Genomic DNA, 109,933 nt, shown 5'->3' on the forward strand with positions numbered 1-109,933 from the left:
TCGAGGGAATACCTGCATGGCTCGCGCCAAAGTCATCACCTTGGCGCCACAGCCGGGGCTCGGGCCGCTGGCTGAGCTGCGCAGCGAGCGCATCAGCCACGACCTCGAACTTGGCCCGGATTACCTTTTCGGCACCATAGAAATTGAGCTGCGAATTCCACCAACCGATACCCAGCTGGCTGCGGATGCTTGCCCCCACGTCCTCGGGCAAAAGGCCCTCACCCTCATACCATTGCGCGCGAGGCCCCACGAACGAGGCAATGCCCACATAACTTACCCAGGCCGGATCGTGATCGATCAGTCCGCGCTGGCGCAGCGGGTAGAGCGCCTCGACCCCACGTGCCAGATCGCCCGCGTTCGGCAGGGCGTAGTCGACAGAGAGCGTCGCCTCGGGCGCAGGCATGAGCCACAGGCCAAGCCGCGTCACGATCCCAAAGTTGGACTGGCAGAACATCTGGTCCCAGGCAGGACCATAGGTGTCGCGCGAAAGATGCCAGGTCGCCGAGCCCGCCATGGCCCCTGTGCCCGTGCGCACCAACGATCCATCGGGGAGCATCACCTCCAGGCCACAGATCTGCGCGCCATGATCGCCGTAGGGCTGCGGCCCCTTGCCACGTTCGAGCGCATTGCCCGCAACGCTCCCCCAGGCATTCCCCGGGACCGAAAGCCACAGCGGATGCCCGCGCCTGGCGAGCTCGTCATAGAGATCGTAGAAGCCCACCCCTGGCTCGACCACGCAGACGCCGCGCTTTTCGTCAATCTCGTAAATGCGCCTGAGCCCTGAAAGGTCGACCACCACGGCGCCCGCCTGGACCGGCGCGGCCCCGCCATAGCCGAAGTTCTTGCCGCGCGAAATCGGCCAGAGTGGGACCTTGTGCGCGTTGGCCACCAGCACCACTTCGCGCAGTTCCTCGACCGAGCGCGGAGCCACTGCGCCCGAAGGCTCATGGCGGCCAAGATCAAAGCCCATCTGATCGCTGTAGGCCGGCCGGTCGTCCTCGCCCGCATGGACGCGATCGGAACCGATAGCCTGTACAACCGTTTTCAGGAACGCGGCGACATCGTCCCTATTTACATTCACTCGGCTGTACTCCACGGAAATTTTCCTCCTCATCCCTCCGGCGATAAGTAACATTCGTGATTATCTTGACAACCGACAAAGCTCCTGTCCAAATGTCCGCCAATGGCTGACACCGATCGGGAATCTTTGAGAGATGGAGCCGACAGCACTGCGCTGGAGGCCATGGAGACATCGAGCCCGCACGCGGAGATCCTTCACCGCCTGCTCAAGCTGTCGAACCGGTTGATGACACCGTTCTCGGTCAACCTGGAGCACCAGTACAAGATCAGCATCAACGAGTTCCGCATGCTCATGCTGATCGGGCGCTACCCGCATTCGGCCAGCCACGAACTCGCCGAACGTACCGGCGTCAATGCGATGAGCGTCTCGCGCGCGGTGGCCGCTCTCGAAAAACATGGGCGCGTCAAAGTTGAGCGGGACAAGACGAATCGCCGCCGCAAGCGGCTTACACTGACCGAGGAAGGTGAGCGCCTCTATACGATCATGCGCCCGCAGACCGAGCGCGTGGCCGACTATCTCCTCTCCGATCTAAAGCCCCACGAAGTGGCCATGTTCGACCACATCCTGAGCACCCTGATCACGACCCTGGAAGCCACCGACGCACAAGGGCAATCGCTCTTCCTCGAGCGTACCCGCCCCGCCGACGAGGCCTGATAGCCGGCCCGCACAGGGCACGTCCGGGCCGGCGGCTTGCCGCTCCATTCTGCTCCAGCCCATTCGCCGCCGCGCCATCGTAGCCGCGAAAGGTGCACGTGCGCCTTGCCTCGTTGCCCTTACATACTATAACATTCGTTATTATGATGATCGACGCGCGTACGCACCGACCGGCCGGGATGAGGGCCCCATGACCTCCCATGCCCCCCAGAGCCCCACCACCACCCCGGCAAGCGGCAAACCCACTCTCGGCTTCGGCATCGCGCTGGGCTTCCTGTCCGCCCTCGGCCCCTTCGCGATCGACCTCTACCTCCCGGCCATGCCGGAGATGGCGGGCGCGCTGCAGGGCAATGAGAACGCGGTGCAGCGCACGCTGTCGGCCTTCTTCTTCGGCCTCGCCTTCGCGCAGATCCCGATCGGCGCGCTGGCGGATCGCTTCGGACGCCGCACGCCGCTGATCTTCGGCCTTGCGCTCTTCATCCTCGCCTCCTTCGCCTGCAGCCTCGCCACCAGCCTGGACCAGCTCGTGGCGCTGCGCTTCGTGCAGGGCATGGGCGCCTGTGCAGGCACCAGCAGCGCGCGCGCGATCATTCGCGACCTGCACCGCGGCCACCACGCAGCACGGCTGATGGCCTTTACCTTCCTCATCATCGGCATCTCGCCCATGCTGGCGCCGCTCCTGGGAAGCGGACTCCTTCAATTCGTGGCATGGCGCGGGCTCTTCGTGATCCTCTCGGGCGCAGGTCTGCTCGCCGCGATCTGCGTGATCCTGTTCCTGCCCGAGACACTGGCGTCTGAAAACCGCGCGCCCGACTGGAGCGGCTTGCCCCGCGCCTTCGCCGCGCTGCTTGGTAACGGACGTTTCGTCGGCTGGGCCGTCGTCGCCGGGCTTGCCACCACAGTCCCCTTCGCCTTCGTGACCGCTGCCCCCTTTGTCTACTCGGGCGTCTATGGCCTCGCTCCTGTCTGGTTCAGCGTGTTGCTCGCGGTGAATGCGGGCATGTCGATCGTCGCGACCCAGATCGCCCCGCATCTGCTCAAGCGCCTGGGGGCCAGCCGCCTTGCCCTGCGCGCCGCCTTAGGGGCTCTTGCGATCACCGCCGCGCTCGGACTTGCCTCGGCGCTTCTGCCCGGCAGCGTGCCGCTCGCAGGATTTCAGGCCTTCTCTGTCCTGCTCTTCATGGTCGCGGGCCTGGTTCTGACCCCGGCGGCGACGAGCGCGCTCGATTCGGTACGCGAAGGCATTGGCGCGGCTGCCGGGCTCCTCGGCACGATCCAGCTGGCCATCACTGCCCTCGCCAGCGCGGCGGTCACCCTCTGGCCGCCGGTCTCGCTCCAGCCGCTGACCGTCGTGCTCGGGTCTGCCTTTACGCTGATGCTGGTGATCGTCCTCGCCATTTCCCACAGCGCCGCCCCCGAACAGGCCTGAATACGGCCCCCGACAAGGAGAGGAATTCCATGTTCACCCACGTCTATTTCGGCAGCAACGACCTTGCGAAGTCCAAGGCGTTCTACGATGCAGCTCTCCGCGCGCTGGGCTATGGCGCCCAGCCCTTCGGTGACATCGGCTACGTCTACCCGTCCGAAAACGGCGCGCTCGTGATCGCCCCGCCCGCCGACGGACAGACCGCAACCTTTGCCAACGGGCACACGCTGGGCTTTGGTGCCGCGGATTACGATGCGGTCGATGCCTTCCACGCCGCCGGAGTGGCGGCCGGGGGAAGCAGCGAAGGTGCCCCCGGCTTTCGTCCCAATTCGCCTGGCAACATGTATGGTGCGTACCTGCGCGATCCTGATGGCAACAATATCTGCGCCTACGCGCCCAACGTGGGCCCGCGTGACTGACGGGACGCATCCGATGACGCACGGTGATGGTTTCACTTGATCCCGGCTTCCGATATTGTATCCTGAGGATACATAAAACGTCAGGCCGGGAGAGCCTGCAAGGAAAGGAAGACAAGGATGAGTGAAGAGCAAGCCGATACCGTCACCTACACGGTCGAGAACGGCGTCGCCTGGGTCTATTTCTCGCGTCCGGCCAAGCGCAATGCGATGAGCCCGAAGCTCAACCGCCGCATGATGGAAGTGCTCGACGAGCTGGAATTCCGCGACGACGTGGGCGCTCTCGTGCTCGGCGGCGAAGGCACCGCCTGGTCAGCGGGCATGGATCTCAAGGAATACTTCCGCGAGACCGAGGCGAACGGCCTTCGCGGCGTGCGCAAGTCGCAGTCGGAAAGCTACGGCTGGTTCCGTCGTCTGCGTTGGTACCAGAAACCCACCATCGCCATGGTCAACGGCTGGTGCTTCGGCGGCGGCTTCGGTCCGCTCTTCGCCTGCGATCTCGCGATCTGCTCGGACGATGCCAAGTTCGGCCTGTCCGAGATCAACTGGGGCATCCTGCCCGGCGGCGGCGTAACCAAGGTCGTGGTTGACCTTTTGCCGATGCGCGACGCGATGTGGCTGACGCTGACCGGTGACCTGATCGACGGCAAGCAGGCGAGCGCCATGCGCCTCGTCAATGAGAGCGTGCCCGCCGACCAGCTCAAGGCCCGCACGGCCGAGATCGCCAACATGATGCTGGAAAAGAACCCGGTCACGCTCAAGTTCGCCAAGGACGCCGTGCGCCGGGTGGGCCTCATGACTTACGACGAGGCCGAGGATTACCTCGTGCGCATGCAGGAAGCCTGCAACTTTCACGATAAGACCGAAGGCCGCAAGGAAGGTATCCGCCAGTTCATCGACGAGAAGAGCTACAAGCCGGGCCTGGGCGCCTACGACAAGGACCGCGCCAAGGCCGACAGCTGACACCCTTCTGCATCAAAGGAAAAGCCGCTTTTCCAATGGGAAGGCGGCTTTTTTCGTTTTGGGAAAAAACAGATAATTCATGGGGCCATCGCCCTTTGTCCCCAGAATCGGAAACCTCACCTTTCGCATCCACCGCAGCGCGCGAAAGATGAGGACGACTGGTTGGGGAGCCCGAGGGCGATGGCCCTCGGAATCCAACTTCCTTACCCTGAAATCAGCGCATCAAGCGCCAGAGCGCCTTCCCCTTCGGGCAGCACCAGCACCGGGTTGAGATCGAGCTCGCCAATCTCGGGAGTGCCACGCACCACAGCGCCCAGCGCTTCGACAGTGGCCGCAAGCGCCTCGAGGTCGGCCATAGGCGCCCCACGGAAGCCTTCCAGCAGCGGCGCCATGCGCAGTGTGCGGATCTTCGCCTTGATCTCCTCACGCGTGAGGTCCGGCGCAAGCAGCACCGCATCGTGCAGCAATTCCGCCGCCACGCCGCCAAAGCCGACGAGGAGTACCGGCCCCCAACTGGGATCGCGCTTCGCGCCGACGATCATCTCCACCCCGCGCGGGCCCATGCCCTCCACGAGCAGGCCATCGAGTTCGAGGCCAGGGCGCGCATTGGCGACATCGCCCTGCATCTTGCTCCAGGCTGCCTCCAGCGCATCGCAATCGGCGATGTTGATGATGACGCCGCCCGCATCGCTCTTGTGGCTGAGCGCAGCGGCCTGCGCCTTCAGAACGACCGGATAGCCGATCCGGTCGGCGATGGCCCGGGCTTCAACCGCGCTTGTCGCCAATTCACCGGGCGAGAAGAGCACGCCGTGAGGCGCGAGAAGCGCCTTCGCGCGGTATTCCGGGATCACCTCTCCCGGCGCCGGACCCTCGATGCGGATCGGTGCCGGGGCGCTTGCGCTTCGCGCGTCGGTGCGGCTGTGGGCCAGCCGCGCAAGCGCCTTGAGCGCGCGCTCTGGCGTCGGGAAGTAGGGAACGCCCAGCTTGCGCAGCGCGGCGATATCTTCGGCAAGAACGCCGCCGCCCTCGTCGACCCCGGCCACGACGACCGGCTTGACGCCGCCCAGTTCGCCCACGGCCTGCGCCACGGCGGCGAACTTGATGTGGCTGGTGTGGGTATCGGTCTGGATCAGCGGCACGAGGATCGTGTCGATCCGATCATCGCTGCCGAGCGCGGCCAGCGTGCGGTTGTAGAGCGTGGAATCGACAAGCCCCTGCGCTGTGATGTCGAGCGGATTGCTGACCGGCACAAAGGGTGGCAGCGCCTCGCGCAGCGCCGGACTGTCGGCGTCCGTCAACTTGGGCAACGGCAGCGCCAGCTTTTCCGCACCGTCGAGCATCATCGCCTTGAGCGCGCCCGATTCCGAGACCACCGCCAGGTCCGGGCCTGGAAGCGTGGGACAACGCAGCGCGATTTCGGCGACGTCGCCCAGTTCCTCCAAGCCTTCGACCATGATGACGCCCGCATGGGTGACGAGGGTCTTCATCACCGCATGGTCGCCCGCCATAGCGCCGGTGTGGGTGGCCGCGCTCTCGCGCCCTGCCTCACTCGACCCCGGGTGCAGGAGGACAACGGTCTTGCCCTTAGCCCGCGCGCGTTCGACGGCCTCCAGATATTCGATCGGCTTGCGGAAATGCTCGACGATCATGGCAATGACCGAGGTGTCCTCGTCGCCAGCGAGATAGTCGAGGTAGTCCTCGACCCCGCTCGCAGCCTCATTGCCGGTCGAGATATAGCAGGAAAGCGGCACATCGCGGGCAATCATGGTGGTCGCCAGCACGGCAGCCATCGCGCCCGATTGCGAGACCACGCCCACCTTCTTCGCGCCCTTTGCGCGAGCAGGCGGCAATTCCACGAAAGTCAGCGCGACGTTGGCGTCGAAATTGACGAGGCCGAGGCAGTTGGGCCCTTCGATGACCATCCCTGCCTCGCGCGCCACGCGGGCCAGTTCTTCCTGACGGGCCAGCCCTTCGGCGCCGTCCTCGGCAAACCCCGCCGAGAAAATCACGGCCGAGCCGCAGCCACGCTGTGCCAGCGCCTTCACCGCATCGAGCACCGCCCCCTGCGGAATCGCGAGAACGGCGGCATCGATCCCGTTGGGCAGCGCGGACACATCGGGCACGCAGGGACGCCCGCCGATCTCCTCGCGCTTTGGGTTTACGAGATGAATGTCCCCCGGAAAGTCCGCCTCGACCAGGTTCTTGAGGACAGAAGCCCCCAGCGAGCCTGGACGGTCCGAGGCCCCGACGATGGCGACACTGCGCGGGTTGAGAAGGCGGTCGATCGCAGCTCTGGCGACTCGATCCTGTACGTCGGCTTCCTGCACGGACACTCTGGTGCTCTCCCATCTGGTTCGCGCGCCTCCCCATGGGCACGGCGCTAGGCTTCCGGTCTTTTCCGGCGGCCCCTGCTTTGTATCCTGGGGATACATAGCGCGCAAGCCGATTGCGTGGCCCCAACACCCTTGCGCGCGTAACGAATTATGGCTCGCGATGGTGCAACCGCTGCAGCATTTCCAGCAACGACTTGCGCTCGGCCGCGCTCAGCACGCCAAAGAAGCGCCGCTCGTTCTCCGCCAGCGCCACGTCGACGTCGGCAGCGAACTGTTCACCCTTGGTGGTCAGTTCCAGCGCATGCGCACGTGGATCCGCACTCGGCGCGCGGCGGATCAGGCCGCGCCCCTCGAGCAGATCAACGATCTTCATCGCGCTCGACCGGTTCACGTTGAGCGCACCGCCCAGCGCCGACTGCGAGCACCCCGGATTGGCACGAATGAGAAGAAGCGCGGTCGCGCGCGCAGGCGTGATATCAAGGTGCTCAAGCGCCGCACGCGCGGCTTCGTGCGCCATCGGATGGACCAGTTGAACCTGGTATCCCAACTGCCCGGCAAGATCGCCTCCCACCTTCATTTCCCGTTCACCCCACACCTTGCCATCTTTGTATCCCAGGCGTACATAAAGCCGCGCCCGAGAGAAAGGGACTTCGCGTCTATGCGCCTGACAGCGGGAAAAATTCCCTGTAGCATCGACGCTAAACAAGGAGAGCGATCGTGAAAACCGATTTCAAGCTGCTGATCGACGGCGAACTCGTCGACGGCGTTTCCACCTTCGACGTCGTCAACCCGGCGACCGAAGAGACCTTTGCCCAGTGCCCGCGCGCCAGCGAGGCCATGCTCGACGAAGCCGTGGCCGCGGCGAAAGCCGCCCAGCCGGGCTGGGCGGCGCTGAGCGCCGACGAGCGTCAGGCCTATCTCAACAAGCTGGCCGACGCGATAGAAGCGCGTCACGAGGAATTCGGCCGTCTCCTCACCGCCGAGCAAGGCAAGCCGCTCGACCAGGCGATGTACGAAATCGGCGGCAGCATCTACACCATCCGCGCCATCGCCGCGATGCGCCTGCCCGACCAGACCATGCGCGATGAGGGCGGCAATACCATCATCGAACACCGCACGCCGCTGGGCGTGTGCGCCGCAATCACGCCCTGGAACTTCCCGGTGATCCTGCTCGTAGGCAAGATGGCACCATGCCTCATCACCGGCAACACGATGGTCGCCAAACCCGCGCCGACGACACCGCTTACTACGCTGCTCCTGGCTGAACTGGCTGCCGACATCCTGCCCGCCGGCGTATTCAACGTGGTGTGCGATCAGAACGAACTCGGCCCCAAGCTCACCGGCCACCCGGACATTGCCAAGGTCTCCTTTACCGGCTCGACCGCGACCGGCAAGAAGGTCATGGCCTCGGCCGCTGAAGGCGTGAAGCGTGTGACGCTGGAACTGGGCGGTAACGACGCCGCGATCGTGCTCGACGATGTTCCCGCAAAAATCGCCGCCGAGAAGGTCTACAACGGCGCCATGGCCAACGCGGGGCAGATCTGCGTTGCGATCAAGCGTGCCTACGTACCGACCGCGATGTACGACGAGTTCTGCGCCGAAATCGCCAAGCTGACCAAGGCTGCGGTCGTCGACGACGGCTCCAAGCAGGGCGCGACCGTGGGTCCGGTCCAGAACAAGATGCAGTACGACAAGGTCCTCGCCATGATCGAGGACGCCAAGGCGAGCGGCACGCTCATCGCCGAGGCCGCAAAACCCGACAAGGCCGGCTACTTCATCGCACCGACCGTCATCGGCGGCCTTTCCGACGATGCCCCGCTGGTGGCCGAGGAACAGTTCGGCCCGGTCCTCCCCGTCCTCACCTACGACGACATCGAGGACGTCATCCAACGCGCGAATGACAGCCCGTTCGGCTTGGGTGGTACTGTCTGGGGCATGGATCAGCTGCGCGCGATGGACGTTGCCCGCCGCATCAATTCAGGCACGGTCTGGGTCAACCAGCACCTCGCGATCGACCCGAACATTCCGTTCCGTGGCTCCAAGCAGTCGGGCCTGGGCTCCGAGCACGGCACGGCCGGTCTCATGGAATACACCCAGGCGCACATCATCAATGCGGTGAGCCTCGAAGCCGAACCGGCCTGATCCGCCGCCTTCACCAATATGAAAAAGGGCCCTCCCGGAAGGAGCGGCCCTTTTTCGTTCGTATTTGCAAATAAGATGATTCCGATGGCCATCGCCCTCGGGCTCTCCAACCTGTCAACCTCAGCTTTCGCACGGTGCGGTGGCTGCGAAAGGTGAAGTCGCCCGGTCTGGGGCCAAGGGGCGATGGCCCCTTGAACCTCCTCTATTTTCAAACTTCTTCCGAAATCCGCAGGACGGGCTTGATGACATTCCCGCTCTCACTCGCCGCGATAGCCGCGTTGATATCCTCGAAGGCGAAGTGGCCGATCAGGCGGTCGAAGGGGAAACGCCCGGCACGGTAGTGCTCCATCAGTTCGGGCAGGAAGGTCGCGATGTCGCTGTCGCCACCGAGGATTCCCATGACGCGGCGCCCCCCACCCATCAGCTCGGCCTCGTTGAGCGTGAGCATGTCGGCCGGGTCGGACGCACCGACAAGGCCCAGGATGCCCATGGGCGCAAGCAGGTGGAATGCCCCCTCGATCAGCGTGTTCACGCCAGTCGTATCGAAGGCATAGCCCAGCCCCTGCGGGCACAGCTCACGGATCTTCGCGGCCACGTCCTCGCGCCCGTTGATGGTGTGTGTAGCTCCCAGTTCACGCGCGACCTCGAGGCGGGAATCGTGGATGTCGATGGCGATGATGGGGTCCGCACCCGCGATCTTCGCGGCCATGATCGCGGCCATGCCAACGGTTCCGGCGCCCCATATCGCAATCGGCAGACCTTTTCGCACCTGCATCGAGCGCAGCACCGCCCCCGCACCCGTCATCAGGCCGCAGCCGATGGGAGCCAGCACGTCGAGAGGCACCTCGCCCATCGTCTCGGGCACCTTCACCACGTTGCGTTCGTGCGCGATGGCGTGTGTGGCAAAGCTCGACTGGCCGAAGAAATTGCCGTGGAGCGGTTTGCCATCGCGGAACAGCGTGGGGCTGCCATCGGCGCGCGCGCCCGACCAGTTGTGCGGGAAAAAGTCGTAGCAGTAGGTCGGCGCGTCGACCGCGCAGCTGGGGCATTCGCCGCAGGAGTGGAAGCTCATCACCACACGGTCTCCCGGCTTGGCAACGGTCACCCCCTCACCCACGGCCTCGACGATGCCCGCGCCCTCGTGACCAAGCACGATGGGCAAAGGCACCGGCAACTGGCGGTCGCGCACGGCAAGATCGGTGTGGCAGATCCCGCAAGCGACGATGCGCACGCGCACTTCATCGCTGCGCAGCGCGTCCAGGGTCACATCGGCGAATTCGAACGCCGAACCCTCGCCTGTGCAGATCGCGGCCTTTGCCATTTCGGTCATGATTCAATATCCTCTCGCAGTTTCCCGCCCTCACTGCGGCGGGCATAGTATATTTCATGGATGCGAAGCTATACACATTTGTGAAAAAATGGCATGACCTTAAAGGACTGAGAGGAGCCAACAAGGAGAGCCCCTGATGACGATCAACACGACCCACGTCGGCAGCCTGCCGCGCGGGAGCGAACTGACGCCGCTGCTGCTCGCCCGTGACAAGGGCGAGGCCTATGACGCTGCCGAATTCGACCGTGTGGTGCAAGCCGCCGTCGACGAAGGCGTCAAGAAGCAGGTCGAGTGCGGCGTCACCATCGTCAGTGACGGGGAGCTCGGCAAGGTGGGCTACTCGACCTACATGATCGAACGCCTGACCGGCTTTGGCGGACATATTGACCGCAAGCCCGCCGCCGATCTCGCCGCCCATCCCGGCCTCTCCAAGAAGCTGTCCGCGATGATGGGCAGCCAGGAGTTCACCCGCGCCTCGTGCATCGGCCCGGTCCGGCTCAAGACGCTCGAGCCGCTGCACGAAGACATCCGCCGTTTCCGCAACGCGCTCGACAAGCACGGCAAGCCGGGCGTGCGCGGCTTCCTCAACGCGGCCTCGCCCGGGCTCGTCACCGCCTTCCAGGTCAACCGCCACTATCCCAGCCACGAGGCCTACCTCGCCGACCTCGTCGATGCGATGAAGCCCGAGTACGAGGCCATTGTCGCGGCCGGTTTCGACATCCAGCTCGATTGCCCTGACCTCGCGATGTCGCGCCACACCGGCTACCAGGACCAGGAGGAAGCCGAATTCCTCAAGACAGCCGCAGCCAATGTCGAGGCACTCAACGCGGCCACCGCCGACATCGCGCCCGAACGCCTGCGCATGCACGTGTGCTGGGGCAATTACGAGGGCCCGCACGACTGCGACATCGACCTTTCCAAGATCATCGACACGGTGATCGCCGCGCGCCCTGCGACGGTCCTGTTCGAGGCCGCGAACCCGCGGCACGAGCATGAATGGAAAGTGTGGCGCGATGCCAAGCTGCCCGAGTACAAGATGCTCGCCCCCGGCCTCATCGACACTTGCTCGAACTATGTCGAGCATCCCGAACTGATCGCCCAGCGCCTTGAACGCTTCATCGGCATCGTCGGCGTAGACCGCGTGATTGCCAGCACCGACTGCGGCTTCGGCACCTTCGCGGGCTATGGCAAGATCGACCCGGACGTGACCTGGAAGAAGCTGCGCGCGTTGCGCGAAGGCGCCGATATCGCCGAGGCCCGCGCCGGGGTGCCCGCATGAGTGCAGGCCTCAGCCCCGAAACCGTGCGCGCGATCGAGCACGACTGCGCCAAGCTGGTCGCCCGCTACGCCAACCGCAACGATGCAGCGGACTGGGAGGCGGTGGTCGCGCTCTATGCAAAGGACGGGCGCATGGCGCGCCCGTCCGCGCCGGACGACTGGATCGAAGGGCAGGACGCGATCCTGGCTGCCTTCACCGCCCGCCCGGCGCGCACCACGCGCCACGTGTGTTCGAACGTCGAGATCACCGTGCTCGACGCCGACACCGCCATCGGCGAGAGCGCCATGCTGCTCTTCACCGGCGAGGGCGCACCCAAGATCGGCTCGTTCGAGGATCGCTTTGTGCGTACGGCGCAAGGGTGGAAATTCGCTGAGCGCCGCGGACTGATGACATTCTGAGATAACGCAAAGGAAAGGTAGACCCACAATGGCCACCACAGGGGGGACGGGCTCGGGCGGCGCCGTCAAATCGGCCATGCGCACGCTCGACATCATCGAATATGTCGTCGCCCATCCCACCGGCGTCGTCGCGCAGGAGATCTCGCAGGCGCTGTCCATTCCGGTCAGCAGCCTGTCTTACCTTCTGGGCACGCTCGTTGACCGTCAGTATCTGGTGCGCGCAGGGCGCCTCTATCAGCCGGGCAGCGGGCTCGACCGCTTGCGCCTTGCTCCACAAGGGCTGCCGCTGGTCGAGCGTGTGCGCCCGCTCGTGCGCACCTTGCGCATGCGGCTTGACGAGACCTCCTCGTTCTTCGTGCAGCGCGACTGGCAGATCGAGGCGATCATCACCGAGACCGCCGAACACACTCTGCGCTACTCGATCGCGGTCGGCGCGCTGACCCCGATGCACTGCCTGGCTGCGGGTAAGGCGATCCTCGCCACTCTGTCCGAGGACGAACTCGCCGCCTATTTTGCAGGCACGCTGCGCGCGCAGTTCTCGGCCAACACGATCATCGACGAAAGCCAACTGCGCGAGGAACTCGCGCGCGCGCGCGAGCAGGGCTTTGCCGTCACTCGCAACGAATACACGCCGGGCATCTGCGGTATCGGACGGGTGCTGCGGGACGCAGGCCAGGTCGTCGGCTCGCTCGCCGTCGCCATCCCCGTGGTGCGCTGCGACGCCAATGTCGAAGCGAGCGCAGGCGAAACGCTCAAGACCATCGCGGAGAGTTTTTCCGCCTGACATTGTCAGAAAAGAGATTCCGAGGGCCATCGCTCTCGGGCTCCCCGAACTGCCTGGCGCAGCTCTCGCATGTGGCCTCGGGTGCGGAGCGTTAGGTTGCTGGAGTTGGGGGAAGGGAGACTGCCCGCCTGAGACATAGGTTCTGCTTTGCAATACGAGTTGCTGCTTCCGCCCCATTATCGCCGGCCATCTTTCTGCAGGCCGGTCCCGGGAGCGGACATTTCAGGCCGACCAGCAGCCGAGTGGCGATCCGAAAATGCCAGGTGCGCCAAGGTTTTCCACGTCAGCCCCCGAAAAGCACATGAACCTGTCGTTCTCGGACTGATAGATGAGCCAGTATCCCTCGGAATGAGCCACGCACTGCCCGGTGATGGTGTCACCAACATTCGCATCTGGGATTCCGGGCTCGTCAACCGTGGCGGTCACAAGGAACGGGGCGCAGACTGCCTCGCGTAGCGCTCGCTCCAAATCCCCAATGTAGCTTTCGGCATCTTGTCCCGCACCGACATATACGTCGCTAACATCAGACATTTGCGCGTCGAGGCGCGCTAACGGATCGAACGAAGTCATCATCGCCTCCTGCAAGACACGACGCTATCCACGATGTCCGCTTCGCACGCAATGCAAAGCCAAAGCCGCCCTTCCACTTCCCACCCAAAAAAGCTAGCTCCCTGAGCGTCTCATTTGCCCCGCCACCTCAGCGCAGCGCCACGAACAAGGGGCCACCGGTGTCCCGGCAGCCCCTCCTCTCTCACACTCGCCAGAGTGTTCAGGTATTCGTTCAGGCCTTGGCCTTGGTGCGCCAGCCGTCGGCGTAGTTGTCGCGGGCGACTTCCGAATAGGGAACCGACGCGACGACCGCCTTGATCTGGGTCTGCTCGTGCGGCTCGACGGTGGGCTTGCGGGTGCCACCATCGGGCTCGCCCCAGACCAGCGTCACTTCGGTGCCCGGCTCGGCGATGCTTTCATCGACCATGGCGAGCGAGAGGAAACGGCCCTCGTTCTGGGTGTAACCGATCCAGGTCGAGATACCGGCCATCTTGCCATCGGCATCGAGCACCATGTCGTAGGGGTGCATCGCGTAGACCGCGCTCGGGTAGTCCATGTACTTGGCGCGCGGCGCGCCCTTGGTCAGCATCGAGGACTGGACGCGCATCACGTCTTCGTTGTCGAGCGCGAGCGTCACCTTCTTGCGCTTGGGCTGATCGACCATCTTCTCGAGCGCTTCGCGGCCAATGAAGTCATGATCGAACTTGACCATGATGCCATAGCCCAGCTCCCAGGGGTTGAGATAGTAGTCCTCGATGTTGTCCGAGACGAACGAGCCGCCCAGCGAGGTCATGCCCTCATAGCACTTGGCGCCGGCCCATTCGCGGAAGCCCTTGGAGCCTTCGCCGGTGTAGAGCGCGGGGAGCGGTGAGGGAATCCAGCCCGATTCCAGGGTGTTCGAGCTGTAGGTACGGCCGCCCGAGGGACGGATGCCGAATTCCTCACCCGCCGCCAGGAGCGCGGTGCGGACCTTGTCGTAGTCCTTCCAGGGACCGAACAGTTCGTAGCCCGGCTGACCGGCCATGCCGTGACGCAGCGCGCGCACTTCGACGCCGTCGATCATGACCGGCGCCATGTGGAAGAATTTCAGGTCGGGCGGGGTCTGGCCCATTGCCTTTTCCAGCGTCTTCATGGCGTTGGGCCCCTGAAGCTGGAAGCGGTAGTTGCGGCGGTAGCCCTGCTGGTCGGCGGGACGTGCCGCGGTGCGCTCGTCGCGCTCGACCGTCACGTTCCACTTGCCGGTCTGGGCCCAGTATTCGACCCATTCGATGGTCGGCGCGCGGCCGACGAGCTCAAAGGTCTCTTCCTCAAGGTAGAACAGGATGACGTCGCCGATAACGTAGCCTTCAGGGGTAACCGGCGCGAACTGCTTGGCACGGTTCGGCTTGAAGCCCTTGAAGCTGTTGGGCGCGAGATACGAGAGCATCTCGAAGGCGTCGGGGCCGGTAACGAGGAGGTCGACCATGTGGAAGCTCTGGTTAAAGAGCACCGCGGTCTCGGCCCAGGCGCGCTGTTCGTCGCGCCAGTTCGAGTATTCGCCCGGAACGCCTGGATAGACGTTGGGACCAGTCTGCTGGTTACGCAGGAACTCGACGATATCTCCCTTTTCGTCGAGCAGCTGCTGAAGGGTTTGTCCGGTCATGTCAGCTATGCCTTTCAGGTTGGTTGGTTGTTGTTTGGGTTCGTGTGTGAACTTCAGGCGGCCGATGGCGCGCCGACGCTGGCCTTGACCCAGCGGCGCAGCGCCGCGTTAAACGCATCGGGCGCCTCGGCCGGGGCCATGTGGCCGGCCTTGGGAATCACCGTCAGCGGGCACGGATCGGCCCAATGGGGGGCGATGGTGTCGGCAATGTCCTGGTGCTGCGATGGCGGCGCCCAGGCGTCGTCCTCACCCACCATCAGTGCGACCGGGCAGGTCAGCGCCCGCAGCACGTCCTCGACATCGGGACGATGAAGCAATGCCTCGATCTGCGCTTCGAAGACATCCTGCCCGGCGCGCAGGCACATCGTGCGCAGCGCCTGGTAGAGATCCTTGTCGTTGCGGCGATCAGGGCCGATCATCGGCGGCAGCCAGGTGTCGACAAGCGCTTCGAAGCCCTGATTGCGGCCAATGTCGCGCAGGGCATGGCGTTTGGCGGGCTCACCCTCGCGCACGGGATGAATGCCCGTGTCGGCAAGCGCCAGGCGCACGACGCGCGTGGGCGCCATGCGGCAAACCTCGAGCGCGACGCGCGCGCCCATCGAATGCCCGAACAGCGATACGCGCGGGGGAATACGGTCCAGCACGTAATCGGCCATGGCTTTCAGGCTGCTTGCCTCGCCATAAAAGCCATCAATTACCATTGCTTCGGGAAACGCGTCGAGTTGCGCGCCGAACATCCCCGAGTCGCACAACAGACCCGGCAGAATTACGAGCGCTTCGGCGCCCTCCTCATCCCATTTTTTCGTATCCATGAATTTTCATCTATACGAAACGAACGCGCTGCGCTAGAGGGTAATGCAACAAGACTGAGAAGGGAGAGAGAATCGGTGAGCACTCCGATCATCCATCCGAATTGGGCGCGTCCGGCCATCAACATGGTGGAAGGCTACTCGCTTGAAATGACCGCAAAGGACATCGCGTCGCTGCGCGAAGCCGCTCCCGGCATTGCGCCCGAGACCCCGATTGCCGTGACCTTCCTGCCCGGTGAAGCCTTCGAGGCCCGCATTGCTGCGGCCCGCCTCGTGCGCGAACTTGGCTTCGAGCCGATGCCGCACTTCTCGGCGCGCCGGATCGTCTCCGAAGACGAATTCCGCGAGTACCTGAAGGCGGTGACCAAGGAAGCGGGCGTGAAGCGATGCTTCGTCATCGCGGGCGACCCGTCCGAGCCCGAAGGTCCCTTCGCGGACAGCTCCACGCTGATCGCGACGGGCGCCTTCGAGGACGCTGGGATCACCGCCATCGGCATTGGCGGCCACCCCGAAGGCCACCCAAACATGTCGGACGAGGAATGCTGGAGCGTGCTCCAGACCAAGTGCGAGGAGATCGAGAAGCGCGGCATGGCTCCGCTGATCGTCACCCAGTTCGCCTTCGACGCCGGTGCCGTCCTGTCCTGGCTGGCCGAACTGCGCAAGCGTGGCCTCGCTGCGCCGGTCCGCCTTGGCATTCCGGGGCCTGCCGGCATCAAGACTCTGATGCGGTTTGCAGCGCGCTGCGGCGTGGGTGCCTCGGCCTCGGTGCTGACCAAGTACGGCATCTCGATCACCAAGCTGATCGGAACGGCAGGACCCGACAAGCTGGTCGACCAGATCGAAAAGGGCCTTACCGAAGAGCACGGCGCGGTGCGTCTGCACTTCTACCCCTTCGGCGGCCTCACCAAGACGGTGGGCTGGATCAACGACTACGCCAAGTCCCACTGATTTTCCGCCCGCCCCGCCCCCGCAGCGCGCGGGGACGGGACGGGTATACGCGTGCCCCGGCGCGCCAAGCAAAACAACAATATCTCTAGAGAGGAGTCCCACCCGTGAGCACGACCTATTCGTTGCGCCTGCAGTGCCAGGACAAGGCCGGCATCGTGGCCGCCGTTTCGGTATTCCTGGCCGAACGCGGGGGCAATATCGTCGACGCGCAGCAGTTCCACGACCAGCTTTCGGGCCGGTTCTTCATGCGCATCGAGTTCATTCCCGGCGAAGGCCAGACCGTCGAGGGCCTGACCAAGGGCTTCGCCGATACCGTTGCGACCGACGACATGGAGTGGGGCCTTCGCGACAACGCGGTGCCCAAGAAGGTGCTGCTGATGGTCTCCAAGTGGGACCACTGCCTGGGTGACCTTCTCTACCGCAACCGCATTGGTGAACTGGGCATGGAAGTGGTCGGCATTGTCTCCAACCACCCCAGGGAAGTGCTCCACACGTCCCTGATGAAGGGCCTGCCTTACCACCACCTGCCGATCACCAAGGACACCAAGCCCCAGCAGGAAGCGCAGATCAAAGAGGTCGTGAACGAGACCGGCGCCGAACTGATTGTGCTCGCGCGCTACATGCAGATCCTCTCGGACGATCTCGCCGCCTTCCTTTCGGGACGCTGCATCAACATCCACCACTCGTTCCTGCCCGGCTTCAAGGGCGCCAAGCCCTACCACCAGGCGTTCGACCGCGGCGTCAAGATGATCGGTGCGACCGCGCACTACGTCACCGCCGACCTCGACGAAGGCCCGATCATCCACCAAGACGTGGAGCGCGTGACCCACGCCGACATGCCCGAGGAACTGGTCCGCAAGGGGCGCGATATCGAGCGCCGCGTGCTGGCCGAAGCCGTGCGCCTGCACCTGGATGACCGCGTCTTCATGAACGGGGCCCGCACTGTCGTCTTCAAGGACTGACCAGATGGCGGACCGTATCGACGGCAAGGCCATGGCCCGGGCCATGATGGCCGAGACCACGGCCGCCGTGGCCGACCTCAAGGCGCGGGGGATCTCCCCCGCCCTCGCTGTCGTCCTCGTCGGCGCCGACCCGGCCAGCGAAGTCTATGTCGGGCGCAAGGTGCGCGAGTGCGAGAAAGCGGGCATCCGCTCGATCGAACACCGCCTCGCCACCGAAACCGGAGAGGACACGCTGATCGCGCTCATCGACGAGATGAACGCGGACAGCACCATCCACGGCATCCTCATCCAGCTGCCGCTGCCAGCCCACATCAACGCCAGCCGGGTCCTTGACCGGATCACACCGGGCAAGGACGTCGACGGCTTCCACCCGGTCAACGTCGGGCGCCTCTCGACCGGTACCGGCGGCCTTGTGCCCTGCACGCCGCTTGGCATCATGAAGCTGCTCGACTCGGTGATCGAGGACTACCGCGGCCTCGATGCCGTGGTGATCGGCAAATCGAACATCGTGGGCAAGCCCGTGGCTATGCTCCTCCTCGAACGCGAGGCGACCGTTACGGTCACCCACATCGAGACCAAGGGCCTGCCCGACATCGCACGCAAGGCCGACATCATCGTTGCCGCCGCAGGTGCCCCGCACCTGGTGCGCGGCTACTGGGTCAAGCAAGGTGCCGTCGTCATCGACGTGGGCATCACCCGCGTCACCGACCACGACGGCCACACCAAGATCGTGGGCGACTGCGCCACGCACGAGCTGGAACACGCCCGCGCGGTCACCCCCGTGCCCGGAGGCGTGGGTCCCATGACTATCGCCTGCCTCCTTGCCAACACGGTTAGCGCGGCGCGCGCCACTCTCGAAAGCGAACCGGCATGAACCAGATTGCTCCGCAAGGCTTTACCGGCATCACCACCCACGCGCTCACCATAGTACGGGTGCGCGACCTGGAACTTCTGGCCGATATCGGAATCAACCCTGATGAAGTGGGGCGGCGCCAGCCGCTCGTCCTCACCGTCGAGCTGGAACTGACCGGCACAGGCATCGCCGCGATCGACGAGACCGTCGACTACCGCCGGGTGGTCGCTGCGGCCGAAGCACTCGCGCTCGTCCACATTCCGCTGATCGAGACCTTCGGCCAGCGCCTCGCCGAAGAATGCCTCGGCTGGCCCTGCGTCCAGCAGGCGCGCGTCAGCATCGACAAGCCCTTTGCCCTCACCCGCGGCATGGCGGGCGTCGAGGTCATCATGACAAGACCGGTCCGCTTCCCCGGGCCCAATGGAGAGGAGACCCGCCCATGACCCGCGTCACCGACGTCGCGTCCTACCTGGCCGAATTCGACGACATTCCCGGCACCCGCGTGTTCATCGCGAAGCGCGCACGCGCCGGATACCATCTCAACCAGTTCGCGATGAGCCTGATGAAACCGGAGAACCGCGAACGCTTCAAGGCCGACGAGCGCGCCTATCTCGACGAGTGGCCGATGAGCGAGGAGCAGAAAGAAGCCCTGCTCGCGCGCGACTACAACCGCCTGCTCGACCTTGGTGGCAACGTCTACTTTCTCGCCAAGGTCTTCTCGACCGATGGCCTCTCCTTCGTCCAGGCGGTCTCGACCATGACCGGCATGAGCGTGGAAGAGTACCAGGCGATGATGGTCGGCGGTGGCCGCTCGCCCGAGGGCGCCCGCTCTATCAAAGACAAGACCTGACCCGAGGAGAGACCCCGATGGCCCGCATTACCGCCGGAATCGGCTGCAGCCACATACCCGTCCTGGGCTTTGCCCATGACCACAAGAAGACCCAGGAACCGATCTTCAAGCCCGCCTTCGACGGCTTCGACTGGACCCGCAAATGGATCAAAGCGGAGGCCAAGCCGGACGTCGTGATCTTGGTCTACAACGACCACGCCAGCTTTTTCGACATGAAGATCATCCCGACTTTCGCGATCGGCTGCGGCGAACGCTTCGGTATCTGCGACGAAGGTTTCGGCCCGCGTCCGGTGCCCGACGTCGAAGGCAGTCCGGATCTCGCCTGGCACATTGCCCAAAGTCTGATCCTCGACGAATTTGACATGACCATCGTCAACGAGATGGACGTCGATCATGGCCTGACCGTGCCGCTCACCATGATGTACGGCGATGTCCCCGAATGGCCGGTCAAGGTGATCCCGCTGGCGGTCAACGTCGTCACCTATCCGCCGCCGTCGGGCAATCGCTGCTGGGCGCTGGGCGAAGCCATCGCGCGCGCCGTCGCCAGCTTCCCCGAAGACCTCAACGTGCAGGTCTGGGGCACCGGCGGCATGAGCCACCAGCTGCAGGGTCCGCGCGCCGGCCTCATCAATGCGGAGTGGGACAACCGCTTCCTCGACAAGCTCACCGGCGACACTGACGAACTGCGCATGATCGAGCACGTCGAGTACCTGCGCGAAACCGGCTCGGAAGGCATCGAGATGGTCATGTGGCTGATCATGCGCGGCGCGCTCGGCAAGGCGACCAAGGCGCTGCATCGCCACTACCACGTACCCGTCTCCAACACCGCGCTGGGGCACATCGTGCTTGAGCCAACCCGCTGACGACACCCTCTCCTGACATACGAAAAGGCCCGGTCACGCCAATCGCATAACCGGGCCTTTTTTCATGCCTGTCGTGGGCGGCCTCCCCCGGAAGGGAGGCCGGGAGGCTCTTAGCGGCGGCTGGCGAGGCTGCGATTGAACCACAGCGCGATCAGCGTCGCAGCGGCGCCCGAGAAGAGGTAGGCGCCCGAGGCCATGAGGCCGAAGTTGGCCGAGAGCAGCAGCGCGACGAGCGGCGCGAAACCGGCACCGAAGAGCCAGGCAAGGTCGCTGGTCAGCGCCGAGCCGGTGTAGCGGTACTCGGTCGGGAACTCGGAGGAGACCACGCCCGAGGACTGGCCGAAGGCGAGGCCCAGGATGATGAAGCCGATGACCATGAAGAGGATCTCGCCCATCGCCCCCCCGTTCAGCAACATCGGTGCGAAGCCCGAGAACACGGCAATGGCGACCGCGCACGAACCGAGCAGCGTGCGGCGACCGAACTTGTCGGCAAGGTAGCCCGAAGCGAGCACGGCGACGACGCCGAAGGCCGCGGCCATCGCTTCGATGAGGAGGAAGCTGACCGGCGTGTCCGGGGTGAACAGGAACACCCAGGACAGCGGGAATACGGTGACCATATGGAACAGCGCGAAGCTCGCGAGCGGGGCAAAGGCACCTAGGACGATGGTCTTGCCGGCCTTGCTCAGGGTCGAGCCGATGCTGGTGGCCTGCAGGTCGCGCGAATTGAAGAGGTGCTGGAATTCCTCGGTGACCACGATGCGCAGACGCGCAAAGAGCGCAACGACGTTGATCGCGAAGGCCACGAAAAACGGGAAGCGCCAGCCGAAGGCGAGGAAGTCCTCGGCGGGAAGCGCCGTCACCATGTAGGCGAACAGCAGGCTGGCGACCATCAGACCGAAGGGCGCGCCAAGCTGCGGGATCATGGCGTACCAGCCCCGCTTTTCCTCAGGCGCGTTGAGCGCGAGGAGCGAGGCCAGACCGTCCCAGGTGCCGCCGAGCGCGAAACCCTGGCCCAGGCGCAGCACCGCCAGCGCCCAGATCGTACCCGAACCAACCGTTTCATAAGCGGGCAGGAAGGCGATGGCCGCGGTCGAACCGCCCAGCAGGAACAGCGCGATGGTGAGCTTGGTGCCGCGGCCATAGGCGCGGTCGATGGCCATGAAGAAGACCGAACCGAAGGGGCGTGCCACAAAGGCCAGCGCGAAGATCGCGAACGAGTAGATCGTGCCCGTCAGCGCATCCACGAAGGGGAAGAACAGCGAAGGGAACACCAGCACCGAGGCGATGCCGTAAACGAAGAAGTCGAAGAACTCCGAGGTACGGCCGATGATCACGCCGATCGCGATCTCGCCGGGCGAGGGTTCGTGGTGCCCCTTCAAGGCTGGGAGCCCCAGGGCTTCGCGGGTCGGACTAAGTGTGCTCATTGCAATACTGCGGCCTTCATCTGTCATGACTGGTGGGGTCCTATCGGACCGGCAGGCACGAATCATTTTTCAGGCGCCACGCGGAGCGCCCGGGTCGATACCTGTGGCCCTATCGTCATTGATACGCATCAAGTGGATTGGACAAAATGTCCTATGTTCGCTCCCGCAGCATAGTCCTAGGCGCAGCGCCATGCGCTCTCCAGAGTCCCGAACGATGCCGCGCCGTCCTGTAGCGCCGCCCCGAGCCCCAGCCACCCGCATTGCCGCCGCACTGGCGCTGACGGGTGCCCTTTCCGCCTGCAACACCGTCGTGCTTAAGCCGGCGGGTGACGTTGCGCAGCAGCAGGGGGACCTCGTTGTCATATCGACCCTCCTGATGCTGCTCATCATCGTCCCCGTCATTGCGCTCACGCTGTTCTTCGCGTTCAAGTACCGCGCGTCGAACAAGGAGGCGAACTATCAGCCCGACTGGGATCACTCGACCCAGCTCGAACTGGTCATCTGGGCCGCACCGCTGCTCATCATCATTTGCCTGGGCGCCCTCACCTGGGTGAGCACCCACCTTCTCGATCCCTATCGCACCATCGGGCGCATCGATGCCGAAACGCCGATCAGCGCGCAGGCCGAACCGCTCGAGGTCGACGTCGTCGCGCTCGACTGGAAGTGGCTGTTCATCTATCCCGAGCAGGGCGTGGCGACGGTCAACGAACTGGTCGTTCCCACAAACCGCCCGCTGCACTTCCGCATTACCGCATCGAGCGTGATGAACTCGTTCTACGTGCCCGCAATGGCCGGCCAGATCTATGCCATGCCCGGCATGGAGACCCGCCTCAACGCAGTCATGAACCGCACGGGTGACGATTTCATTGGTTTCTCGGCCAACTACTCGGGCGCTGGCTTCTCGGGCATGCGCTTCCCGGTCCGTTCGGTCGACGATGCAGGCTTCGCCGCTTGGGTCGCGGACGTGAAGAACGGCGGCGAAAAGGCCGCAGGCACGCTCGATGCGCCCAGGTACCTCGACCTCGAAAAGCCCAGCGAGAATGTTCCCGCAATGCACTTCGCGAACGTCGACGCCAAGCTTTACGGCCGCATCGTCGACATGTGCGTCGAGCCCGGCAAGATGTGTATGAGCGAGATGATGGCGATCGACGCGCGTGGCGGCCTGGGCAAGGCCGGCATCCACAACGTCGAGATGCTGACCTACGACAAGCACGGCCGCGAGGCCGCTCTCGATGCGACCCGCAACCCCGACGCCGCGCTCACCCGCGAGCTGGCCTGGGTGCGCGCCCTGTGTGAACAGGAAGCCGGTGCCGTCATCGACAACACCGTCGAGGCGCCCAAGGACAAGAACTCGCTGACCGGGTTCGGCCTCTCGGCCCCTCAGTCGCTCTCGCTGGCTGGCCAGAACGACCCCCAGAGCACGCCGGCTCGCCCCTCCAAGACTTCCCGGAACTAAGACCATGGCAATCGAAGCCGTAGATCATTCGCACTGGAGCCCGCTATTGGGCCGCCTGTGGTGGGACGCGATCCCACCCGACCCGATCGTGTGGGCCACTTTCGCAGGCGTGATGCTGGGCGGTATCGCCCTCGTCGCCGCCCTCACCTACTTCAGGGTCTGGGGCTATCTCTGGAAGGAGTGGTTCACCAGCGTGGACCACAAGAAAATCGGCATCATGTACATGGTGCTGGGCCTCATCATGTTCATCCGCGGCTTTGCCGACGCGATCATGATGCGCCTCCAGCAGGCGCTCGCTTTCGGGGGCAGCGAGGGCTACCTCAACGCCCACCACTTCGACCAGGTCTTCACCGCCCACGGCGTGATCATGATCTTCTTTGCGGCCATGCCGTTCGTGACCGGTTTCATGAACTACGTGGTTCCGCTCCAGATCGGCGCCCGCGACGTCAGCTTCCCGTTCCTGAACAACTTCAGCTTCTGGATGACGACTTCGGGCGCGGTCCTGATTATGGCCTCGCTGTTCATCGGTGAGTTCGGACAGACCGGCTGGCTGGCCTACCCCCCGCTCTCGGGCATCGCCTATAGCCCTTACGTGGGCGTCGACTACTGGATCTGGTCGCTCCAGATCGCAGGTGTCGGTACACTGCTCTCGGGCGTCAACCTGATCTGCACCATCGTCAAGATGCGCGCGCCGGGCATGAACATGATGAAGATGCCGATCTTCACCTGGACCGCCCTTTGCACCAACATCCTGATCGTGGCCGCCTTCCCGGTTCTGACCGCGGTTCTGACGATGCTGTCCATGGACCGTTACCTGGGCTTCAACTTCTTCACCAACGATCTTGGCGGCAGCGCCATGATGTACGTGAACCTGATCTGGATCTGGGGTCACCCCGAGGTATACATCCTGATCCTGCCGATCTTCGGCGTATTCTCGGAAATCACCGCCACCTTCTGCGGCAAGCGCCTTTTCGGCTACACCTCAATGGTCTACGCCACGATGGTCATCACCATTCTGTCGTACATCGTGTGGCTGCACCACTTCTTTACGATGGGTTCGGGCGCGAGCGTCAACTCGTTCTTCGGCATCACCACCATGGTGATCTCGATCCCGACCGGTGCAAAGCTGTTCAACTGGCTCTTCACGATGTACCGCGGTCGCATCCGCTTCGAACTGCCCATGATGTGGACGGTTGCCTTCATGGTCACCTTCACCATCGGCGGCATGACCGGCGTGCTGCTCGCCGTTCCCCCAGCGGACTTCGTCCTCCACAACTCGCTGTTCCTGATCGCCCACTTCCACAACGTGATCATCGGCGGCGTCGTCTTCGGTGTCTTTGCCGGCATCAACTTCTGGTGGCCCAAGGCCTTTGGCTTCAAGCTCCATGAAGGTCTCGGCAAGATCTCGTTCTGGTGCTGGGTTGTCGGCTTCTACCTTGCCTTCATGCCGCTCTATGTGCTCGGCCTGATGGGCGTCACCCGCCGCATGCGGGTGTTCGACGATCCCAACCTGCAGATCTGGTTCGTCGTGGCCGCCATCGGCGCCGCGGTGATCGCAGCGGGCATCGGCGCCTTCGTCCTCCAGGTCGCCTTCTCGATCTGGAAGCGCAAGGAACTGGCCTGTGACGGCGACCCTTGGGGTGGCCGCACGCTCGAATGGTCGACTACCTCGCCCCCGCCGCACTACAACTTCGCGTTCACCCCGGTCATTCACGACATCGATGCCTGGGAAGACATGAAGCGCTGCGACGTGGCAGCCCCCAAGTCGGGCTTCTTGGACATCCACATGCCCAAGAACACCGGCACCGGCATCATCCTGGGCGGGATCGCCACGGTCTTCGGCTTTGCCATGATCTGGCAGATCTGGTGGCTTGCCGCGATCACCTTCGTGGGCATGATCGGCTATTCGATCGCCCATACCTTCAACTATAACCGCGACTATTACATCCCTGCCGATGAAGTCGCGGAAACCGAAGCGGCGGCTCATGGCCAGCCCCTGCCCGCAGGAGCCTGAACCATGACCGCCACGACACGGGACACCATGACCAACTCCACCGCGACCGCGGCAAGCCCTGAAGCGCGCACCGCCGCCTTCTACGAGCTGGAGCCGCACCACCATCCCGAAGGCGCCAGCACCATGCTGGGCTTCTGGATCTACCTGATGAGCGACTGCCTCATCTTCGCGATGCTCTTTGCAGCCTACGGCGTTCTCGGCGGCAACTTTGCCGCCGGGCCCGGCCCCAAGGACCTGTTCGAGCTGCCGCTCATCGCGGTGAACACCGCGATGCTGCTGTTCTCCTCGATCACCTACGGCTTCGCGATGCTGGTGATGGAAAAGGGCAAGGTCCGCGCGACACAAGGGTGGCTGCTGGTCACCGCCGTTTTTGGCGCCTCGTTCCTCGCCATCGAACTCTACGAGTTCTCGCACCTGATCCATGAAGGCGCTGGCCCCTGGCGCTCGGGCTTCCTCACCGCGTTCTTCTCGCTGGTGGGCACCCACGGCCTGCACGTCACCTTCGGCCTGATCTGGCTGTTCACGCTTGTCGTGCAGCTTTCGAAGAAGGGCCTGACCCCGGCCAACCAACGCCGTCTGCAGTGCCTCTCGCTGTTCTGGCACTTCCTCGACGTCATCTGGATCGGCGTCTTCACCTTCGTCTACCTGATGGGAATGCTGTGATGAGCGACCACTCCACCCCCCACGCGGAAGATCACCACGACGATCACGGTGCCGGCCACGGCACCATGCGCGACTACGTGATCGGCTTCCTGCTTTCGGTCATCCTTACCGCCATTCCCTTCTGGCTGGTGATGACCAACGCGATTGCCGACAAGGCGACCACCGCCATCGTCATCATGGCCTTCGCGATCGTGCAGATCGTCGTTCACATGATCTACTTCCTGCACATGAACACCAAGTCCAACAACGGCTGGACGGTCATGGCCCTGATCTTCACGATCATCATCGTGGTCATTGCCCTCTCCGGCTCGCTGTGGGTCATGCATCACCTCAACACCAACATGATGCCGATGCCCCACGACATGGGACAGCTGCCCTGACCTGGCCTGTGGCCGACATGGACACGCAGAAAGAAGCGCGGCGGCCCTGGGGGCTTGCCGCGTTTCTCCTTCTGGCGGCAGTCCTCTTCCTTGCGCTGGGCATCTGGCAGGTTCAGCGCATGCACTGGAAGCATGACCTGATCGACCGGGTGAATGCACGTGTCACCGCCGCGCCCGTCACGCTTCCCACCCCCGATGCGCTCAGCAAAATGCACAAGGATTCCTACGAATACTTGCGCGTCGAGATCGCCGGGCAGTATCGGCCCGCCGCCACCGCCCTCGTGCGCGCGGCCACGGCCCTTGGCACCGGTTACTGGACGATGACTCTCCTTGAAACCGGGGAGGGTCGCAAGGTCTGGGTCAACCGGGGCTACCTGCCCTCGGGCACGGATCTTGCCACCGCCCGCGCCAGCGCGCCGGACGGCCCCGTCCGCGTCATCGGCCTCGTGCGCCTCTCCGAACCCGGCGGCAGCCTCCTGCAATCGAACCGCCCCGCCGACGAGCGCTGGTACTCGCGCGACCTCGCAGCGCTTTCGGCGGCCCGCGGAGCAGGCCGCAGCGAACCGGTCTTCATCGACGTCCAGGAAGAAAAGGCCAACCGTCCTGCCAAGGGCGAGATGCCCGTTTCCGGCCTCACCGTCATCAACTTTCCGGACAACCACCTCGTCTACGCGCTGACCTGGTTTGCGCTTTGCGCACTTTCGCTTTTCGGAATTTTTCTTGCATGGAGCCGCACAGGCCGCTCATTGGCCTGATGCACCTCATGGCCCCGCCCCCCGCGACCCGCTCGGAAAGCTGGCGCAACGTCTACCTGCTGATGCAGCTGCGCTGGATCGCGGTGATCGGCCAGCTTGTGACGATCGTGGGGGTGGCCCAGCTTTTCGCGGTGCGCCTGCCGCTGGGCCCCCTCTTGCTGGCGCCGTTGTTCCTGATCGTCCTCAACTTCACGATCGCAGGCGTCCTCGCGCGGCGTACCAGCTTCCCCCAGCCCGAGCTGTTCTCCGCCCTCCTTATCGATGTGGGCGTACTCACCTGGCAGCTGTACCACTCGGGCGGCGCGACCAACCCCTTCACCTTCCTGTTCCTGCTGCAGATCGTGATCGGCGCGGTCATCTTGGAGAAGCAGTGGAGCTGGGCCATCGCGGCCATCGCAAGCCTCGCCGTCTTTGCTCTCACCTTCGTCTACATCCCACTCGAACTGCCCGCCGAGCACCTCGACAACCCCTTCGGACTCTACCTCCTGGGCAGCCTGTTCTGCTTCATCCTGACCGCCGTGCTGCTGGTCGTTTTCGTGATCCGGCTCGACCGCAACCGCCGCGAGAGCGCAGGCGCGCTCGCCGAGCTCCAGCAGCAGGCGGTCGAGGAAGACCACATCATCCGCATGGGCCTGCTCGCCTCGGGCGCCGCGCATGAACTGGGCACGCCCCTCTCGCTGCTCTCGGTCGTGCTCGGGGACTGGGCCCGCCTGCCCCGCATCGCCGACGATCCGGAGCTGAACGAGGACCTCACCGCCATGCGCACCGAGCTCGAACGCTGCAAGACCATCGTCGGCGGCATCCTCATGTCGGCGGGCGAGATGCGCGGCGTGAACCCGGCCGTCACCACCGTGCGCGCCTTTTTCGAGGACCTTCTCGCGGAATGGGACGCGCGCCGGGAGGGCGAACTGCGCTTCCTCGACGAAATCGGCGAGGACATCGTGATCGTCGCCGATCCAGGGCTGCGCCAGGTCATCGGCAACGTCATCGACAACGCGCAGGAGGTATCGCCCGAACTCGTCGTGCTGGCGCTCGAACGCCGCGGCGAGGACATCCTCGTCACCGTGACCGACCGGGGCCCGGGCTTCACGCCCGAGATGCTGGCGCGGGTCGGCCAGCCCTATTCCTCGACCAAGGGGCGTCCGGGCGGTGGCCTTGGGCTGTTCCTTGTCGTAAACGTGGTGCGCAAGCTTGGCGGACAGGTTCAGGTCGCGAACCTGGAAGCGGGCGGCGCCCGTGTTCGCCTGATCCTGCCCCTTGCCGCGCTTGCCTACACCAAGGACGACACGCCATGACCACCTTGCCCGAAGACGGGCCAGCCCGCACAGAGGCCCCTACTCCCAGCCTGCTTATCGTCGAGGACGATCCGGCGTTTTCGCGCACGCTGGCACGCTCGTTCGAACGTCGCGGCTACCGTGTGGCCAGCGCCGCGAGCGCCCAGGAGGCCGCCGAGCTCGCCCGCACCGAGCACTTCGCCTACGCGGTCGTCGACCTCAAGCTGGGCACCGATTCCGGCCTCACCGTGGTGCAGGATCTGCACGAGCACGATCCGGACACGCACATCGTCGTCCTCACCGGCTTTGCCAGCATCGCCACCGCCGTGGAGGCGATTAAGCTCGGCGCCTCGCACTACCTCGCCAAGCCCAGCAATTCCGACGACATCGAGGCCGCCTTCGCCAGCAAGCAGGGCGACGCCAGCATCCCGGTCGAGGGGCGCAAGACCTCGATCAAGACGCTGGAATGGGAATATATCCACCAGACCCTGGTGGAATGCGATTTCAACATATCCGAAGCCGCCCGCCGCCTCGGCCTTCATCGCCGTACTCTCGCCCGCAAGTTGGAGAAGCGCCAGCTGTAGCGCAGGTATCAGGCAGGAGAGGAAGCTCCCAAGTGCCGCTGTGGGAGGTTCCACGCCAGAGAAGGGCCCAGCCGGACGTTCACCTTGCACATCCCGTTCGGAATCTGGGCCAAGGTCAGAAAACGGGACCGAGAACCCTCGTCCTCGGGCTCCCTTAACTGCCCAGCGCACATTTTCCACGCCACCTTGTCCAGGAATGGTGAGGACGCCCATTAAGGGGGCAAGGAGCGACAGGCCCTTGTAAGGATGAGTGCGCGCCTTCCACTTTGTCCGACTCGTGATCCGCCAGCTCAGAGGACGCAATCAGGCTGTATGCCTTGGCGCGTCCCGACGGCGGCAACTTCGCCTGCCCTCTTCCGCACAATTGCGGATAGGGCATTTCGTGAGTCCCGCCCTAACGCCGCCGCAGCCTGTTGCGTGACAAGATGGGCGCCATGCGCGAGACCGACCCTTCCCATCGCCATGTACGCCGCAGGACCATCAGCCGAGGCGCGCTTGAGAACCATCCCGAGGTAGCCTCCGGACGGCGCAGCCAGAGCCGCCTGCGCGTTCGGCTACCCGCACGGATCGAGACTCTGGCCGAAGACTTCCAGGTCATTCTGGCCGATCTTTCCGGCAACGGCGCCCGCTTCCTGACCGACGCCCGGCTCACCAAAGGCAGCGAGGTCGTGCTCGCCTGGGGGCGCCACGAAGCGTTCGGCGAGGTCGTCTGGTGCGCCCACAACCAGTGCGGCCTTGCCTTTGTCGAACCGCTCGATCCGCGCGTACTTCTCGATACGCGCGCGCTCAACGATGCCGCCCAACTCCCCGACGATCGCGCCATGCTCAAGCAGATCGCCTCGCAATGGGTGCGCGGTGTACGGCGCCTTTAATTCGGCTTGGCAGCTCCTCCGGGCCCCGCAACTGGCCCCCTCACGTCCCGTCCGCCGCCTTCGCCGAGACAGCCGAGGTTGCCGATCCCGCGATCAATGGGCCATGGTCCATTGAGGCCGAACTCGGCCATATTCAAAGCGGCATCGCACCAGACAGTTCGAGCTGTGCGAAATAGCGCGCCATCGCATCCTGCGTGGATTGGGACAGCGCAATGAAGGCCCGCCGCCGGTCGCTGTCGTCGCACACGCGCACGAACAGCCCGGCCTCCACCATCTGGCTGATCCAGCGCAGCGCCGTCGTCGGTGGCACGCCCGAGGCGATGCACAGCGACGTCACGGAAACCCGTTTCCCCTCTCCTTGCGAGGCGGTGAGATCGAGCAGCATATCCCAGGCCGGATCGGCAAAGAGGTTGCCTTCGAAGAAGCGCTTGCGCTGCTCGCGTTGGCGCAGGATCCGGCGCACGAGTGCAGGCGGGGGCATTTCAAGCGGCGTATCGGCCTTGGCGGCCTCTCCGGGCTTGGTCTCGACCCGTTGGCCGAAGTCGAAAACAGGACCACTGCCAGGTGCCCCTGCTCCCGATCCGGGTCCCAGGCGCTGGATCTGTCCGGCGATCTGGCCGACCTGTTCGGTCAGCCGCAGCAGCATCAGGCGGTCGTCTTCGGACAGTTCGCGCAGGCGCGTTTGACCGAAACTCGCCATTACCCGTCCCAGCGCCAGCACGCGTTCAGCCCGGTCGGGATCGACCAGCAGGATCGGGTCGGACTGATCCATGCACGAAAAGACGCTGTCGAGCGCCTCCACCGAGGTTGAGACGATGAGCCGTGTACCCGAACGCCTGGCCATCTGATCGAGGCGCGCCAGCATGGCGGTGCCGCGCGCATCCACCTGCGGGCAGTCGACAAGGACAATGTCGCCCAGCGGCCGGACATCCTCGAACGCGAGGTCCTCCAAGCTCCCCGTAGCGGTCACTTCCAGCCCGGCGGCAACAGCGTCTTCGCGCGCGCCCGCGCGCAGATTGGGCCTGTCCGCGTAAATCGAGAGCCGGGTACGCGCCTGCCCGGCCTCCCCGTAAGCGAAATCTCGTTGCGAAACGTCCGTCCCTCGCATCTGCCCGACTCCGTAAACTTCCGATAGAACAGGAGTAGAACAAAGAGGAACCACGTCAATCGAGCGGCGCGGTTAAATTCCTGTCACCACCCGCCAAGCTCCTGACGAACAAGAACTTCGAGCATCTCAATGCCTATGGGCTTGGCGTTGAGGCACGTCAGTGTCGCGAAGTCCTTGCCACCTGCCTCCTCGAACTGTTCGCGTCCGCGCAGGGCGAGTTCTTCCAGTGTCTCCACGCAATCGGCCGAAAAGCCCGGAGCCGCAACCGCGATCCGTTTCGTGCCCGCAGCGGCTTCTTTCGCCAATACCACGTCGGTCGCCGGTTCAAGCCACTTGGCCCGCCCGAAGCGCGACTGGAAGCTCGTCTCGACCCGCAGGTCGGGCAAGCGCCCGACCAGCCGTTCGGAGAGCAGACGCGCGGTCTTGCGGCATTGACAGTGATAGGGATCACCCAGATGCAGCGTGCGTTCGGGCATGCCGTGGAAGGAGAGCAGCAGCACCTCGGGCTTGAACGCCAGCGCCTCCATCTGCGCGGCGAGGTCCTCTTCCAGCGCCGCGATATGGGCGGGATGGTCGTAGTAGGGGGGAAGCGTACGAATGGCAGGCTGCCAACGCATCGTCTTCAGCGCCTCGCCCAGCTTGTCCATGACCGAGGCCGTCGTCGCGCCCGAATATTGTGGATAGAGGGGGGCAATGAGGATGCGGTCACAGCCCTCGTCCTTCAGCGCCTGCAGCCGGTCGGGGATCGAGGGATTGCCATAGCGCATCGCCCAGTCGACCCGGACTATCCCGCTCAGGCGCGCCTGAAGCGCCTCGGCCTGGTCGCTGGTAATGGCCGCCAGGGGCGAGCCCTTCTCGGTCCAGACCTGGCTATAGGCATGCCCGGACTTGGCCGGACGCGTGCGCAGGATGATGCCGTGCAGGATCGGCTTCCAGGCCAGCGGCGGGATCTCGATCACGCGCGGGTCGGACAGGAACTCGGCAAGATAGCGGCGCACGGCCGGCGCCGTGGGCGCCTCAGGCGTACCCAGGTTGACCAGCAGAACGCCGATACGCCCCACAGGGGCCGCCGGATGAGTGTCGGGACGCAGCATCACAGTTCCTCGGAAAAAAGCGGCAAACGCCGGAAACGAAGCCCGGTTGCAGAGAAAAGTGCATTGGCAAGCGCGGGCGCCGCGACCGCAACGCCCAGTTCGCCGGGATCAACCGGCTCGGAATCGCTGGTGACGAAGGCTACTTCGATCTCGGGCGTGTCCCGCAAGGTCGGCAGGCCCAGTTCGCCCAGGGTTTCGGTCTGGGGGCGGCCCTTCACGTAGCGCGTGCTGCAGCCTAGGGCGAGGCCGAGACCGAACAGCAAGCCACCTTCGATCTGCTGGCGCGCAATGTCGGTGTTCACGATCCGCCCGATATCGGCCACCGCGCTCAGCCGTTCGACCTTCACCCCACCTTCCTCGCGCCGGACACTGGCGATAGCCGCGATGTAGCCTCCGCGCAGAGCATGGCAGGCAAGCCCAAGCCCGCTCTGGTCCGCGCCCCCGTCCCACTGCGCCAGGGAGGCGACACGCTGCAGGCATTCGGCAAGGCGCGGCGTCCGGCCGAGCAAAGCCATGCGCAGCGCCAGAGGCTCCCTCTGATGGCGATGGGCCATCTCGTCGAAAAAACACTCGGTAAAGAAGGCGGTATAGCCATGCGCGTTGCCGCGAAGGCGCCCGGTGGGCAGCGCAATGCGCGCAGGCACCTGATCGATCTCGATATGCGGAATGGCGTAGACAGGTACCGCGCCTTCAAGGACCAGTGCATCCTCTTCGCCGTCGACCGCCGCGATGGCCTGAGCCGGTGTGTCGCCATCGATCAGGCGGCGGCCGAACTCGCGCGCGCTGGCCGGTACCGCGATGCGCGCCCGCCAGGCCCCGATGCCTCCGTTGGTGTCCGGACGCCCGGCCATGACCGCGACGGCGGGCGTGCGCGGAAAACCGGCGCGATGCTCCTCGGCGCGCGACCAGACGAGCTGGACGGGCCGTTTCGCCTCCTGCGCAAGGCGCGCCACCTGGCCTGCAAGAGCAACTTCGAGCCGCCGGTCGAAACTACCGCCCAGCGCCATGGGGTAGAGCACGACCTGCGAAGGCGAGAGCCCTGCGGCTTCGGCCGCCATGCGCCGCGCCGCCTCGGGCGCCTGCGTCCCGATCCACAATTCGAGGAGTCCGTCCGCAAGCCGCGCGGTGGCCGCCGCCGTCTCGATCCCGGCATGGAGCGCGGGCGCGACCTCGTAGCGCAACTGAATCGGCAGTGCGCCCCCGGTAAGATCCATCTCCCCCTGTCCGAAGACACGGCGGGCATGGCCATCGCGAAGGGCGGTGTCGAGCGCGGCCTCGACTTCGGCGCTGTCGACGCCCCCGGCGAAGCGGAACAGCGGCTGCATACGCTCCAGCGCGGTCTCGGCCGCCCATCGGTTGCTGGCAAGCGCGGCCACCCAGGCAACGCCTTGCGTTTCACCCTTCACGATCCGCTCGAAGCCGCGCACGTCCTTCCCGCGGGCCTCGTCGATCGTTTCGAGGCGACTTGACTGCGCAATGGGGCCGTGCCGGATCGCGGCGTGGAGCATGCCGGGCAAGCGCACATCGCCTGCAAAGGTCCACGAGCCATCGACCTTGGAGGGAAGATCAAGGCGCGGGAAGGCAAGCTCGGCGCCGGGCGGGAAGTCGCTCGGGTCCTCGGCAGGCGCCACGGGCTGGAGCGGGGGCACATCGGGCGGGTCAAGGCGGCTCGCCGCCTCGGCCAACGCGCCGAAGGGCAAGGTCTGCTCCTGATGGCGGACAAGGCCATCGGCAACAGTGCATTCCTCCCAGGCCACGCCCCAACGCTGGGCCGCCGCCTGCATCAGGAGCGCGCGGGTAGATGCCGCCGCAGCGCGCGCGGGCGCTTCGTAGGCGGCGAGCGCGGTGCCGTCCGCGGTAACGTTGAAGCGGTTGTCCTCCGCCCAGCGGCGGGTGACGAGGTCCTCGGGCTGCTCGACGAGGCGCGGGGCGGCGGGCAACCACATCTCGCCCCAGCGGGCGGCGAGGACGGTGTTGGCATAGTGCGCGCTGACCGGCGCGGGCTCGACAGCAATCTGGCGCCAGTCCGCGCCCAGTTCCATCGCGACGATCTGTGGCAGTAGCGTGGTGATCCCCTGCCCCATCTCCACCTGCGGGACGGCGACAGTGACGACGCCATGGCGCGAGATCTTGATCCAGGCATCGAAAGCCTTTTCGTCGGGCCCGGGCTGGAGCGGTAGCGGAAAGCTGCGCGGGCGCAGCAACCAGCCAATGGCAAGCCCGCCACCGACAAGTCCCCCTACCAGGATGCCCCGACGCGTGACGCGCATCAGTTGCTCTCCGCGACCGCCATGCTATTCAGCCACCCGGCGATCTGCTGGCCCAGCGCGGCAAAGGCCTCGGCCTGCTTGCCATCACCGGCCGCAGGCGGTGTCCCGGCATCGCTCTGGGTGCGGATGGCGATGTCGAGCGGGATGCGCCCCAGGAAAGGCACGCCCAGCTCCTGCGCCGAGGCTTGTACCCCTCCGCATCCGAAGGGATCGCTTTCCTCGCCGCAATGGGGGCAGATGTAGCCCGCCATGTTCTCGACCAGGCCCACGATGGGGACGCCGCCCTTGGTGAAGAGATCGATCGCGCGGGTCGCATCGATCAGCGCCAGATCCTGCGGGGTCGAAACGATGACTGCCCCGGCTGGCTTGAACTTCTGGAGCATGGTCAGCTGCACGTCGCCCGTGCCCGGCGGCAGATCGACCACGAGCACGTCGGCGTCTTCCCAGTGGGCTTCCAGGAGCTGGGTCAACGCACCTGCCGCCATCGGCCCGCGCCAGGCGATGGCCTGCCCGGGTTCGGAGAGGTGCGCCATCGAAAGCACCGGCACGCCCCAAGAGCTCGCCACCGGGACCAGCCGCTTGTCATGGGCGACGGGCTTTGTCCCCTCGGTGCCGAGCAGACGCGCCTGCGAGGGGCCGTAGATATCGGCATCGACCAGGCCGACCTTGAGCCCCTGCCGCGCGAGGGCAACAGCCAGGTTGGTCGAGAGCGTCGACTTGCCGACCCCGCCCTTGCCCGAGCCGACCGCAAGGATGCGCGGGGCCGCCTTGACGGGACCGGTGTCCTTGTCGGCCATGAAGGCGATGCGCACTTCGGCGATATCCTCTTCGCGCAGCAGCGCCTTGCGCGACGCGATCTCAAGCGCGGCGCGATCGCGGGCGGAAAGCCCGGATGCCTCCAGAATCAACGTCGCCGTGCCTTCGGCACAGCGCAGCGATTGCAGGCGCTCGCGCGCCTGGGCGGGAAGCAGCGCGCGCAGCGCCTCGGTATCGGGAGTGCTGTCGGGGCTGCTCATGACAGGGGCGTCACTTTGCGAAATTGTGAGCGGTTCATGGCGCTCAGGTGGCCCAGCGAAGGAAAAAGGGCAAGAGTGGCCCTGTTTTTCGGTGCAAGGGTGTTTTTTGGTCCAAGCCTTCCTATAGATAACGCCATGAAAGCGATTGGCGATGCAATTACGCGAGCAGGCCTGAAGATGGCCGGACGCAACAGCCCCTGGGGCTCGGGCGGCGGCTCATCGGGCGAGGATGGCACCGGATCGGGCCAGGACGGCCGTGGCTCGGATGACAGTTCGGGCGGCGAGGACACCGACAATGGCGGATCCGGCGACGGTTCGGGCGACAGCTCGGGCCCGCGCAATCCCTGGCTTCCCAGCGGAAATCCCCCGCCACGCCGTTCGGCCAGCATCGAGGACATCTTCCGCTCGCGCGATCCGCGCAAGGGCGGGGGTGGTGGTGGCCCGCGCGGCCCCGGCGGCGGCTTCCCGCAGATGCCGCGCCGTCCCGACGGCTCCTCCTGGATGCCCTTCCTCATCGGCGGCGTGGTCGTGCTGTTCCTCTTCCTGTCGAGCTTCCACCAGCTCGATCCGGGCGAACAGGGCGTCGTCACCCGCTTTGGGCGCTATTCGCGCGTCATCGATTCGGGCATCAGCCTGACGGCCCCCTGGCCGATCGAAAGCGTGAAGGTGGAGGACGTGCGTTCGTTCAACGTCGACACCATCCCGGAAGGCAGCGGCGAGAAGCTGATGCTCACCAGCGACAAAAATCTGGTCGACCTGACCTATCTCGTGCGCTGGAACATCAAGGACCTCAAGAACTACACGTTCCGCCTTGCCGATCCGCAGGAAACCGTGCGCGAGGTCGCCGAAACCGCGATGCGCGCCTCGATCGCCCAGATCTCGCTCAACGATGCCATCTCGGGTGATGGACGCGCGCGCGTCGAACAGGACGTGCGCGAGCGCATGCAGACGCTGCTCGACTACTACAAGTCGGGCATCGCCATCCAGGGCGTGGAAATCAAGAAGTCCGACCCGCCATCCAAGACCCGCTCGGCTTTCGAACAGGTGACAGTGGCGCAGCAGGACGCCGAGCGTGACCGTTCCGAAGCGCGCGCCTGGGCCCAGCAGAAGCTGGCCGAGGCCGAAGGTAACGCCTCGCAGTTCGACAAGATCTACGAGGAATACCGCCAGGCCCCCGAAGTGACCAAGCGGCGCATGTATTACGAGACGATGGAGCGTGTCCTGCGCAACAACGACACGGTCGTGGCCGAGGCCGACGGCGTGACCCCCTACATCCCGCTGCCCGAAGTGACCCGCAGGGCCGCGCCGGCCGCCAGCGCGGACGGGAATGCCAACGCGAAGGGAGGCCAGTAATGAGCGCCTCGATGCAGAAGTACACCGGCCTCCTGGTCTCTCTGGCCATCGTCCTTGTCGGCCTGTGGATGAGCGTCATCATCGTGCCCGAAGACCAGCAGGTGGTGATCGTGCGCGGAGGTAAGCCCAACCGCGTCTACAACGCCTATGTCGCGGGCGCGCCCTATGGTGCGACCGATGCAGGCATCCACTTCCACATTCCCGGCTACGAGCGCGTCCAGCGCATCGACAAGCGCCTGCTTTCCGTCGACATGAGCCAGGAACAGGTGCTCTCGACCGACCAGCAGCGCGTCAATGTCGATGCCTATGCCCGCTACCGCATCACCGATCCGGTCAAGATGATCGAGACCGCACGCACCAGCGAGAACGTGACGCAACAGCTGATCCCGATTCTTTCCTCGAACGTGCGTCAGGAATTGGGCAAGCGGACCTTCACCTCGTTGCTGACCGCCGAACGCGGCCAGGCGATGGCGAACATCCGCGACCTGCTCGACAGCGAGGCCCGGCAGTACGGCGCCCGCGTGGTCGACGTGCGCATCAAGCGCGCCGATCTTCCCGACGGTGCCCAGGAAAGCGCCTTCAACCGCATGGTGGCCTCGCGCCAGGAAGAAGCCAAGACGATCACCGCGCGCGGCCAGCGCGATGCCCGCATCATCCGCGCCGAAGCCGAAGCCGAAGCGGCGGGAATCTATGCCGAGAGCTTCGGCAAGGACCCGGCCTTCTACGACTTCTACCGCGCCATGCAGAGCTACGACGTGTCCTTTGCCAAGGATGGCGAAACCGGATCGAAGACCCTGTTGCTTTCACCGGACAATGCCTACCTCAAGCACTTCCGGCAGCCCTGAACAGCCCGGATTTTTGGACAGATACCAGCCCGAGCCCTGCACCATTCAAACCCGGTTAAGTTGCGCCGCTTCATCCGGGGTGCGGGGTCGGAACAAACGGTGCCGTGACACCGTTGCAACGGAGGAATCAAAGGACGTGAAGCCCGTGCGATACGCTTATGGATTGACCACCGCCCTCCTTCTGGGAGGCGCCACCCTCTCGCTGGCGACCGGATACCCCGCCGGGGCGCAAGTCGCCCAGAACGAAGCCAGCCAGATGACGCATGTCGTGCCGCGCTCCGGCGCGCCGGCCAGCTTCGCCGATCTCACCGAACAGCTGGCTCCTGCCGTCGTCAACATCTCAACGCGTCAGCGCATCCAGGTCCAGCAGCAGGCCAACCCCTTTGCCGGCACCCCCTTCGAGGGCATGTTCGGCAACCGCGGCGGCTCGCCCCAGACGCGCGAGGCGCAGTCACTGGGTTCGGGATTCGTGATCTCGGCGGACGGCTATGTCGTTACCAACAACCACGTGATCACCGCAGACGGCAAGGGCCAGGTTGAGTCGATCACTGTCACCATGCCGGACGGCACCGAGTACCCGGCCAAGCTGGTCGGCAAGGACGCCGCCTCGGACCTGGCCGTGCTCAAGATCAACCGCGACAAGCCCTTCCCCTTCGTGAAGTTCGGCGACAGCTCGAAGTCGCGCGTGGGCGAATGGATCATCGCGATCGGCAATCCGTTTGGCCTTGGCGGCACGGTCACCTCAGGCATCATCTCGGCCGTCTATCGCAACACCGGCGGCGGCGGCGCCTATGACCGCTACCTACAGACCGACGCGGCCATCAACCGCGGCAACTCGGGCGGCCCGATGTTCGACATGAACGGCAACGTCATCGGCATCAACAACGCGATCTTCTCACCGACCGGCGGCAGCGTGGGCATCGGCTTTGCCATTCCGGCCGAGACCGCAGCCCCCATCGTCCAGAAGCTCATCAAGGGTGAGGCGATCGAGCGCGGCTATCTGGGCGTACGCATCCAGCCGCTTAACGACGATCTGGCCGAAGCGCTCGGCGTGGAAAAGAACAAGGGTGAATTCATCCAGGCGGTCGAGCCGGAAGGCGCGGCAGCCAAGGCCGGAATGAAGGCGGGCGACGTCGTGATCTCGGTCGACGGCAAGGAAGTGAACCGCGAGCAGTCGCTCTCTTTCCTCGTTGCCAACACCGAACCGGGCAGCCGCATTCCGCTGGTGGTCCTGCGCGATGGCCGCAAGATCACGCTCAACGCCACGGTCGCCAAACGCCCGGGCGAGGACGAGCTGAACCAGGCGTTCAACCCGGACGACGATTCGGACTCCAACCCCTTCGACAACCGCGGCCAGGAAGACACGCAGGGCGTGATCGAGGAAACCCTGGGCGTCTCGGTGATCGACATGAGCCCGCAAATCGCACGCCAGCTGGGCGTCAGCGATCCCTCGAAGGGCGTGGTGATCGCCGGCGTCGACGCCGCCTCGGACGCGGCTCAGAAGGGCCTTCGCCGCGGCATGATCGTGCTTCTCGCCGATGGCAAGGAAGTGAACTCGAAGGAAGAGTTTGCCAAGGCGGTCGAAGCGGCCAAGTCGGAGAAGCGCTCCGCGATGCTGCTGCGCGTCCAGCCACGCGGCAACCCGCCGCTCTTCATCCCGGTGCGCCTGCGCTAAGCGCACCTCGATGACGTGAAAAGCCCGCCGGTCACCCCGGCGGGCTTTTTCGTTGGGTAATACGTGCGGTATAGTTCCGAGGGCCACCGCCCTCGGGCTCCCAAAACAATCGACCTCACTTCCGCAAAGCCACCCTAGCTGAGAACGGTGAAGTCGCCCGATTTGGGGTCAAGGGGCGATGGCCCCTTTAAGTGGTTTCTTCCTTTTACTTTCTCTCCTTGGACGCCCTTCCCTGTTCGCTGTCCAAGCTCAAGGAGGATGGCAGCGTACCAGTACCGTCAGCCCGCCGCCGCCGCCTCATGCAGCCAGGCCGCGTGCCGCGGGGCGCGGCGGGTGCGGCTCCATTCCTCCAGCATGTCGTCCGCCACGGCCTTGAGGCGCTCCATCTGGTCGGGCGTGCCGAACTGCCAGGCCAGTTCCAGCCGGTGGCCGTTGGGGTCGAAGAAGTAGATCGACTTGAACACTCCGTGGTGAACCGGGCCCACGACATTAAGCCCGCGCCCCTCCAGGCGCGTCTTGGCCGCGAGCAGATCGTCCTCGCTCTCCACCTTGAAGGCGAGGTGCTGGACCCACTCGGGCGTCGCGCGGTCGCGGTCCATCGCGGGCGAATTAGGCAACTCGAAAAAGGCCAGAACATTGCCGCCCCCGCAATCGAGGAAGACGTGCATGTAAGGATCGGGTGCGCCGGTGGAGGGCACCTTGTCCTCAGCGATGGCAAGCTGGAAATCCATGCCCAGCACCTCCCGATAGAAGTCCACGGTCTCCTTCGCATCCCGGCAGCGGTAGGCGACATGGTGGATGCCGCCAAGCGACGGTGCATGAGGTTGGGTCATCGCATTCTCTCCCGGTGTTCCATCAGTGGCGTGCCGGACCTCGACCTGGAGGATGGGAGGTCCGGCACGCGGCGGAGGCGGCGGCTCCTTGACGGACCACCTGCCCCGTATTTCTCAGTCGTGCGGGCCGTTTTCCTCGACGTAGAGGACGCCGCGGCGGACCTGGTCGCGCTCCATCGATTCAAACAGCGCTTTGAAGTTGCCTTCGCCAAAACCGTCGTCACCCTGGCGCTCGATGAATTCGAAAAAAACGGGGCCCACCTGCGCCTCGGCGAAGATCTGGAGCAAGAGACGCGGACGCCCGCCCTCAGTCGTCCCGTCGAGGAGAATGCCCCGCATCTGAAGTTCGCCAACATCCTGCCCGTGACCGGGCAGGCGTTCGGCCAGCATCTCGTAGTAGGTTTCGGGCGGAGCACTCATGAATGGTACACCCAGATCCTTGAGGCGGTCCCACGCCGCGACAAGATCATCGGTGATGAGGGCAATGTGCTGGATCCCTTCGCCATTGAAGGCCCGCAGGAACTCCTCGATCTGGCCCTTGCCGCCCTCGCCCTCTTCGTTGAGCGGGATGCGGATGCGCCCGTCAGGGGCCGTCAGCGCCTTGGAGGTGAGGCCGGTGTACTCGCCCTTGATGTCGAAATAGCGGATTTCGCGGAAATTGAAGAGCTTCTCGTAGTAGTCCGCCCAGTAGGCCATGCGCCCGCCGTAGACATTGTGGGTGAGGTGATCGATCGTGTTGAAGCCCGCGCCAGCCGGATGGCGTTCGACGCCGGGCAGGTACGTGAAGTCGATGTCGTAGATCGAAAGCGCCGCCGGGTCAGACGCGCTTTCGTAGCGGTCGACGAGATAGATAATCGAGTTCCCGATGCCCCGGATGCCGGGCAGGCGCAGCTCCATCGGTCCGGTCTCGACATGGACCGGCTCGGCCGAGCGGCGCAGCAATTCCTCATAGGCCGCGCGTGCATCCTTGACCCGAAACCCCATGCCGCAGGCCGAGGGGCCATGCTCACGTGCGAAGAACCAGGCCGGACTGTGCGGTTCATAGTTCGTGATGAAGTTGATCCCGCCCTGGCGCCACAACTCCACGTCCTTTGAGCGGTGGCGCGCCACGCGGGTAAAGCCCATCGCGGTAAACACGGGTTCGAGTACGCCCTTCTCGGGCGCGGAAAACTCCACGAACTCGAAGCCATTGAGGCCAATCGGGTTTTCGAAAAGGTCGGTCATGCAGTCTCTCCCAGATTAGTGAATGTCGTCTCACCCGGCAGGCAAGCGCCCGGGGCAATCGGCGGCGCGTGGCGCCAGCGCGCATAGAAAGGTGTAAGGTCGAGCGCGGCGAGCCGCTCGACGAGCTCGGGCAGGCTCTCCAGGACGAAGTACGTCTCCTGGAAGGCGTCGATCCGGTATCCCGTGCGCATGATCCGCAAGGGATCGAAGGGCAGGCGCAGCACGTGTGGGTCCGTCACCGAGAAGCGCGTCTCACCCGCCGAGGACAGGATCCCAGCCCCGAACACCTTGAGTTTGCCGTCCTCACGCACGAGGCCGAACTCGATGGTGTACCAGTAAAGCCGGGCCAGCATGTCGAGCGCGCCCAGTTCCATTGCCCGCGCGCCCGCCGTGCCATAGGCCTGCAGGAAATCCGCGATAGCCGGGTCGAGCAGCATCGGCACGTGGCCGAAGAAGTCGTGAAACACGTCGGGCTCGACGAGGTAGTCGAGCTCGTGCTCCTCGCGCAGCCAGCGGGTGACCGGGAAACGGCGATGCGCCAGGTGGTCGAAGAAGACCGCGTCCGGAATGAACCCGGGCACAGCGACGAGCCGCCAGCCGGTGGCCGGTTCCAGCACGCGGTTTGCATCCGAAAAGCGCGGAATGGCCTGCGCGCAGTCGAGCCGAGCCAGCCCCTCCCTGAACGCGCGGCAACCATGCCGGCGCGTCAGTTCGGCCTGCGCGTCATAAAGACGGCGCCACCTGTCGTGCATCGCGGGAGTATAGGCATCCCACTCCTGCGTCGCGGTGTAGTCCGCGCCCACCTTGCCATACTCTCCACGAAGACCACTTTCGCTTGTTGTCGTCTGCGGTGTCTTCATGGCTATTATAGTACCATAGGGACCGCGCCGGTTTCGTGCGCAATGCGCTCCCCAGAAGGGCCATCATGGTGTATTCCACCAGAAAACGACCTGGGATTGGATGATTCATGCCGCTGGACGAATTCGACCGGAAGATCCTCGCCGCGCTCCAGGAGGATGCACGCATGCCCGTGGCGCAAGTGGCCGAACACGCCGCGCTTTCGGCGACGCCAGTCAGCCGCCGTATCCGCAAGCTGGAAGACGAGGGCGTGATCCGGGGCTACCAGCCCGTGCTCGATCCCCGCAAGCTGGGGCTGGAACTCAACGCCTACGTGCTCATCAATCTCGATGCCCATTCGGACGTCAACATCGAACGCTTCGAAAGCGCGATTCAGGACAACGACTATGTCATCGCTTGCCATGCGGTGACCGGCGACATGGACTACCTGGTCCACGTCATCGCCCGCGATGTCGAGCACCTCTCTCAGATCACGCTCAAATCCATGCTGCGCATTCCCGGCGTTCGGGACGTTAAATCGATCATCGTGCTCGAGACGATCAAGCCGCCGCTCAAGCTTCCGCTGGGCTGAGGACGGGCCCACTTCATCCGACAGCCGGATTGCCGCAAATGCGAAAGATTGCATTTACCCGCGCCTGCGCGCAGAGCGATGAGATCAGCCCTCTCCTGCACTGCAGCGCCGGAACCCGCGTGACCCTTTTTCCTTCGCACCCGCAGCACTGGCTTGCTCTCATCGCCCTTTCGGTGGTGCTGGGCGCGGGCGGAAACCTGCTTCACATCCCGGCCAGCCTCATGCTTGGCCCCATGTTCGCGGCCATCGCCTTTGCCTTGCGCGACTACGAGATGAAGGCAAACTCGGGCCTCTTCGCAGTGGCCCAGTCCATCGTCGGCTGTCTCATCGCCTCCTCGATGGGGCCCGAGGTCGTCGCGCGCTTTGCCGCCGACTGGCCGATCTTCATCGGCGGCGCGCTTGCCACGCTCTTCGTCGCCTTCGGCACGGGCATCCTGCTCGCGGCCTTTCGCATTCTCCCGGGCGCCGTCGCAATCTGGGGTTCGGCCCCGGGCCTTGCGACCGCCATGGTGCTGATGGCCCGCGACAGCGGGGAGGATTTTCGCATGGTCGCCTTCATGACCTACGTGCGCGTGGTCATGGTGACGCTGGGCGCCTCGGCGCTGGCGATGACGCTGGGCGAGGAAAGCTCCGCGCACGCGGTCACCACCGCCTTGCAGCCCTGGTTCTGGCCGGTCGCGCCAATCCCCATGCTGGCGACGCTCGCTACGGCAGCTGCGGGCCTGTTCCTTGGGCGTCTCGTGCGCCTGCCCGCCCCCAACATCCTGGGCCCGCTGGTCCTGGGCACCATTCTCCATGCCAGCGGTGTTGTCGAAAGCTTCGCGGTCCCGCGCGCGCTCCTGGCCGTGGCGTACATGGTGGTGGGCTGGGGCATCGGTTCGCGCTTCACGATCGAGACAATCCAGCGCGCCCGGACAGTCTTTCCCGCCGTGCTTGTGGCGATTGCCGCGATGATGGGCACCTGTTTTCTGCTGGGCCTTGGCCTATCTCATATCGCGAACGTCAGCATCGCCACCGCCTACCTCGCGACGAGCCCAGGCGGCATGGATTCGATCGCCATTGTCGCGGCGTCCTCGCCCGTTGACGTGGGCTTTGTGATGACCCTCCAGACCGCGCGCATGGCCGCGATCCTGCTGCTCGGGCCCTGGTTGGCGCGCACCATCGCCAAGCGCTTCGTCCACCCGCGCGCGGCAGACCAGTCCGCAGACTGACCCACCACGCGCCAGCGGCGTTCAGCGCTTCAGCAGGTTGCGCGCCTGCACCGCGATCTGTGCGAGCATCGCGGGCGTGTGTGCGCCCGCTTCCTCGGCCCGCCGCACAACCGTGCGGAAGGCGGAGATCGCAGCCGCATTGTCGTGCGTCCACTGTGCAGTGGCGCCGTCGAGATCGGCCTTGCCTGCCTTGGTGCGCACCAGCGCCTTCAGGAAGTCAAGCCGCATCTGCTGGAAGTCGCGGGCAAGCCCCGCCACCAGCAGGCGCTCCCAGGGATCGGTCGGCGTCATCAGAGCCGCACTGGCCTGCGCCCAGTCGAGCCCCAGGCCTGCGCCCAGCGAAGTGAAGGCCTCTACCAGTTCGCGCGCCGGAATCTTCGTCTCGGCTGCAAGGTCGGAGATTCCGACCGCGCCGTCGAGGTCGAACAGGCGCGTCACAGCGCGGGCCTGCTCCTCGGGTGCGCCAAGCCCACGCAGGCTCTCGAAAATGCGCTTCGACTGCCCCTGTGCGTGTTCGCCCAGAAGGTCGTAGACGTTGGCCTTGAGGACTTTCATGCCGCCCTTGAGGCGGTCCTTCAGTTCACCCGGCGCCACGCGTCCTGCCCCGGCGCGCAGGAGATCGGCCATGTGCGAACGCATCGCGCCGGCCGTCCGGTCAAAGAGGGCAAGGCGCGCCTCCTCGGGCATCTCTGCGCTTTCCAGCTGGCTCCACAGATCGCCCAGATCGAACATGTCCTCGGCCAGAACGAAGGCCGCGGCCATTTGCCCCAGAGTTGCCCCCTCTTCCTCGGCCACTTCGAAGGGATGGACGAGGCCAAGGCGATTGACGATGCGGTTGGCAAGTTTGGTCGCGATGATCTCGCGCGCAAGGCGATGTTCGCGGATGAAAGGCTTGTACTTGGCCTGCATCGGCTCGGGGAAAGCCTCCACCAGCATCGGGGCCAAGGTCTCGCCATCGGGCAGCGAGCTATTCTCGATGGCGTCCTGCAGGACCAGCTTGCTGCTGGACAGGAGAACGGCAAGTTCGGGACGGACCAGGCCGCGTCCGTCCTGCCCGCGCCGCACCAGCGTCTCGTTCTCGGCCAGCCCTTCGGTCACACGGTCGAGGTTGCCACCTTCTTCCATCATTTCGATGAGGCGGATATGCGAGTGGACCGTGTCCGCTCCGCCGCGCCCGGCGATGGACAGGGCAAGCGCCTGGAGACGGTTGTCCTCGAGCACGATCTCGGCAACCTCGTCGGTCATGTCGCGCAAGAGCGCCACGCGCGCCTTTTCGGTGAGCTTGCCCGCGCGGCGCGCAGCGGCCAGCGCGATCTTGATGTTGACTTCGTTGTCCGAGCAGTCGACGCCCGCCGAATTGTCGATGAAATCGGTGTTGATGCGCCCACCGCGTCCCTCATCGCCCTTGAGTGCGAACTCGATGCGCCCGGCCTGCGTGACGCCCAGGTTCGCGCCCTCGCCGATGACCCGCGCGCCCACCTCGTTGGCGCTGACGCGCAGCGCGTCGTTGGCGGGATCGCCGACAGTTGCGTTGTTTTCGCTCGAGGCCTTCACGTACGTGCCGATGCCGCCGAACCAGAGCAGGTCGACCTTCGCCCACAGGATCGTGGAAATCAGCGAATCCGGATCAAGCGCCTCGACCTCAACGCCCAGCGCCTTGCGGATTTCCGGGCTGAGCGGGATCGACTTCATCGAGCGCGGGAAAACCCCGCCGCCCTTGGAGATGAGCGACTTGTCGTAGTCATCCCAGCTCGAATGGGTGAGTTCGAACAGGCGCTTGCGCTCATCCCAGCCGGTCTGCGGGTCGGGCTCGGGGTCGATGAAGATATGGCGGTGGTCGAAGGCCGCCACCAGCTTGATCGCCTTGGAAAGCAGCATGCCGTTGCCGAACACGTCGCCCGACATGTCACCGCAGCCTACGACACGGACCGGATCGGTCTGCACGTCGATTCCCATTTCGAGGAAGTGGCGCTGCACCGAGACCCAGGCACCGCGCGCGGTAATGCCCATGGCCTTGTGGTCGTAACCGTTCGAGCCGCCGCTCGCGAAAGCATCGTCGAGCCAGAAGTCCTTTGATTCCGCGATGCCGTTGGCCACGTCGGAGAACTTGGCCGTGCCCTTGTCCGCCGCGACGACGAAGTAGGGGTCCTCGCCATCGCGGATCTCGACGCATTCCGGGTGGACGACCTTGCCCTCGACGATGTTGTCGGTGATCGAAAGCAGCGTTGCGATGAATATCTCGTAGCTGGCCTGCCCTTCGGCCGCCCAGCCCGCACGGTCGCGCGACGGATCGGGCAGCTGCTTGGGATAGAACCCCCCTTTGGCGCCGGTCGGCACGATCACCGCGTTCTTGACGCGCTGCGCCTTCATCAGGCCCAGGATTTCGGTGCGAAAGTCGTCGCGCCGGTCAGACCAGCGCAGACCGCCGCGTGCGATGGGCCCGGCACGCAAATGGATGCCCTCGACCCGGCGTGAATAGACGAAGATCTCGCGCCAGGGCAGCGGCTTGGGGAGGCCGGGAACGCCCGCGGAATCGAACTTGAAAGCGAGCGCCACTTGGGCATGGGGTGCAAAGGCGTTGGTGCGCAGCATGGCCAGCACGAGGTCGCGGTAGGCGCGCAGCAGACGGTCATCGTTGATGGCGCCGACCCCGGCCAGGCCTTCGCGGATGGCGTCTTCGGCGCTAGCCTGCGCGGCCTTGCGGTCGCCCTTGAAGTCAGGCTGGTGCAGCGCGCGGAAGAGGTCGACGATACCGAGTGTCACCTTGGGCGCGCCGAGCAGCGCCTCGACCACGGTCGCGATACCGAAGTGCATGCCGCCCTGGCGCAAGTAGCGGTAGAAGGCGCGCAGCCAGTTGGCCTCACGCTTGGAGAGGCCAAGTCCCGGCACCAGCCGGTTGAACGCGTCGTTCTCGCCCTCGCCGTTCAGGACCGCACACAAGGTGTCCTCGATCATGGGAGCAAGGCCCAGGACCGCATTGGGGTCGGTGCCTGCGGGAAGTTCGAGCGTGAAGTCGTGGATCGTGCCGATGCGGCCCTGATCGAGCACGGTCGGCACTTCGGCCAGGACGCGGAAGCCGAAGTTCTCAAGCGCGGGGACCGCATCGGAGAGCGGCAGCTGCCCCGCGGCCTGGTAAATCTTCAGGCGCAGGTTGCCCTCTTCGTCCTGTTCATGCGCATAAAGACGTGCGTCGCGCTGGCCCGTGGCCCGCGCAGCCTCGCCCGCGTCACCGACCACGATCTTGCGCATATGCGCGACATCGATGGCGGCTTCGGCCGGGCCGTACTCGCTGCGGTAGCCAAGCGGGAAGGCTTCCGCATAGCGGCCCGCGATGGCATTCGCGCGCGCCGGTTCAAGCTGCTGGGCAAGGACGGCGGCAACCGCCTCGGTCCAGCCGCGCAGCAGCACCTGGAGGCGATAGTCGAGCTGGGCCTCGTCGGGCTCCTGCACACCTTCGCGAATGTCGAAGGTGTAGCGCAGCATGGCCAGACTTCCCGATTCGACCACCAGAGTCCAGTCGAGCGCGGGCGCGTTGGCCGCTTCCTCGACCAGCGCCTGAATACGGTGGCGCATCTTGGTCGATACCAGGTCGCGCGGCAACCAGATGAAAGCGAAGAGGTGGCGCATGAGCGGCGCGGTCGCAAGCAGCAGGCGGGGCCGGGGCCGGTCGACAAGGCCCGTCATCGTGCCCGCCAGTCGTTCCACGTCGGCATCTTCCAGACCGAGCACGAGGTCATGCGGCAGGCTGGTCAGCGCATGCGCCAGCGCCTTGCCGGTATGGCTGCGCGGATCGCAGTTCATGTTCGAAGCGATGCGCGCGAGCACGCCACGCAGGCGCGGTACGCGGTCAGGCGGCGAGGCCAGCGCCTCGCTGGTCCAAGTGCCCGCATGGACCGAAAGCGCGGTGACCTTGCCTTCCTCGACCACGGGCACGAGAAACAGGTCGAGCGGGACGCGTCGGTGCACGCTCGACACGCGGTTGGCCTTGATCACCATCGGCGCTGCCAGCTTGCCCTCGGCAAGCTGGGCATCGAAGGTCGCGAAAGCGCGCTCGTAGCTGGCATCGGAGAGAAGCGTCTTCACCCCGCGGCGGCAGATGCCCAGGCGCTTCGAATGACTTTGATCGCGTCCGCGCGTGACGTGCCCCAGGATCGTGAGCATGCCCGAGGCGAACCACTCCAGCAGGGCGGCACCTTCACGGTCCATGATGGTGGAGGCGTCCTCGTGGAGGGCATCGACCATGCGTGGCCAGTCCGCGACCGCGCTGCGCACGTCGGTCAGCATCGCTTCCAGGGTACGCTTGAGTTCGCCGCGCTGGCGGGCATCGACGCGCGCCATCTCGATGTAGATCATCGATTCGCGCGTAAAGGCCTCGTCATGGCCATCGGGGCCGAAGCGCGAGAGCCTACCATCTGCCTCGCGCGCGACATTGACGATGGGGTGCACCAGGCGGTCAATCACGAGGCCCAGCGCGGCAAGCGCGGCCGCAGTCGAGTCGACCAGGAAGGGCATGTCTTCATTGATGAGCGCCACACGCAAAAGCGGGCGCTCCTCGCCCGCCGAGGCCACCTCGACCACGCTCTCGCCATCCTCGCGCGTCTTCGCCGCATCGAGCAGGAACGCCGCAGCGTCATCGATCCAGGGCTCATCCTCCGCGCCGTCACCGGGAAGGAGCCCAGCGCGGATCTGCTCGGCCAGGATCTGCGCCAGATCTTCGCTGCCACGCGATGATCTGGTCGCCTTGGCCGACTTGGCCTTCGAGGTGGTCTTGCCTTCACTCATCATCGTCTCCGCCCAATTGCCGCGTCTTGCTTCGGCTCTTGCCCCTGTGCCGGGAACAAGGCCTGCGCGCGCTTCGGGTTCCCTTCTTGCAAAGGGTTTGTTTCCGTTCGACTTGCACGGGCCCCGGCACTTGTCCGAGATACCCGGCGCGAGGCCGTCCGATACCACGTGGTAACGCCGGTTCGACGCCGAACCAAGAGCTTCACCATGCCCGACTCCGCGCAAGACGCGAAATTTACGTATGCCTTTTTATGATTTTCGTTCGACCATGCGCAACTAACTTAAGTTGCATTTTTCGCGGACACAGAAAAGGGCGGCGAAACCCATGCTTCGCCGCCCTTCCTGATACGGTCTGTGCCAGCCCTTCGCCTCAGATGGCGAGCGGCTCGTAAAGCCAGGGTTGCGCGGCGCGCTGCCCGTCCTCGAAGGTCGAGATGGCAGCGCCCCAGCGGCTCTGGATCATGCCGGTTTCGTCCCAGCCCTTGAGCAGACGCTCGCGCGCGTTGTCCGAGATCTCAAAGTCGATGACCTTCTCGCCCGCGGTAACGGTGCGCGCGACCAGATCGACGCTCAGTTCGCCATCCTTGCCGAGCGTGGCCAGTTCCTCGACCGTCGCGGGATCGAAGACGATGGGCAGGACCCCGTTGCGCAGGCAGTTGGCCTGGAATATCTCGCCAAAGCTTTCCGCGATCACACAGGTGATCCCAAAGTCCTTGATCGTCCAGACCGCCTGTTCGCGGCTCGATCCACAGCCGAATTCGCGACCTGCGATGAGAATGCCCGCGCCGCGTTCCTTGGCCTCGTCGATCGGATTGGCAATCGCGTTGCCTTCGGGATCGACGCGGCGGTCGGCGCAGAAGTACTGCCCCAGCCCCTCGCGCTGCATGATGAGCAAGAAGCGCGCAGGGTAGATGATGTCGGTGTCGATGCGGTTCTCGCGCAGAAGCAGAACCGGGCTGGTCAAGCTTTCAAAAGGCTTCATGCCGGGATCTCCTCGAGCATGCGGACATCGGCGATATGGCCGGTCACGGCCGCAGCGGCGGCCATCGCGGGGCTCATCAGGTGGGTGCGCCCTCCGCGGCCCTGACGGCCCTCGAAATTGCGGTTGGAGGTGGATGCGCTGCGCTCGCCTTCGGCGAGGCGGTCCTCGTTCATCGCCACGCACATCGAGCAGCCCGCCATGCGCCAGTCGAACCCGGCCTCGGTAAAGATCGTGTCGAGGCCTTCCTCTTCGGCCTGCGCGCGCACAGCCATAGAGCCGGGCACCACCAGCGCACGTACGCCAGCGGCAACCTTGCGGCCCTTGGCGACGGCAGCGGCGGCGCGCAGATCCTCGATGCGGCCGTTGGTGCAGCTGCCGATAAAGACGACGTCAATGGCGATGTCGGTGACCGGCATGCCCGCCTCAATGCCCATATAGGCGAGCGCCTTGGCATGCTGGCGTGCGGCCTCGGCGTCTTCGGGCGCGCCCGGCACGGTGCCGTCAACGGGCGCGGAGTCCTGCGGGTTGGTGCCCCAGGTAATCTGCGGCGCAAGCGCGTCGAGATCGAGCGAAACCGTGCGATCGTATTCCGCGCCCGGATCGCTGGCGAGAGTGCGCCAGTAGTCGGCTGCCTGCTCGAACATCGCGCCCTGCGGGGCCAGCGGACGGCCGCGCAGATAGTCGATGGTGGTTTCATCCGGGGCGACGAGGCCGATGCGCGCGCCCGCCTCGATCGCCATGTTGCACAAGGTCATGCGCGCGGCCATCGACATGGCGCGTACAGCCTCGCCGGTGAATTCGACGGCGCAGCCGGTGGCGAAGCCTGCGCCGTAGCGCCCGATGAGCGCCAGCGCGACGTCCTTGGAGGTGACATGGTCACCCAGCGTGCCGGACAGTTCGACCTTCACGGTTTTCGCGCGGCTCTGCACAATGGCGTTGGTGGCGAGCACGGTCTCGCAGTCGCTCGCCCCGATGCCGAAGGCGAGCGCGCCGAAGGCGCCGTGGGTCGAGGTGTGGCTGTCGCCGCAGGCCAGCGTGATGCCGGGCAGCGTGAAACCCAGTTCGGGGCCCATGACGTGGACGATGCCCTGGCGCGCGTCGCCGAGCGGCACATAGGGAATGTCGAACTCGGCGACGTTGGAGGCCAGACGCGCAACCTGCGCGCCCGCCGCGCCATCGTCCTGCGCGATGCTGAGCCGATCGAGCGCGGTCGAGACGGCGTGGTCGGGCACGGCAAGGTGCGTTTCCCGGCGGTGGACCGAGCGTCCGTTGCTGCGCAGCGCCTCGAAGGACTGGTGCGTGCTGCATTCGTGCAGCAGGTGGCGGTCGACGTGGATGAGAGCCGCGCGGCTTTCCTCACCCTCTCCTTCGGCTCCGGGCACGACTTCGATGACGTGGCTGTCCCAGAGCTTGCGATACAAGGTGCGCGGGGCACTTGCGGTTGTCACGCGGTCTCTCCGATCTCGATAATGACACGCCCGACATCGCGGGCTTGAGGTCCGGCCAGCAGACTAAATGCCTCGGCCACGTCATCCAGCACGAAGCGCCGAGTGATCGTAGGGCGGAGGGAGAGTTGCCCACTGGCGATGAATTCGAGGACTTGCGCCTGTCCCGCGCCCGCCCGCACGCCCAGGATCTCCAGCTCGCGCTCGACGATCTGCCAGTTGGTCACGGGAAGCGCCCCCCCGCCCGTCAGCGCGACACGCGCGCCGGGCGCGGCGACCGCGAAGGCCTGCTCCACGCCCCAGACCGATGCGGTGGTCTCCATCACCGCATCGAGGCCTTCGGGGAAGGTCTCCAGCACGCGGCCGGCAACCGCTTCGCCGTGCGCGCCGATCGGGAACAGGTGGCCCGCGCCCAGTTCGCCGGCCAGTTCGGACCGGCGCCCGCTGCCGCCGATGGCCACGACATCGAGGTCGAGCGCACGGGCCATCGCGACCGCGCCCAGCCCCATTGCGCCCACGCCGAGGATGCCGACCCTGTCCCCCGCTGCAAGCCGCATGCGGCGAAAGGCATTGAGCGCATCGACGGGGCCGGCCAGCATGGCGGCATCCTCGAAGCTGACCGCATCGGGCAGCACAGCCAATTTGCGCGCGGAGACCAGCGTGTACTCCTCGCAGCAGGTCTGGCGTGCGGGCGTGCAAAACGCAGGGTCAAGGCACAGGTTGTGCCGTCCCCGCGCGCAATTCGTGCAGATTCCGCAGTGGTCGAGCGCGAGCGCGCTGACCCGGTCGCCAAGGGCCAGCCCCTCCACGCCCGCACCCAGTTGCGCGACGATGCCCGAGAAGTCCGCGCCGATGCCGACCGGGTAACTCTTCACGTAGCGCCCGCCCCGGTTGAGGTAGGTCCCCACGTCCGTGCCGTAGGGCGCATAGGCCATGACCTGGACGAGAACCTGTCCCGGGCCCGGCTCCGGCCGGATGACGTCCTCGACGCGGATGTCCCCCGGAGCGTGGAGCCGGGCGGCCTTCACGAAGCCGCTCCGAAGGTCCAGACGAGGATACGCGCGCCCTCGGGACTGGCGGTGGCGCCCAGCAGCGGGGTGTCGGACGCGCCCACGGTATAGTCGCCTGCCACCCAGCTCTTGCCCGCGCCTTCCAGCGTGCCGTCCAGGACATAGGCTTCCCAACTGCACCCCAAAGCCGCCGCCTCGCCCTGCCAACCGGCTGGCACGAGCGCCTCGAACGTGCGCGCGCCGCTGCGTGGATCGGCGCTGAAGGCCTTGATTGTCCACACCTCGGGCAGCGCCGGGTCGGGCCGAGGCGAAATATCGGCGATGGCAAGTTCAAAGACGTGACCACGCCCATCATCGGCCTCAGGCAGGGGATACTCGATCGGCTGCTCGGGCTCGTGGATCAGCTGGAGCGAGAGCAGCCCATCGCTGCGCACGAGAGCCAGCGCGCCTTCCTCGGAGCGTTCATCGTGGCCGTGCACGATGTGGCCCGGGCGATAGAAGTAGACGCCCTTGCGGAAGTAGTGGTTGCCATCGAGCGTCACCGAACCCTCGAGCATGTAGACTTCCTCGAAGGCGTCGTGGAAATGCGCGACGCCCCCGCCACGCCAGCCTTCGGGGATGTAGACAAGGTTGGTGACGTGCCCGGTCTCAGGGTCCTCACCCAGCTTGCGGCGCTTGAGGCCGTGGGTGCCCAGCATCTCCCATTCGAGCGCGTTGCCGCGCACGCGGTGAAGCGGGGCCGGCGCCTTGCACAGCGCCGGATCGGGGATCTGGGTGGTCATGCGATTTCCCTTTCCTGTTGCAAGCTGGAGAACATGGCCTGGCGTAGCAGATAGGCGCGGCGCGCCTCCGGATCGGCCTGGACCGCACGCATCTTCTCGCGCTTGGCGGCGAGCGCGGTCTGGTCGGTCTCGCCCATGTTCTCCATGTTTTCGATGGTCTGGGCCTGGATGAACGAGCGCGTGACAGCCTGGCGCTGGCGCTCGAACTTGGCAAGCGCTTCAAAATCCGCGCCCTTGCGCAGGATCATCCAGAGCTTCTCGGCCAGGTTCCAGCCATCGTGAATACCGCTGTTCATACCAAAGCCGCCGAGCGGGTTGTTGAGGTGCGCCGCATCGCCGATGATCGCCATGCGGCCCTCGACGAACTTCTTGGCCACCCGCTGGTGCACGCGGTAGATCGTGCGGTGCGTGGTCTCGACATTGCCGTGCCCGACTATGCGGTTGAAGACCTGGTCGGCGTTGGCGTCGCTGATGAGGTCCTCGTCGCTGACATCGCCGTCGCCGGGCACCAGCACGCGCCAGATGCCCGGCACCTTGAGCAGGACCAGCCATTCGTCGGGATCGCTGATGTAGTTCACGTAGTCGAGGTCGGGAATGCTCTTTTCGATCTCGAGCCGGGTCGACATCGAGACGAACTTCTCCTCGTAGGTAAAGCCGTCGAATTCCGCCCCGATGACCTTGCGCACGACCGAACGCGAACCGTCCGCGCCAACAAGGAACTTGGCCGCGATCTCGCGCTGGACACCGTTCTGTTCGACCGTGGCGACAATGCCCTCACCATCCTCGCGCGCATCGAGCAGGCAGCAGCCGAAGTGGACGTCCATGCCGTCCGCTTCCTGCACCTTGGTGGCCAGGTGCCTGGCCAGGTAGTGCTGCTCGCACTGAAGGCGGAACGGGAAGCGCGTGAGATCGGAAAGTTCGGTCAGGTCGAAGCGCAGGGCCTCGCCGCTGCGGCGGTCGCGCATCTGGTAGATCGGCGCCTTCAGGCCCATCCCGATCAGCGGCTCGGCGGCGTCTATCTCGTCGAGCATTTCGAGCGTGGAGGCGTGGATCGTCGAAGCCCGAAGGTCATGGGCGCAATCGGATTCCTGTTCGATCAGGGTGACCGAGATGCCCATTGCCGCAAGGCGCGCTGCGCAGGTCGCGCCGACAGGGCCCGCGCCCACGACCAGGACTTCGCATCTATTCATGATTGCCTCGTACTCCATTGTGCGTTCTCCCGGCTTTCCGCATTGGTGCCGGGAACCAAGGTCTTGCACCCGGCGCAGGCGGGTAAAACGTCAGGCCATTGCACCATCCGTATCGCGGCATGGGACAGGCAGCAGCCCACCAGCCACACGCCCCAATGTTCACACCATGAACATTTTCTTTCGCCAAGCGGTGGATCTGCTTGACTCAAAGTCGCTTTCGGCAAACTTTTTTGATCCAGATCAATGCAGCAACCGCGAGATGCCCGTGCCTGAATTCGTCGCTTCGCCCGTCGCGTCCCCCGCCGGAACCGAGCCCTTCCGGGGCAAGGACGTGATCCAGTCGCTCTCGCGCTCGATCAATGTGATCCAGGCCATCAACCGCTACGGTTCGCTCGGCCTGACCGAGATCTCGAGCGCAGCGGGCATTCCTTATCCGACCGCCTATCGCATCGTGAACACCTTGATCGAGGAAGGCCTGATCGAGCGCGAACCCACGCGCAAGCGCTACCGCCCGACCGCCCTCATCCAGACGCTCTCGTGCGGTTTCCAGAACCATGATCGCCTGGTGAACGTGGCGCGCCCCTTGATCCGGGGCTTTACGCGCGACTACCACTGGCCGCTGAGCGTCGTGACCCGGGTGGGAAGCAAGATGGTGGTGCGCGATTCCACAAGCACCCAAACCACGCTCACCTTCAACAACTACTATCCCGGCTGGCAGGTGCCGTTGCTGGCTTCGGCGTCCGGGCAAGTCTTCTTCTCGTTCTCGGACGAGGCCGAACAGGCCGACCTGCTCTCCCAGTCGCAGCGCATCCACGAGCCACTCGACACCATGATCCTGCGCGACTTCCAGAGCGGCAAGGCGCAGGTCCGCATCCGCGAATGCGGCTACGCGGCAGTCGCGCGCACGCCCTATTCGGCAACGCCGGGCAAGACCTCGTCGATTGCCGTGCCGATCTTCGATGGTCACGGCGATCTGCTGGGCGCGCTGGCCTTCGTCTATTTCGCCAATTCAATGCCGCTCAGCCAGGCCATCGAACGCTACCTGGAACCGATGCTCGGGGTCTCAGCCCGGATCGCCGATGGCCTCTTCGCCATGGGCGACGGCATGCCCGCCTTCCACGAGGCGGCGGAATAGAAAGGCCGCCAGCGCCGCGCCGGCAATGAGGCCGGCGCAGATAAGGAAGCCGGGGCGGTAGCTGCCGAACAGATCGAACAGCCGCCCCGCCACGAAAACGCCCGAGCCCGAGGCGATCGATTCAAAGACGATGAAGGCCCCTGTCATCTGCCCCAGCCGTGGCCCGGCGAAGGAATTGGCGATGACCACTTGGGTGAGGACATAGCAGCCCGCCCAGCCAGCCCCCAAAAGAACAAGCCCCGCAAACGCGACCACCGGCCCGCCAAGGCTGAGCAGCAGGGCGCCGGTAAGCAGCAGCATCTGCTGCGAATTCCACACCCGGTTGGTGCCCCAACGCTCGGCCGCCGCGCCCACCAGCACCTTACCGAACAGTCCGGTCAGGAACACCAGCGTCATGCCCAGAGCGGCCATGCGCGCACCCAAACCGATATCCTGAAGGTAGAGGAAGAGGTTCAGCAGGAAGGCGGTCGAGGCAAAGAACGTCCCGAACGTCGCCGCGAGCAGCAGCGCCAGCGCCAGCCGATGGTGCGGCACTTGCGCGAACGCGCCCAGAAGCGGCCCCGAAACCGCCGACCGACCCTGACCCGACCCGCGCGTGTCCGGCATGGGAGAGCGCACCAGTACCGCGGCCACGGGCAACAGCGCCAGCGGGATGATGGCCGCCACGCGCAGGACGCTGCGCCAGTCCGCCTGCTCCAGCGCGAAGACGGCGAGCGAGGGGAAGATCGCCGCGCCGATGCTCGTGCCCGAAAGCGCAACCGAGGTCGCGAGCGTGCGCAGCCCCGAGAACCGCGCGCGCACCATCAGCACCACGATCACCACGTGCGAGGAGGCGAAGGACAGCCCCAGCAGTCCATAAAGCGCATATATCTGCCCGATGCTGCGCGCATGGCCATAGGCGGTCAACGTAAGGGCCAGAAGCACCAGACCCGCGAGCACGATCCGCGAGGGCCGCACACGCGTCGTTAGAAATCCGATCGCCAGCCCCGACACCCCCGCCGAAAGCAGGAAGATCGTTTCGCGCAGCTTGAGCGCACCCCGGCTGATCCCAAGGTCTGCCAGGATCGCGCTGTCGAGCGCGGGCAGGCCCGACGTGATGATGCCGTGGCACACGGTCATCACCATGAGCAGCCCGGCAATGAGGGCCCAGGCCCCGGCATCGGGCATGGCGTCAGGCTGTACTTCGGGCGCGTGCTTGCCATCATTGGGGACAACACGCGAAACAGGAACGGGCTTCTGGGTCATGTCCGGAGCGTGACGCGCACGGACGCCCTTGACCATCGCGCGCATCCCGTCTCATCCGCAATACGGATAGACTGCCCTATCCCGGTTGTGGCGCCTGCCCCGAAACCGCAGCCGAAGTGCAAAGCCACGCCCCTGTTTCCTGCCCTCGCGCCGTGCCCTTGCGTCGTGTCCGGGCAGAGCGAAGATAAAGGAAGACACGATGCAGGACACCCGCCTCTACGACATGGTCAAGTCCGGCCAGTTCGTCACGGCCCCCGGCATTCAGGACATGATCACCGCGGTCATCGCGCGCAAGGTCGGCTTCGATGCCGTCTACGGCAGCGGCTACTGGCTGACTGCCAGCGGCCTGGGCCTCCCTGATGCGGGCATTGCCTCGGTGACGCAGATGGTCGACCGCATGGAAAAGCTGGTCGAAAGCGCCAAGACCCCGGTCATTGCCGATGCCGATACCGGCTTTGGTGGCCTCCTCAATGTGCACCACACCGTCCTTGCCTATGAGAAGGCGGGCGTGGCCGCAATGCAGATCGAAGACCAGGAATTCCCCAAGAAGTGCGGGCACACGCCCTTCAAGCGCGTGATTCCGGTCGAGGACATGGTCGAGAAGATCAAGGTTGCCTGCGACGCGCGCAAGGACGAGAAGTTCCTCATCATCGCGCGCACCGACGTGATGCAGAGCGGCGGCTACAACGCTGTGGAAGACCGCATGGGTGCCTTCGCCGAGGCGGGTGCGGACATCCTCTTCCCCGAGGCGCTCACCAACACCGACGACATGCGCCGGATCTGCCAGAACATCGACAAGCCGATGCTCGCCAACATGGCTGATGGCGGCCTGACCCCGATCCGTCCGGTCAGCGAGTTGGAAGAGCTCGGCTTCAAGATCGCCATCTTCCCGGCGATGACCTCGCTGGTCGCCGCGCGCGCCGTGGAAGTCTCGTTGCAGCGTCTCAAGGAGACCGGCACCAGCCTCGAAGGCCCCGAGCTCTTCGACTTCAAGGAGTTCTGCGAGCTGATCGGCTTCGACAAGGTCTGGGAATTCGAACGCAAGTGGGCGAAGGACTAAGCCTTAGCCCATAGTTGCGGATTATGTCCGAACACGAAAACGCCCCGGCCTTCACGCCGGGGCGTTTTCGTTTGCACCCGCTCAGTTCTCGCGCGGCGTGGCCAGGTGCAGATCCCAGGGGCCGTCGTGCCACTCCAGGAGTAGGCAGCCCCCCTCGGTGCGCTCGTTGAAGCCGTGAATCGAGCGCGCGGGGTTCCACAGAAACGAACCGGCGCGCATGGGCCGGGTATCGTCGGGCTGGATATCGCCCTCAATGCAAAAAATTTCCTCTTCCACCGGATGCCAGTTGCCTCCGCCCACGCCGCCAAAACGCGGCGGCACCTTGAGCAGGCGCGTGTCCGCTCCGCTGCGCGCATCGAGCCAGAGGACGCGGCGCTCGAAGCCTTCCAATAAGCGCCCCTCGATCACCGGCACGAACGGTTCAATGCTGTGGCAATCGGCGTGCAGGACCGGCTCGGGCGAGGCCCCTGCCACCGGCGCATCGACGATGACGATCCATTCACTTTCTGTGAGCACTTCGATCTCCAGCGGACGATCGCCGGGAAGCGCGGCGAAGCCGAAAGGCCCCAGTGTGGTTTCGCCGATCCGCACCTGTCCCTCCAGCACGAAAAGCTGCGTCAGCGCTCCGTCTGCCCGGGCGCTCGTCGCCTGCCAGCCCTTCGCCGGGCTTGCCAGCGCGCTGCGCAAAGTGCCGTCGGCAAGGCGGCGCAGGACACGGCCCGGGAGTGCCGCCCCGCCCCAGGGCGCCAGCGTCTCGGGAGGCAGGTCTTTGCGGTGGACGCACTGCGAGATGTCGTAGGTGAGGTCAGGAATGTCTTCTGTGCTCACGGGTCTGTCCTTGCACAACCGGAATGGGCCCGCGAGACTGCGCGCATCATGGCCGGCTGCCAAACCCTCCCGGCCACCTCATCCGCCATGCGGAGCCCCACCAAGCACCGCTAGTGCGCCTTTCGAAGTTCTGGGAGCATGGCGGAAAATCAAGCTGATCGGAGATTTTGCCATGAGGCCACGCGTAGTCGATCTTAGGGTGGACGAACTTGCCTGGGAACCGCTCGGCCCGCCCGGGCTCTATTCGCGCCTGCTCAGCCGCGACGAGGAAACCGGCGCGCGCACGGCCCTCCAGCGCATGGTCCCGGCCGATGGCTACACCGCGCCGGACACCGCACACTACCACCACACCTACGAGGAGTTGCTGGGCGTCTCGGGCCGCTTTAGCTTCGATGGGCGCAATTGGGTCGAGGCGGGCGCCTACCTGTTCCATCCCCCGCGCACCGTGCATGGCTTTGCCAGTACCGTGCCCGAGGAATCGACCTTTCTCTCGCGCGTCGGGCGCCAGCTCGACTTCAATTTTGTGCCCGAGCCCGAGCAGGACGACCTCTACCTTGCCGAAGGTGCCCTTCCCCCGCGCGCGCCCGTCGCGCTGGAGAAGGACGCCGCACTGGACGGGTTTGCCTCCAGCCGGTTCCTCGGCGCGGACGTGGAGGCGCGCCTTCTCAGCGTCGATCCCGAAACCGGCGAAGGCAGCGCCTTCGTGCGCCTTCCTGCGGGCTGGAAATCAGCCCCCGGCGCGCTTCCCCACTACTTGGAGATCTTTGCGACCTCGGGCGCCATCGGCGTCGACGGGTCTCCGGCCGTGCCGGGACGGGCCTACTTCTTCTATCCGCCCGAAGAGCCAATCAACGCGCTGGAAGCCCAGGAGCCAACGCTCGCCTATGTGAACTTCGGCGGAGCAATCAGCCTGTGAGCCGCGCCCTCATCGTCAACGCGGCCAGCCCCGAAGGCGCGCTGGCCGCAGCCGCCCTTTCCGGTCACGACCTTACCACTCTGGATGCGGGCCTGCCCGACCAGGCTGCCTGGGACGACTTTGCCGCCAAGGCCGAGGCGCAAGGGCACGGCTTCGACGTGATCGTCCACTGCCCGCGAGGGGGCGAGGGGCCGGACGGCGTCGAGGACGAAATCCTCTCCGCCTGGCTCACCGCCAAGTTCGCAAACCGCATCTGCGCGCCGGGCGAACCGGCCCTCATCACGCTCCTGCGCCAAGCAGAGGGCACCGGCGCCATCGACACCGAGGCTGCGGCCAATGGTATCCGCTACGCCACCTGGTCGGCCATGCTCGATGCCTCGAAGCGGGACGTGCATCTGCGTTCGAACCGGCTCACCCTCGCGCCCGGCACTACGCCCGAGCAGATCGTGGCGGCACTGCAGATGCTGGCCGACACGCGCGCCAGCTTCATCGCGGGCGCCGACATCAGGCTGGAACCCGCTTCCGGCACGGCGCCTTCCACCTCGCTTGCCGGAAAGGCGGTCCTTGTCACCGGGGCCACGTCGGGCATCGGGCGGGCCAGCGCCATCGAGATCGGCCGCCAGGGCGGCTTCGTCTTCGTGGGCGGACGCAAGCCCGACCTCGCCGAGGAAACGCTCGCCCTCGTGCGCGAAGCCGGGGGCGACGGGGCCTTTATTCGCCTCGACGTCACCGATACGAGCGCCTGGGAAGCGGCCGCCGCGACGATCCGCGAACGCCATGGCGCGCTCAACGGCCTCGTCAACAACGCGGGCGAGGCCAAGAACCTGCCGATCGAGGATCTTAACGAGGATGTGCCGCGCTTCCTTGTCCAGCTCAACTACGGCGGATCTCGCAGGGGCATGGACGTCCTGCTCCCGCTGCTGGAGGCAGGACAAGGCTCGGTCGTCAACGTGGCGAGTGTCGCAGGGATGCGCGCCGGATTCGGCGGATCGGCCTATGGCGCCTCGAAGGCCGCGATAATCGGTCTCAGCCAGAGCTACGACCAGGCCATCGCCGCCCCGCGCAAGGTGCGGGTCAACGCCATCCAGCCCGGCCTCATCTGGAGCGACAGCGTGACAGATTCGCTCGGCGAAGAAGGCGCGCGCCAGTTCCGCGCGATGATCGAGGGCAAGACCCCGATCGGCCGCGTCGGCACGCCCGACGAGGTCGGACGTTTCGTCGCCTTCCTTGTCTCGGACGCGGCCGCAGGTATACACGGCCAGGCCCTGCCGGTCTCGGGCGGGCTTGAACTCGTCCATCCCTGAGCCTGCTCAAGGGCACGAAAAAGGGGCGCAGCGCCACATCGCGCTGCGCCCCTTCGCGCATCCCTTTCCGGCCTAGGAAGGGACATTGTCCCGGGCCGGAAAGGGTGAACCTCAGAAGTTCTTGATGAAGCGGACACCGCCGGTCCGGCGCGCGGGTGCGGTGATGTATTCGCCGTTCGAGGTGGACGGGTTGAACGAGCCCCAGAAGCGGCTGAAGTCGGGCGTCAGATTGTTGAAGATGTTGTTCACGAAGACGAGCGCGGTCCAGCTGCCGCCCTTGAGGCCGATCTGCGCATCGGCGGTGAACTTCTCGTCCAGCTTCACGCGGTTGTCGAAACGGGCAAAGCGCGAGCTGCGATAGTTGCCGGTGCCCTCGATGAAGCCGTCGAGCTCGTCGGTGATCGGCGCCTCGATGTGCACCATGCCGGTTGCCGAATGGCGCGGGACCAGCGGCACGCGGTTGCCGCCGAACTGGCGATCCACGCCTGCGGGCGAGGGGAACACGTCGCGCGCGGCGAAGTCCTTGAACTTGGAATCGGTGTAGGCGTAACTGCCGCTCAGGGTCAGCCAGTGGAACGGGGTGGCGTTCACGCCCACTTCCGCCCCCTTCACCTCGGCCTTCTTTGCGTTGATGATATAGTTGAGCGTCACCGCCGAGGAATTGGGGCATTCCGGCTCGGGGCCCTGTGCGCTGAGCGAGCCGTAGCATACCGTTGTCACCTGCAGGTCCAACCAGTCGGAATAGTAGACGTCGGCCTCGAAGTTGAGGTCTCCGTTCAGGAGGCTTCCCTTCACGCCCAGCTCGTAGGTCCAGATCGATTCCTGGCCGAAGGGGCGCAGATCATCGCGCACCTGGCCGGTGTTGAAGCCACCCGGCTTGGAGCCCTTGGCCGCGCTCGCGTAGATGTTGAGGTCGGGCGAGACCTTCCACGCTGCGCTCACACGTGGCAGCCAGGCATCGAAGCTGGTCTTGCCGCGAAAGTCGATCTCATTTGCGCCGGTCAGGAAGAGGAGATTGACCCCCGTCGTCGCGGCAGCCGAAATGACCTCGTGGTTGTAGCGCAGTTCGCCCGTTACCGTCAGCGCGCGGGCCAGGTCGAACTCGACCGAGCCGAAACCCGAATAGGTGTTGGTGTTCAGGCGGTTGACCCGCCCGGGAATGTCCGCCCGGGTGCTGGTGATGAAGGGACGCGCGCCCAGGAAGCGCGAATAGTCGACTTCCTTGTAGTTTTCGTCGAAGACATAGCCCCCCACCATCGCGCGGATCGGCCCGCCATCATAGCTCAGACGCAGGTCCGAACTGATCTGCTGCAGGTCGTTGTCGAAGTCGAAGATGCCCACGCAGACCATCGAGAGGCAATTGACCAGGCCGCCGCCCAGATCCACGCCCTGCGGCACGTTCTGCGGCTCCTTGTCGAAGTCGAACTCCAGCCGCCCCTTGGTGCGGTTGTAGCCCGAGAGCGAATTGAGCACAAAGCCGTTGCCGAAGTCATACTCCAGGTCGAGGACGCCGCGGTAGGTCTCGGAGTTGTTGCCAGCGTAACGGTGGTCCGAGGACATGTTGACCTCGTCGGGATCAAAGGTCTCCTCGGTGATCGTGTTCACCCCGTAGAGCGAGGTATCCTCACGCTGGATCACGTAGCCCGCGCCGGGCCCGGCGTTGCTGTTGAGATAACTGCCCCGGATCTTGCCGGTAAAGGCGCCGCTCTCGATCAGCACGGTGCCGCCCACGCCGTAATTGCGGCTCGCGTCGAGCCCCTGCCCGTTGCCCGGGTTCTTGTAGAAACCGGAAAAGTTGCTGTAAGTCGCCGAAAGCTTGGCCGCGACGACATCGCCGATGACGGGGCCAGTCACGTGCGCAGTCGCGTCCTGCTGGCCATACGCGCCGAGGCCGAAGTTGAACGTGCCGCCCGGCGTGAATTCGGGATCCTTGCTCACGAAGCTGATCGCGCCTGCAAAGGCGCTGCGCCCGAAGTAGACTGTCTGCGGGCCCTTCACCACCTCGATGCGGGCGATATCCATGAGCGCGGTTGCGTTCTGGTTGCCGCCGCCGCCTACGGTCGTGTTGAGCGAGACGCCCGTGGTGTCGATGCCATCGACAATCATGGCGACGTTGGAGCGCCCCTCGATCAGGGCTACGCCGCGAAGACTGGGGCGAATGTCCGCGGGCGAAGCGCCGGTATCGAACTGAAGCCCGGGAGTCATCGCCGCCACGCTCGACATGTCGCGCACGCCCTTGCGCTCGATCGTGTCTTGCGAAACGACATTGATGGCGACCGGAATGTCCTGAAGCGTCTCCTCGCGGCGACGCGCGGTCACCACGATGTCCCCCCCGGTCGAGGCGCCGGCGGGACGTTCCTGTGCCTGTGCGCTCGATGCGAGGCCGGCTGCTGCTGCCATGGTTGCGAGTGAACAGGTCTGAAGTAGCTTACCGATCATGCGCTTTGCCCCCCTTGGGTCGATATTTCTTGTCTGGGACCTAGGGTGATCGGCTATCGCCTGCCGAACAATTCTAGCGCACAAAAGCATCCGCATTGCGGATGGAACATCGGGGCAAGGTCGTATCTGAAAGTGGTCAGCCGCCAAGATCTTGTTCGTGTTGCGGATATCGCCCCCCCCCCTGGCCAGCGCTTCGACACGAAAAGGGGCGCGGCCACGGTTGAAGCCACGCCCCCTTCTCTTGTTACCAACCCGGCCCTTACGGGCCAGCGACCTCAGTCCGCGAAGCTGACCTTCGCCGCCTCGGTGATCTCGCAAAGACCGCCGAAGGCCTGGAGTTCGGCTTCGTGCGCCTCGAGCGACCCGGCCGAGCAGGCATCCGCGATGACCTTGACCGAAAGGCCGCGATCATGTGCCTCGCGCACGGTCGAGCTGACCGCCAGCGTGGTCGACAGGCCAGTCACGTAAAGCTCGGTCACCCCGTGCTTTGCGAGTTCGTCATCGAGGATCGTATTCCAGAACGGGCTGATCTGGTGCTTGAGGATTACGGCCTCGCCCTCGGCCGGCGTCAGCGCGGGCACAAAGTCAACACCCGGCGTACCCAACTGGAGCGCGCCCGAGCCCTTGAAGTTGGCGAAGAGCGGCGAACGCTCGGGCGCCTCGGGCAGGTCGGGGGCGCTGAATGCGACCCGCACATGCCCGACCGGGACACCGGCCTTGCGCGCCTTTTCCATAACGCTGGCCGCATTGGCCACCACGTTACGGCGGGCCAGCTCGCCAGCCATCGGGTCATGACTGGTCAGATCGTTGATGAAATCAATCAAAATCAGATATTTGCTCACGTGGACGTCCTTTGAGCATTTTTCAATCAGATCGCCGGTATCTGATGGTTCAGAAAATGCGTTAAACCAATGACCCAGAGCGGTCGATCCGCTCTAGTAGCTGAACCTCACCGAAACCTTCCAGGTCCGCGGATCACCGGGGCTGCGGATGCCGTAGGCGCCCAGCACGTTGCCGTAAACATAGTAGTCTTCCTTGAGGAAGTTGGCGACCGAGAAGCGCAACTCGATATCGCTGTCAACCGGCGGCGCCCAGCCGACGTAGGCGTTCACGAGTTCATAGTCGGGCATGTAGGTGATCGGCGCGTTGGTGCCGCCAAGATACTTGCCGCCCATGTAGGAATAGTCGGCGCCGACCAGCAGGTCGCCCAGCTTCTCGTCGGGCACCCGGCCGGAGAAGCCTGCACTGCCCTGCCAGTGCGGCACGTTGGGCAGGCGCGTCGCGCCCGACGACGCGGCCGAACTCGCCGGATCGATGTCGAGGTACTTGTCATCGTTGTAGGAGCCCGAGGCAAACAGGTTCCAACCCGGCAGCGGCGAATAGGAGAACTCGCCCTCGACCCCCTGCACCCGCGCCGTTCCCGCGTTCTGCGTCAGCGAGGAGCCCGCCACGATCACGTTGGTCTGGATATCGCTGAAGTCGTTGCGGTAGGCAGCGAGGTTGAGGTGCCCACGACCATCCAGGAACGAAGTCTTGAGGCCCACTTCATAAGCCCACACGGTCTGCGGGTCGAAGCCGTTCTCGTAGTTGGTCGGATTGGCGAGCGCGAGGTAGTTGAAGCCCCCCGCCTGAAAGCCGCGCGAGACGCTGGCATAGGCGAGGATGTCCGGGGTCGCCTGCCAGTCGAGGCCGAACTTGGGCGTCCAGGACTTGGCCTTGCGGGTCGCGTCGATGGCGCCGTAGGTCCGGTCCTCGGGCACCGTCGTCAGATTGTTCTGCTGGTAGCCCTCGACCGACTTGGTCTCGTGCGTATAGCGCAGGCCCGCCGTCGCCGAGAGCGTGGGCGTCAGGTCATAGGTCAGCTGACCATAGGCGGCGTAGCTGGTGGTCTTCATGTCGACCAGCTGGGGCATCAGCTGATAGAGGTTCAGGAGATAATCGCTCCGGCCCTGGTGGCCCTTCTCGCGGAAGTAGTAGAGCCCGGCGATGTAGTGCAGCTTGTCGCCTGCCGCATCGCCCAGGACCTGCAGTTCCTGCGAGATCTGGGTACGCCCGGCTTCCGATTCCAGCCGGTCGAAGCCCAGCGCATAGGGGCCATCGACAGTGTTGGTCGGCTGCCCGGCGGTGGTGTCGGCCAGGAACTCCTGCTCATTGCGCACGGCGCCGGTGATCGACTTGATCGTAGCCCCGCCGACATCGTAGCTCAGCGTGAGATCGCCGCCATAGGTCTCGACATCGCCGTAACCATCGAGCGGGCCGACATAGGTGTAGGGATCGGAGGCGGCGGGCTCGAGCGTCACCGGATCGGTGGCTAGGCCCACCGATCCATCGTTCTTCGCGCGCGAATAGAAGGCCGATGCGTTGAGCCCGAAGGATCCCCCCCCCGTATAGGCCAGCGCCACGCGCCCGCCGTACTCGGTCGCCTTGCCATAGTCGTCGCGATCCAGCGCCGGGGCGCTAAAATAGCCATCGCGGTCGTAGAAGTTGCCGCTGGCAAGCACCGCCCAGTCATCCGACAGCGCGGTCGAGACCGTGCCCTTGAGGCGCACCATGTCATAGGCCCCCGCCTCGGCCTGAAGCGAGCCGAAGCTCGTGCCGTCCGGCTTCTTGGTCACGTACTTGATCGCGCCCGTCAGCGTATTACGACCGTAGAGCGTGCCCTGGGGGCCGCGCAGAACCTCGATGCGTTCAAGGTCCGCCAGGTCCAGGTTCGCACCCGTCAGGCTCGCGAAGTAGAGATCGTCGATATAAAGGCCGACAGCGGATTCGTAGCCCACCCAGGTGCCTGCATTTTGCCCGGCGCCGCGCATAAAAATGGTAAGCGTGGTGGGATCGACGGTGCCCTGCGTCACGCTGAGGCTGGGCGTCACGCGCTGCAGGTCGGCCGTGCGCTCGATCTGCAGATCCTGCAGCGCCTTTTCGCCGAGCGCCGTCACCGAGATCGGCGTTTCCTGAAGGGAGCTCTCGCGGCGCTGGGCCGTGACGACAATGTCATTGCCATACGCACTCGCCTCGGCGCGCGCCGCCCGTTCCTGCGCCAGCGCGGGCGATGCGGCCAGCATTGCCGTTCCGGCCAGCAGCCACCTAGAAGCCTTGGTCATGTCTTTCTTCCCCGAAGTTATTATCTTGATAGTATTACTGAAAGTGCGGCCCTCAATGCCCCGGAATATCCTCGAACAGGACCATCCCCAGCAGCGGCTCGGTCTTGCGGATGCGCCCGCCTTCCGGATCGACGCGCACGTCGATGAGGCTCGGCCCAGTGCGAGCCAACGCCTCGGCAAGCGCGGCATCGAGCTCCCCCTTCGTCTCCACACTCACACCGTGTCCGCCAAAGGCGCGCGCAATCGCCGCGTAGTCGGACTGGCCAAGGTCGGTGTTGATGGCCCGCCCGTAGGCCAGCTTCTGACCGTGGTATTCGGTGCCCCACTTGCCGTCGTTCGAGACGAGGACGAGGAGCGGCAGTCCGGCCCGCGCCGCCGTGTCCAGTTCGGCCAGAAAGAAACCCAGCGAACCATCGCCCGTCACCAGCGTGACGGGCGCCGCATCGCGCGCCTCGCGCCGCGCAGCTTCGGCCTCGGCCGCCGCCATGCCGATTGCCAGCGGAAAGGCCGCCCCCATCGCGCCGAAGGGCAGCAGGTCAGCGTAGGAGCGCGGGGTGTGGACCCGCATGCAGGCGTGGGTAAAGTTCATCGAATCCGCGCCATCGCAGACAAGCACCCGCTCGCGCGGCAGGATGCGGTCGAGCGCGGCGCCGATGGAGGCGGGATGGAGGTCCTCGCCATAGTCCGCGAGCAGGCCCTCAACGCACGCGGCACGGGGATCCAGGGCCTGCGCGATCCAGCTCGGATCACGGTGGAAGTGCTGCGCTTTCAAGTTTTCGCCAAGCGCTATCAATGTGCGCGCCGGATCGGCCAGCACCGAGAGTTCGACAGGAACGTTGCGCCCGATGGCCTCGGCGCTGATGTCGAGATGGATGAAACGGGCCTCGGGCGCGAAGCGCGGCGCCAGGCCATAGCCGAACCACATGTTCATCCGCGCGCCGACCACCAGCACCAGGTCCGCCTCGCACGCGGCGCGCTGCGCGTAGGGCCAGGGGTAGCCGGTCGGCGCGACCTCGGGGACGAGCCCGCGCCCGAGGCCATTGCCCAGAACCGGAATACCCATGCCCGCCAGCGCCTGCAGAGCCTCCCCGCACGGAGACAAGGCCGCCCGATTGTCCGTCACGATGATCGGACGGCGCGCTTCAGCCAGCATCTGCGCCATCGCCGTCACCTGCTCGTGGTGCGCACCGGGCAGCGAAGGGACCGTGACCGGCGCACGCGGCGCGCTCGTGGTCCCGCGGGTCAGGAAATCGAGCGGCAGCACGAGCAGGGCCGGACCGGGTACACCTTCGTTCGCCGCCTTGATCGCCGCGTGGAAATACTCTCCCAGCCGGTCAGGTGAGGGTACCGTGCGGCTGAACTTGAGATAGGGGGCGGTCATTTCATGACGGTCGACGGCATAAGGCACGGACGGTTCGACCCAACTGTCGGGAAAGCGCGTCGCGATCACGACCAGCGGGCTTTCCGCCTGCGCGGCGGTCATCAGCGCGGTCATCGCATTGGCCAGCCCCTGCTCGGCGACGATCAGCGCAAAGCCCGTGCGGCCCGAGCGGCGGGCATAGCCATCGGCCCCGCCCACGGTCCCGCTTTCGTGCCGCCCGCCAACGATGGAAACGCCCCGCTCTTCCAGCGCGAACAAAAGCGGAGCGTGAGTCGCCCCGGCGAGGGCAAACACCGTTTCTGTGCCGGATTCACAGATACCGCGGGCCAGGTATTCAGCGCAGGTCTGGACCGGGTCGGGCGTGGAGGAGAGGTCCTTGGTCATGCCTAAAAGAGACCACAATGCCGGGAAATGATCGAACCTCGGAGAGACCTTTGTTCGGATCGCGGATGTTTTGCCCGGTCAGGCTCGTCCCACAGGGTGGCTCAGGTAGCCTCCAGGCCTGCCGAACGGTGGCCTTGCCACCTCTGCGCTCACACACGGCCGACAAGGGTGAAGTTGAACGATGAACAGTGCGGAACACCAAAGCTCCGACGCACAGCCAGACAGCCTCGCCGAATTCCGCGCGGGATGGCGGCCGCTGGTCGCCTGCGCCTTCGGCCTGGGCCTGGGCCTCTCACCCATCGCGCCCTACACCTCGGGTATCATGGCGACCGCGCTCGAAGGTGAATTCGGGTGGTCGCGCGCCGACATCCTGGGCACGCTGATGCTGGCCCCGATCGCGCTCGTCTTCCTCGGCGCCTATGTCGGACGTCTGGTCGACCGGCTGGGGCCGCGCAAGGTGGCGCTCGTCTCCACGACGGGCCTCGGCCTTGCGCAACTGCTCATCGCGCTCATCGGCGGCCAGCTCCTGACGTTTTACGCCGCTTGGGGGGTGCTCGCCGTCATTTCCCTGGGCACCCTGCCGATGACCTACGCCAAGGTTATCAACGCCTGGTTCACCCAGTCGCGCGGTCTGGCGCTGGGCCTTGCGCTCGCCTCGACCGGCGCCACCGGCGCGGCGATTCCCTTCATCCTCAACGCCGCACTCGTAGCATTCGGTTGGCGCGGAGGTTACGTGCTCCTGGCCGCCCTGCCGCTGGTGATCGCGCTGCCGGTCCTCTTTGCCTGGCTGCGTCTGCCCGAAGCGCGGGCCCGCGCCGCCAGTGAAGCCCTCCCCCAGACCGGCATTGCCGTTCGCCAAGCCCTGCGCGGCTATCGCTTCTGGGTCCTGGCGACTGGCTCGATGGCCCTGGCCTTCGGTGTCAGCGGTCTGCTGCCAAACCTTTTCCCGCTCCTGCTCGACCGCGGCGTGGACAATTCCACCGCCGCTTCCGCCCTCGCCGCACTGGCGATCAGCGTGACAGCAGGGCGCGTCCTTTCGGGCTTCCTGCTCGACCGGATCTGGGCGCCGCTGGTCTGTGCTTTACTCGTCATCCCGGCGACTTTCGCGCTCGTCCTACTGGCCAATCCCGGGCTTACCGTCCCGGTCATGGTCGCCTCGGTCGTCACGCTGGGGCTGGTGGCGGGGGCCGAGTTCGATCTCGTCGCCTATATGACCGCCCGCTACTTCGGGCAGAAGCACTTCAGCGAGCTCTATGGCATCCAGTACGCCGCCTTTGGTCTGGGCGCGGGCTTTGCGCCTGCCTTCTACGGCGCGATGTACGACCGGTTCGGAAGCTACCAGCCCGAAATCATCCTCTCGATCGCACTGCTCCTGTTCGCGGTTGCGATCACCTTCGCGCTTGGCCGCTACCCGACCTCGTTCAGCTCGGCGGCCGAGGCTTCGCAACCGGAAAACGCAGACCACCCGGCGGGAGCCCCCCCGGACAGCCTGAGCCGCCACTCTCGGCCTTGAATGCACCCCGAGTGCCTGTCCGATTAGGGGTTAACGCGGATTTTTGTTCGCTGTGCGGATTTTTGAGCTGCCGGACTGGTTAGCGATCACACCCGCCAGTAGGCCGTCACCAGTTTCTGAAATTCCCTCAGACTCTGACGACCTTTTCAGCCCCTGCGGCGCTTTTGCGCGGCGGGGGCTTTTTTCACCCTCCGTGCAATTGCGCAAAAGCTCCCTACCTTGAGTGGCACCTACCCGCGTCACCACCAAGGAGCCTACACCCATGAAAGCCCGCATGGAAAGCGACAGCCTCGGCGAAATTGCCGTGCCGCAGGACGCCTACTGGGGCGCGCAGACCCAACGCAGCATCGCCAATTTCCCCTTTGGCGAAACCGAGCGCATGCCCCTCGCGATCGTCCACGCCATGGCACTGGTCAAGCAGGCCGCCGCCCGGGTCAACCGCCGCCATGGCCTCGAAGATACCCTAGCTAAGGCCATCGAACAGGCCGCCGCCGAGGTTGTCGCGGGGAAGCTCGACGACCAGTTCCCTCTCGTCATCTGGCAGACCGGCAGTGGCACCCAGACCAACATGAACGTCAACGAGGTGATCGCAGGACGCGCCAACGAGATCCTGACCAGCACGCGTGGCGGCAAGAGCCCGGTCCACCCCAACGACCACGTCAACAAGGGGCAGTCCTCGAACGACAGCTTCCCGACGGCCATGCATGTCGCCGCCGCACGCGCAGCCAAAGACACGCTGATCCCCGCGCTCGAGACACTGGAGGGCGCCCTCCATGCCAAGGCGCAAAGCTGGTCGGACATCGTCAAGATCGGGCGCACACATCTTCAGGACGCCACCCCGGTTACGCTAGGGCAGGAGTTTTCCGGGTATGTCGCCCAGCTGCACCTTGCCCGCAGCCGAATCCTCCCGATGATCGAGCACGGGCTATGCCGCCTCGCCATCGGCGGCACCGCGGTCGGCACCGGCCTAAACGCCCCCGAAGGCTTCGGCGACGACGTCGCGGCCGAGCTTGCCGATCTCACCGGCCTGCCCTTCCATCCCGCGCCCAACGCCTTCGAGGCGCTCGCAAGCCACGACACCCTCGTGGAGTTTTCAGGGCGCCTCAACACGCTGGCTGTCGCGCTCACCAAGATCGCCAACGACATCCGCTGGCTCGGCTCGGGGCCGCGTTCGGGGCTGGGCGAGATCGAACTGCCCGCCAACGAGCCGGGCAGCTCGATCATGCCCGGCAAGGTCAATCCCACCCAGTGCGAGATGCTGACGATGGTCGCCGCGCAGGTCATCGGCAACCACCAGGCGATTACCGTCGGCGGTCTGCAGGGCGCGTTTGAACTCAATGTCTTCAAGCCCATGATCGGGGCGGCGGTGATGCGCTCGCTCCACCTGCTGAGCGTTGGGATGGAGAGCTTCACCACCCGCTGTGTGGAGGGGATCGAGCCCAACCGCGCACGCATCGCCGAACTGGTCTCCAACTCGCTCATGCTGGTGACCGCGCTGGCGCCCGAGATCGGCTATGACAAGGCCGCGAAGATCGCCAAGCACGCGCACGAACAGGGCCTCACCCTGCGCGCTGCCGCGCTCGAACTCGATCTTGTCGATGCCGAGACCTTCGACCGCGTGGTGCGACCCGAAACGATGGTCTGATCGGGTCGCATTCCCTCTCGCCTTGAGGCGCCCTTAGGGGCTAGGCTGCACCAAGTGACAGGCCCACAAAGGGCCGCACGGGGGGCCAGAGAGGAGCGGCACGGGTGAACAGCCGGACAATCGGACGTATCGCAGGACCGCTGCTCTTCGGCGCGGTCCTCATCGCGCCAGCACCCGGCAACATGGCGCAGCCCCCCTGGATCGTGGCGGGGCTCGTCGTCTGGATGGCGACCTGGTGGATGACCCAGGCCATTCCGCTGACCGCCACCGCGCTTCTGCCCTTCCTGGTCCTGCCCTTCGCCGGGATCATGAGCGCAGGCGAAACCGCCTCGGCCTACTATTCGCCCACGCTGTTCCTGATTCTGGGCGGGGCGTTCCTCGCCCTCGCCATCGAGCGCACCGGACTACACCGGCGCCTCGCGCTCGCCCTCCTTGACCGGCTCGGCAGTAGGGGCGGGGCGCAGCGTCTGCTGCTGGCCTTCATGATTGCCGCCGCGCTCCTTTCCATGGCAATTTCGAACACTTCCACCACACTCATCATGATGCCGATGGCCGTCGCTGTCCTGGAAGCGGGCGGCATGCGGAGCGAGGACACCCACGGCCTGTCCGGTGCGCTGCCGATGGGGATTGCCTTTGCCGCCTCGATCGGGGGCCTCGGCACGCTCGTGGGATCGCCCACCAACGCGATTGCCATTGCCCTTCTCGATTCGATGACCGGGGTGAAGATCAGTTTTGCGACCTGGAGCCTCATCGGCGTGCCCGCCGTGATCCTGGGCATTCCAATGGCCGCCTGGATCATCGCGCGCGTGCAAGGGGCCTCGACCGGCGCCTTTCGCATCGGCGCGGCACGGCGCGCGATTGCCGTGGAGCCCCGTTGGTCGAGCGCAGAACGCCGCCTCCTCCCTCTTGTCGCCCTCGCCTTCACGCTGTGGATGACGAGCCCGCTGCTGCGCCCCTTCCTGCCCGCAGGGGCGTTGACCGATGGCACCATCGCCATCGGTGTCAGCCTGCTCCTCTTCCTCCTCCCCGATGGCACGGGCAGCGCGCTCCTGAGCTGGGAAGAAGCCAACCGGGCGCCCTGGGATGTCATCATGATGTTCGGCGGGGGACTGGCCCTGGCGGCCGGAATGGGTGCCTCGGAGCTCGACGAGTGGCTGGGACGTTCGCTCCTGCCGCTTTCGGCGGTCCCGCTACCCCTCGTGGCCCTCGCCATCACCGCGATGGTGATCCTCATCACCGAGTTTGCCAGCAACGTCGCAACGGCAAGTGGCATCATGCCGGTCGTGGCCAGCCTCACTGTAGCGCTGGGCGCGGATCCGCTGCTCCTCGCAATGCCAGCTGCGCTTGCGGCCAGCTGGGGCTTCATGCTGCCCTCCGGCACGGGGCCCAACGCGATTGCCTGGGCGACGGGTCGGATCGCGCTTCCCAGCATGGTCAAGGCAGGCTTCTGGCTCGACCTTGCGGGCGCTCCGATGATCGTCGCCGTCGTCTGGCTGGTCCATGCAGTGCTGCGTTGAAAGGCACAGGCGCAATACCTAAGTCACCGGCATCCCTCCCCCTTCCCCGACAGTCAGGAACGCCCCTCATGACATCTTCCGTGCCAACCGATGCGCCCTCGCGCTTGGCCGAAGCTCCCTTCCGGCCCGAGGCCATCATCTTCGACATGGATGGCACCCTGCTCGATACCGAGAGCCTCTACCGCCGTTCCCAGCGCAAAGCCGCGCGCGCGCTCGGCCGTGACCTGCCCGAGGAGCTCCACCGCCAGTTCGTGGGTGTCCATCGCGAGGTGAATGACCTGCACCTCCAGCGCCTGTGGGGCGAGGACGCGGACATCGCCGCCTTCAATGCCCATGCCGACGAACTGTTCGAGGACCTGTGGCGCGCCGACCTGCCGCTGCGCCCCGGCGCCCGCGAACTCCTGGATGCGCTCACCAAGACAGGTCTGCCGCTGGGCCTGTGCACCTCGACGCGCAGCCCGCTCGCGCAGGAGAAGCTCGAAGTCGCAGGATTCCTCGACCTGTTCGCCTCGATCGTCACGCTGAACGATGTCGAGCAGCCCAAGCCCCATGCCGAGCCTTACCTGCTGAGCGCCCGCAACCTCGGCGTCGATCCGCAGCGCTGCGTGGTCGTGGAGGATTCGCCCAATGGCCTGCGCGCCGGTGCCGGGGCGGGCATGACCGTCCTGCTGGTTCCCGATCTCCTCGCGCCGACGCCCGAGATGCGCGAGCTTGCCTACGCCGTGCTGCCCGATCTGCACGCCGTTGGCGCCTGGATCGCGGGTGCTCTCTCAACCTGAAGACGGACAGGATTCAAGGTGCCATCGCTCCTCGCCCCATAATGCCTGCCTCACCCTTCGCGGCTAGGGCGGCGCGCAGGACGTGAGTTAGACAATTTGGAGAGCCCAAGGGCGATAGCCCTGGGAAACGCTTTTCTTTACCTGTTCACCCCTGCCACTCGCGCCGCTCCTCGGCTGCGCGAAGGACCTCATAGGCGAGCTGGTAGGTCTGGAAGGCCTTGGCAGCCTCTTCATCGCCCGGCTTCACGTCCGGGTGGACTTCCTTGGCCTTCGTGCGCCAGGCCTTGCGCACCTCCTGGAACTCGGCGTCGGGGTCTAGGCCAAGCACTTCGAGAGCGCGCAACTCGTCGCGGCTTCGCGTACCGTCGCCCGAGCCGCCCCAACCATAGTGCGCCGATTCCTTGTAACCGGCGGTCTCGGTCCATTCCTCGGACTCGCGCTTCTCGGCCTCTTCCTTATCGAGCCCGGCAAAGTAGTCCCAGCCCGAATTGTATTCCGCCGCGTGCTTCTGGCAGAAATACCAGCGATCCGGGCTGTTGGGGCTCTTGGGCGCGGGGCAATCGCCGCGTTCGGTGCAGCCGTGACGGTCGCAGATGCGCACCTGCGTCGCCTCGCGCGAGCTGCCGTAGCCGCCCCAGCGCGGGAAACCCCAGTTGTCGGATCGTTTTGGACGGGCCATTCCCCAGCCGTTACGCCTTCTCGCAGGCGCGATGCAAGTCTCTTGCGGCCGCGCAACCGGGCGGCGGGCACGAAAAAGGCCCGCCCTGCCCCGGCGCAAGCCGAAGGCGGGGCGGGCCTCTTCTCAAAACGCCTTCGCAAAGGCGGGCAGATCAATCGATGGTGACCGTCACCGCGCGGCGGTTCTGCGCCCAGGCCTGTTCGTTCGAGCCCAGCGCCACCGGGCGCTCCTTGCCGTAGCTGAGCGTGGTCAGGCGGCTCGCCGCAACGCCCAGGCTGATCAGGTAGTTCTTGGCCGAGTTCGCGCGGCGCTCACCCAGCGCGAGGTTGTATTCGCGCGTGCCGCGTTCATCCGCGTGGCCTTCGATCGTCGCGCGCTTTTCGGGGTAGGTCATCAGCCACTGCGCCTGCTTGGCGAGCGCCTGCTGGTCCATCGCGTCGATGTCGTACTTGTCGGTATCGAAGTAGATGGTGTCATCGCCCATCATCTGCGCGGCGAAGTCCGCCTGGCTACCCGGACGCGGGCCCAGCGCCTCGCCCGAATCGGGCTGCGTAGTGGTACGGGCCGGGCCGGGTTCGGGCGGCAGTTCCTTGGGCGCCTTCGAAGCGCAGGCGGACAGCGCCAGCGCACCTGCCACGAGAAGCAGGGTCGAACCGCTCTTCAGGTTTCGCGACATCGAGAGGGAAGAAGGCATTAAGGCAGTCTCCTGTGGTGCTCAGCCCATGAGCGGGCGGCGAACGAAGGTGGTGGGATGCTATCCCGGGCGCTGTCAACCTGATTGCGTTTGCAAGGAGACAACGCCCTGGAAGCGGGAAGGGTTCAGCGGCGGATCGGCCCCCAGGCCGGGTCGGACGCGCCGACCGGGGTGGGCAGCTTGCGCTCGTTCCGGCCGGTGAGATCGACCTGCCAGATGGTCGCCTCGCCCGAACCGCGCTGGGTGCGGAAGAACTGGACGATGCGGCCGTTGGGCGACCAGGTCGGGGCCTCGTCCTGCCACGAATCGGTGAGGTAGCGCATGTTGCGGCCCGCAGGGCTCATCACCGCCACGCGCAGGTTGCCCGCGATGTGGGTGAAGGCGATGAGATCGCCGCGCGGGCTCCATTCCGGCGTCGCCGAGCGGCCGCCGAAGAAGCTGATGCGCTTCTGGTTGGTGCCGTCCGCGTTCATCACGTAGACCTGCTGCGAGCCTGAACGGTCGCTTTCGAACACGATCTTGCTGCCATCGGGCGAATAGCTGCCGCCGATGTTGATACCCGGACCATTGGTCAGACGCTCAGGGGTGCCGCCACCGGCCGAAGTGATGCGGTAGATGTCGGTGCGCCCGCCCTGCGACATCGAGAAGAGCACCCACTTGCCATCGGGCGACCAGCGCGGGGCCATCGTCGGATTGGTCGTGCGAAAGATCAGCTTTTGCGAATTGGTCGTCAGATCATAGGCATAGACGCTGGGCTGGCCGTTCAGGTACGAAAGATAGAGGATCTTAGAATAGTCGGGCGAATAGCGCGGGGTCAGCGCCATTGCTTGCCCGCTGGTGAGATAACGGTGGTTCGCCCCGTCAGAGTCCATGACCGCAAGGCGCTTCATGCGGTGGTCCTTTGAGCCCGTCTCGGCGATGTAGGCGATGCGCGAATCGAAGAACGGGCTCTCCCCCGACAGTCGCGAGTAGACCATGTCCGCGCACTTGTGCCCGGCCCGGCGCCAGTCCGAGGGAGCGACCTTCCAGCCGCCCTTCTCCAGCGGCTGGCCGAGCGCTACGTCATAGAGGTAGCACCCCACCGTCAGCGTGCCGTCATTGCCTGCGTGGACATAGCCCTGCACCAGCATGTCCGCGCCATTGCCTGACCACAGGCGGTAGTTGGGCGCGCTCACTTCACCAAATGTGGGACGCGGCAGACCATCGGGCCCGGAGGGCTTGAACAGGCCGTTGTTCTTGAGATCGCTCGCAACGACCTGCGAGATCGCATGGCCCAGTTGCCCCGTCGTGCCCGCCGTGGTCTGCGTCGGCACATCGGCGTCGGTGGTAAAAGTGGTGATGGCAATGCCAAGGTCCTGCCAATCACTGTCATCCGAGACCGTCACTTCGAGGCCATCGCTTTCCTGCGCCTCCTGGGTGGGCGCGGTGATTTCGGGCGTGAATGTGCCCGAGGACTGGGCCAGTGCCGGGCCCGAGGCGCAGAGCAGGAGACCAAGAGCAAGCGCGGAAAGGGTCTTCATGGCTAGAGCCTTCTGTCAAAATTGGTGGTGACGACCTTCCACCCTTCGTACAGGTCGTCGGGAAGATTGAAAGGCGCGGCCAGCTTGACCGCGCGAATGGCCTGCTCCTGGTGGCGCGAGACCTGCGCCGCATTCGACGCGGTCCGGCCGCTGGTGGCGACGATCTGCGGCTCTCCATCCAGCGTACCGTCGGGCTTGAGGCGGAAGCGCACCTTGGTCACGAGCAATTCGGCATCAGCGCCCTGCGGGGCCTGCCAGTGCGGTTTGAGCTGGCGACGGATCGCCGCGCCGAGCGCCGAGACCTGCTTGGGGCCGATCGCGGCGGCGGGCGCCCCGCTCCCCGATTCCGAGGTGCCGCCCGAGATCCCATCGAGGAAGTTCGAACTGACTCGGCTGCCACCCGCCTTCTTGGGTTCCGAGGTCGCCTTGCTGCTGGAGGTGGAGGACGACTTCGGATTTGGCTTGGCTACGATGTCGTCGATCGCGCTCGACTTGCGGCTCGAAGATGCCTTGGGCTTGGGTTCCGGTTTGGGCTCTGGCTTCGGCTTGGACTTCGCCTTGGGGGCTGGCTTGGGCGCAGGCTTGGCCGCAGGCTTGGGTTCGGGCGCGGGCGGTGCCGGGCGCTGCGCCTCGGGTTCCGGGGCCGGAGCTGCCTCGGCCGGCGTCTCGGGTTCCGGCAGCGCTTCGGGCGCGGGTTCGCCGAGCGTCGGCGCCATGTCGGGCGCCGCCTGGCTGAAGGGATCGGGCGAGGTCGAGGTCATCCCCACCTCATCGCTGATCGAAACCTCGATGCGTTCGGGGCGCGGCACGATCTCCTCGGGCGCCGGGCGCAGCAGGAGCACGCCCAGAAGCCCCGCGTGGAGGACAACCGCCACGACGAGACCAACGCCTTCATCCTTTCGCAGTGCAAGCGATGCCATGGCCCGTGAACCTACGTCAGCTTCCTGAACCGCCGCTGACGTCGGTCACCAGCGAGATCGAGGTAAACCCGGCGCGGTTAAGTTCGCCCATGACACCCATGACACGCCCGTAGTCGAGCGCCTTGTCCCCGCGCAGCGAGACGAGCGGCATCTTGCCGTCCGCACCCGGCTGCACCGAGGCGAGGCGTTCGCCGAGCTCGCCTGCGGCCAGTTGCTGGTCCTCGTAGAAGATCGCGCCGTCACGGCGCAGGGTAATGGTGATCTGCTGCGTTTCCTCGGCCATCGCCTTGGCGCGGCTCTGCGGCAGTTCGATAGGCACCGCGGCCTTCAGAAGCGGCGCGGCCACCATGAAGATGATGAGCAGCACCAGCATGACGTCGACCAGCGGGGTAACGTTGATCTCGGCCATGGGCGCGCGAGACCGACCGCCACGGCCGCGCCGTCCTCCGCCGCCGTTGAGGCCCATCGCCATCTCAGCGCGACTCCAGCTGGCGGGTGAGCGCGGCGTGAAGCTTGTCGGCAAAGCGCTGGAGGCGCGATTCGACCATGTTCACGCGGTGCGAGAAGCGGTTGTAGGCAATCACCGCAGGGATCGCGGCAAACAGGCCAATGGCGGTCGCAAAGAGCGCCTCGGAAATGCCCGGTGCGACGACGGCGAGCGAGGAATTCTGCTGCTGCCCGATCTGGAAGAAACTGTTCATGATGCCCCAGACCGTGCCGAACAGGCCCACGAACGGCGCGACCGATCCGACCGTCGCCAGGAAGTTCAGGCGGTTGGAGAGGTTTTCGGCCTCCTCGCCGACCGACGAGGTGAGCGCGAGCGCAATACGCTGGCGCGCGCCTTCGGCATCGAGCGTGGGCACCTGCGCGTTGCGGCGCCATTCGGCGAGGCCCGAGCCCGCAACCTTGCCCATCGGCACGTCGGCGCGGCGGCGCTCCTTCTGGAACGCCTCGAAGTTCTGGGCCTTCCAGAAGCCGTCCTCGTACTCATCGCAGGTGCGGTTCACGCGGCCGATGCGGAAGGTGAAGGTGATGATGATGGTCCAGACCCAGACACTGGCAAGGAGAAGTCCCAGCATGATCGCCTGCACGACGATATCGGCATCGAGAAACAGGGTCACCGGATTGAGCCGGTCGCTGTCACCGGCAAAATCGAGCGTGGGGGCGAGCAGGTCGAGGATCATTCGTGTCCTTCCGGAGCGGATGCGGGCGTAATGGGATGAACGGGCGAGAAGGTGGCGAAGGCCTGCTGCCAGGCCTCGGGTTGACGGCGCGGTCGTCCATCACGGCCGATGAACCCGACCTTTACCACGCCCTCGGCAAGCTTGGTTTCTCCGCGCCAGGCGGTCTGGTGCAGGGTGCAGCGCACCTTGCCGACCTGCTGCGCGGTGGTGACGATGATGACGGTGTCGCCCAGCCGCGCAGGCGCGAGATAGCGCACGTGGACTTCGGCCACGGTGTATAGCCCCGAGCCATCCTCCAACGCGGCACTCTGGTCGATGCCCAGCACCTCGAGCAGGTCCGAACGGGCGCGTTCGAACCAGGCGACGTAGTTGGCGTGGTAGACCACCCCGCCCGCGTCGGTGTCGTCGTAGTAGACGCGCAAGGGATAGTGGTGCGAGCCGCTGGTATCCTCGTTGCCGGAAGGAACGATGGTGCCGTTGACGGGCGCAAGCGAAGTCAGGGGAGGAACACTGGTCATCGTGCGCGGAGCAATAGCGCTCACATGATGCCCTGCAAAGAGAAGCTGCGGGTCACAGATGCCTTGCAGGGCAGATTGTGGTTGAAAGGGGGCCTAAGGTCCGGCCAGTCGCCCCCTTGCTGCGATGACGCGTGACGAACCGCGCCTATGCGCCTCAGTCCGCAATCATCTGGAAGAACTGACGCCCGCCAAAGATATGGACGTGCAGATGCGGAACTTCCTGGTGCCCGGCCTGCCCCATGTTGACCATGAGGCGGTAACCCGGCGTGTCGAGTTCCAACTGGCGCGTCACGTTGCCGACCGCGCGCATGAAGGCAGCGATCTCGGCGTCGTCGGCCTTGGCGGTGAAATCGTCCCACGAGACATAGGCGCCCTTGGGGATTACCAGCACGTGGACAGGCGCCTGCGGGCGGATGTCGTTGAAAGCGAGCGCGACTTCGTCCTCGTAGACCTTGTCGCAGGGCAGTTCGCCGCGCAGGATCCTGGCGAAGATGTTGGCGTCGTCGTAGGGCTGCTTGGGATCGATGGGCATGGACGTCTCCGGCATGGAACGAACGTGAAGCGTGAAGGGGCTCAGTCCCTGGGGCGCGCGGCTTTCTCGGCGATGCCCGACACGCCCTCGCGGCGGTCGAGTTCGGCAAGGACATCGGCAAGCGGCACACCCTTGGCGTTGAGCAGGACCATGAGGTGGAAGATCAGATCGGCCGCCTCGCCCACCAGCGCAGCCTCGTCCTCGGCAAGCGCGGCAATGACCGTCTCGGTGCCCTCTTCGCCGACCTTCTGGGCGATCTTCTTGAGGCCCTTGGCGTTGAGCTTGGCGACATAGCTCGACGATGGGTCGGCCTGGCGACGCTGCGCGATGGTGGCTTCAAGGCGGGCCAAGGTATCGGATGGTGTATCGGGTGCGCTCATGGTCCGCCTGCCATGCGGTGCGCGGCGGCGGCGGTCAAGCCCGCTGTCGGGACCGTCTCAGTCCTGCTCGCGACGGCGTGCAAAACGACGCCCCAGCATCACCCCGGCAACGCCCAGCCCCAAAAGGAAAAGTCCGCTCGGTTCGGGCAGGCTCATGCCGTCCGCCGCATGTGCCGGAAGCGCGCCTAGCAAAGCTCCGACAAGGGCCACGCACAAGACCTGGAACAGCATCGCCCTCTCCAGACTGGAGCACCTAGTAACCTTGGCCATTCCCTTAAGCGAGGCCTGTCTCAAGCCCTGAATACGTGCCTGTCTTGATATGAGCCACGCCGATTGAGACCTGGACCGTCCGGCGGCGCGACGCCTCAACCATGGTGGAGCGACTGCCCTCGTGCCGGGAGCCCGGCTGCCCGCAGCGCCGCGTGGGCCTCGGCAATCGAATGGGTGCCGAAGTGAAAAATCGAAGCGGCCAGGACCGCGCTCGCATGCCCCTTGGTAACGCCCTCGACGAGATGATCGAGATTGCCCACGCCCCCGCTTGCAACGACCGGCACGGACACGTTGTCGGCAATTGCGCGGGTCAGGTCGAGGTCGTAGCCCTTCTTTGTACCGTCCCCGTCCATCGAGGTGACGAGCAGTTCGCCCGCGCCAAGGCCTGCCAGCTTCGCGGCGTGCTCCAGCGCGTCGATGCCGGTCGGGCGACGTCCGCCGTGGGTGAAGATCTCCCAGCGCTTGGGGCCGGTGCCGTCATCGACGCGGCGCGCATCGACCGAGGCGACGATGCACTGCGCGCCAAAGCGCGCGGCGATGTCCGAGACGACTTCGGGCCGCGCGACCGCAGCCGAATTGACCGCCACCTTGTCAGCGCCCGCGAGCAGCAGCGCGCGTGCGTCCTCGGCCGTGCGTACGCCTCCGCCCACGGTCAGCGGCATGAAGCATACCTCGGCGGTGCGGCGCACGATGTCGAGGAGCGTGCCCCGTCCCTCGTGGCTGGCCGAAATGTCGAGGAAGCACAATTCGTCGGCTCCGGCGGCATCATAAGCGCGCGCCTGCTCGACCGGATCCCCTGCGTCCTTGAGGTCGACGAAGTTGACGCCCTTGACCACGCGGCCCTCGGCCACGTCGAGGCAGGGAATGACACGGACGCGTACGGTCATGGGTTCAGTCCCTTTCCGCCATCTGCAGCGCCGCAGCGAGATCGAGGCGCCCATCGTAGAGCGCACGTCCTGTAATGACGCCCTCGATGCCGTCGTTCTCATGCAGCTTGAGCATGCGGATGTCGTCGAGCCCCTTCACGCCGCCACTCGCGATCACCGGCATGTCGGTCTGGCGGGCCAGATCCACGGTTGCCTGCACGTTGCAGCCCTTGAGCATGCCATCGCGGCCGATGTCGGTGAAAAGCAGCGAGGCGACGCCTGCATCCTCGAAGCGGCGGGCCAGATCCACGACCGATACGTCAGAGACATCGGCCCAGCCCTCGGTCGCGACCATGCCATCGCGCGCGTCGACCGCGACAACGATGCCGCCCGGGTATTCGCGCGCCATATCCTTGACGAACTGAGGGTCCTTGAGCGCCGCAGTACCCATGACGACGCGGCTGACGCCGAGGTTGAACCAGCCGGCGACAGCCTCGGGCGTGCGGATGCCGCCGCCCAGCTGCACATGGCCCTCGAAGGCCTCGAGAATGGCCTCGACCGCCTCACGGTTTTCCGCCTTGCCCGCGAAGGAGCCGTCGAGATCGACGACGTGAAGGAACTGCGAACCGGCCTCGGCAAAGAGCGCGGCCTGCGCGGCCGGGTTGTCGCCGTAGACGGTGGCGCGGGCCATGTCGCCCTCGGCGAGACGCACGACCTGACCTTGCTTGAGGTCGATGGCGGGAAAAACGATCATGTCAGGGCTTCCAGTCGAGGAATCGGGTCAGGAGGGCAAGGCCGTAGGCCTGGCTCTTTTCGGGATGGAACTGCACGCCCACGACGTTGTCCTGCGCGACCGCCGCAACCAGGCCGCCGCCATGGTCGGTCATCGCGGCAATCACATGGCCCTCGTCCGGGACGAAGTGGTAGGAGTGCAGGAAGTAGGCTTCACCGGCGGCTATCAGTCCCTGCGCGGGATCGTGGCGGCCCACGCCGACATCGTTCCAGCCCATATGCGGGACCTTGATGGCCGGCTCATCGCGCTCGATCCGGCGCACCTCGCCCGCAATCCAGTCAAGCCCGGGCGTCGTGCCGAATTCAAGCCCGCGCGAGGCGAGCAGCTGCATGCCCACGCAAATGCCCAGGAACGGCGCGCCGCCAATCTGCACCCGCTCGTGCAGGGCATCGACCATGCCGGGAATTGCCCAGAGCGCATCGGCGCAGGACTTGAACGCCCCCACGCCCGGCAGCACGATGCGGTCGGCCGTGCGCACGAACATGGGGTCCGCGGTAATCGTGACCTTTTCGGCACCGGCGGCTTTGAGCGCATTGGCGACCGATTGCAGGTTGCCCGCGCCGTAATCGATGAGGGCCAGCTTCTCGGCCATCAGAGCGACTTGGCCCCGAGGATCCCCTTGGTCGAGGGAACCGCCCCGCCCTTGCGCGGGTCGAGCTCGACCGCGGTGCGCATGGCGCGCGCGAAGCCCTTGAAGATGCCTTCGCAGATGTGATGGTTGTTGGTGCCGTAGAGCAGTTCGATGTGGAGCGTGATGCCAACCGCCTGCGCGATCGAGTGGAACCAGTGCTCAACCATCTCGGTGTCGAATTCGCCCAGCTTGTCCTGCGTGAAGCCCGCCTTCCAGACCAGATAGGGACGCCCCGAGATATCGAGCGAAACGCGGCTGAGCGCCTCGTCCATCGGCGAATTGACGTCGCCGTAGCGACCGATGCCCGCCTTGTCGCCCAGCGCCTCGGAGATGGCCTGGCCGATAGCGATGGCACTGTCCTCGGTCGTGTGGTGCTGATCGACGTGCAGATCGCCCTTGATGCGGCAGGTGATGTCGATCAGCGAATGGCGCGAGAACTGCTCGATCATGTGATCGAGAAAACCGATGCCGGTCGTGACATCGTAATGGCCGGTGCCGTCGAGATTGACCTCCACATGGATGTCGGTCTCGTGAGTCTTGCGGGTGATCGAGGCTGTACGCATGAAAAGGTCCTATAAACCTGTGCGAGCGGGAATCAATCGCATGCGTTGTCCGCACCCGCTTTCCAATTGCGTCCGTGTGGCCAGCGGCTGCGTGATGGATATTACCAGTTGTATTTTCGACGCGCGCGCGCACGAAATGGTGCAAAAATGAGTCCATTGTGGCTTGACCCCAAGCCCAACGATGCGCACCTAGAGCGCGATGAACGATACGCCACCCGATAGCCTGATCCCTTACGATGAAATCGTGCAGGAAGCCCTGCGCGCCGTCGTGGGACGCGTGCTGGGCCAGGTCGAAGCCACCAATGGCGTCCTGCCCGGCAATCACCACTTCTACATCACGTTCAAGACGGGCGCTCCGGGAGTTTCCATTCCCCCGGAACTGAAGGCCCGCTTCCCGGACGAGATGACCATCGTTCTGCAGAACAAGTTCTGGGACCTGTCCGTCAGCGACGACAGCTTCACGGTCAGCCTCAGCTTCAACCAGGTGCCCTCCAAGCTCGACATTCCCTTCTCGGCGATCACCGCGTTCGTCGATCCGGCGGTCGATTTCGGCCTCCAGTTCCAGGCCATGGAAGGCGACGAGGACTTCGACGACACGCTGCCTGCCGAGAACGACCCGATGGAACGCGACATTGCCTCGCGCGTTACCCCCAGCGAAGACGGCTCGAACGTCGTCTCTGTGGATTTCGGCAAGAAGTCGTAGTCGGCCCTCCCGTGGCGGCCTGCACTTCGTGAAGCGGCCATGTCGCCGCATTAGGATGGAAACGCGCACGATGGCAGGCAGGAAAAAGGCAGAACCCAGCGCTCCGCTGACGGTGGACGTGGATCGGCCATCACCTGTGCCTGTCGACGCGCAGCAAGCGCAGGTCACCCCGGGGCTCAGCCCGGGCCTGCGTTACGTCAAGCGTGCGGATACCAAGCTGCCTGCCGCGCGGGTGCTGGGGCCCAGCCCGAACCCCGCGACCAACCTCGCCATTGCCGACATAGCCCTGCGCGCGACCTCGATGATCGCGCGTCAGGCGATGGAACGCGCGCTTCTGGGCCGCGCCTATGCGCCGCGCAAGGCGCGTCAGATCCTGCGCGGTCGCTCGATGGCGCAGGTGCTCCTGCACCGCTCAATCGCCAAAGTCGCCATGCGCTCGATCCCGGGAGCTCTGGTGGTGGGCGGCAGCCTCATCGCCAAGACCTTGTATGACCGGCATAAAGAGCACAAGGCCGCCGCCTCGGGCGCCAGCAGGATCGAGGAAATGGCCAAGGACGGCGCCGAGGACTGATCCCGCCCCCCCGCACCTCCCTCCCTTCCCGAACCGTGGAGGTTTCGCCGTTCGCGGGCCGGTTCCGCTTGATTTGCGCAAGGTCTGGCGGCATCGGGAGGCATGCCCAGCGACACCTCCTCCACCCGTTCCGCCCATGACGAAGGCAACGCGCTCGACCGGCGCGGCCTGATGCTGATCCTCTCTTCGCCTTCAGGCGCAGGCAAGACGACGATCTCGCGCATGCTGCTCGAACGCGATCCGCATATCCGCAACTCGGTCTCGTGCACCACCCGCGCGCCGCGTCCGGGCGAGGTCGATGGCCGGGACTACCACTTCGTCAGCCAGGACCAGTTCGACCGCATGGCCGAAGATGGCGAGTTCCTGGAATGGGCCCATGTCTTCGGCAAGAGTTACGGGACCCCCAAGGCGCAGGTGAAGGCCGGGCTCAAGGCCGGACAGGACTATATCTTCGACATCGACTGGCAGGGCACCCAGCAGCTTTACCAGAAGCTGGAACGCGACGTCGTGCGCGTCTTCCTGCTGCCCCCCAGCATCGAGGAGCTGCGCCGCCGCCTGACAGGGCGTGGCACCGACAGCGCCGAGGTCATCGCCGCGCGCATGGAGCGTGCCCGCTGGGAAATCAGCCACTGGGACGGCTATGACTACGTCGTGGTCAACGATGACATCGACGCCTGCTTTGCAAAGGTAAAGCAGATCCTGGCTTCCGAGCGCCTGCGCCGCGCGCGCCAGACCGGCCTCATCGGCTTCGTACGCGGCCTCATGGAGCCCGACGACGAACTGGGCTGACTCCTGGCTCCGGGGCTGGACGAAAGATTCAAACACGCTCGCCCCAAGCACAATCCTTTTTCTTGTTCTGCGCGCCCCGCCGCGATAGGCGCAGCGCCGAAACGTACCTACAACCCATCTTTTCCCGGAGACACTCCAGATGTCCGATATCGAAACCGCGATCGAAGCCGCCTTCGAAGACCGCGCCAACGTGACCCCTGCCAGCGAGGACGTGCGCAAGATCGTTGATGAAGCGCTCGGCCTGCTCGATTCGGGCAAGGCGCGCGTGGCCGAACCCGACGGCGAAGGCGGCTGGAAGGTCAACCAGTGGCTGAAGAAGGCGGTTCTCCTCTCGTTCCGCCTGAACGACAACGCGCCGATGGACTACGGCTCGGCCGGCGCGCCCGCGTTCGACAAGGTGCCGCTCAAGTTCACCGGCTGGACCGAAGCCGATTTCAGGGACGCGGGCATCCGCGTGGTTCCGGGCGCGGTCGTTCGCCGCAGCGCGCACATCGCCAAGGGCGTGGTGCTGATGCCCTCGTTCACGAACCTGGGCGCCTACGTCGGCGAAGGCACGATGGTCGACACCTGGGCCACCGTCGGCTCGTGCGCGCAGATTGGCAAGAATGTCCACATCTCGGGCGGCGTGGGCATTGGCGGCGTGCTCGAACCGCTCCAGGCAGGCCCTGTCATCATCGAGGACAACTGCTTCATCGGCGCGCGTTCGGAAGTGGCCGAAGGCGTGCGCGTGGGTGAAGGTGCGGTGCTCTCGATGGGTGTCTACCTCGGCGCCTCGACCAAGATCGTGAACCGTGCAACCGGTGAAGTCCACGTCGGCTACGTTCCGCCCTTCTCGGTCGTCGTGCCCGGCACACTGCCCGGCAAGCCGCTTCCCGACGGCACCCCCGGCCCCTCGCTCTACTGCGCGGTGATCGTGAAGACCGTCGACGCACAGACCCGCTCGAAGACCGGCATCAACGACCTCCTGCGCGACTGATCGCGCACGGCCTGCGAGCCACGCAGGAACATATCGGCGACATGTCGCGTTCCTCTCCAGATAAGCACAATATCTGCGGAAAGGATGCGACATGGAACGCCCCCCTACCGAAACACATATCGACGAGGACGCCGCACGAGGCGGCAGCACGCCTCATATCGTGCGCTACGTCCTTGGCATCAGCCTCGCCCTTGCCATCATCGGCCTCTCGCTCGCCTGGATGACCGGCGCGCTGCTCTCCGGCGAGGAGGAAGAAACCTCCACCTCCGGCGCCAATGCGCAAAGCGAGATGCAAGCCCCCGCCAAGGCGGCCTGAATCCGATGGCGACCGACTTCGACAAAGGCACCTGCGTGCGCTGGAACTGGGGGGATGGCTCCGCCAGCGGCACGATCACCGAGCGCTTTGAGAGCCGCGTCACCCGCACCATCAAAGGCAGCGAGATCGTGCGCAACGCCAGCGCCGACAACCCCGCTTTCCTGATCGAACAGGATGACGGAGCGCAGGTCCTCAAGAGCGCCTCGGAACTGGAAAAGGCCTAAAGCCTCCCCGCCTCCCCTCAAACACGAGGCTGCGGGAAAAACCCAGAGTGCTTGCGACCCCGCTCAGAATGCCGTTGGCGATTCAAAAGCGGGATCCTTCGTGTGCGCCTTGGCATAGGCTTCGGCCGCCTTGAGGACGCGCATCATGTTGCGGCTGGAAATCTTCTCCAGGTCGTCTTGCGCAAATCCGCGCCGCGCCAGTTCGGTGAAGAGCGCCGGATAGGAGGAGACATCGGGCATCCCCTCAACGCCCACCGAACCACCATCAAAGTCGCCGCCGAGACCGATGTAGTCCGTGCCGATGCGCTTCGCGATGTACTCGACGTGATCGGCGATCTGCGCCACGGTCGCGACCGGCTTGGGATGCGCGGAAATCCAGCTATCCATGCCCGCCTCAGCCGCCTCGGGCGCGTTGGGATAGAGCGATTTCAGGCGCGCAGCCTCGCCCAGGCGGCTGGCCTGCCACTGACGCAGGTCCTCGCTGACGTAGCTGGGGTAGAAGTTCACCATCACGATTCCGCCGTTGGCCTTGATCCGTTCGAGGATCGTGTCGGGTACGTTGCGCGGGTGACCATCTACACCTTGCGCGCCCGAGTGGCTGAAAATCACCGGCGCGCGCGCCACGTCGAGCGCATCGGCCATGGTCTTGGGGGAAACATGGCTGAGATCGACCAGCATGCCGATGCGCTGCATCTCCCGCACGAGATCCTTGCCGAAAGCGGTCAACCCGTCATGTTCGGGCGCGTCGGTGGCGCTGTCGGCCCAGGGGGTGTTCTTGAAGTGGGTCAGCGTGAGATAGCGTGCGCCCAGTTCGTACATCTGGCGTACGACGCCCAGCGACGAGCCGATCGAATGCCCGCCCTCCATACCGATGAGCGAGGCGATCTTGCCCGCCTTGCGCGCGGCTTCAACCTCGGCTGAACTGGTCGCGTACATCATCTCGTCCGGGTGCGCGGCAATGATCCGCTTCATGACGTCGATCTGCTCCATCGTCGCCTGCACCGCCTGCTGCTCGTTCAGCATGGCCGAGACGTAAACCGACCAGAACTGAGCGCCGACCTTGCCCTCACGAAGGCGTGCAAGGTCGGTCTGCATCGGTCCCTTGCCGTTTTCCGGATCGGCCGTGGTCCTCGTGTCGGCAAAGTCGAAGCCGGCAAGGATGTCCTGGCGCCGCTCGCGCAGTTGCTCGGGCACGTCGTTGTGGCCGTCCCAGACTGGCGCGTTGCGCAGCGCGGCGGCCGCGACTTCGGCGGGCGATGACGCCGCCAGCCCGCTCACCGGCCACGTCACGGTGGTGGCAAGGACGAGGGCGAGCAGCGAAGGGCGGGACATAGAGGAACACCTTGTGGGAATGGGGAGAAGACCAAGGTGGCGCAGCCGCCCTGCCCCACGCAAGAGCCAATTCACCGGAACCCAAGGTATTTACGGGAAAAAGCCGCAATACCCCAGCTTGCCCCCATCGTAACGCGCCCGGTTGCCCTTGGCGCCCACATCAGCGATCCTTCGCGGTCTCCCCTGCCGACCACCGCAAGGACACTGCATGCACGCTCCTCCAAGCCCCGCAGCTCTGATCGAACGCCTTGGCCTGATTCCGCACCCTGAGGGCGGCTGGTACAAGGAGACCTGGCGCGCGCCTGCCCCGGACGGGGAGCGCCCGGGTGCGACAGCAATCCATTTCCTGCTCGAAGCGCACCAGCGCTCGCACTGGCACCGGGTGCTCGATGCGGACGAGATCTGGTTGTGGCATGCTGGCAGCCCGCTCGCCCTGGCCCAGTCCGAGACCGACGCCGGGCCGGTACGACAAGAGATCCTGGGCACCGACATCCTCAATGGCGAGGCGCCGCAACTGCGCGTCCCCAAAGGCTACTGGCAGGCAGCCTGGCCGCTCGCACGCGGCGCGCCGGGCTGGACGCTGGTCAGTTGCATCGTCACCCCCGGCTTCGATTTTTCGGTGTTCGAACTCGCCACGCCGGGGTGGGCCCCGGGCGACTGACGCAAAGCGGACAAAAAAATAGCAGGGCACTGCAGGTCTTGAGCCTGCTTGCGCCCTGCACGGTCTCCCCTCCCTCGGTGTCCGTTCGTGTGTCCTGCGCCGTTCGTCAGTTCAAGGCGCGGTCCATTCGTTCTGGTCGGTCCGACTTCGTGGTCGGTACCATACCGGCCTGCACGGCCCTGGGCCGCGCAGCTTCTCCTCCAGCTTCACATCCCCGAGACGATCTGCCTCTTCCACCTGGATCACCTGACCCACGCCTTTTCTGTTGGCGTGTTCTCACGTGGGCCAGACGGTCCGTATCGGCGAAAGCGCCAGATCGTCCGCTCGGGGGTCAGGGTGGGCGCACAGGGGGTGAACAGTGCGCCCGAGCTCTACAAATCCAGAAGCGGCTCGGAACGTCCCGTCATCGACAGGGCGTATACAATCAAGCCAGCGTTAAGCATTGCCAGAAATTGCTTCATGACACGCATCCTCTTCCCGAAGACGTCCCGACTTTGGCGTGAGATCATCCTCTTTTCCCGTAGTCATCGTCTAGCAGAATCACCCGCTGAAGAAAAGTAGATTGCGCAATTTTCGATTTAAAAACAGATATTTTGCAATGCAATAAGATTCCCGAACCGGGAAGTACTGCTATTTTTCCTGCACAAACAAGGCGCATGGCGCATCGGGCCAACGATGTCTGGTGGAACCATCTTGCCCCTGCGGCATTGAATTTTTCGGAAAGGGGCAAAGGAGAAACTTCGTGCCGTATACTAAGCCACTGGTCCTGGCCGTGTCGGCCTCGTTCCTGCTTGGCGGCCTGACCGGTGCCGTAATGCCTACGCAGATGAAGGCTCCGATCGGCCCGGACTGGCGCGACAAGTACAGCGCCCCATTCCAGCTCGACAGCCCCGGCTTCTATGTCGAACCGGGTCCGCAGGATCTCACCCCTACGCGGACCGAGGTTGACGCGCCCACCGGAATCACCCCAGCCGTTGCCATGGATATCCCCGCAGAGCCGGTCGAGACAGCTCAGCTCGCATCGCGGTAAGGAGTTGCCGCGCTCCAGGCGCAGCCTTGGCGTGTCGTGGCGCCGTCGGCCAGGGTTGCCGTGAACGGATAGCTGCGATCCGACATGCCATCGCTGCACTCCCCTTGCGTGATGACCAGCGTCCAGACTTCTCCTTCCAGTTCCCCGCTGAAGGACAGCCCACCGCGCCCCGAAAAGCGCGTGACCGCGATCGGCTGTCCTTCCGGCAGATCGGGCGCGGTGTAGATCATCTGCCCCCCTTCCACCCGTACACTCCAAAACGGCTCGGTTCCGCTGGCCTGCACGGTTTCATCCGGGGCGATGGCGCTCCACGGACGCGAATCATCAGCATCGCCGGGCACCGAGTCGGAGTTCGACTGACACCCTGTAAGAATCAGTGCGGCAAGACCGCCCACGAGGACATGTTCGACATACGCACGACACATTCGCATTTCAGATGATCCTCCAAGCTGAGCTCTCGCGCCCCCTCTGCCTGCTCCGGCCGCGAAGTGCAAAAAGGCGCGAGGGCAAATTTCTATCCGACACACGAATATCAATCCGCCATAGCAACCGCTGTTATGAAAACTCGAGTGTCGTTTCACGCTAGATCTCATAGATTTAGAACCATTGTTGCGCTTTATGCATCATTTGGTTCCGAAATCTGCATTGCACGCAGAGGCGATTCTGCGGATGCTGCATCGCAACAAAGACAAGAGGTGCCAGGGCAAGTCCTGCAACCCCAACCACATAAGGATTTTGCCATGTTCAAGACGATTTTCACCGCCGCTGCCGTTGCCGCCGTTGCTCTTCCCGCCGCGGCCCAGGCCAGCGAAGCCCGCAACTTCTCGCACGAGGGTGTCGATTACGACTACACCTCGCAACAGAAGGGCAAGATCACGGTCATCGAAGGCAAGGCCGAAGGCCGCGTCCCCTTCCGTCTCTACGTCAAGGGTGACCGCGTGACCGGCATGTACAACAACCGTTACGTCAGCTTCACCAAGGACGAAGTCCTGCACGACAACGTCCTCGCTGCCGCGAACTGATCGCAGGCCGCGCGAACGGGACCTTTCCTCCTCTCTCCCAACCCCGTTCGCTGCAAGGCCAGCGCGTGAAGGGCGCCTTCCCGATGGAAGGCGCCCTTTGCGCGTCCGCGCCACTACGGTTATGACGAAGCTCCCAGGCGGCCTAGGGATGTAGGCGCGCCAAACATGACACGAGATGGATGGGCAATGCGCGTACTGACCTGGTTCCTGGCGATTGCCGGTCTCGCCTTTCTTGGTGGAGCGCTGATCAGCAGCGACCTTGGCCGCTCACTGCGACGCTACGACGCAGACGAACCGGATACCATCGGCCAGGCACCCGGCCACCAGGAACCGTTCGTCGATATGCGCGAGGCGAGGCCAACTCCTGATGAAATCTACCAGGCGCCCGAGACCTTGCCTGGGGATGCCAGCGATAATGAGATGAATGCCGCAGGGCCGCACGAGTTGCCGGACTGGTTGTTCCCGTCACCAGCGGACCGCTCCGCTCCTGCCTCGACGGCACCCTACGCACAGGCTCCGCGCCCCGAACGATCAGAGAGCCGCTCGGGGGCGATAAATCCGACGCTCGATGACGCAGCGCGCCGCGCACAGGAAGCCGCCCAGGCGGTCCGCGATGCCGAGAATGCGCTGAACTGATCGCGGCCATCCCGGGCCACGCAGTCCTGGATCAGTGCTTCAGGCGGGAGTCGCGACGGCCGGGGACGATCCGGATCTGGAGTTCTCCGCCAGACGCGGGGACATCGTACTCGGCGCTGATTTCCTGCATCTTGGTGCGGATCCACGCCTCATCGGCATCCATCGCAATGGGATAGCGCGCGATAACCATGCCATCGAGCGTATCGACCACGCAGAAGTGCCCGGTCCGGGACCGCTCCTGCAAGGCATCGAGATCAACGCCCTCCGCCAGGTCCCACTGGCCGCGTTCGCGCGAGCGGATACGACGGCCGCAGTGACGGCAGGTGCAGGTCACGACCCCGTCGGCATCGCGGCTTCGCGCTCCGGCCGGAACGTGGCGACGCGTGTACCAGCATGGTGCCAGTGTCGGGGATGCCCCACTTCGGCTCAGCATCTCGGCGTCTCCTCCTTGCGTAAATTCCCTCTATGCCACGATAGGATCGAAATGCCTTCGAGGCGTAAATCTCGGACTACGCACTTTTCCTCGCGGCATCGTGTGAATGAGGTATGACGCGGAGATCGATGGTTACGGCACAGCGTTAAGCCAGGGTAAGAAAGATTTCCGCCTCGATCACCCAGCCGCCGGGCCCCTCGCGCCACTTCGCAACGTAGCTCCCCGAAGCCGCCGGCGCATCAGCGCCAGCCACAGTCCCGTTCCAGCCCCCGTATTCCATCGCGATGGGCTCGATTGCGGATACCTCGATCCGATCGGGAAGCCGCGCGTAGACCAACCGACCCGGGCTCGCGAAGTCGCGCTTCCATACCTTCACCTGCGCCATGCGGCCGGCAATGACCGCGCTGTCGGTGCCCGTGAGCATCACACAGTCGCGCGCGAGAATCGGCCCGATCGTCGTGGCATCACCTTCGCGAATCGCGGTATTGAAGGCCGCACGGCGCGCACGGATGGCCAGTTCGCTGGAATGGTCGGTCATCGGGGCGCTTTTCTCCTTGCATAGGCCGGGACTGTCTCCGTGCGCATCTAGCCCGTTTTACCTTGGAACCAAACCGACAACGCGCCCGGCAAGGCGCACGCCGAAACGTGCCGCGAAAGCCTGGCTAAACAGCTGCAATCAAATTCTATTTGAGCATGTGAACAATTTGCAACAACGCGAAGACCTCTTCCCTTGCGGCCCGACGCATGAGTGCTAGAGGGGCCGGGCAGCCAGCGGGATCGCTATCCAGCAGGCGGGCACCGTGAAGGGCGTTTTTGTCGATGCGACGAGGTCCCTTACGATCTGCCCCACGGCCTTTCCCAAGAGGCCCCGAGTTTTCATGCGAGTGCGTCGAGCCTTTTCGATTCCGCCTCGCACGGTCCGGCGTGACCGCTCCTGTTGGCTTTCGGGCCGCAGGAGCGCGGAGCGGGGACAGGAGCGACGTGTCCCTCTCTCCTGTCCCTGCTTCGCAACCTGCGCCCCACGTTTTACGCTCCCAATTTGCCGCCCACTCTGCCATGGCCGGAGCCTTGCCCGGAGGATCCTGCATGAGCGACGACGAAGACTACGTGTACGATGAAGAGAGCGGCGAGTGGATGCCCGCCAGCGAACTGGCGGCCAAGCGCGCGGCGCAGGACGCCGTGGAGGTGCGCGATGCCGTGGGAAACCTGCTGGCCGATGGCGATGCCGTCACGCTCGTCAAGGATCTCGACGTCAAGGGCGCAGGCCAGACGCTGAAGCGCGGCACGCTCATCCCCGCGATCCGGCTCACCGGCGATGCCCAGGAAATCGACTGCAAGTATCCGGGCATCAAGGGCCTGGTCCTGCGCGCCGAGTTCGTCAAGAAGCGGTCCTGACGCGGCCATGCCCCCGCTGCAGGCGCCGCGTCAGGCGCCTGCGGTTGGCCGCCACGCGCGGCGAATAGACCGCCAGCATCGTCTGCATCACCTGTTCCGGCGCCATCGGCCCTGCTTGCACGAGACGCTGCGAAAGGCTGAAGGCGGCCGCCAGCTTCTCGATCACCATCCGCTCCGCCTCGCGCCCGTGCCCCGGCCGTTCGAAGGCGATGAGCGCGGTGCGCATGGCAATGACGCTGGAGGCCTCCGCCCACATCCACCAGGCCTCACCGGCCAGTTGCAGCCAGTGCAGTGCCGCGGACGACGGGGCATGTGAAGTGGACTTGGCAGCGGGCATTGGGACGACTCCTTGGTAAGCAGGCGAGTATCCTCCCAAACCATGCTGCAGCGCAACAAGTTCCGTGTTCGAATCCGGGATTTGGGGAACTACGTGCCGCCTTCACGCGCTTGACAGACAACCACCCAGCAAAGGAAGGAATGCCCCAGATGAGCGTCAACACCGCCACAGCCCGCTACGAAGGTCTTGGTAAAGACGGCAAGGGCCATGTCGCCACGAAATCGGGCGCGCTCGACGCGCCGTACGGTTTCCAGACGCGTTTCGAGGACGCCGCCGGCACGAACCCCGAAGAGCAGATCGCCGCCGCGCATGCCTCGTGTTTCACGATGGCCACAAGCTTCGCCCTGGCAGGTGAAGGCTTTAACGACGGTACCCTGGAAACGACCTGCGAAGTCACGCTCGAGAAGGACGGCGACGGGTTCAAGGTGTCCAAGAGCGCCCTTTCGCTAAGCGCGAAGGTCCCCGGCATCGACAAGTCACAGCTCGAGGAAATCACCGCGGGCACCAAGGCCAACTGTCCGATTTCCAAGCTCCTTTCCTGTGAGATCACGCTGGAAGTGACGCTCTCCGCCTGATCCCGCGCACACGTCTCGCTCGCCGCTCGGGGCCATGAACGGGCCGGCCGGGCGGCGAGTCGCATCTGCATGATCGCGGCAGCCTGAGGCTGTTGCATCATCCTCCATATCTGGAGCCATTGCATCAGCCCGGACGCCGCGAGCACCGGGCATTTAACTTCCCGAACGCGAGAAGCCTTGACACGGCGGCCAAGATATAGATCAAAAAGCGAACAGGCCCGCAAGGTCCAATCGGCCCTCCCGATGACGGCATGCCATCTTCCAGCGCCCGTCACCTGCAGCAGCCGCATGCCATCACGCTGACCAATGCCCCTCAAGGTAAACAGAGCGCGAACGCCACCTTCGAGGCGGGCTATCTGCCCCCTTCAACCGGCAATGCGACAGGCGGCACAACGATCCGCCCCCAGATCAACCGGGCCACATTCGAGGCCTGGGCCGATCCCGTCTCGGGCGCAGCGCCGCTCACGCTGCACCAAACGCTCTACGTAACGCCCGAAGGCGAATCGCCCCGCGTGCTGTGCTTCGGCAACTTTACCATTCGCAAGGGGCTCCGACATCATGAGCATCGTCTTCACAGCCGACGAAGGGCAACTGGCGGTTGTCGCCCAGACGGATGACCGCACACTCGTCTGTTCCGGCGAGAATACCGCCGAGGCCAAGCGGCAGGCCAACCAGTCCGGCGACATGGCGCGGCTCTCCCAAGCCTGGGCCCCGGTGCCACGGCGCCCGACAATCTCGGTTCCAAAAGCGCCAGGATCTGAGCCGAGGATTCGCGGACCTCGGCCAGGATCGCCGAAGCTTTCACCAGGCCGACCCTGGCAGATATCGCAGAAGGCCTCGCGGCCACTGTCGACGGCGAATACTTCGCAGTCAGCGCGGCGGGCATCGTGACGATCTACCTCAAGGCGGATGGCAGCACCCTTATCCAGCGCACGATGGCGACCACCAGCCTGCTGGCCTCCAAAAGCCCCGTCCTCGGCCTTGCCCTGGTCGGGCGGCTCAATGTCATCGCCACGAACGCGGCCACCGGCCTCAACTACACCCGCAGCAGCGGCCCCGTCTCTCCGATCATTGTCATCAACAATTACAAGATGAGTGGGACCGTCGAAGAGTTCTGCGTGAGTTACGCCAATTCGGCCAGCTTCAGCATCCGTGCAGCCACTCATCGCGGCGACCACACGATCCAGAACTCCAGCGCCCCCACGCTATACCTCGAAAGCCTCCAGCCAAGCACAACCCTGGGGCGAAGAAGCCGGCGCGTTCGCGATCCGGACCAGCGACACGTCGGGAACAGGCCCCCGCGACGTGTTTCGCTTCCGTACCTACGCCAGCAATTCCAATGCGTCCCGATACACGCCCCAGTTCCTCGACGATGAGGCAAGCCCGGTGGGGACAATCCTGGCAGGAGGTGGAGGCATGTTCTTGAAGTTGCCCACCAGCGCCGACGGGCTCGCTCCCGGGATGATCTGGAACAACGGCGGCTTTCCCGCCATCGTTTGAAGCTGGCGCCCCCGGCCCTGAAGAAAGACCCGCCCTCGCGAAGCGAAGGCGCGCCTTTCCTTGTTTCACAACAGCCAGCGCCGGCCGCCGGGCAGCTGCGCGGTTGCTCAATCGTGTTCGCGATCACCCTGGCCCATGTAGAGCTGCGAACCGGCGTCCTTGAAGACCCGGCTCATTTCTTCCATGCCCTTTTCGGCCTCCCCCCCGGCCTGTTCAGGTACGGCGGCGAGGAAGCCATCGGCCCCCTGGTTCTGCTTGGCGGCGAAGTCGCGCACTTCCTGGCTAATCTTCATTGAGCAGAACTTGGGGCCGCACATCGAGCAGAAGTGCGCGGTCTTGGCACCTTCGGCAGGCAGCGTCTGGTCATGATAGAGCTCGGCCGTATCGGGATCGAGCGACAGATTGAACTGGTCGCGCCAGCGAAACTCGAAGCGCGCCTTCGACAGCGCATCGTCGCGCACCTGCGCGGCCGGGTGCCCCTTCGCAAGATCGGCCGCGTGCGCGGCGAGCTTATAGGTGACGACGCCCACCTTGACGTCGTCACGGTCGGGCAGACCAAGATGCTCCTTGGGCGTCACGTAGCAGAGCATCGCGGTCCCGTACCAGCCGATCTGCGCCGCGCCGATACCACTGGTTATGTGGTCGTAGCCGGGCGCGATATCGGTGGTGAGTGGCCCGAGGGTGTAGAACGGGGCCTCACCGCAGCTCTCAAGCTGCTTTTCCATGTTCTCCTTGATCTTGTGCATCGGCACGTGGCCGGGGCCCTCGATCATGACCTGCACGTCCTGCTCCCAAGCGCGCTTCGTCAGTTCGCCCAGGGTGTAAAGCTCGGCGAACTGCGCTTCGTCGTTGGCATCGTAAATCGAGCCGGGACGAAGGCCATCGCCCAGCGAGTAGGCGATGTCGTAGGCCTTCATGATCTCGGTGATCTCGTCGAAGTGCTCGTAGAGGAAAGATTCCTTGTGGTGGGCAAGGCACCACTTGGCCATGATCGAACCTCCGCGGCTGACGATGCCGGTCAGGCGTTTGGCGGCAAGCGGCACGTAGGGCAGGCGCACGCCAGCGTGGATCGTGAAGTAGTCGACGCCCTGCTCGGCCTGTTCGATCAGCGTGTCGCGGAACACGTCCCAACTCAGGTCCTCGGCCACGCCGCCGACCTTCTCCAACGCCTGGTAGATCGGCACGGTGCCGATGGGAACGGGCGAATTGCGGATGATCCATTCGCGCGTGTCGTGGATGTTACGGCCTGTCGAGAGGTCCATGACGGTGTCCGCGCCCCAGCGGATCGACCAGACCATCTTGTCGACTTCGCTGGCGACGTCCGAGGCCACGGCCGAATTGCCGATATTGGCGTTGACCTTGACCAGGAAATTGCGCCCGATCGCCATCGGCTCGCATTCGGGGTGATTGACGTTCGAGGGAATGATCGCGCGGCCGCCGGCAACTTCGTCGCGAACGAATTCGGGTGTCACGTAGTCCGGGATCGAGGCGCCAAAACTCTCACCCGAACGGATGTACTCGGCAAGGCGCGCACGGCCCAGGTTTTCGCGTTCGGCGACGTACTCCATCTCAGGCGTGATGATGCCACGCTTCGCGTAATGCATCTGCGAGATGTTGCCTCCCGCCTTTGCCCGCATGGGCGCCCTGAGAGCGGTCGGGAACGCAGGGACGCCGCCCGAACGATCCGGCCCTGTCATGCCGTTGTCCTCGGGCTTCACCTCGCGCGGCGCGTACTCTTCCACATCGCCGCGGGCGAGCTGCCAGTCGCGGCGCAACGCGGCAAGGCCCGCCGAGATGTCGATAGCGGCGTCAGGGTCTGTATAAGGCCCGGAAGTGTCGTAGACCCGCACCGGCGGCTCACCGCTGGAGGGTTCAAGATCGACCTCGCGCATCGCGACCCGGATCGCCGGGTTGGTCTGCGCGGGAACGTAGATCTTGCGCGAGCCCCGGATGGGCCCGGTGGTCACACCGATTTCCAGTTTGCTGTTGATGTCGGCCATGCACGCTTCTCTCTGATCGAGGGCGTGAGAGATGGATAACGGATTCCCGGCGGGAAGCTGCCAGAATCACCGTCCACTCCCTCCGCCCGTATTAACGGGTTCAGGTTCGACGGGTCTTGTGGAGCATACCCACAACTCTCAGCCGGTGGACGCGAACGCCCTGCTGGCTCCCCGGGGATGCGTGGCATGGTAGGGACGCTTTGCAGATGCGTCCAGAGGGGCAGCGACATAGCGCCCGTGCGAAAAGGCTCAGGCCTCGTCGCGTGCGCTGGCGGCGGCTTCTTCGCGCCGACGGCGGCTTTCTTCGGTCTTGAGGGCCTGCGAGGCCATCGTGCGCCATGCGGTTTCGGACCGCAGCGCGCGCTCGCGAACATTGCCAAGAACCGCCTCGTCGGCGGCCTTCGCGGCCGCATCGGCCTGCTCGGTAGCGAACTTGTAGCTTACACTCATGCTCCGGATTTCCTCGGGTTGGAATGGCGGGACGGAGCGAAAACCGGACCGGCGCAAAGGCCGGTCCGGGTTACGTGCAAGCCGATCAGGCCAGCGCGAGGTTCACCGCGGCCTTCTTGCCGTTGCGGCCGGTCTCGACCTCGTAGGAAACGCGCTGTTCCTGCTCGAGCGAAGCCAGACCCGAAGCCTGAACCGCGCTGATGTGTACGAAGCTGTCCTCGCCGCCGTTTTCCGGAGCGATGAAGCCGTAACCCTTTTCGGTGTTGAAGAATTTGACAGTGCCGATGGGCATGGTGATGTCCTTGAATGCAATAACTATGGGCTCCCGCCGTGCCACATGCACGCGGGAGGGTGCGTCTGTTCATCTTTCGAATGGAGATCGTCGCCCAAAGTGCGCCGTGGTCCTGCCCGTACAAATACGCACGGGCCCGGGGTCGGGCGCCTATTAACCGGCAAAGTCCGTCACAAAATTCGACGTCGCGCACATGCTGTACCACACAAAGCCCCATTTACCTAACGCAGCGTTGCACGCCGCGTCTTGACCCGTGCGCGGCAAGAGACGATGCGCGCGAAGGACATGCCCATGCTCTACCGCCTCGATGCCCCGGCTGCCGCCGTGGGCCGCGCCTTTGCAACCGAAACCCGCGACGACCCCTGGGCAGGTGGTCATGTCGCCCCGGGCCAGTTCGCCCCTGTCCTCACAGCAGGAAGAGAAGCGATTGCGGGCCCCATGCCCAGCCCCCGTCAACCCCGCCGGATGATCCCGCGCCTATGGGGCGTCATGCCCCCGCAATCGGCGCTGGACACACGCCCGCATGGCATCCTGACCGCGCGCAACCTTGACAGCCCGTTCTGGACGGGGAACCTGCGCAACCCGGAATTCCGCTGCCTGGTGCCCGCGACCGCCTTCATGGAGTGGGCGAGCCACTCGCCCATCGATGGCACGCGGCGCCAGCTCTGGCTCTCCTGCGCTGACCAGCCGATCTTCGCTTTTGCGGGCGTTTGGAAGGACAGCGAGGTGCCCGCCTTCGCCATACTTACTTGCGCGGCCAACGCCGCGCTGCGCGCCGAGGGGCGCGAGACGATGCCGGTGATCCTGCCGCCCGATCCGCGCGCCCACGAAACCTGGCTGCGCGCCGGGTGGGACCGCGCCAAGGCGTTGATCCAGCCTTATTCCTCCTCGCTCCTCAACTGCTCGGAAACACACCCAATTGTAACAGCCCCGCCGCGATGAGCGCCAGGCCGATGATGATCGAACAGGTACACCACAGACGCGAGAGCGGGCCGAAACGGCGCAGCCAGAACGCCATGTAAACGTCTGAAAAGGCCAGCACCATGAGCGCCTCGATGCACATAAGCCCACCGACCACGCTCATCGTGCTCGACAGCCAGTCGGGTGAGGCCCAAGGGTTAGCAAGGTAGATCACTGCCCCCAGGAACAGTTCGACCAGGCCCGTCACCATCTGCAGCGCGGGCGAGCCGACGATCTCGCCGATCAGCTTGTGCCAGTGGCCGGGCTGGCGCAGTTCACCGATCCCGGCGAAGAGCGCGAAGAGCCCCAGGAAAATCGCCGTCCAAGCCGGCGCGAGTGCAAGATCTGGCATCGTGTGCGCATCTCCCCCTTCGTTTTATGGACGAGAGACTGAGCGAAGCGAACACGCCTGTCCAGAGCCTTAGTCCGCGCGGGCAAGCTCCATGAGGTCGCGCCGGCCAAGTCCGGGACGTTCGAGCACCGGGGCCACGCCGCCGCGTGCCTCGTGCCAGGCGGCGGCAAGATATTCGGCCTTGCGTAGCTTGGAAGTAGAGACGCGGTGATCCCAGGCGTGGGCGCCGAGCCGCTCCACCTCGCGCCCGATCCCGCCGTAGATGTTGGCGGCGGCCAGGATCGCCCAACGCTGGCGGAAGGGCAGACGCATCGCTCCGGCCCGCGAGGATTCCTCGTAGCCCCGCGCCAGCGCGCAGGCCCGCGCCACGATGGTGACAAGCCGGGCGCGGTAATGGGGCTTGGTGTGCTCCCCAGGCGGAATGTCGGCCTCGACCAGCCATTCGACGGGCAGGTAACAGCGCCCGTTGGCATCGTCCTCCCAGACATCGCGCACGATGTTGGAGAGCTGGAAGGCAAGCCCCAGATCACAGGCCCTGTCGAGCGTGTCGGCCGCTTCCGGATCGCTCTCGTCGCACGACACCCCCATCACCGCCGCCATCAGCACGCCGACCGCACCCGCCACGTGGTAACAATAGCGCAGCATGTCGCTTTCCGAGCGGGGTCGCCACTCACGCGCGTCGAGCGCGAACCCGGCGATCACGTCCTCGAGCATGCCCTGCGGGATCGGCACCTCGCAGAGGAGCTGGCCCAGGGCATCGAAGGCACGCGACCCGGTCTGTTCGCCCGCGATGGCAAGCTCGGTAAGGGTGCGGATCGTGGCCAGCCGCGATTCGGGATCGAGCCCGGCCTGCCCATTGCGCTGCTCCGCGTCTACCCCGCGCTCGCGGCCACGCCCGTGGTCCTGGTCATCCGCGATATCGTCGCAGGCGCGGCACCAGGCGTAGAGGAGCCAGACCCTCTCGCGCGTCTCACGGTCGAACAGGCGGCTGGCGGCGGAAAAGCTCTTCGAGCCCTTGCGGATCGACTGGTGGGCAAAGCGTACGAGCGCCACGCGGTCGTAAGGCGAAGGGCGGGTCATGCCGGGGTCATGGTCCTGCAACGGATAAGGGGTCTCACAGTGTGCCCGGGTCCATCCGCACGATCGGAACGATGGGCTCGTGCGCGCGCATGCGCTCAAGCAACAAGTCGAGCTCGGTCTCGGCCAGGATGATGCCCTGGTGGGCGGGGCGCACGAAACCGACTTCGGCCATATGACGATTGAAGGCGAGGAGGCCATCGTAGAAGCCGAAGGCGTTGAGCACGCCGACCGGCTTGTCGTGGTAGCCCAGCTGCGACCAGCTGACCGCCTCCCACAGTTCGTCCATGGTGCCGACCCCGCCGGGCAGCACGATGAAACCGTCCGACAGGCGCGTGAAAGCGGCCTTGCGCTCGTGCATGTCCTTGACGATGTGCAGCTCGGTGCAGTCATGGTTAGCAACCTCGCCGCCGCGCCCGTTGGTCGCGGTGAGCGCCTCGGGGATCACTCCGATGACCTCGCCGCCCGCTTCCAGCGCGCCTGCCGCGACCGCGCCCATGAGGCCGAGCCGTCCGCCCCCATAGACCGTGCCGATGCCAAGGCCCGCCAGCGTGCGCCCGACCGTGCGCGCCAGTTCCATGTAGCGCGGATCCTGGGGCGTTGCCGAGCCGCAGTAGACAGCAAGACGTTTCATTTCAGTCGGTCACCTTGATGCGGATATGCGCCCCTTCGGGCAAGTCCTTGATCTGGTCGGCAAGATCGCCGGTCATGCGAATGTAGGCGGCGAGCTCCACGCACACCATGTTTTCAGGCGCGTAGTCCCCGGCGACGAGCGCCTGCGGGCCAAAGCCGTAGACCTCGCCAACGCGCGGAGCACCCAGACGCTTGTCGGCAGCTTCGACGTGGGCATCGGCGCGCCAGATTGCCTGCGTCTCGCCCAGCTCCATGTGCGTCTTCGCCGCGGCCTCGTCGCCGAGCGTCTGCACGCCCAGGATTTCGGGATCGACATAGTGGAACGTGCCCACCCGGTCCGTGACGAGAAGGTGCCCGAAAAGCGAGTTGGCGACGATCTCGGCAAACTCGATCCCGGTCCAGCCCCAGCCCTGGCGCAAGGCCGCCAGTTCACACGCCCTCACAGCAGGTTTTCCAGCATCAGCTTGGCCGTCGCCTTGGCGCTGCCGACGACCCCCGGGATCCCCGCGCCGGGATGGGTGCCCGCGCCCACGAGATAGAAATTGCGCAGCGTGTCATCGCGGTTGTGGCCGCGGAACCAGGCGCTCTGCGTCAGGATCGGCTCAAGGCTGAAGGCGCTGCCCTTGTAAGCGGCAAGGTCTGCCTCAAAGTCGATCGGCGCGTAGTGGAAGCTGGTGATGAGGCGATCCTCGATGTCGGGAACCAGACGGCGGCCAACTTCGGCAAGGATACGCTTTTCCAGCACCGGGCCCACCTCGTCCCAGTTGATCGGCAGCTTGCCCATGTGCGCGACGGGGACGAGCGCATAGAATGTGCTCTTGCCCTCGGGCGCCATCGAGGGATCGGTGACGGTCGGGTGGTGGAGGTAGATCGAGAAGTCGCGCGGCAGCACGCCGTGCTCGTAGATGTCGTCGAGCAGGCCCTTGTAGCGTGGCCCGAACAGGATCGTGTGGTGCGGGATACCCGGCCAGGTTCCCTCCAGCGCAAAGTGGACGACAAAGAGACTGGGCGAAAAACGCTTGGCCGAAAGCTGCTTGGCCACCTTCTTGCCGCGCGGATTGTCGGAGAGGAGATCACGGTAGGTGTGCATGATGTCGCCATTGCTGGCGACCGCATCGAAGCGCTCACGCCAGCCGCTCGCGCATTCGACCTCGGTCGCCATGTCGCCCACGGTGTGGACCTGCATGACCTTGTCGCCCAGGCGTACCGTGCCCCCGAGCCGCTCGAACAGCGCGACCATCCCCGCGACAAGCCGGTTGGTGCCGCCCTTGGCCCACCACACGCCGCCGTCCTTCTCCAGCTTGTGGATGAGGGCGTAGATCGCGCTCGTCTTCATCGGGTTGCCGCCCACCAGCAGCGTGTGGAACGAGAGCGCCTGGCGCAGGTGCTCGTCCTTCACGAAGCTGGAGACCATCGAGTAGACCGAGCGCCACGCCTGGTAGCGCGCCAGCGCTGGCGCGGCCTTGATCATCTTGGAAAAGTCGAGAAAGGCCTCGTGGCCCAGCTTGACATAGCCCTCCTGCCAGACGCCCGCCGCGTAGCGCTGAAATTCGTCATAGCCCGCAAGGTCCTGCGGCGCGATGCGCGCGATCTCGCGGTGGAGCGCGGGCTCATCGTTCGAATAGTCGAAGCTGACGCCGTCAGGCCAATTGAGCCGGTAGAAGGGCATGACCGGCATCAGCGTGACGTCGTCGGCCATGTCCTGTCCCGCGCCGATCCACAGCTCGCGCAGGCAATCGGGATCGGTGATGACGGTGGGCCCGGCATCGAAAGTGAACCCCTCCTTCTCCCAGTAATAGGCCCGCCCGCCCGGCTTGTCGCGCGCTTCGACCAGGGTGGTCGGGACACCGGCGGACTGGAGGCGGATGGCAAGGGCGAGACCACCAAAGCCTGCCCCGATCACGCAGGCGCGGTTCATGCGCCCTCTCCCGATGGGCCGAGGTCCGCGAGCGGGCGGCCGTGGCCTGCAAGAGCCGCGAGGGCCGCGCCGACCGGCACCGGCGGCTTCCCAGCCAACACCCGCGCCTTGTCGGCCAGCCGCGACTGCCCGGCGTAGAAACGCTCGATCAGCGGCTCGGGTAGCCGGTAGAAACGGGCGAGCAGGCGCCAGCGGTCTTCGGGCGCGCCTGCGCCAAACAGCATCGTTGTCAGCATTCGGTAGAAGCGCCCCTCGCGCCAGTGATGTGCGGCCCAGTCATGAGAGATCCTTCCTAGGGCCTCCCCGGCGATGTTGTCGAGGCCGGCGAGATAAACGGCAAATCGTACAGCATCGGGAAGGGAGTACGATGTCAAAGGATGCACGAGCGCGGCCCTTGTTCCCGCTCGGGCGGGAACGCCCGCGGGATCAGCGTTCCAGAAAGCGGGAAAATCGCCTCTGGCGATCACGGGAAGCGCGCCGGTTTCTTCGTAAAGGACCTCTGCGACGTCCCAGCCCTGCTCTGCTGCATAGCGCGCGATCCGCCCCCGCAGCGCCTCGCGCGCGATTTTCGGGGTATCGGCGTAATAGGTATCCTCGATGAAGAGCTGCGAGGAGCCGAAGGGGAGGACGTAGACGAAGCGATAGCCGTTCATCTGCTCCACGGTCGCGTCCATGACGATGGGACGGGTCAGGCCGTGGGGCTGCGTGGTCGTGACCATCTGCCCCAGGAACGTCTGCCAGCCTCCCGCCATATGCGGCAGACCTTTCGCCCCGCGCGCATCGAGGACAGCCTCCGCCGAGATCGTGCCCCCGTCCTCAAGCTCCACCCGCTGCGCGCTGGCGCTTGCCACACGCACGCCGCACAGCAACGCCTCCTCGGGCAGAGCCTCGCGCAGGCGTGCGTCGAGCCGGTCGCTGGTGATGCTGGCGTAGCAGGTCGCAAGATCGCGCGCGTATCCGGGAAAGCGCACTGCATACCCTTCCCAGCGCGCGGCGATCAGCGGATCGAGCAGCGCGCGCGCCGCCGGATCTACGTCGGTATCGAAGAACGACCAGACGTGATCGCCACCGAAACGCGCGCCCTGTTCGACAAGGCACAGACGCAGATCGGGACGCGCGCGCGCAAAGGCCAGCGCAATCAGCCCCCCGGCCAGTCCGCCCCCCAGAATTGCCAGATCACACGTGCGGTCAGCCATTTATAATGCGCCCAGTACTAGGAGATAGACAGTACAACTTGGCAAAGTTGCGACCTTGCGGCATTGTAACACCGATGACAAATGACGAACTGACAGTCGAGGAGGCGTCCGCAAAGGATGCCCAATCGATCACCGAGATCTTTTCGCATTACGTGCTGAAGAGCACCGCGACATTCGAAACCGAGCCGCCAGGCTGCGACGCGGTTCGTCAACGCATCGCCGACCTGACCCAGTCCGGTTACCCTTATCTGGTTTCGCGTGACGCAAACGGCAAGGTCCTCGGCTTCGGTTATGCCCAGCGCTATGGCCCCCGGGTAGGCTATCGTTACAGCGTCGAAACAACGGTCTACGTCCGCGCGGATTGTGTTCGGCGCGGCATCGGCTCGGCCCTTATCAAGGCCCTCATCGACGAGTGCGAGGCCCGCGGGTTCCGCCAGGCCTTCGCGGTTATCGCCTCGTCCGAACCGGCCTCGGTGATCCTGCACGCGCGCGCGGGGTACCGGCCGGTGGGGACGCTCGAGGGCGCCGGTTGGAAACACGAACAGTGGATCGACGTCTTCCTCATGCAGCGCAAGCTGGGCGAGGGAAACGACACGCTGCCCGAGCCCCTCATGCCCCGCAGCTGACGGCCAGACAGGCTATTGCGGCACGCCGACCTCCCCGGTCCGGAGCAAACCTTCGGAAACGTTTGGGCTTCTCGCACGTTGGGCCCGGTACGCATTTCAATCGGGGAGCCTCATGCACAAGACGTTTCAGGCCGCGTTGTTGGCCGCCAGCACGCTGGCTGCCACTACGGCGAGCCCTTCCGCCTACGCCCAGGATACTTCCACGCAGATGGACGAGCCCGGCCGCAACGTGTTCGAGGGCGACTCCTTCACGATCGGCGCCGGCGCTGTCGTCACGCCCGACTACAGCGGCTCTGATGACTACGTGATTGCCCCGATTCCGGCGATCCGCGGACGCATCAAGGGCGTAACCATCAACACCCGCGCCGGCGGCGCCGCGATCGACTTCATCCCGGACAAACGTGGCGCCAAGATCGACCTTGCGCTCGGCCCCGTCGCCACGGTGTCCTTCAACCGGACGCGCAAGGTGAAGGACCCGGTGGTCGCTGCGGCGGGCAGGCTCAAGATGCCGGTCGAAGTCGGTGTCAGCGCCGGTTTCACCGTCAATCGCGTGCTGCATGACTATGACTGGATGACTTTCAACACGGACGTCAAATGGGACGTCGCGGGTGCCCATGACGGGATGACCGTATCGCCCTCTGTCAGCTACAACACCCCTCTCAGCAAAAGCCTGCTGGTCACAGTGCTGGCCTATGCCCGCCACGTCGACGACAACTTCGGCGACTACAACTATTCGGTCTCCCCAGTCCAGAGCGAGGCGAGCGGCCTTCCTCAGTACACCGGCAAGGGCGGCTGGGACCGGGCCGGCGTGGGCACACTTGTCGCCTGGGACCTTTCCGGAGACCTGCGCGACGGCGGCGTCTCGCTCATCGGGGTGGCCACCTATTCGCGCATGCTCGGCGATGGAAAGGACACGCCCTATACCTCGCTGCGCGGGTCGGCCGACCAGTTCATGGGCGGCATCGGGATCGCCTACACATTCTGATCCAGCGCGCCCCCTATCCGCGCGCGCAGATCTGGCAGGAGCTCGGCCGCGAACCAGGGGTTGCGGCCCATCCACAGGCGGCTGCGCCAAGCGGGGTGCGGCAGGGGCAGAAATCCCGGTGGAGCCTCCCGCCAGCGCGCGACGGCCTGTGTCATGGTGGGAGCAAAGCCGCGCGGCAGATAGCGTTTCTGCGCGTGGCGCCCCACAAGCAGGGTCAGGCGCACCTGCGGCAGTTCGGCCCGTAGCGCCTCGTGCCACAAGGGCGCGCATTCGGGTCGAGGCGGAAGGTCACCGCCCTCGCCCTTGCCCGGGTAGCAAAAGCCGCTGGGCATGTGCGCAACGCGTTCGGGATCGTAGAAATCCTCGGCGAGCAGTCCCGTCTAGTCGCGCAGACGATCTCCGCTGTCATCGTCCCAGGCCCGCCCGCTGATGTGGACCTTGCTCCCCGGCGCCTGGCCGATGACGAGGATCCGGGCCGACCGCCCTGCCTGAACAACCGGGCGCGGCTCATGGGGCAGAGCGTTCGCACAGGCCCGGCACGCCGCAATGCGCGCGAGAAGTTCCTCGAGCCTCTCGGACCTGCGGGTTCTATCGTTCGTCGTGCTCATGCGGTCCCGAGGTGGCGTCCTCGCCCCTGCGGGACAAGAGGCATCACCGAAGCCCTTGCGCCATTTGCACCACGAAGGGAGCCCGGCGCCGGTTCATGCGTTGGAAAAGCAAAGCCTCTTAAAGGAGTTTGGCCCCATGCTCAAGTATATCATCCTGATCCTGCTCGCGCTCTGGCTGCTGGGCTTTGTCGTGTTCAAGGTCGCCGGTGCGCTGATTCACGTTCTGCTGTTCGTGGCCATCGTGATTGGCCTCTACCAGCTCTTCTTCGCCAAGCGCGGCGGCGGGGTCTAGTCCCCGCCCGCCAGCCGGACCTCCCCTCAGCCGCCGTGCGGCGGCTGCTTGGGGGGCTGGTTGCGCAGGTAATATTCAGGCGGATTGACGCGGCGAAACAGGCGGCCACCTTCGGAATAGAGGATCAGCACCAGCGAGATGCTGCCCATGATCGCCATGCCTGCCGTGATCGGCACTGCGCTTCCATCGAAGGCGAGGCCAATCGCCGCGCCGATCACCGAGCCCAGCACCATACGCACGAACGACATGACCGAGGCCGCGGCTCCGGCGATGCGACCGAAAGGCTGAAGCGAGATTGCTTGGAAATTCGCCGCAATGAAGCTGAGCATGCACATCGAGACAGTCATCAGCGGCACGAAGGTCCACAAGTCCTCTTCGCCGCGCAGCGCGACCAGCATATGGATCGCGCCTGTCACGATGAATACAATGAGCGCGGTGTGCGACACACGGCGCGCGCCGAAGGCGACGACGATGCGCGCGTTGATGAAGTTGGTGCCGGCCATGATCATCGCCATCATGCCGAACAGGATGGGGAACATCTCGCCCGCTCCCAGCGTCTCGCCCACCAGCTGCTGCGCGCTGTTGAGATAGCCGAAGAGGCCCGCCTGGACGAGCGCGCCGCCCAGGAAATAGCCGATGGCCGCACGCTCGGTCAGCGCAAGGCGCATATTACCCGCGATCACACGGGGGCGGATTTCCTGTCGGTTTTCCGGCTCCAGCGTCTCAGGCAGACGCAGGCTTGCCCAGATAAAAACGACCACGCCCATCGCGCAGGTCACTCCGAAAATCCAGCGCCAGCTCGCCACCAGCATGATCGCCTGCCCGACCATCGGCGCGACCATCGGCACCACCATGAAAGTCGTCGCAATCAGCGACTGCGTGCGCGCCATGGCATCGCCTTCGTAGCGGTCGCGCAGGATCGTCATGGGCATGACCATCATCGCCGAGGTGAGGAGCCCTGCAACACCGCGCGCGATCAGCAGCAGCTCGAAGCTGCCCGCAACCGCGCACACGAAGGTCATCAGGAAATTACCCGCAATTGCGAAAAGGGCAACGCGGCGACGTCCGAAGCGGTCCGCCAACGCGCCGGGAAACAGCGAACCGATCCCTGCGCAGGTCATGAAAACCCCGATGATCAGCTGGCGCTGGTTCGGGTCGGGCACACCCAGATCCTCTGAAATAAGCCCCAGCGCCGGCAACATGATGTCGATCGAGAGCGCCATGAGCGCTTGCATCGAGGCCATCAGGCCGACGAATTCGGCCTGCCCCATGGGGAAGGAATCCTCGGAAGTGTGAGCACCAGTCATGTCGCGCGCATGCCGCAGTTGCGAAATTTAGGCCAGCAGATTCGCATCCGACCCGCTACATTTCGGCCGCGCATGCCTATATCGTGGCCATGGTTTCGCCAGGCGAGCACGACGAAGACGAGGCCGACGGCCTGCGCAAGATCATCCATGTCGACATGGATGCCTTCTTTGCGAGCGTCGAGCAGCGCGACGATCCCGAGATCCGCGGGAAACCTGTGGCCGTGGGCGGCTCCTCGGGCCGCGGCGTCGTGGCCGCAGCCAGCTACGAAGCGCGGACCTTCGGCGTGCGTTCGGCCATGCCCTCCTCACGCGCGGTGCGCCTGTGCCCGAACCTCATTTTCCGCAAGGCCCGCTTCGATGTCTACCGCGCGGTCAGCCAACAGATCCGCGCGATCTTCCTCGACTACACCCCGCACGTTGAACCCCTCTCGCTCGACGAGGCCTATCTCGATGTCACCGAGGACCGAAAAGGCCTGGGCTCGGCAACCCGCATCGCCGAACAGATCCGCGCCCGGATCAAGGCCGACACCGGGCTCACCGCCAGCGCCGGGGTGTCCTACAACAAGTTCCTCGCCAAGCTCGCCAGCGACCAGAACAAGCCCGATGGCCTGTGCGTGATCCGCCCGGGACAAGGCGCGGCCTTCGTCGCCTCGCTGCCGGTTCGCCGTTTCCACGGGGTGGGCCCGCGCGGTGCGGAGAAGATGGCCAAGCTCGGCATCGAGACCGGCGCGGATCTGGCCGCCAAGGACCTCGCCTTCCTGCGCGCGCATTTCGGCAGCTTTGCCGAATACCTCTTCCGGGCGGCGCGCGGCGTGGACCTGCGCCAGGTGCGCGCCGACCGCCCGCGCAAATCGGTGGGCGGCGAACGCACCTTTGCCGAGAACATCAAGGACGCCAGCGCTCTTCGCGAGACACTGGACGCCATCATCGAGACGGTGTGGGAGCGAATCGAGCGCGCCAATACGCGCGGGCGCACGGTGACATTGAAGCTGCGCTATGCCGATTTCACGACGCTGACGCGCGCCCGTTCGGTCCACCACTGGGTCGCCGACAAGGCCGAATTCGCCGCGCTCGGCCATGCGCTCCTGGCCGAACTCCTGCCCCTGCCCCTGCCCCAGCCGATCCGACTTATGGGCCTCACCCTCTCCGCGCTCGAGCAGGATGAGGAGACGGTGAAAGCCAGGGCCGAGAAGGACGGGCAGCTATCCCTTCTGTGACACGCCCTGCGGCGCATATTCCTCCAGGTACCACCGGGTAAAGGCGGCGACACCCTTCGCCAGGTCCGTCTGCGACACATACCCGGTCAGCGCGTCCAGCACGGCCGGATCGGCGTACGTCTGCGGCACGTCTCCGGGCTGCATGTCCATCATGTTGAGCCTGGCCTCGCGCCCCAGACAGCGCTCGATGGTCGAGATGAAATCCATGAGCGCGATCGGCTGGCCACCGCCTGCATTGACCACCCGGTAGGGCCCGATGGGCGAGAGGGTGTCGACGAGCCCTGCCCGTTCAACCGGCTCACCCGCCACAGGCGGCACCTCGGAAAGGCGCACGCTGCCCTCGACCAGATCGTCGATATAGGTGAAGTCGCGGGCCATCTTGCCCTGACCGTAGACGTCGATGGGCCTATCCTGCAGCATCGCGCGCTCGAACTTGAAGAGCGCCATATCCGGGCGTCCCCAGGGTCCGTAGACCGTGAAGAAGCGGAACGCTGTCGTCGGTATCCCGTAAAGGTGGGCATAGCTGTGCGCCATAGCCTCCATGCCCTTCCTGGTCGCCGCATAGAGGCTGACCGGCTCGTCCGCCTTGTCCGCCTCGCGAAAGGGGATCGCCTCGTTGGCCCCATAGACCGACGAGGTCGAGGCCAGCGTGAGATGCTGCGGGCGCTGGCGGCGGCACATCTCCAGGATCGACCCAAAAGCCTTGAGGTTGCTGTCGATATAAGTCTCGGGCGCGTCGATCGAATAGCGCACGCCCGCCTGCGCAGCGA

At 65.2% G+C, this 109,933-nt stretch carries 110 protein-coding genes, 2 pseudogenes and 1 riboswitch (2 of these 113 cut by a window edge); of the genes and pseudogenes, 54 read left to right on the forward strand and 58 right to left on the reverse strand.

Annotation, left to right across the window (positions count from 1 at the left end; translation table 11 throughout):
* Positions 1-1,081: the 5' portion of an FAD-binding oxidoreductase gene (locus FMM79_RS17910; protein ID WP_162528542.1), read on the reverse strand. 464 nt of this gene lie to the left of the window's left edge; 1,081 of the gene's 1,545 nt are visible here — the first part of the coding sequence; it begins with the start codon at positions 1,079-1,081; the stop codon falls past the left edge of the window.
* A 162-nt stretch (positions 1,082-1,243) separates the two neighbouring features.
* Here FMM79_RS17910 and FMM79_RS17915 point away from each other — a divergent pair, with 162 nt between their 5' ends.
* The 4 genes from FMM79_RS17915 (at position 1,244) to FMM79_RS17930 (ending at position 4,540) form a co-directional block, all read left to right on the forward strand.
* A complete protein-coding gene (locus FMM79_RS17915) occupies positions 1,244-1,735 on the forward strand; it encodes a MarR family winged helix-turn-helix transcriptional regulator (protein ID WP_240339295.1) in 492 nt (163 codons plus the stop codon).
* A 190-nt stretch (positions 1,736-1,925) separates the two neighbouring features.
* Positions 1,926-3,164, forward strand: a complete 1,239-nt coding sequence (locus tag FMM79_RS17920) for a multidrug effflux MFS transporter (protein WP_148628809.1) — start codon at positions 1,926-1,928, stop codon at positions 3,162-3,164.
* Positions 3,165-3,193: 29 nt separating this feature from the next.
* A complete protein-coding gene (locus tag FMM79_RS17925) occupies positions 3,194-3,580 on the forward strand; it encodes a VOC family protein (RefSeq protein ID WP_148628810.1) in 387 nt (128 codons plus the stop codon).
* A gap of 117 nt (positions 3,581-3,697) precedes the next feature.
* The gene (locus tag FMM79_RS17930) at positions 3,698-4,540 is read left to right on the forward strand and encodes a p-hydroxycinnamoyl CoA hydratase/lyase (protein ID WP_148628811.1); all 843 of its coding nucleotides are present in this window, start codon (positions 3,698-3,700) and stop codon (positions 4,538-4,540) included.
* A gap of 203 nt (positions 4,541-4,743) precedes the next feature.
* Here the strand turns inward: FMM79_RS17930 and FMM79_RS17935 are convergent, their stop codons facing one another.
* Both FMM79_RS17935 and FMM79_RS17940 read right to left on the reverse strand, forming a co-directional pair.
* On the reverse strand, positions 4,744-6,873 hold the full coding sequence (locus FMM79_RS17935) for an acetate--CoA ligase family protein (protein WP_240339296.1): 2,130 nt from the start codon (positions 6,871-6,873) through the stop codon (positions 4,744-4,746).
* A 148-nt stretch (positions 6,874-7,021) separates the two neighbouring features.
* Complete coding sequence (locus FMM79_RS17940) at positions 7,022-7,450, reverse strand: MarR family winged helix-turn-helix transcriptional regulator (protein WP_148628813.1); 429 nt, start codon at positions 7,448-7,450, stop codon at positions 7,022-7,024.
* 140 nt (positions 7,451-7,590) lie between these two features.
* Here FMM79_RS17940 and FMM79_RS17945 point away from each other — a divergent pair, with 140 nt between their 5' ends.
* Positions 7,591-9,015: an aldehyde dehydrogenase family protein gene (locus FMM79_RS17945; protein ID WP_148628814.1), complete on the forward strand. Its 1,425-nt coding sequence runs from the start codon at positions 7,591-7,593 to the stop codon at positions 9,013-9,015.
* A gap of 208 nt (positions 9,016-9,223) precedes the next feature.
* Here FMM79_RS17945 and FMM79_RS17950 read toward each other — a convergent pair whose 3' ends face one another.
* Positions 9,224-10,345 (reverse strand): NAD(P)-dependent alcohol dehydrogenase, encoded by a 1,122-nt coding sequence (locus FMM79_RS17950; RefSeq protein ID WP_148628815.1) that lies wholly within the window; start codon positions 10,343-10,345, stop codon positions 9,224-9,226.
* Between the two features lie 136 nt (positions 10,346-10,481).
* Here FMM79_RS17950 and FMM79_RS17955 point away from each other — a divergent pair, with 136 nt between their 5' ends.
* The 3 genes from FMM79_RS17955 to FMM79_RS17965 are packed head-to-tail and all read left to right on the forward strand — an operon-like array spanning position 10,482 to position 12,806.
* Complete coding sequence (locus FMM79_RS17955; protein WP_148628816.1) at positions 10,482-11,624, forward strand: cobalamin-independent methionine synthase II family protein; 1,143 nt, start codon at positions 10,482-10,484, stop codon at positions 11,622-11,624.
* A complete protein-coding gene (locus FMM79_RS17960) occupies positions 11,621-12,022 on the forward strand; it encodes a nuclear transport factor 2 family protein (protein ID WP_148628817.1) in 402 nt (133 codons plus the stop codon). Before FMM79_RS17955 ends, FMM79_RS17960 begins: the two co-directional genes overlap by 4 nt.
* Positions 12,023-12,050: 28 nt before the next feature.
* The gene (locus FMM79_RS17965; RefSeq protein WP_240339297.1) at positions 12,051-12,806 is read left to right on the forward strand and encodes an IclR family transcriptional regulator; all 756 of its coding nucleotides are present in this window, start codon (positions 12,051-12,053) and stop codon (positions 12,804-12,806) included.
* Between the two features lie 222 nt (positions 12,807-13,028).
* Here the strand turns inward: FMM79_RS17965 and FMM79_RS17970 are convergent, their stop codons facing one another.
* From FMM79_RS17970 to FMM79_RS17980, 3 genes are all read right to left on the reverse strand, one after another.
* Positions 13,029-13,379, reverse strand: coding sequence for a hypothetical protein (locus FMM79_RS17970; RefSeq protein ID WP_148625123.1), 351 nt, complete (start codon positions 13,377-13,379; stop codon positions 13,029-13,031).
* A 208-nt stretch (positions 13,380-13,587) separates the two neighbouring features.
* On the reverse strand, positions 13,588-14,997 hold the full coding sequence (locus FMM79_RS17975) for an aminomethyltransferase family protein (protein WP_148628818.1): 1,410 nt from the start codon (positions 14,995-14,997) through the stop codon (positions 13,588-13,590).
* Positions 14,998-15,050: 53 nt separating this feature from the next.
* The gene (locus FMM79_RS17980; RefSeq protein ID WP_148628819.1) at positions 15,051-15,809 is read right to left on the reverse strand and encodes an alpha/beta fold hydrolase; all 759 of its coding nucleotides are present in this window, start codon (positions 15,807-15,809) and stop codon (positions 15,051-15,053) included.
* A gap of 75 nt (positions 15,810-15,884) precedes the next feature.
* Between FMM79_RS17980 and FMM79_RS17985 the strand changes: the two genes are divergently transcribed.
* The 6 genes from FMM79_RS17985 to FMM79_RS18010 all read left to right on the forward strand — a co-directional run bounded on the left by FMM79_RS17985 (position 15,885) and on the right by FMM79_RS18010 (position 20,282).
* Positions 15,885-16,754, forward strand: coding sequence for a methylenetetrahydrofolate reductase (locus tag FMM79_RS17985; protein WP_148628820.1), 870 nt, complete (start codon positions 15,885-15,887; stop codon positions 16,752-16,754).
* A 104-nt stretch (positions 16,755-16,858) separates the two neighbouring features.
* Complete coding sequence (gene purU / locus FMM79_RS17990; protein ID WP_148628821.1) at positions 16,859-17,716, forward strand: formyltetrahydrofolate deformylase; 858 nt, start codon at positions 16,859-16,861, stop codon at positions 17,714-17,716.
* A 4-nt stretch (positions 17,717-17,720) separates the two neighbouring features.
* Positions 17,721-18,590, forward strand: coding sequence for a bifunctional 5,10-methylenetetrahydrofolate dehydrogenase/5,10-methenyltetrahydrofolate cyclohydrolase (locus FMM79_RS17995; RefSeq protein WP_148628822.1), 870 nt, complete (start codon positions 17,721-17,723; stop codon positions 18,588-18,590).
* Entirely contained in the window at positions 18,587-19,012 is a 426-nt protein-coding gene (locus FMM79_RS18000; RefSeq protein ID WP_148628823.1) for a dihydroneopterin aldolase, read from the forward strand. Before FMM79_RS17995 ends, FMM79_RS18000 begins: the two co-directional genes overlap by 4 nt.
* On the forward strand, positions 19,009-19,419 hold the full coding sequence (gene ligA, locus FMM79_RS18005) for a protocatechuate 4,5-dioxygenase subunit alpha (protein ID WP_148628824.1): 411 nt from the start codon (positions 19,009-19,011) through the stop codon (positions 19,417-19,419). The genes FMM79_RS18000 and ligA overlap by 4 nt, the downstream gene beginning before the upstream one ends.
* 17 nt (positions 19,420-19,436) lie before the next feature.
* Positions 19,437-20,282, forward strand: a complete 846-nt coding sequence (locus FMM79_RS18010; protein WP_148628825.1) for a class III extradiol dioxygenase subunit beta — start codon at positions 19,437-19,439, stop codon at positions 20,280-20,282.
* A gap of 110 nt (positions 20,283-20,392) precedes the next feature.
* On the opposite strand, the gene FMM79_RS18015 is transcribed toward FMM79_RS18010, so the two are convergent.
* Positions 20,393-21,706 (reverse strand): MFS transporter, encoded by a 1,314-nt coding sequence (locus FMM79_RS18015; protein WP_148628826.1) that lies wholly within the window; start codon positions 21,704-21,706, stop codon positions 20,393-20,395.
* 190 nt (positions 21,707-21,896) lie between these two features.
* Here FMM79_RS18015 and cyoA point away from each other — a divergent pair, with 190 nt between their 5' ends.
* From cyoA to FMM79_RS18055, 8 genes are all read left to right on the forward strand, one after another.
* Positions 21,897-23,162, forward strand: coding sequence for a ubiquinol oxidase subunit II (cyoA, locus tag FMM79_RS18020; RefSeq protein ID WP_148628827.1), 1,266 nt, complete (start codon positions 21,897-21,899; stop codon positions 23,160-23,162).
* A 4-nt stretch (positions 23,163-23,166) separates the two neighbouring features.
* Complete coding sequence (gene cyoB, locus FMM79_RS18025; RefSeq protein WP_148628828.1) at positions 23,167-25,176, forward strand: cytochrome o ubiquinol oxidase subunit I; 2,010 nt, start codon at positions 23,167-23,169, stop codon at positions 25,174-25,176.
* A gap of 27 nt (positions 25,177-25,203) precedes the next feature.
* Positions 25,204-25,839, forward strand: coding sequence for a cytochrome o ubiquinol oxidase subunit III (cyoC, locus tag FMM79_RS18030; RefSeq protein WP_148628997.1), 636 nt, complete (start codon positions 25,204-25,206; stop codon positions 25,837-25,839).
* A complete protein-coding gene (cyoD, locus tag FMM79_RS18035) occupies positions 25,839-26,219 on the forward strand; it encodes a cytochrome o ubiquinol oxidase subunit IV (RefSeq protein ID WP_162853559.1) in 381 nt (126 codons plus the stop codon). The genes cyoC and cyoD overlap by 1 nt, the downstream gene beginning before the upstream one ends.
* Positions 26,220-26,236: 17 nt before the next feature.
* Positions 26,237-26,974, forward strand: a complete 738-nt coding sequence (locus FMM79_RS18040; protein ID WP_240339299.1) for an SURF1 family protein — start codon at positions 26,237-26,239, stop codon at positions 26,972-26,974.
* Entirely contained in the window at positions 26,944-28,269 is a 1,326-nt protein-coding gene (locus FMM79_RS18045) for an ATP-binding protein (RefSeq protein ID WP_371710956.1), read from the forward strand. Before FMM79_RS18040 ends, FMM79_RS18045 begins: the two co-directional genes overlap by 31 nt.
* Positions 28,266-28,832: a response regulator transcription factor gene (locus tag FMM79_RS18050; protein WP_148628830.1), complete on the forward strand. Its 567-nt coding sequence runs from the start codon at positions 28,266-28,268 to the stop codon at positions 28,830-28,832. The genes FMM79_RS18045 and FMM79_RS18050 overlap by 4 nt, the downstream gene beginning before the upstream one ends.
* Positions 28,833-29,266: 434 nt before the next feature.
* Complete coding sequence (locus FMM79_RS18055) at positions 29,267-29,704, forward strand: PilZ domain-containing protein (protein ID WP_148629000.1); 438 nt, start codon at positions 29,267-29,269, stop codon at positions 29,702-29,704.
* Positions 29,705-29,837: 133 nt separating this feature from the next.
* Here FMM79_RS18055 and FMM79_RS18060 read toward each other — a convergent pair whose 3' ends face one another.
* The 4 genes from FMM79_RS18060 to FMM79_RS18075 form a co-directional block, all read right to left on the reverse strand.
* Entirely contained in the window at positions 29,838-30,812 is a 975-nt protein-coding gene (locus FMM79_RS18060; RefSeq protein WP_148628831.1) for a MarR family transcriptional regulator, read from the reverse strand.
* Positions 30,813-30,895: 83 nt separating this feature from the next.
* Positions 30,896-31,906, reverse strand: coding sequence for a ferrochelatase (gene hemH / locus FMM79_RS18065; protein WP_148628832.1), 1,011 nt, complete (start codon positions 31,904-31,906; stop codon positions 30,896-30,898).
* Complete coding sequence (locus FMM79_RS18070; protein ID WP_148628833.1) at positions 31,906-34,176, reverse strand: molybdopterin cofactor-binding domain-containing protein; 2,271 nt, start codon at positions 34,174-34,176, stop codon at positions 31,906-31,908. Before FMM79_RS18070 ends, hemH begins: the two co-directional genes overlap by 1 nt.
* Positions 34,176-35,192, reverse strand: a complete 1,017-nt coding sequence (locus FMM79_RS18075) for an Mrp/NBP35 family ATP-binding protein (RefSeq protein WP_148628834.1) — start codon at positions 35,190-35,192, stop codon at positions 34,176-34,178. The genes FMM79_RS18070 and FMM79_RS18075 overlap by 1 nt, the downstream gene beginning before the upstream one ends.
* A 177-nt stretch (positions 35,193-35,369) precedes the next feature.
* Between FMM79_RS18075 and hflK the strand changes: the two genes are divergently transcribed.
* The 3 genes from hflK (at position 35,370) to FMM79_RS18090 (ending at position 39,065) form a co-directional block, all read left to right on the forward strand.
* Positions 35,370-36,545, forward strand: a complete 1,176-nt coding sequence (hflK, locus tag FMM79_RS18080) for a protease modulator HflK (protein ID WP_148628835.1) — start codon at positions 35,370-35,372, stop codon at positions 36,543-36,545.
* Positions 36,545-37,390, forward strand: a complete 846-nt coding sequence (gene hflC / locus FMM79_RS18085) for a protease modulator HflC (RefSeq protein WP_148628836.1) — start codon at positions 36,545-36,547, stop codon at positions 37,388-37,390. The genes hflK and hflC overlap by 1 nt, the downstream gene beginning before the upstream one ends.
* A 145-nt stretch (positions 37,391-37,535) precedes the next feature.
* Positions 37,536-39,065 carry a Do family serine endopeptidase gene (locus FMM79_RS18090; RefSeq protein WP_240339310.1) on the forward strand — a complete coding sequence of 510 codons (1,530 nt, stop codon included), beginning with the start codon at positions 37,536-37,538 and terminating at the stop codon, positions 39,063-39,065.
* A 278-nt stretch (positions 39,066-39,343) separates the two neighbouring features.
* On the opposite strand, the gene FMM79_RS18095 is transcribed toward FMM79_RS18090, so the two are convergent.
* From FMM79_RS18095 to phhA, 3 genes are all read right to left on the reverse strand, one after another.
* Positions 39,344-39,898, reverse strand: a complete 555-nt coding sequence (locus FMM79_RS18095; RefSeq protein WP_148628838.1) for a VOC family protein — start codon at positions 39,896-39,898, stop codon at positions 39,344-39,346.
* Positions 39,899-40,012: 114 nt separating this feature from the next.
* Entirely contained in the window at positions 40,013-41,122 is a 1,110-nt protein-coding gene (hppD, locus tag FMM79_RS18100; RefSeq protein WP_148628839.1) for a 4-hydroxyphenylpyruvate dioxygenase, read from the reverse strand.
* Positions 41,119-41,982, reverse strand: coding sequence for a phenylalanine 4-monooxygenase (phhA, locus tag FMM79_RS18105; protein ID WP_148628840.1), 864 nt, complete (start codon positions 41,980-41,982; stop codon positions 41,119-41,121). Before phhA ends, hppD begins: the two co-directional genes overlap by 4 nt.
* 107 nt (positions 41,983-42,089) lie before the next feature.
* Between phhA and FMM79_RS18110 the strand changes: the two genes are divergently transcribed.
* Together FMM79_RS18110 and FMM79_RS18115 are read left to right on the forward strand one after the other, a co-directional pair.
* A complete protein-coding gene (locus FMM79_RS18110) occupies positions 42,090-42,551 on the forward strand; it encodes an Lrp/AsnC family transcriptional regulator (protein ID WP_148628841.1) in 462 nt (153 codons plus the stop codon).
* Between the two features lie 38 nt (positions 42,552-42,589).
* Entirely contained in the window at positions 42,590-43,762 is a 1,173-nt protein-coding gene (locus FMM79_RS18115; protein WP_148628842.1) for an AbrB family transcriptional regulator, read from the forward strand.
* Positions 43,763-43,783: 21 nt separating this feature from the next.
* Here the strand turns inward: FMM79_RS18115 and FMM79_RS18120 are convergent, their stop codons facing one another.
* The 6 genes from FMM79_RS18120 to FMM79_RS18145 form a co-directional block, all read right to left on the reverse strand.
* A complete protein-coding gene (locus FMM79_RS18120) occupies positions 43,784-48,544 on the reverse strand; it encodes an NAD-glutamate dehydrogenase domain-containing protein (protein ID WP_148629001.1) in 4,761 nt (1,586 codons plus the stop codon).
* Positions 48,545-48,914: 370 nt separating this feature from the next.
* On the reverse strand, positions 48,915-49,526 hold the full coding sequence (gene leuD, locus FMM79_RS18125) for a 3-isopropylmalate dehydratase small subunit (protein ID WP_148628843.1): 612 nt from the start codon (positions 49,524-49,526) through the stop codon (positions 48,915-48,917).
* Positions 49,523-50,974 (reverse strand): 3-isopropylmalate dehydratase large subunit, encoded by a 1,452-nt coding sequence (gene leuC / locus FMM79_RS18130; protein WP_148628844.1) that lies wholly within the window; start codon positions 50,972-50,974, stop codon positions 49,523-49,525. The genes leuD and leuC overlap by 4 nt, the downstream gene beginning before the upstream one ends.
* Positions 50,971-51,999 carry a zinc-binding dehydrogenase gene (locus FMM79_RS18135; RefSeq protein ID WP_148628845.1) on the reverse strand — a complete coding sequence of 343 codons (1,029 nt, stop codon included), beginning with the start codon at positions 51,997-51,999 and terminating at the stop codon, positions 50,971-50,973. Before FMM79_RS18135 ends, leuC begins: the two co-directional genes overlap by 4 nt.
* A complete protein-coding gene (locus FMM79_RS18140) occupies positions 51,996-52,763 on the reverse strand; it encodes a cupin domain-containing protein (RefSeq protein ID WP_148628846.1) in 768 nt (255 codons plus the stop codon). The genes FMM79_RS18135 and FMM79_RS18140 overlap by 4 nt, the downstream gene beginning before the upstream one ends.
* Positions 52,760-53,953 carry an NAD(P)/FAD-dependent oxidoreductase gene (locus FMM79_RS18145; RefSeq protein ID WP_240339300.1) on the reverse strand — a complete coding sequence of 398 codons (1,194 nt, stop codon included), beginning with the start codon at positions 53,951-53,953 and terminating at the stop codon, positions 52,760-52,762. The genes FMM79_RS18140 and FMM79_RS18145 overlap by 4 nt, the downstream gene beginning before the upstream one ends.
* A 259-nt stretch (positions 53,954-54,212) precedes the next feature.
* On the opposite strand from FMM79_RS18145, the gene FMM79_RS18150 reads away from it, so the two are divergent.
* A complete protein-coding gene (locus FMM79_RS18150; protein ID WP_205466726.1) occupies positions 54,213-55,088 on the forward strand; it encodes a helix-turn-helix domain-containing protein in 876 nt (291 codons plus the stop codon).
* Here FMM79_RS18150 and FMM79_RS18155 read toward each other — a convergent pair.
* On the reverse strand, positions 55,017-56,369 hold the full coding sequence (locus FMM79_RS18155) for an MFS transporter (protein WP_162528544.1): 1,353 nt from the start codon (positions 56,367-56,369) through the stop codon (positions 55,017-55,019). The genes FMM79_RS18150 and FMM79_RS18155 overlap by 72 nt on opposite strands.
* A 163-nt stretch (positions 56,370-56,532) precedes the next feature.
* On the opposite strand from FMM79_RS18155, the gene FMM79_RS18160 reads away from it, so the two are divergent.
* On the forward strand, positions 56,533-57,393 hold the full coding sequence (locus FMM79_RS18160; RefSeq protein ID WP_148628850.1) for an oxaloacetate decarboxylase: 861 nt from the start codon (positions 56,533-56,535) through the stop codon (positions 57,391-57,393).
* Between the two features lie 81 nt (positions 57,394-57,474).
* On the opposite strand, the gene FMM79_RS18165 is transcribed toward FMM79_RS18160, so the two are convergent.
* On the reverse strand, positions 57,475-58,221 hold the full coding sequence (locus FMM79_RS18165) for a cupin domain-containing protein (protein ID WP_148628851.1): 747 nt from the start codon (positions 58,219-58,221) through the stop codon (positions 57,475-57,477).
* Between the two features lie 172 nt (positions 58,222-58,393).
* Here FMM79_RS18165 and FMM79_RS18170 point away from each other — a divergent pair, with 172 nt between their 5' ends.
* Positions 58,394-59,137: a cupin domain-containing protein gene (locus tag FMM79_RS18170; RefSeq protein ID WP_148628852.1), complete on the forward strand. Its 744-nt coding sequence runs from the start codon at positions 58,394-58,396 to the stop codon at positions 59,135-59,137.
* Positions 59,134-60,441, forward strand: coding sequence for an SDR family NAD(P)-dependent oxidoreductase (locus tag FMM79_RS18175; RefSeq protein WP_148628853.1), 1,308 nt, complete (start codon positions 59,134-59,136; stop codon positions 60,439-60,441). Before FMM79_RS18170 ends, FMM79_RS18175 begins: the two co-directional genes overlap by 4 nt.
* A 111-nt stretch (positions 60,442-60,552) precedes the next feature.
* Here the strand turns inward: FMM79_RS18175 and FMM79_RS18180 are convergent, their stop codons facing one another.
* The 4 genes from FMM79_RS18180 to FMM79_RS18195 all read right to left on the reverse strand — a co-directional run bounded on the left by FMM79_RS18180 (position 60,553) and on the right by FMM79_RS18195 (position 67,746).
* Positions 60,553-62,880, reverse strand: a complete 2,328-nt coding sequence (locus tag FMM79_RS18180) for a TonB-dependent receptor (RefSeq protein WP_162528545.1) — start codon at positions 62,878-62,880, stop codon at positions 60,553-60,555.
* Between the two features lie 275 nt (positions 62,881-63,155).
* Positions 63,156-63,722 (reverse strand): cysteine hydrolase family protein, encoded by a 567-nt coding sequence (locus FMM79_RS18185; protein ID WP_148628855.1) that lies wholly within the window; start codon positions 63,720-63,722, stop codon positions 63,156-63,158.
* A gap of 93 nt (positions 63,723-63,815) precedes the next feature.
* Positions 63,816-65,981, reverse strand: a complete 2,166-nt coding sequence (locus FMM79_RS18190; RefSeq protein WP_162528546.1) for a TonB-dependent receptor — start codon at positions 65,979-65,981, stop codon at positions 63,816-63,818.
* 52 nt (positions 65,982-66,033) lie between these two features.
* Positions 66,034-67,746 (reverse strand): thiamine pyrophosphate-binding protein, encoded by a 1,713-nt coding sequence (locus FMM79_RS18195; RefSeq protein WP_148628857.1) that lies wholly within the window; start codon positions 67,744-67,746, stop codon positions 66,034-66,036.
* Positions 67,747-67,927: 181 nt separating this feature from the next.
* Here FMM79_RS18195 and FMM79_RS18200 point away from each other — a divergent pair, with 181 nt between their 5' ends.
* The 4 genes from FMM79_RS18200 (at position 67,928) to FMM79_RS18215 (ending at position 73,200) form a co-directional block, all read left to right on the forward strand.
* Positions 67,928-69,259 (forward strand): MFS transporter, encoded by a 1,332-nt coding sequence (locus tag FMM79_RS18200; protein WP_148628858.1) that lies wholly within the window; start codon positions 67,928-67,930, stop codon positions 69,257-69,259.
* Positions 69,260-69,521: 262 nt separating this feature from the next.
* Entirely contained in the window at positions 69,522-70,904 is a 1,383-nt protein-coding gene (fumC, locus tag FMM79_RS18205; RefSeq protein ID WP_148628859.1) for a class II fumarate hydratase, read from the forward strand.
* A gap of 104 nt (positions 70,905-71,008) precedes the next feature.
* A complete protein-coding gene (locus tag FMM79_RS18210) occupies positions 71,009-72,421 on the forward strand; it encodes a DASS family sodium-coupled anion symporter (protein ID WP_148628860.1) in 1,413 nt (470 codons plus the stop codon).
* 68 nt (positions 72,422-72,489) lie between these two features.
* On the forward strand, positions 72,490-73,200 hold the full coding sequence (locus FMM79_RS18215) for an HAD family phosphatase (RefSeq protein WP_148628861.1): 711 nt from the start codon (positions 72,490-72,492) through the stop codon (positions 73,198-73,200).
* A 145-nt stretch (positions 73,201-73,345) separates the two neighbouring features.
* Here the strand turns inward: FMM79_RS18215 and FMM79_RS18220 are convergent, their stop codons facing one another.
* The 14 genes from FMM79_RS18220 to hisB all read right to left on the reverse strand — a co-directional run bounded on the left by FMM79_RS18220 (position 73,346) and on the right by hisB (position 82,750).
* Positions 73,346-73,879 (reverse strand): J domain-containing protein, encoded by a 534-nt coding sequence (locus FMM79_RS18220; RefSeq protein ID WP_148628862.1) that lies wholly within the window; start codon positions 73,877-73,879, stop codon positions 73,346-73,348.
* 151 nt (positions 73,880-74,030) lie between these two features.
* The gene (pal, locus tag FMM79_RS18225; RefSeq protein WP_205466728.1) at positions 74,031-74,573 is read right to left on the reverse strand and encodes a peptidoglycan-associated lipoprotein Pal; all 543 of its coding nucleotides are present in this window, start codon (positions 74,571-74,573) and stop codon (positions 74,031-74,033) included.
* Positions 74,574-74,698: 125 nt separating this feature from the next.
* Complete coding sequence (tolB, locus tag FMM79_RS18230) at positions 74,699-76,093, reverse strand: Tol-Pal system beta propeller repeat protein TolB (protein ID WP_148628863.1); 1,395 nt, start codon at positions 76,091-76,093, stop codon at positions 74,699-74,701.
* Positions 76,094-76,095: 2 nt separating this feature from the next.
* Entirely contained in the window at positions 76,096-77,013 is a 918-nt protein-coding gene (locus FMM79_RS18235; RefSeq protein WP_148628864.1) for a TonB C-terminal domain-containing protein, read from the reverse strand.
* A 16-nt stretch (positions 77,014-77,029) separates the two neighbouring features.
* Complete coding sequence (locus FMM79_RS18240; protein ID WP_039390994.1) at positions 77,030-77,485, reverse strand: ExbD/TolR family protein; 456 nt, start codon at positions 77,483-77,485, stop codon at positions 77,030-77,032.
* A gap of 1 nt (position 77,486) precedes the next feature.
* Positions 77,487-78,197, reverse strand: a complete 711-nt coding sequence (tolQ, locus tag FMM79_RS18245) for a protein TolQ (RefSeq protein WP_148628865.1) — start codon at positions 78,195-78,197, stop codon at positions 77,487-77,489.
* On the reverse strand, positions 78,194-78,715 hold the full coding sequence (locus FMM79_RS18250) for a YbgC/FadM family acyl-CoA thioesterase (RefSeq protein WP_148628866.1): 522 nt from the start codon (positions 78,713-78,715) through the stop codon (positions 78,194-78,196). Before FMM79_RS18250 ends, tolQ begins: the two co-directional genes overlap by 4 nt.
* A gap of 154 nt (positions 78,716-78,869) precedes the next feature.
* Positions 78,870-79,247, reverse strand: a complete 378-nt coding sequence (locus FMM79_RS18255; protein ID WP_148628867.1) for a histidine triad nucleotide-binding protein — start codon at positions 79,245-79,247, stop codon at positions 78,870-78,872.
* 41 nt (positions 79,248-79,288) lie between these two features.
* Positions 79,289-79,627: a phosphoribosyl-ATP diphosphatase gene (locus tag FMM79_RS18260; protein ID WP_148628868.1), complete on the reverse strand. Its 339-nt coding sequence runs from the start codon at positions 79,625-79,627 to the stop codon at positions 79,289-79,291.
* Positions 79,628-79,684: 57 nt separating this feature from the next.
* Positions 79,685-79,858: a PEP-CTERM sorting domain-containing protein gene (locus FMM79_RS18265; RefSeq protein WP_148628869.1), complete on the reverse strand. Its 174-nt coding sequence runs from the start codon at positions 79,856-79,858 to the stop codon at positions 79,685-79,687.
* Positions 79,859-79,992: 134 nt separating this feature from the next.
* On the reverse strand, positions 79,993-80,784 hold the full coding sequence (gene hisF, locus FMM79_RS18270; protein ID WP_148628870.1) for an imidazole glycerol phosphate synthase subunit HisF: 792 nt from the start codon (positions 80,782-80,784) through the stop codon (positions 79,993-79,995).
* Between the two features lie 4 nt (positions 80,785-80,788).
* Positions 80,789-81,517, reverse strand: coding sequence for a 1-(5-phosphoribosyl)-5-[(5-phosphoribosylamino)methylideneamino]imidazole-4-carboxamide isomerase (gene hisA, locus FMM79_RS18275; protein WP_148628871.1), 729 nt, complete (start codon positions 81,515-81,517; stop codon positions 80,789-80,791).
* A 1-nt stretch (position 81,518) separates the two neighbouring features.
* Positions 81,519-82,148, reverse strand: a complete 630-nt coding sequence (gene hisH, locus FMM79_RS18280; RefSeq protein WP_148628872.1) for an imidazole glycerol phosphate synthase subunit HisH — start codon at positions 82,146-82,148, stop codon at positions 81,519-81,521.
* A complete protein-coding gene (hisB, locus tag FMM79_RS18285; RefSeq protein WP_148628873.1) occupies positions 82,148-82,750 on the reverse strand; it encodes an imidazoleglycerol-phosphate dehydratase HisB in 603 nt (200 codons plus the stop codon). The genes hisH and hisB overlap by 1 nt, the downstream gene beginning before the upstream one ends.
* A gap of 199 nt (positions 82,751-82,949) precedes the next feature.
* Between hisB and FMM79_RS18290 the strand changes: the two genes are divergently transcribed.
* The 6 genes from FMM79_RS18290 to FMM79_RS18315 all read left to right on the forward strand — a co-directional run bounded on the left by FMM79_RS18290 (position 82,950) and on the right by FMM79_RS18315 (position 86,329).
* Positions 82,950-83,453: an SspB family protein gene (locus FMM79_RS18290; RefSeq protein WP_148628874.1), complete on the forward strand. Its 504-nt coding sequence runs from the start codon at positions 82,950-82,952 to the stop codon at positions 83,451-83,453.
* A 70-nt stretch (positions 83,454-83,523) separates the two neighbouring features.
* Positions 83,524-84,024: a hypothetical protein gene (locus FMM79_RS18295; protein ID WP_148628875.1), complete on the forward strand. Its 501-nt coding sequence runs from the start codon at positions 83,524-83,526 to the stop codon at positions 84,022-84,024.
* 102 nt (positions 84,025-84,126) lie between these two features.
* Positions 84,127-84,813 (forward strand): guanylate kinase, encoded by a 687-nt coding sequence (gmk, locus tag FMM79_RS18300; protein WP_148628876.1) that lies wholly within the window; start codon positions 84,127-84,129, stop codon positions 84,811-84,813.
* A 139-nt stretch (positions 84,814-84,952) separates the two neighbouring features.
* Positions 84,953-85,789, forward strand: coding sequence for a 2,3,4,5-tetrahydropyridine-2,6-dicarboxylate N-succinyltransferase (gene dapD, locus FMM79_RS18305; RefSeq protein ID WP_148628877.1), 837 nt, complete (start codon positions 84,953-84,955; stop codon positions 85,787-85,789).
* Between the two features lie 91 nt (positions 85,790-85,880).
* On the forward strand, positions 85,881-86,105 hold the full coding sequence (locus tag FMM79_RS18310; RefSeq protein ID WP_148628878.1) for a hypothetical protein: 225 nt from the start codon (positions 85,881-85,883) through the stop codon (positions 86,103-86,105).
* 5 nt (positions 86,106-86,110) lie between these two features.
* Positions 86,111-86,329, forward strand: a complete 219-nt coding sequence (locus tag FMM79_RS18315) for a DUF2945 domain-containing protein (protein WP_148628879.1) — start codon at positions 86,111-86,113, stop codon at positions 86,327-86,329.
* 63 nt (positions 86,330-86,392) lie between these two features.
* Here the strand turns inward: FMM79_RS18315 and FMM79_RS18320 are convergent, their stop codons facing one another.
* Entirely contained in the window at positions 86,393-87,661 is a 1,269-nt protein-coding gene (locus FMM79_RS18320) for a dipeptidase (protein ID WP_148628880.1), read from the reverse strand.
* Positions 87,662-87,869: 208 nt separating this feature from the next.
* Here FMM79_RS18320 and FMM79_RS18325 point away from each other — a divergent pair, with 208 nt between their 5' ends.
* Together FMM79_RS18325 and FMM79_RS18330 are read left to right on the forward strand one after the other, a co-directional pair.
* Complete coding sequence (locus FMM79_RS18325) at positions 87,870-88,322, forward strand: cupin domain-containing protein (RefSeq protein ID WP_148628881.1); 453 nt, start codon at positions 87,870-87,872, stop codon at positions 88,320-88,322.
* A 742-nt stretch (positions 88,323-89,064) separates the two neighbouring features.
* On the forward strand, positions 89,065-89,352 hold the full coding sequence (locus tag FMM79_RS18330) for a hypothetical protein (RefSeq protein ID WP_148628882.1): 288 nt from the start codon (positions 89,065-89,067) through the stop codon (positions 89,350-89,352).
* Here the strand turns inward: FMM79_RS18330 and FMM79_RS18335 are convergent.
* Positions 89,334-89,777, reverse strand: a complete 444-nt coding sequence (locus FMM79_RS18335) for a COG3650 family protein (protein ID WP_148629003.1) — start codon at positions 89,775-89,777, stop codon at positions 89,334-89,336. The genes FMM79_RS18330 and FMM79_RS18335 overlap by 19 nt on opposite strands.
* A gap of 315 nt (positions 89,778-90,092) precedes the next feature.
* Between FMM79_RS18335 and FMM79_RS18340 the strand changes: the two genes are divergently transcribed.
* Both FMM79_RS18340 and FMM79_RS18345 read left to right on the forward strand, forming a co-directional pair.
* Positions 90,093-90,374 carry a hypothetical protein gene (locus FMM79_RS18340; RefSeq protein ID WP_148628883.1) on the forward strand — a complete coding sequence of 94 codons (282 nt, stop codon included), beginning with the start codon at positions 90,093-90,095 and terminating at the stop codon, positions 90,372-90,374.
* Positions 90,375-90,560: 186 nt separating this feature from the next.
* Positions 90,561-91,010 carry a hypothetical protein gene (locus tag FMM79_RS18345; protein ID WP_162528547.1) on the forward strand — a complete coding sequence of 150 codons (450 nt, stop codon included), beginning with the start codon at positions 90,561-90,563 and terminating at the stop codon, positions 91,008-91,010.
* A gap of 31 nt (positions 91,011-91,041) precedes the next feature.
* Here FMM79_RS18345 and FMM79_RS18350 read toward each other — a convergent pair whose 3' ends face one another.
* A complete protein-coding gene (locus tag FMM79_RS18350) occupies positions 91,042-91,443 on the reverse strand; it encodes a hypothetical protein (protein WP_148628885.1) in 402 nt (133 codons plus the stop codon).
* Positions 91,444-91,588: 145 nt separating this feature from the next.
* A complete protein-coding gene (locus tag FMM79_RS18355; protein ID WP_148628886.1) occupies positions 91,589-91,981 on the reverse strand; it encodes a DUF4440 domain-containing protein in 393 nt (130 codons plus the stop codon).
* Positions 91,982-92,529: 548 nt separating this feature from the next.
* Here FMM79_RS18355 and FMM79_RS18360 point away from each other — a divergent pair.
* A complete protein-coding gene (locus FMM79_RS18360) occupies positions 92,530-92,838 on the forward strand; it encodes an alkylphosphonate utilization protein (RefSeq protein ID WP_148628887.1) in 309 nt (102 codons plus the stop codon).
* On the opposite strand, the gene FMM79_RS18365 is transcribed toward FMM79_RS18360, so the two are convergent.
* A complete protein-coding gene (locus FMM79_RS18365) occupies positions 92,822-93,175 on the reverse strand; it encodes a hypothetical protein (protein WP_148628888.1) in 354 nt (117 codons plus the stop codon). The genes FMM79_RS18360 and FMM79_RS18365 overlap by 17 nt on opposite strands.
* Before the next feature lie 149 nt (positions 93,176-93,324).
* Here FMM79_RS18365 and FMM79_RS18370 point away from each other — a divergent pair, with 149 nt between their 5' ends.
* The 3 genes from FMM79_RS18370 to FMM79_RS18380 all read left to right on the forward strand — a co-directional run bounded on the left by FMM79_RS18370 (position 93,325) and on the right by FMM79_RS18380 (position 95,126).
* Positions 93,325-93,750, forward strand: coding sequence for an OsmC family protein (locus FMM79_RS18370; RefSeq protein ID WP_148628889.1), 426 nt, complete (start codon positions 93,325-93,327; stop codon positions 93,748-93,750).
* 251 nt (positions 93,751-94,001) lie between these two features.
* On the forward strand, positions 94,002-94,367 hold the full coding sequence (locus tag FMM79_RS18375; RefSeq protein ID WP_148628890.1) for a hypothetical protein: 366 nt from the start codon (positions 94,002-94,004) through the stop codon (positions 94,365-94,367).
* Positions 94,368-94,637: 270 nt separating this feature from the next.
* Positions 94,638-95,126, forward strand: a complete 489-nt coding sequence (locus FMM79_RS18380) for a hypothetical protein (protein WP_148628891.1) — start codon at positions 94,638-94,640, stop codon at positions 95,124-95,126.
* Between the two features lie 231 nt (positions 95,127-95,357).
* On the opposite strand, the gene thiC is transcribed toward FMM79_RS18380, so the two are convergent.
* The 3 genes from thiC to FMM79_RS18395 all read right to left on the reverse strand — a co-directional run bounded on the left by thiC (position 95,358) and on the right by FMM79_RS18395 (position 97,992).
* Positions 95,358-97,250 (reverse strand): phosphomethylpyrimidine synthase ThiC, encoded by a 1,893-nt coding sequence (gene thiC / locus FMM79_RS18385; RefSeq protein ID WP_148628892.1) that lies wholly within the window; start codon positions 97,248-97,250, stop codon positions 95,358-95,360.
* Positions 97,251-97,309: 59 nt separating this feature from the next.
* Positions 97,310-97,434, reverse strand: a riboswitch (TPP riboswitch).
* A gap of 65 nt (positions 97,435-97,499) precedes the next feature.
* Complete coding sequence (locus tag FMM79_RS18390) at positions 97,500-97,700, reverse strand: hypothetical protein (protein WP_148628893.1); 201 nt, start codon at positions 97,698-97,700, stop codon at positions 97,500-97,502.
* An 85-nt stretch (positions 97,701-97,785) separates the two neighbouring features.
* Positions 97,786-97,992, reverse strand: coding sequence for a cold-shock protein (locus FMM79_RS18395; RefSeq protein WP_039390941.1), 207 nt, complete (start codon positions 97,990-97,992; stop codon positions 97,786-97,788).
* 270 nt (positions 97,993-98,262) lie between these two features.
* On the opposite strand from FMM79_RS18395, the gene FMM79_RS18400 reads away from it, so the two are divergent.
* A complete protein-coding gene (locus FMM79_RS18400; RefSeq protein WP_240339302.1) occupies positions 98,263-98,934 on the forward strand; it encodes an SOS response-associated peptidase family protein in 672 nt (223 codons plus the stop codon).
* Here the strand turns inward: FMM79_RS18400 and FMM79_RS18405 are convergent.
* From FMM79_RS18405 to crtY, 6 genes are all read right to left on the reverse strand, one after another.
* Positions 98,888-99,304 carry a hypothetical protein gene (locus FMM79_RS18405; RefSeq protein WP_148628894.1) on the reverse strand — a complete coding sequence of 139 codons (417 nt, stop codon included), beginning with the start codon at positions 99,302-99,304 and terminating at the stop codon, positions 98,888-98,890. The genes FMM79_RS18400 and FMM79_RS18405 overlap by 47 nt on opposite strands.
* Positions 99,305-99,373: 69 nt before the next feature.
* Entirely contained in the window at positions 99,374-100,384 is a 1,011-nt protein-coding gene (locus FMM79_RS18410; RefSeq protein WP_148628895.1) for a phytoene/squalene synthase family protein, read from the reverse strand.
* A 34-nt stretch (positions 100,385-100,418) separates the two neighbouring features.
* A complete protein-coding gene (locus FMM79_RS18415; RefSeq protein ID WP_148628896.1) occupies positions 100,419-101,015 on the reverse strand; it encodes a TIGR00730 family Rossman fold protein in 597 nt (198 codons plus the stop codon).
* 1 nt (position 101,016) lies between these two features.
* Positions 101,017-101,457 carry a hypothetical protein gene (locus FMM79_RS18420; protein ID WP_148628897.1) on the reverse strand — a complete coding sequence of 147 codons (441 nt, stop codon included), beginning with the start codon at positions 101,455-101,457 and terminating at the stop codon, positions 101,017-101,019.
* Positions 101,454-102,932 carry a phytoene desaturase gene (locus tag FMM79_RS18425; protein ID WP_148628898.1) on the reverse strand — a complete coding sequence of 493 codons (1,479 nt, stop codon included), beginning with the start codon at positions 102,930-102,932 and terminating at the stop codon, positions 101,454-101,456. The genes FMM79_RS18420 and FMM79_RS18425 overlap by 4 nt, the downstream gene beginning before the upstream one ends.
* Entirely contained in the window at positions 102,929-104,128 is a 1,200-nt protein-coding gene (crtY, locus tag FMM79_RS18430) for a lycopene beta-cyclase CrtY (RefSeq protein WP_148628899.1), read from the reverse strand. Before crtY ends, FMM79_RS18425 begins: the two co-directional genes overlap by 4 nt.
* 74 nt (positions 104,129-104,202) lie before the next feature.
* Here crtY and FMM79_RS18435 point away from each other — a divergent pair, with 74 nt between their 5' ends.
* Together FMM79_RS18435 and FMM79_RS18440 are read left to right on the forward strand one after the other, a co-directional pair.
* Entirely contained in the window at positions 104,203-104,754 is a 552-nt protein-coding gene (locus FMM79_RS18435; protein WP_148628900.1) for a GNAT family N-acetyltransferase, read from the forward strand.
* A gap of 112 nt (positions 104,755-104,866) precedes the next feature.
* Positions 104,867-105,739 (forward strand): MipA/OmpV family protein, encoded by an 873-nt coding sequence (locus FMM79_RS18440; protein WP_240339303.1) that lies wholly within the window; start codon positions 104,867-104,869, stop codon positions 105,737-105,739.
* Here the strand turns inward: FMM79_RS18440 and FMM79_RS18445 are convergent.
* Positions 105,727-106,347 (reverse strand): annotated as a pseudogene (locus FMM79_RS18445) (uracil-DNA glycosylase family protein). The gene FMM79_RS18440 and the pseudogene FMM79_RS18445 overlap by 13 nt on opposite strands.
* Positions 106,348-106,483: 136 nt before the next feature.
* On the opposite strand from FMM79_RS18445, the gene FMM79_RS18450 reads away from it, so the two are divergent.
* Positions 106,484-106,639 carry a lmo0937 family membrane protein gene (locus FMM79_RS18450; RefSeq protein WP_144400902.1) on the forward strand — a complete coding sequence of 52 codons (156 nt, stop codon included), beginning with the start codon at positions 106,484-106,486 and terminating at the stop codon, positions 106,637-106,639.
* 26 nt (positions 106,640-106,665) lie between these two features.
* Here FMM79_RS18450 and FMM79_RS18455 read toward each other — a convergent pair whose 3' ends face one another.
* Positions 106,666-107,910: a multidrug effflux MFS transporter gene (locus FMM79_RS18455; protein ID WP_240339304.1), complete on the reverse strand. Its 1,245-nt coding sequence runs from the start codon at positions 107,908-107,910 to the stop codon at positions 106,666-106,668.
* Positions 107,911-108,035: 125 nt separating this feature from the next.
* On the opposite strand from FMM79_RS18455, the gene dinB reads away from it, so the two are divergent.
* Positions 108,036-109,163: a DNA polymerase IV gene (dinB, locus tag FMM79_RS18460; RefSeq protein WP_148628902.1), complete on the forward strand. Its 1,128-nt coding sequence runs from the start codon at positions 108,036-108,038 to the stop codon at positions 109,161-109,163.
* Here dinB and FMM79_RS18465 read toward each other — a convergent pair.
* A pseudogene (locus FMM79_RS18465) lies at positions 109,149-109,933 on the reverse strand (NAD-dependent epimerase/dehydratase family protein); its annotated part runs 10 nt beyond the window's last position; the annotation flags it as partial. The gene dinB and the pseudogene FMM79_RS18465 sit on opposite strands and share 15 nt — an antisense overlap.

The organism is Novosphingobium sp. BW1 (genome assembly GCF_008107685.1).
In the GTDB taxonomy this organism is placed as follows: Bacteria; Pseudomonadota; Alphaproteobacteria; order Sphingomonadales; family Sphingomonadaceae; genus Novosphingobium.

Excerpts from the sequence above, each read along its gene's own strand:
- hisH (WP_148628872.1), bottom strand. The coding sequence starts at position 82,148 with ATGGCCGAGAAGCTGGCCCTCATCGATTACGGCGCGGGCAACCTGCAA.
- tolQ (WP_148628865.1), bottom strand. The coding sequence starts at position 78,197 with ATGATCCTCGACCTGCTCGCCCCCACGCTCGATTTTGCCGGTGACAGC.
- FMM79_RS18235 (WP_148628864.1), bottom strand. The coding sequence starts at position 77,013 with ATGGCATCGCTTGCACTGCGAAAGGATGAAGGCGTTGGTCTCGTCGTG.
- FMM79_RS18070 (WP_148628833.1), bottom strand. The coding sequence starts at position 34,176 with ATGCGCGTCACGCGTCGGGGCATCCTGGTAGGGGGACTTGTCGGTGGC.
- FMM79_RS18450 (WP_144400902.1), top strand. The coding sequence starts at position 106,484 with ATGCTCAAGTATATCATCCTGATCCTGCTCGCGCTCTGGCTGCTGGGC.
- FMM79_RS18155 (WP_162528544.1), bottom strand. The coding sequence starts at position 56,369 with ATGGTCAAGGGCGTCCGTGCGCGTCACGCTCCGGACATGACCCAGAAG.
- FMM79_RS18200 (WP_148628858.1), top strand. The coding sequence starts at position 67,928 with ATGAACAGTGCGGAACACCAAAGCTCCGACGCACAGCCAGACAGCCTC.
- FMM79_RS18340 (WP_148628883.1), top strand. The coding sequence starts at position 90,093 with ATGTTCAAGACGATTTTCACCGCCGCTGCCGTTGCCGCCGTTGCTCTT.
- FMM79_RS18115 (WP_148628842.1), top strand. The coding sequence starts at position 42,590 with ATGCGAAAGATTGCATTTACCCGCGCCTGCGCGCAGAGCGATGAGATC.
- FMM79_RS18390 (WP_148628893.1), bottom strand. The coding sequence starts at position 97,700 with ATGAGTGTAAGCTACAAGTTCGCTACCGAGCAGGCCGATGCGGCCGCG.
- gmk (WP_148628876.1), top strand. The coding sequence starts at position 84,127 with ATGCCCAGCGACACCTCCTCCACCCGTTCCGCCCATGACGAAGGCAAC.
- FMM79_RS18405 (WP_148628894.1), bottom strand. The coding sequence starts at position 99,304 with ATGCCAGATCTTGCACTCGCGCCGGCTTGGACGGCGATTTTCCTGGGG.
- FMM79_RS18295 (WP_148628875.1), top strand. The coding sequence starts at position 83,524 with ATGGCAGGCAGGAAAAAGGCAGAACCCAGCGCTCCGCTGACGGTGGAC.
- cyoB (WP_148628828.1), top strand. The coding sequence starts at position 23,167 with ATGGCAATCGAAGCCGTAGATCATTCGCACTGGAGCCCGCTATTGGGC.
- FMM79_RS18050 (WP_148628830.1), top strand. The coding sequence starts at position 28,266 with ATGACCACCTTGCCCGAAGACGGGCCAGCCCGCACAGAGGCCCCTACT.
- FMM79_RS17995 (WP_148628822.1), top strand. The coding sequence starts at position 17,721 with ATGGCGGACCGTATCGACGGCAAGGCCATGGCCCGGGCCATGATGGCC.
- FMM79_RS18365 (WP_148628888.1), bottom strand. The coding sequence starts at position 93,175 with ATGCCCGCTGCCAAGTCCACTTCACATGCCCCGTCGTCCGCGGCACTG.
- dapD (WP_148628877.1), top strand. The coding sequence starts at position 84,953 with ATGTCCGATATCGAAACCGCGATCGAAGCCGCCTTCGAAGACCGCGCC.
- FMM79_RS18045 (WP_371710956.1), top strand. The coding sequence starts at position 26,944 with ATGGAGCCGCACAGGCCGCTCATTGGCCTGATGCACCTCATGGCCCCG.
- FMM79_RS18410 (WP_148628895.1), bottom strand. The coding sequence starts at position 100,384 with ATGACCCGCCCTTCGCCTTACGACCGCGTGGCGCTCGTACGCTTTGCC.
- FMM79_RS18395 (WP_039390941.1), bottom strand. The coding sequence starts at position 97,992 with ATGCCCATCGGCACTGTCAAATTCTTCAACACCGAAAAGGGTTACGGC.
- crtY (WP_148628899.1), bottom strand. The coding sequence starts at position 104,128 with ATGGCTGACCGCACGTGTGATCTGGCAATTCTGGGGGGCGGACTGGCC.
- dinB (WP_148628902.1), top strand. The coding sequence starts at position 108,036 with ATGGTTTCGCCAGGCGAGCACGACGAAGACGAGGCCGACGGCCTGCGC.
- cyoA (WP_148628827.1), top strand. The coding sequence starts at position 21,897 with ATGCGCTCTCCAGAGTCCCGAACGATGCCGCGCCGTCCTGTAGCGCCG.
- FMM79_RS18240 (WP_039390994.1), bottom strand. The coding sequence starts at position 77,485 with ATGGCGATGGGCCTCAACGGCGGCGGAGGACGGCGCGGCCGTGGCGGT.
- FMM79_RS18265 (WP_148628869.1), bottom strand. The coding sequence starts at position 79,858 with ATGCTGTTCCAGGTCTTGTGCGTGGCCCTTGTCGGAGCTTTGCTAGGC.
- FMM79_RS18040 (WP_240339299.1), top strand. The coding sequence starts at position 26,237 with ATGGACACGCAGAAAGAAGCGCGGCGGCCCTGGGGGCTTGCCGCGTTT.
- FMM79_RS18440 (WP_240339303.1), top strand. The coding sequence starts at position 104,867 with ATGCACAAGACGTTTCAGGCCGCGTTGTTGGCCGCCAGCACGCTGGCT.
- FMM79_RS18400 (WP_240339302.1), top strand. The coding sequence starts at position 98,263 with ATGCGCGCGAAGGACATGCCCATGCTCTACCGCCTCGATGCCCCGGCT.
- hisF (WP_148628870.1), bottom strand. The coding sequence starts at position 80,784 with ATGACCGTACGCGTCCGTGTCATTCCCTGCCTCGACGTGGCCGAGGGC.
- FMM79_RS17960 (WP_148628817.1), top strand. The coding sequence starts at position 11,621 with ATGAGTGCAGGCCTCAGCCCCGAAACCGTGCGCGCGATCGAGCACGAC.
- FMM79_RS18150 (WP_205466726.1), top strand. The coding sequence starts at position 54,213 with ATGCCCGTGCCTGAATTCGTCGCTTCGCCCGTCGCGTCCCCCGCCGGA.
- FMM79_RS17925 (WP_148628810.1), top strand. The coding sequence starts at position 3,194 with ATGTTCACCCACGTCTATTTCGGCAGCAACGACCTTGCGAAGTCCAAG.
- hflC (WP_148628836.1), top strand. The coding sequence starts at position 36,545 with ATGAGCGCCTCGATGCAGAAGTACACCGGCCTCCTGGTCTCTCTGGCC.
- FMM79_RS18260 (WP_148628868.1), bottom strand. The coding sequence starts at position 79,627 with ATGAGCGCACCCGATACACCATCCGATACCTTGGCCCGCCTTGAAGCC.
- FMM79_RS17955 (WP_148628816.1), top strand. The coding sequence starts at position 10,482 with ATGACGATCAACACGACCCACGTCGGCAGCCTGCCGCGCGGGAGCGAA.
- fumC (WP_148628859.1), top strand. The coding sequence starts at position 69,522 with ATGAAAGCCCGCATGGAAAGCGACAGCCTCGGCGAAATTGCCGTGCCG.
- FMM79_RS17970 (WP_148625123.1), bottom strand. The coding sequence starts at position 13,379 with ATGATGACTTCGTTCGATCCGTTAGCGCGCCTCGACGCGCAAATGTCT.
- FMM79_RS17965 (WP_240339297.1), top strand. The coding sequence starts at position 12,051 with ATGGCCACCACAGGGGGGACGGGCTCGGGCGGCGCCGTCAAATCGGCC.
- FMM79_RS17930 (WP_148628811.1), top strand. The coding sequence starts at position 3,698 with ATGAGTGAAGAGCAAGCCGATACCGTCACCTACACGGTCGAGAACGGC.
- FMM79_RS18355 (WP_148628886.1), bottom strand. The coding sequence starts at position 91,981 with ATGACCGACCATTCCAGCGAACTGGCCATCCGTGCGCGCCGTGCGGCC.
- FMM79_RS18375 (WP_148628890.1), top strand. The coding sequence starts at position 94,002 with ATGCCATCTTCCAGCGCCCGTCACCTGCAGCAGCCGCATGCCATCACG.
- FMM79_RS18140 (WP_148628846.1), bottom strand. The coding sequence starts at position 52,763 with ATGACCACCCAGATCCCCGATCCGGCGCTGTGCAAGGCGCCGGCCCCG.
- FMM79_RS18215 (WP_148628861.1), top strand. The coding sequence starts at position 72,490 with ATGACATCTTCCGTGCCAACCGATGCGCCCTCGCGCTTGGCCGAAGCT.
- FMM79_RS18315 (WP_148628879.1), top strand. The coding sequence starts at position 86,111 with ATGGCGACCGACTTCGACAAAGGCACCTGCGTGCGCTGGAACTGGGGG.
- FMM79_RS18110 (WP_148628841.1), top strand. The coding sequence starts at position 42,090 with ATGCCGCTGGACGAATTCGACCGGAAGATCCTCGCCGCGCTCCAGGAG.
- FMM79_RS18220 (WP_148628862.1), bottom strand. The coding sequence starts at position 73,879 with ATGGCCCGTCCAAAACGATCCGACAACTGGGGTTTCCCGCGCTGGGGC.
- FMM79_RS17980 (WP_148628819.1), bottom strand. The coding sequence starts at position 15,809 with ATGGATACGAAAAAATGGGATGAGGAGGGCGCCGAAGCGCTCGTAATT.
- FMM79_RS17915 (WP_240339295.1), top strand. The coding sequence starts at position 1,244 with ATGGAGACATCGAGCCCGCACGCGGAGATCCTTCACCGCCTGCTCAAG.
- FMM79_RS18195 (WP_148628857.1), bottom strand. The coding sequence starts at position 67,746 with ATGACCAAGGACCTCTCCTCCACGCCCGACCCGGTCCAGACCTGCGCT.
- FMM79_RS18345 (WP_162528547.1), top strand. The coding sequence starts at position 90,561 with ATGCGCGTACTGACCTGGTTCCTGGCGATTGCCGGTCTCGCCTTTCTT.
- hisB (WP_148628873.1), bottom strand. The coding sequence starts at position 82,750 with ATGCGTACAGCCTCGATCACCCGCAAGACTCACGAGACCGACATCCAT.
- FMM79_RS18350 (WP_148628885.1), bottom strand. The coding sequence starts at position 91,443 with ATGCTGAGCCGAAGTGGGGCATCCCCGACACTGGCACCATGCTGGTAC.
- FMM79_RS17920 (WP_148628809.1), top strand. The coding sequence starts at position 1,926 with ATGACCTCCCATGCCCCCCAGAGCCCCACCACCACCCCGGCAAGCGGC.
- ligA (WP_148628824.1), top strand. The coding sequence starts at position 19,009 with ATGACCCGCGTCACCGACGTCGCGTCCTACCTGGCCGAATTCGACGAC.
- FMM79_RS18290 (WP_148628874.1), top strand. The coding sequence starts at position 82,950 with ATGAACGATACGCCACCCGATAGCCTGATCCCTTACGATGAAATCGTG.
- FMM79_RS18250 (WP_148628866.1), bottom strand. The coding sequence starts at position 78,715 with ATGACCAGTGTTCCTCCCCTGACTTCGCTTGCGCCCGTCAACGGCACC.
- hflK (WP_148628835.1), top strand. The coding sequence starts at position 35,370 with ATGGCCGGACGCAACAGCCCCTGGGGCTCGGGCGGCGGCTCATCGGGC.
- hppD (WP_148628839.1), bottom strand. The coding sequence starts at position 41,122 with ATGACCGACCTTTTCGAAAACCCGATTGGCCTCAATGGCTTCGAGTTC.
- hisA (WP_148628871.1), bottom strand. The coding sequence starts at position 81,517 with ATGATCGTTTTTCCCGCCATCGACCTCAAGCAAGGTCAGGTCGTGCGT.
- FMM79_RS18145 (WP_240339300.1), bottom strand. The coding sequence starts at position 53,953 with ATGAATAGATGCGAAGTCCTGGTCGTGGGCGCGGGCCCTGTCGGCGCG.
- FMM79_RS18060 (WP_148628831.1), bottom strand. The coding sequence starts at position 30,812 with ATGCGAGGGACGGACGTTTCGCAACGAGATTTCGCTTACGGGGAGGCC.
- thiC (WP_148628892.1), bottom strand. The coding sequence starts at position 97,250 with ATGGCCGACATCAACAGCAAACTGGAAATCGGTGTGACCACCGGGCCC.
- FMM79_RS18360 (WP_148628887.1), top strand. The coding sequence starts at position 92,530 with ATGAGCGACGACGAAGACTACGTGTACGATGAAGAGAGCGGCGAGTGG.
- FMM79_RS18095 (WP_148628838.1), bottom strand. The coding sequence starts at position 39,898 with ATGACCCAACCTCATGCACCGTCGCTTGGCGGCATCCACCATGTCGCC.
- hemH (WP_148628832.1), bottom strand. The coding sequence starts at position 31,906 with ATGCTGCGTCCCGACACTCATCCGGCGGCCCCTGTGGGGCGTATCGGC.
- FMM79_RS18170 (WP_148628852.1), top strand. The coding sequence starts at position 58,394 with ATGAGGCCACGCGTAGTCGATCTTAGGGTGGACGAACTTGCCTGGGAA.
- FMM79_RS17975 (WP_148628818.1), bottom strand. The coding sequence starts at position 14,997 with ATGACCGGACAAACCCTTCAGCAGCTGCTCGACGAAAAGGGAGATATC.
- FMM79_RS18435 (WP_148628900.1), top strand. The coding sequence starts at position 104,203 with ATGACAAATGACGAACTGACAGTCGAGGAGGCGTCCGCAAAGGATGCC.
- cyoC (WP_148628997.1), top strand. The coding sequence starts at position 25,204 with ATGACCAACTCCACCGCGACCGCGGCAAGCCCTGAAGCGCGCACCGCC.
- FMM79_RS17940 (WP_148628813.1), bottom strand. The coding sequence starts at position 7,450 with ATGAAGGTGGGAGGCGATCTTGCCGGGCAGTTGGGATACCAGGTTCAA.
- FMM79_RS18180 (WP_162528545.1), bottom strand. The coding sequence starts at position 62,880 with ATGATCGGTAAGCTACTTCAGACCTGTTCACTCGCAACCATGGCAGCA.
- FMM79_RS18455 (WP_240339304.1), bottom strand. The coding sequence starts at position 107,910 with ATGGGGCAGGCCGAATTCGTCGGCCTGATGGCCTCGATGCAAGCGCTC.
- FMM79_RS18255 (WP_148628867.1), bottom strand. The coding sequence starts at position 79,247 with ATGCCCATCGATCCCAAGCAGCCCTACGACGACGCCAACATCTTCGCC.
- FMM79_RS18425 (WP_148628898.1), bottom strand. The coding sequence starts at position 102,932 with ATGAACCGCGCCTGCGTGATCGGGGCAGGCTTTGGTGGTCTCGCCCTT.
- FMM79_RS18160 (WP_148628850.1), top strand. The coding sequence starts at position 56,533 with ATGCAGGACACCCGCCTCTACGACATGGTCAAGTCCGGCCAGTTCGTC.
- FMM79_RS18015 (WP_148628826.1), bottom strand. The coding sequence starts at position 21,706 with ATGAGCACACTTAGTCCGACCCGCGAAGCCCTGGGGCTCCCAGCCTTG.
- FMM79_RS18075 (WP_148628834.1), bottom strand. The coding sequence starts at position 35,192 with ATGAGCAGCCCCGACAGCACTCCCGATACCGAGGCGCTGCGCGCGCTG.
- FMM79_RS18120 (WP_148629001.1), bottom strand. The coding sequence starts at position 48,544 with ATGAGTGAAGGCAAGACCACCTCGAAGGCCAAGTCGGCCAAGGCGACC.
- phhA (WP_148628840.1), bottom strand. The coding sequence starts at position 41,982 with ATGAAGACACCGCAGACGACAACAAGCGAAAGTGGTCTTCGTGGAGAG.
- leuD (WP_148628843.1), bottom strand. The coding sequence starts at position 49,526 with ATGAAGCCTTTTGAAAGCTTGACCAGCCCGGTTCTGCTTCTGCGCGAG.
- FMM79_RS18310 (WP_148628878.1), top strand. The coding sequence starts at position 85,881 with ATGGAACGCCCCCCTACCGAAACACATATCGACGAGGACGCCGCACGA.
- pal (WP_205466728.1), bottom strand. The coding sequence starts at position 74,573 with ATGCCTTCTTCCCTCTCGATGTCGCGAAACCTGAAGAGCGGTTCGACC.
- FMM79_RS18335 (WP_148629003.1), bottom strand. The coding sequence starts at position 89,777 with ATGTGTCGTGCGTATGTCGAACATGTCCTCGTGGGCGGTCTTGCCGCA.
- FMM79_RS18320 (WP_148628880.1), bottom strand. The coding sequence starts at position 87,661 with ATGTCCCGCCCTTCGCTGCTCGCCCTCGTCCTTGCCACCACCGTGACG.
- FMM79_RS18000 (WP_148628823.1), top strand. The coding sequence starts at position 18,587 with ATGAACCAGATTGCTCCGCAAGGCTTTACCGGCATCACCACCCACGCG.
- FMM79_RS18190 (WP_162528546.1), bottom strand. The coding sequence starts at position 65,981 with ATGACCAAGGCTTCTAGGTGGCTGCTGGCCGGAACGGCAATGCTGGCC.
- tolB (WP_148628863.1), bottom strand. The coding sequence starts at position 76,093 with ATGAAGACCCTTTCCGCGCTTGCTCTTGGTCTCCTGCTCTGCGCCTCG.
- FMM79_RS18055 (WP_148629000.1), top strand. The coding sequence starts at position 29,267 with ATGCGCGAGACCGACCCTTCCCATCGCCATGTACGCCGCAGGACCATC.
- FMM79_RS18325 (WP_148628881.1), top strand. The coding sequence starts at position 87,870 with ATGCACGCTCCTCCAAGCCCCGCAGCTCTGATCGAACGCCTTGGCCTG.
- FMM79_RS18370 (WP_148628889.1), top strand. The coding sequence starts at position 93,325 with ATGAGCGTCAACACCGCCACAGCCCGCTACGAAGGTCTTGGTAAAGAC.
- FMM79_RS17950 (WP_148628815.1), bottom strand. The coding sequence starts at position 10,345 with ATGACCGAAATGGCAAAGGCCGCGATCTGCACAGGCGAGGGTTCGGCG.
- FMM79_RS18010 (WP_148628825.1), top strand. The coding sequence starts at position 19,437 with ATGGCCCGCATTACCGCCGGAATCGGCTGCAGCCACATACCCGTCCTG.
- FMM79_RS18415 (WP_148628896.1), bottom strand. The coding sequence starts at position 101,015 with ATGAAACGTCTTGCTGTCTACTGCGGCTCGGCAACGCCCCAGGATCCG.
- cyoD (WP_162853559.1), top strand. The coding sequence starts at position 25,839 with ATGAGCGACCACTCCACCCCCCACGCGGAAGATCACCACGACGATCAC.